At 71.8% G+C, this 110,241-nt stretch carries 116 protein-coding genes and 2 pseudogenes (1 of these 118 running past the window's edge); 42 read left to right on the top strand and 76 right to left on the bottom strand.

All coding sequences use genetic code 11. The features are described 5' to 3' along the window. From ACQP2P_RS21395 to ACQP2P_RS21355, 9 genes are all read right to left on the bottom strand, one after another. A protein-coding gene (locus ACQP2P_RS21395) for an aminotransferase class III-fold pyridoxal phosphate-dependent enzyme (RefSeq protein WP_433618521.1) crosses the window boundary here: on the bottom strand, window positions 1-249 show its start. Its footprint begins 1,119 nt before the window's first position; only the first 249 of its 1,368 coding nucleotides appear in the window; the start codon lies at window positions 247-249; the stop codon falls past the left edge of the window. Next, window positions 246-809 (bottom strand): amino acid synthesis family protein, encoded by a 564-nt coding sequence (locus tag ACQP2P_RS21390; RefSeq protein WP_433618519.1) that lies wholly within the window; start codon window positions 807-809, stop codon window positions 246-248. The genes ACQP2P_RS21395 and ACQP2P_RS21390 overlap by 4 nt, the downstream gene beginning before the upstream one ends. A gap of 90 nt (window positions 810-899) precedes the next feature. Continuing rightward, window positions 900-1,727 (bottom strand): nitrilase family protein, encoded by an 828-nt coding sequence (locus ACQP2P_RS21385; protein ID WP_433618517.1) that lies wholly within the window; start codon window positions 1,725-1,727, stop codon window positions 900-902. Beyond that, window positions 1,724-3,208 (bottom strand): NAD-dependent succinate-semialdehyde dehydrogenase, encoded by a 1,485-nt coding sequence (locus tag ACQP2P_RS21380; RefSeq protein ID WP_433618516.1) that lies wholly within the window; start codon window positions 3,206-3,208, stop codon window positions 1,724-1,726. Before ACQP2P_RS21380 ends, ACQP2P_RS21385 begins: the two co-directional genes overlap by 4 nt. 50 nt (window positions 3,209-3,258) lie before the next feature. Then, a complete protein-coding gene (locus ACQP2P_RS21375; RefSeq protein WP_433618514.1) occupies window positions 3,259-4,050 on the bottom strand; it encodes an IclR family transcriptional regulator in 792 nt (263 codons plus the stop codon). 120 nt (window positions 4,051-4,170) lie between these two features. Further along, window positions 4,171-5,322, bottom strand: a complete 1,152-nt coding sequence (locus ACQP2P_RS21370; RefSeq protein WP_433618513.1) for an ABC transporter substrate-binding protein — start codon at window positions 5,320-5,322, stop codon at window positions 4,171-4,173. Between the two features lie 52 nt (window positions 5,323-5,374). Further along, window positions 5,375-6,184: an ABC transporter permease gene (locus ACQP2P_RS21365; RefSeq protein ID WP_433618512.1), complete on the bottom strand. Its 810-nt coding sequence runs from the start codon at window positions 6,182-6,184 to the stop codon at window positions 5,375-5,377. Further along, window positions 6,184-6,975, bottom strand: a complete 792-nt coding sequence (locus tag ACQP2P_RS21360) for an ABC transporter ATP-binding protein (RefSeq protein ID WP_433074491.1) — start codon at window positions 6,973-6,975, stop codon at window positions 6,184-6,186. Before ACQP2P_RS21360 ends, ACQP2P_RS21365 begins: the two co-directional genes overlap by 1 nt. A gap of 129 nt (window positions 6,976-7,104) precedes the next feature. Further along, window positions 7,105-7,953 carry an ABC transporter permease gene (locus ACQP2P_RS21355; RefSeq protein WP_433618511.1) on the bottom strand — a complete coding sequence of 283 codons (849 nt, stop codon included), beginning with the start codon at window positions 7,951-7,953 and terminating at the stop codon, window positions 7,105-7,107. A 1,035-nt stretch (window positions 7,954-8,988) separates the two neighbouring features. Between ACQP2P_RS21355 and ACQP2P_RS21350 the strand changes: the two genes are divergently transcribed. Beyond that, window positions 8,989-9,414, top strand: coding sequence for a MarR family winged helix-turn-helix transcriptional regulator (locus tag ACQP2P_RS21350; RefSeq protein WP_433618509.1), 426 nt, complete (start codon window positions 8,989-8,991; stop codon window positions 9,412-9,414). A 117-nt stretch (window positions 9,415-9,531) separates the two neighbouring features. Here ACQP2P_RS21350 and ACQP2P_RS21345 read toward each other — a convergent pair whose 3' ends face one another. After that, entirely contained in the window at window positions 9,532-9,729 is a 198-nt protein-coding gene (locus tag ACQP2P_RS21345) for a YjzC family protein (RefSeq protein ID WP_433618507.1), read from the bottom strand. Window positions 9,730-9,939: 210 nt separating this feature from the next. Next, the gene (locus ACQP2P_RS21340; RefSeq protein WP_433618506.1) at window positions 9,940-10,704 is read right to left on the bottom strand and encodes a DUF2267 domain-containing protein; all 765 of its coding nucleotides are present in this window, start codon (window positions 10,702-10,704) and stop codon (window positions 9,940-9,942) included. Between the two features lie 148 nt (window positions 10,705-10,852). Here ACQP2P_RS21340 and ACQP2P_RS21335 point away from each other — a divergent pair, with 148 nt between their 5' ends. Then, a complete protein-coding gene (locus ACQP2P_RS21335) occupies window positions 10,853-11,344 on the top strand; it encodes a universal stress protein (protein ID WP_433618504.1) in 492 nt (163 codons plus the stop codon). A 67-nt stretch (window positions 11,345-11,411) separates the two neighbouring features. Here ACQP2P_RS21335 and ACQP2P_RS21330 read toward each other — a convergent pair whose 3' ends face one another. Both ACQP2P_RS21330 and ACQP2P_RS21325 read right to left on the bottom strand, forming a co-directional pair. Beyond that, window positions 11,412-12,077, bottom strand: coding sequence for a Type 1 glutamine amidotransferase-like domain-containing protein (locus ACQP2P_RS21330; RefSeq protein WP_433618502.1), 666 nt, complete (start codon window positions 12,075-12,077; stop codon window positions 11,412-11,414). Window positions 12,078-12,196: 119 nt separating this feature from the next. Beyond that, window positions 12,197-12,733, bottom strand: coding sequence for an ArsR/SmtB family transcription factor (locus tag ACQP2P_RS21325; RefSeq protein WP_433618500.1), 537 nt, complete (start codon window positions 12,731-12,733; stop codon window positions 12,197-12,199). 56 nt (window positions 12,734-12,789) lie between these two features. Between ACQP2P_RS21325 and ACQP2P_RS21320 the strand changes: the two genes are divergently transcribed. Further along, window positions 12,790-13,719 (top strand): S41 family peptidase, encoded by a 930-nt coding sequence (locus ACQP2P_RS21320; protein ID WP_433618498.1) that lies wholly within the window; start codon window positions 12,790-12,792, stop codon window positions 13,717-13,719. A gap of 41 nt (window positions 13,720-13,760) precedes the next feature. Here ACQP2P_RS21320 and ACQP2P_RS21315 read toward each other — a convergent pair whose 3' ends face one another. From ACQP2P_RS21315 to ACQP2P_RS21270, 10 genes are all read right to left on the bottom strand, one after another. Next, a complete protein-coding gene (locus ACQP2P_RS21315) occupies window positions 13,761-15,059 on the bottom strand; it encodes an SLC13 family permease (protein ID WP_433618496.1) in 1,299 nt (432 codons plus the stop codon). Beyond that, window positions 15,056-15,502 carry a CBS domain-containing protein gene (locus ACQP2P_RS21310; protein WP_433618495.1) on the bottom strand — a complete coding sequence of 149 codons (447 nt, stop codon included), beginning with the start codon at window positions 15,500-15,502 and terminating at the stop codon, window positions 15,056-15,058. Before ACQP2P_RS21310 ends, ACQP2P_RS21315 begins: the two co-directional genes overlap by 4 nt. 225 nt (window positions 15,503-15,727) lie before the next feature. Beyond that, the gene (locus tag ACQP2P_RS21305; RefSeq protein ID WP_433618493.1) at window positions 15,728-16,906 is read right to left on the bottom strand and encodes a hypothetical protein; all 1,179 of its coding nucleotides are present in this window, start codon (window positions 16,904-16,906) and stop codon (window positions 15,728-15,730) included. Window positions 16,907-16,973: 67 nt separating this feature from the next. After that, the gene (locus ACQP2P_RS21300) at window positions 16,974-17,897 is read right to left on the bottom strand and encodes a HEAT repeat domain-containing protein (protein WP_433618491.1); all 924 of its coding nucleotides are present in this window, start codon (window positions 17,895-17,897) and stop codon (window positions 16,974-16,976) included. 60 nt (window positions 17,898-17,957) lie between these two features. Continuing rightward, window positions 17,958-18,086, bottom strand: coding sequence for a hypothetical protein (locus ACQP2P_RS21295; protein ID WP_433618489.1), 129 nt, complete (start codon window positions 18,084-18,086; stop codon window positions 17,958-17,960). 10 nt (window positions 18,087-18,096) lie between these two features. After that, window positions 18,097-19,845 (bottom strand): carbohydrate-binding module family 20 domain-containing protein, encoded by a 1,749-nt coding sequence (locus ACQP2P_RS21290; RefSeq protein WP_433618487.1) that lies wholly within the window; start codon window positions 19,843-19,845, stop codon window positions 18,097-18,099. A gap of 11 nt (window positions 19,846-19,856) precedes the next feature. Beyond that, entirely contained in the window at window positions 19,857-22,226 is a 2,370-nt protein-coding gene (locus ACQP2P_RS21285; RefSeq protein WP_433618485.1) for a TIM-barrel domain-containing protein, read from the bottom strand. After that, window positions 22,226-23,077, bottom strand: a complete 852-nt coding sequence (locus tag ACQP2P_RS21280; RefSeq protein WP_433618483.1) for a sugar ABC transporter permease — start codon at window positions 23,075-23,077, stop codon at window positions 22,226-22,228. The genes ACQP2P_RS21285 and ACQP2P_RS21280 overlap by 1 nt, the downstream gene beginning before the upstream one ends. A 1-nt stretch (window position 23,078) precedes the next feature. Then, window positions 23,079-24,596 carry an ABC transporter permease subunit gene (locus ACQP2P_RS21275; protein ID WP_433618481.1) on the bottom strand — a complete coding sequence of 506 codons (1,518 nt, stop codon included), beginning with the start codon at window positions 24,594-24,596 and terminating at the stop codon, window positions 23,079-23,081. Then, entirely contained in the window at window positions 24,593-25,864 is a 1,272-nt protein-coding gene (locus tag ACQP2P_RS21270; protein ID WP_433618479.1) for a sugar ABC transporter substrate-binding protein, read from the bottom strand. The genes ACQP2P_RS21275 and ACQP2P_RS21270 overlap by 4 nt, the downstream gene beginning before the upstream one ends. A gap of 126 nt (window positions 25,865-25,990) precedes the next feature. Between ACQP2P_RS21270 and ACQP2P_RS21265 the strand changes: the two genes are divergently transcribed. Next, window positions 25,991-26,995, top strand: coding sequence for a LacI family DNA-binding transcriptional regulator (locus ACQP2P_RS21265; protein WP_433618478.1), 1,005 nt, complete (start codon window positions 25,991-25,993; stop codon window positions 26,993-26,995). Window positions 26,996-27,042: 47 nt separating this feature from the next. On the opposite strand, the gene ACQP2P_RS21260 is transcribed toward ACQP2P_RS21265, so the two are convergent. Then, window positions 27,043-27,297 (bottom strand): hypothetical protein, encoded by a 255-nt coding sequence (locus ACQP2P_RS21260; RefSeq protein ID WP_433618477.1) that lies wholly within the window; start codon window positions 27,295-27,297, stop codon window positions 27,043-27,045. A gap of 158 nt (window positions 27,298-27,455) precedes the next feature. Between ACQP2P_RS21260 and ACQP2P_RS21255 the strand changes: the two genes are divergently transcribed. Then, the gene (locus ACQP2P_RS21255) at window positions 27,456-28,061 is read left to right on the top strand and encodes a DUF5709 domain-containing protein (protein WP_433619200.1); all 606 of its coding nucleotides are present in this window, start codon (window positions 27,456-27,458) and stop codon (window positions 28,059-28,061) included. A gap of 154 nt (window positions 28,062-28,215) precedes the next feature. Then, window positions 28,216-29,112: an SAM-dependent methyltransferase gene (locus ACQP2P_RS21250; RefSeq protein ID WP_433618475.1), complete on the top strand. Its 897-nt coding sequence runs from the start codon at window positions 28,216-28,218 to the stop codon at window positions 29,110-29,112. Between the two features lie 126 nt (window positions 29,113-29,238). Here ACQP2P_RS21250 and ACQP2P_RS21245 read toward each other — a convergent pair whose 3' ends face one another. Together ACQP2P_RS21245 and ACQP2P_RS21240 are read right to left on the bottom strand one after the other, a co-directional pair. After that, a complete protein-coding gene (locus ACQP2P_RS21245; RefSeq protein WP_433619198.1) occupies window positions 29,239-29,859 on the bottom strand; it encodes a response regulator in 621 nt (206 codons plus the stop codon). 38 nt (window positions 29,860-29,897) lie between these two features. Beyond that, window positions 29,898-31,205 carry a histidine kinase gene (locus ACQP2P_RS21240; RefSeq protein WP_433618473.1) on the bottom strand — a complete coding sequence of 436 codons (1,308 nt, stop codon included), beginning with the start codon at window positions 31,203-31,205 and terminating at the stop codon, window positions 29,898-29,900. A gap of 166 nt (window positions 31,206-31,371) precedes the next feature. Here ACQP2P_RS21240 and ACQP2P_RS21235 point away from each other — a divergent pair, with 166 nt between their 5' ends. The 3 genes from ACQP2P_RS21235 to ACQP2P_RS21225 are packed head-to-tail and all read left to right on the top strand — an operon-like array spanning window position 31,372 to window position 35,353. After that, the gene (locus ACQP2P_RS21235; RefSeq protein WP_433618471.1) at window positions 31,372-33,558 is read left to right on the top strand and encodes an MMPL family transporter; all 2,187 of its coding nucleotides are present in this window, start codon (window positions 31,372-31,374) and stop codon (window positions 33,556-33,558) included. Between the two features lie 5 nt (window positions 33,559-33,563). Further along, on the top strand, window positions 33,564-34,535 hold the full coding sequence (locus ACQP2P_RS21230; RefSeq protein ID WP_433618469.1) for an ATP-binding cassette domain-containing protein: 972 nt from the start codon (window positions 33,564-33,566) through the stop codon (window positions 34,533-34,535). Beyond that, window positions 34,532-35,353, top strand: coding sequence for an ABC transporter permease (locus tag ACQP2P_RS21225; RefSeq protein WP_433618468.1), 822 nt, complete (start codon window positions 34,532-34,534; stop codon window positions 35,351-35,353). Before ACQP2P_RS21230 ends, ACQP2P_RS21225 begins: the two co-directional genes overlap by 4 nt. 31 nt (window positions 35,354-35,384) lie before the next feature. Here the strand turns inward: ACQP2P_RS21225 and ACQP2P_RS21220 are convergent, their stop codons facing one another. From ACQP2P_RS21220 to ACQP2P_RS21200, 5 genes are all read right to left on the bottom strand, one after another. Next, window positions 35,385-36,731 (bottom strand): family 43 glycosylhydrolase, encoded by a 1,347-nt coding sequence (locus ACQP2P_RS21220; protein WP_433618466.1) that lies wholly within the window; start codon window positions 36,729-36,731, stop codon window positions 35,385-35,387. A gap of 333 nt (window positions 36,732-37,064) precedes the next feature. Continuing rightward, window positions 37,065-38,492 carry a DUF6745 domain-containing protein gene (locus ACQP2P_RS21215; RefSeq protein ID WP_433618465.1) on the bottom strand — a complete coding sequence of 476 codons (1,428 nt, stop codon included), beginning with the start codon at window positions 38,490-38,492 and terminating at the stop codon, window positions 37,065-37,067. Between the two features lie 102 nt (window positions 38,493-38,594). Further along, complete coding sequence (locus ACQP2P_RS21210; RefSeq protein ID WP_433618463.1) at window positions 38,595-39,803, bottom strand: cytochrome P450; 1,209 nt, start codon at window positions 39,801-39,803, stop codon at window positions 38,595-38,597. 56 nt (window positions 39,804-39,859) lie between these two features. Next, complete coding sequence (locus tag ACQP2P_RS21205) at window positions 39,860-40,039, bottom strand: hypothetical protein (RefSeq protein WP_433618462.1); 180 nt, start codon at window positions 40,037-40,039, stop codon at window positions 39,860-39,862. A 303-nt stretch (window positions 40,040-40,342) separates the two neighbouring features. After that, window positions 40,343-40,720, bottom strand: coding sequence for an ArsR/SmtB family transcription factor (locus ACQP2P_RS21200; protein WP_433618460.1), 378 nt, complete (start codon window positions 40,718-40,720; stop codon window positions 40,343-40,345). Between the two features lie 76 nt (window positions 40,721-40,796). Here ACQP2P_RS21200 and ACQP2P_RS21195 point away from each other — a divergent pair, with 76 nt between their 5' ends. The 5 genes from ACQP2P_RS21195 to ACQP2P_RS21175 all read left to right on the top strand — a co-directional run bounded on the left by ACQP2P_RS21195 (window position 40,797) and on the right by ACQP2P_RS21175 (window position 44,754). Next, the gene (locus ACQP2P_RS21195) at window positions 40,797-41,021 is read left to right on the top strand and encodes a hypothetical protein (protein ID WP_433618458.1); all 225 of its coding nucleotides are present in this window, start codon (window positions 40,797-40,799) and stop codon (window positions 41,019-41,021) included. Between the two features lie 131 nt (window positions 41,022-41,152). After that, window positions 41,153-41,485, top strand: a complete 333-nt coding sequence (locus ACQP2P_RS21190) for an ArsR/SmtB family transcription factor (RefSeq protein WP_433618456.1) — start codon at window positions 41,153-41,155, stop codon at window positions 41,483-41,485. Next, window positions 41,482-42,006 (top strand): N-acetyltransferase family protein, encoded by a 525-nt coding sequence (locus ACQP2P_RS21185; RefSeq protein WP_433618454.1) that lies wholly within the window; start codon window positions 41,482-41,484, stop codon window positions 42,004-42,006. Before ACQP2P_RS21190 ends, ACQP2P_RS21185 begins: the two co-directional genes overlap by 4 nt. Before the next feature lie 76 nt (window positions 42,007-42,082). Continuing rightward, window positions 42,083-43,501, top strand: a complete 1,419-nt coding sequence (locus ACQP2P_RS21180; protein ID WP_433618452.1) for an FAD-dependent oxidoreductase — start codon at window positions 42,083-42,085, stop codon at window positions 43,499-43,501. An 11-nt stretch (window positions 43,502-43,512) separates the two neighbouring features. Further along, entirely contained in the window at window positions 43,513-44,754 is a 1,242-nt protein-coding gene (locus ACQP2P_RS21175; protein WP_433618450.1) for an MFS transporter, read from the top strand. Window positions 44,755-44,972: 218 nt separating this feature from the next. Here ACQP2P_RS21175 and ACQP2P_RS21170 read toward each other — a convergent pair whose 3' ends face one another. Beyond that, complete coding sequence (locus tag ACQP2P_RS21170) at window positions 44,973-45,488, bottom strand: hypothetical protein (protein WP_433618449.1); 516 nt, start codon at window positions 45,486-45,488, stop codon at window positions 44,973-44,975. Between the two features lie 350 nt (window positions 45,489-45,838). On the opposite strand from ACQP2P_RS21170, the gene ACQP2P_RS21165 reads away from it, so the two are divergent. Beyond that, window positions 45,839-46,576 (top strand): SDR family oxidoreductase, encoded by a 738-nt coding sequence (locus ACQP2P_RS21165; RefSeq protein ID WP_433618447.1) that lies wholly within the window; start codon window positions 45,839-45,841, stop codon window positions 46,574-46,576. Here the strand turns inward: ACQP2P_RS21165 and ACQP2P_RS21160 are convergent. Together ACQP2P_RS21160 and ACQP2P_RS21155 are read right to left on the bottom strand one after the other, a co-directional pair. Next, window positions 46,568-46,798: pseudogene (locus ACQP2P_RS21160) on the bottom strand (MerR family transcriptional regulator); the annotation flags it as partial. The gene ACQP2P_RS21165 and the pseudogene ACQP2P_RS21160 sit on opposite strands and share 9 nt — an antisense overlap. Window positions 46,799-46,826: 28 nt before the next feature. Then, window positions 46,827-47,510 carry an SDR family NAD(P)-dependent oxidoreductase gene (locus ACQP2P_RS21155; protein ID WP_433618446.1) on the bottom strand — a complete coding sequence of 228 codons (684 nt, stop codon included), beginning with the start codon at window positions 47,508-47,510 and terminating at the stop codon, window positions 46,827-46,829. Here ACQP2P_RS21155 and ACQP2P_RS21150 point away from each other — a divergent pair. After that, a complete protein-coding gene (locus tag ACQP2P_RS21150) occupies window positions 47,491-48,456 on the top strand; it encodes a helix-turn-helix domain-containing protein (protein ID WP_433618444.1) in 966 nt (321 codons plus the stop codon). The genes ACQP2P_RS21155 and ACQP2P_RS21150 overlap by 20 nt on opposite strands. A 34-nt stretch (window positions 48,457-48,490) precedes the next feature. Here ACQP2P_RS21150 and ACQP2P_RS21145 read toward each other — a convergent pair whose 3' ends face one another. Continuing rightward, entirely contained in the window at window positions 48,491-49,489 is a 999-nt protein-coding gene (locus ACQP2P_RS21145; RefSeq protein WP_433618443.1) for an NADP-dependent oxidoreductase, read from the bottom strand. Between the two features lie 122 nt (window positions 49,490-49,611). On the opposite strand from ACQP2P_RS21145, the gene ACQP2P_RS21140 reads away from it, so the two are divergent. Further along, window positions 49,612-50,532 (top strand): LysR family transcriptional regulator, encoded by a 921-nt coding sequence (locus ACQP2P_RS21140; protein WP_433618441.1) that lies wholly within the window; start codon window positions 49,612-49,614, stop codon window positions 50,530-50,532. An 83-nt stretch (window positions 50,533-50,615) separates the two neighbouring features. Here the strand turns inward: ACQP2P_RS21140 and ACQP2P_RS21135 are convergent, their stop codons facing one another. The 6 genes from ACQP2P_RS21135 to ACQP2P_RS21110 all read right to left on the bottom strand — a co-directional run bounded on the left by ACQP2P_RS21135 (window position 50,616) and on the right by ACQP2P_RS21110 (window position 57,126). Continuing rightward, complete coding sequence (locus tag ACQP2P_RS21135; RefSeq protein WP_433618439.1) at window positions 50,616-50,861, bottom strand: non-oxidative hydroxyarylic acid decarboxylases subunit D; 246 nt, start codon at window positions 50,859-50,861, stop codon at window positions 50,616-50,618. After that, the gene (locus tag ACQP2P_RS21130) at window positions 50,858-52,276 is read right to left on the bottom strand and encodes a non-oxidative hydroxyarylic acid decarboxylases subunit C (RefSeq protein WP_433618437.1); all 1,419 of its coding nucleotides are present in this window, start codon (window positions 52,274-52,276) and stop codon (window positions 50,858-50,860) included. The genes ACQP2P_RS21135 and ACQP2P_RS21130 overlap by 4 nt, the downstream gene beginning before the upstream one ends. Window positions 52,277-52,322: 46 nt before the next feature. Next, the gene (locus ACQP2P_RS21125; RefSeq protein ID WP_433618435.1) at window positions 52,323-52,901 is read right to left on the bottom strand and encodes a UbiX family flavin prenyltransferase; all 579 of its coding nucleotides are present in this window, start codon (window positions 52,899-52,901) and stop codon (window positions 52,323-52,325) included. A gap of 30 nt (window positions 52,902-52,931) precedes the next feature. After that, window positions 52,932-53,576, bottom strand: a complete 645-nt coding sequence (locus ACQP2P_RS21120; RefSeq protein ID WP_433618433.1) for a UbiX family flavin prenyltransferase — start codon at window positions 53,574-53,576, stop codon at window positions 52,932-52,934. A gap of 262 nt (window positions 53,577-53,838) precedes the next feature. Beyond that, window positions 53,839-55,554, bottom strand: a complete 1,716-nt coding sequence (locus tag ACQP2P_RS21115) for an RICIN domain-containing protein (protein WP_433618431.1) — start codon at window positions 55,552-55,554, stop codon at window positions 53,839-53,841. A gap of 549 nt (window positions 55,555-56,103) precedes the next feature. Next, window positions 56,104-57,126: a LacI family DNA-binding transcriptional regulator gene (locus ACQP2P_RS21110; protein WP_433618429.1), complete on the bottom strand. Its 1,023-nt coding sequence runs from the start codon at window positions 57,124-57,126 to the stop codon at window positions 56,104-56,106. A 221-nt stretch (window positions 57,127-57,347) separates the two neighbouring features. On the opposite strand from ACQP2P_RS21110, the gene ACQP2P_RS21105 reads away from it, so the two are divergent. Genes ACQP2P_RS21105 through ACQP2P_RS21090 form a run of 4 tightly spaced genes read left to right on the top strand, consistent with a single transcriptional unit; the run spans window position 57,348 to window position 62,111 of the window. Then, window positions 57,348-58,538 carry a sugar ABC transporter substrate-binding protein gene (locus ACQP2P_RS21105; protein ID WP_433618427.1) on the top strand — a complete coding sequence of 397 codons (1,191 nt, stop codon included), beginning with the start codon at window positions 57,348-57,350 and terminating at the stop codon, window positions 58,536-58,538. 6 nt (window positions 58,539-58,544) lie between these two features. Beyond that, window positions 58,545-59,492 (top strand): carbohydrate ABC transporter permease, encoded by a 948-nt coding sequence (locus ACQP2P_RS21100; RefSeq protein WP_433618425.1) that lies wholly within the window; start codon window positions 58,545-58,547, stop codon window positions 59,490-59,492. Next, the gene (locus ACQP2P_RS21095; RefSeq protein WP_433618423.1) at window positions 59,489-60,295 is read left to right on the top strand and encodes a carbohydrate ABC transporter permease; all 807 of its coding nucleotides are present in this window, start codon (window positions 59,489-59,491) and stop codon (window positions 60,293-60,295) included. Before ACQP2P_RS21100 ends, ACQP2P_RS21095 begins: the two co-directional genes overlap by 4 nt. A 10-nt stretch (window positions 60,296-60,305) precedes the next feature. Next, a complete protein-coding gene (locus tag ACQP2P_RS21090) occupies window positions 60,306-62,111 on the top strand; it encodes an amylo-alpha-1,6-glucosidase (RefSeq protein WP_433618422.1) in 1,806 nt (601 codons plus the stop codon). Between the two features lie 27 nt (window positions 62,112-62,138). Here ACQP2P_RS21090 and ACQP2P_RS21085 read toward each other — a convergent pair whose 3' ends face one another. After that, window positions 62,139-62,723, bottom strand: coding sequence for an alpha/beta fold hydrolase (locus ACQP2P_RS21085; protein ID WP_433618420.1), 585 nt, complete (start codon window positions 62,721-62,723; stop codon window positions 62,139-62,141). A gap of 82 nt (window positions 62,724-62,805) precedes the next feature. On the opposite strand from ACQP2P_RS21085, the gene ACQP2P_RS21080 reads away from it, so the two are divergent. Continuing rightward, window positions 62,806-63,024: a hypothetical protein gene (locus ACQP2P_RS21080; protein ID WP_433618418.1), complete on the top strand. Its 219-nt coding sequence runs from the start codon at window positions 62,806-62,808 to the stop codon at window positions 63,022-63,024. Between the two features lie 59 nt (window positions 63,025-63,083). On the opposite strand, the gene ACQP2P_RS21075 is transcribed toward ACQP2P_RS21080, so the two are convergent. Together ACQP2P_RS21075 and ACQP2P_RS21070 are read right to left on the bottom strand one after the other, a co-directional pair. Then, complete coding sequence (locus ACQP2P_RS21075; RefSeq protein WP_433618416.1) at window positions 63,084-63,299, bottom strand: tautomerase family protein; 216 nt, start codon at window positions 63,297-63,299, stop codon at window positions 63,084-63,086. Window positions 63,300-63,318: 19 nt separating this feature from the next. Next, complete coding sequence (locus ACQP2P_RS21070; protein WP_433618414.1) at window positions 63,319-64,062, bottom strand: SDR family oxidoreductase; 744 nt, start codon at window positions 64,060-64,062, stop codon at window positions 63,319-63,321. A 101-nt stretch (window positions 64,063-64,163) separates the two neighbouring features. Between ACQP2P_RS21070 and ACQP2P_RS21065 the strand changes: the two genes are divergently transcribed. Then, window positions 64,164-65,012 carry a helix-turn-helix domain-containing protein gene (locus tag ACQP2P_RS21065; RefSeq protein WP_433618413.1) on the top strand — a complete coding sequence of 283 codons (849 nt, stop codon included), beginning with the start codon at window positions 64,164-64,166 and terminating at the stop codon, window positions 65,010-65,012. A gap of 20 nt (window positions 65,013-65,032) precedes the next feature. Here the strand turns inward: ACQP2P_RS21065 and ACQP2P_RS21060 are convergent, their stop codons facing one another. From ACQP2P_RS21060 to ACQP2P_RS21040, 5 genes are all read right to left on the bottom strand, one after another. After that, window positions 65,033-66,265 carry a YncE family protein gene (locus ACQP2P_RS21060; protein WP_433618411.1) on the bottom strand — a complete coding sequence of 411 codons (1,233 nt, stop codon included), beginning with the start codon at window positions 66,263-66,265 and terminating at the stop codon, window positions 65,033-65,035. Further along, window positions 66,262-67,020 carry a polysaccharide deacetylase family protein gene (locus ACQP2P_RS21055; RefSeq protein ID WP_433618409.1) on the bottom strand — a complete coding sequence of 253 codons (759 nt, stop codon included), beginning with the start codon at window positions 67,018-67,020 and terminating at the stop codon, window positions 66,262-66,264. Before ACQP2P_RS21055 ends, ACQP2P_RS21060 begins: the two co-directional genes overlap by 4 nt. Window positions 67,021-67,119: 99 nt before the next feature. Continuing rightward, window positions 67,120-68,154, bottom strand: coding sequence for an extracellular catalytic domain type 2 short-chain-length polyhydroxyalkanoate depolymerase (locus ACQP2P_RS21050; protein WP_433618407.1), 1,035 nt, complete (start codon window positions 68,152-68,154; stop codon window positions 67,120-67,122). Window positions 68,155-68,252: 98 nt separating this feature from the next. After that, window positions 68,253-69,590, bottom strand: a complete 1,338-nt coding sequence (locus ACQP2P_RS21045; RefSeq protein ID WP_433618405.1) for a hypothetical protein — start codon at window positions 69,588-69,590, stop codon at window positions 68,253-68,255. A 38-nt stretch (window positions 69,591-69,628) separates the two neighbouring features. Continuing rightward, window positions 69,629-70,438, bottom strand: coding sequence for a hypothetical protein (locus ACQP2P_RS21040; protein WP_433618404.1), 810 nt, complete (start codon window positions 70,436-70,438; stop codon window positions 69,629-69,631). Window positions 70,439-70,750: 312 nt separating this feature from the next. Here ACQP2P_RS21040 and ACQP2P_RS21035 point away from each other — a divergent pair, with 312 nt between their 5' ends. Genes ACQP2P_RS21035 through ACQP2P_RS21025 form a run of 3 tightly spaced genes read left to right on the top strand, consistent with a single transcriptional unit; the run spans window position 70,751 to window position 71,809 of the window. Continuing rightward, complete coding sequence (locus ACQP2P_RS21035) at window positions 70,751-71,065, top strand: ArsR/SmtB family transcription factor (protein WP_433618402.1); 315 nt, start codon at window positions 70,751-70,753, stop codon at window positions 71,063-71,065. 1 nt (window position 71,066) lies between these two features. After that, window positions 71,067-71,540 (top strand): SRPBCC family protein, encoded by a 474-nt coding sequence (locus tag ACQP2P_RS21030; RefSeq protein ID WP_433618401.1) that lies wholly within the window; start codon window positions 71,067-71,069, stop codon window positions 71,538-71,540. Continuing rightward, window positions 71,537-71,809, top strand: a complete 273-nt coding sequence (locus ACQP2P_RS21025; protein WP_433618399.1) for a YciI family protein — start codon at window positions 71,537-71,539, stop codon at window positions 71,807-71,809. Before ACQP2P_RS21030 ends, ACQP2P_RS21025 begins: the two co-directional genes overlap by 4 nt. 5 nt (window positions 71,810-71,814) lie before the next feature. Here the strand turns inward: ACQP2P_RS21025 and ACQP2P_RS21020 are convergent, their stop codons facing one another. From ACQP2P_RS21020 to ACQP2P_RS20965, 12 genes are all read right to left on the bottom strand, one after another. After that, entirely contained in the window at window positions 71,815-72,879 is a 1,065-nt protein-coding gene (locus ACQP2P_RS21020) for a methyl-accepting chemotaxis protein (protein ID WP_433618397.1), read from the bottom strand. 38 nt (window positions 72,880-72,917) lie between these two features. Beyond that, window positions 72,918-73,289 carry a response regulator gene (locus tag ACQP2P_RS21015; RefSeq protein WP_433618395.1) on the bottom strand — a complete coding sequence of 124 codons (372 nt, stop codon included), beginning with the start codon at window positions 73,287-73,289 and terminating at the stop codon, window positions 72,918-72,920. Continuing rightward, complete coding sequence (locus ACQP2P_RS21010; protein ID WP_433090143.1) at window positions 73,267-73,554, bottom strand: hypothetical protein; 288 nt, start codon at window positions 73,552-73,554, stop codon at window positions 73,267-73,269. Before ACQP2P_RS21010 ends, ACQP2P_RS21015 begins: the two co-directional genes overlap by 23 nt. Continuing rightward, window positions 73,538-75,877: a chemotaxis protein CheA gene (locus tag ACQP2P_RS21005; protein ID WP_433618393.1), complete on the bottom strand. Its 2,340-nt coding sequence runs from the start codon at window positions 75,875-75,877 to the stop codon at window positions 73,538-73,540. The genes ACQP2P_RS21010 and ACQP2P_RS21005 overlap by 17 nt, the downstream gene beginning before the upstream one ends. After that, on the bottom strand, window positions 75,874-76,275 hold the full coding sequence (locus ACQP2P_RS21000) for a response regulator (RefSeq protein WP_433618391.1): 402 nt from the start codon (window positions 76,273-76,275) through the stop codon (window positions 75,874-75,876). The genes ACQP2P_RS21005 and ACQP2P_RS21000 overlap by 4 nt, the downstream gene beginning before the upstream one ends. Next, window positions 76,272-77,147: a CheR family methyltransferase gene (locus tag ACQP2P_RS20995; RefSeq protein ID WP_433618389.1), complete on the bottom strand. Its 876-nt coding sequence runs from the start codon at window positions 77,145-77,147 to the stop codon at window positions 76,272-76,274. Before ACQP2P_RS20995 ends, ACQP2P_RS21000 begins: the two co-directional genes overlap by 4 nt. Continuing rightward, window positions 77,144-77,755: a HEAT repeat domain-containing protein gene (locus ACQP2P_RS20990; RefSeq protein WP_433618387.1), complete on the bottom strand. Its 612-nt coding sequence runs from the start codon at window positions 77,753-77,755 to the stop codon at window positions 77,144-77,146. The genes ACQP2P_RS20995 and ACQP2P_RS20990 overlap by 4 nt, the downstream gene beginning before the upstream one ends. 21 nt (window positions 77,756-77,776) lie before the next feature. Continuing rightward, window positions 77,777-78,838, bottom strand: a complete 1,062-nt coding sequence (cheB, locus tag ACQP2P_RS20985; protein ID WP_433618385.1) for a chemotaxis-specific protein-glutamate methyltransferase CheB — start codon at window positions 78,836-78,838, stop codon at window positions 77,777-77,779. A gap of 10 nt (window positions 78,839-78,848) precedes the next feature. Then, entirely contained in the window at window positions 78,849-80,405 is a 1,557-nt protein-coding gene (locus ACQP2P_RS20980) for a chemotaxis protein CheW (protein WP_433618384.1), read from the bottom strand. Window positions 80,406-80,434: 29 nt separating this feature from the next. Next, a complete protein-coding gene (locus ACQP2P_RS20975) occupies window positions 80,435-82,378 on the bottom strand; it encodes a methyl-accepting chemotaxis protein (protein WP_433618382.1) in 1,944 nt (647 codons plus the stop codon). Window positions 82,379-82,537: 159 nt separating this feature from the next. Next, entirely contained in the window at window positions 82,538-83,866 is a 1,329-nt protein-coding gene (locus ACQP2P_RS20970; RefSeq protein ID WP_433618380.1) for a methyl-accepting chemotaxis protein, read from the bottom strand. Between the two features lie 76 nt (window positions 83,867-83,942). Beyond that, a complete protein-coding gene (locus tag ACQP2P_RS20965) occupies window positions 83,943-84,647 on the bottom strand; it encodes a TetR/AcrR family transcriptional regulator (RefSeq protein ID WP_433618378.1) in 705 nt (234 codons plus the stop codon). Window positions 84,648-84,802: 155 nt separating this feature from the next. On the opposite strand from ACQP2P_RS20965, the gene ACQP2P_RS20960 reads away from it, so the two are divergent. Genes ACQP2P_RS20960 through ACQP2P_RS20950 form a run of 3 tightly spaced genes read left to right on the top strand, consistent with a single transcriptional unit; the run spans window position 84,803 to window position 86,590 of the window. Further along, a complete protein-coding gene (locus tag ACQP2P_RS20960; RefSeq protein ID WP_433618377.1) occupies window positions 84,803-85,255 on the top strand; it encodes a GbsR/MarR family transcriptional regulator in 453 nt (150 codons plus the stop codon). Next, a complete protein-coding gene (locus ACQP2P_RS20955; protein ID WP_433618375.1) occupies window positions 85,252-86,385 on the top strand; it encodes an FAD-dependent monooxygenase in 1,134 nt (377 codons plus the stop codon). Before ACQP2P_RS20960 ends, ACQP2P_RS20955 begins: the two co-directional genes overlap by 4 nt. A gap of 7 nt (window positions 86,386-86,392) precedes the next feature. Further along, window positions 86,393-86,590: a hypothetical protein gene (locus ACQP2P_RS20950; protein WP_433618373.1), complete on the top strand. Its 198-nt coding sequence runs from the start codon at window positions 86,393-86,395 to the stop codon at window positions 86,588-86,590. A gap of 465 nt (window positions 86,591-87,055) precedes the next feature. Here the strand turns inward: ACQP2P_RS20950 and ACQP2P_RS20945 are convergent, their stop codons facing one another. From ACQP2P_RS20945 to ACQP2P_RS20915, 7 genes are all read right to left on the bottom strand, one after another. Then, window positions 87,056-87,637, bottom strand: a complete 582-nt coding sequence (locus ACQP2P_RS20945; RefSeq protein ID WP_433618371.1) for a hypothetical protein — start codon at window positions 87,635-87,637, stop codon at window positions 87,056-87,058. A 174-nt stretch (window positions 87,638-87,811) separates the two neighbouring features. Beyond that, window positions 87,812-88,597 carry an ABC transporter permease gene (locus tag ACQP2P_RS20940; RefSeq protein ID WP_433618370.1) on the bottom strand — a complete coding sequence of 262 codons (786 nt, stop codon included), beginning with the start codon at window positions 88,595-88,597 and terminating at the stop codon, window positions 87,812-87,814. Further along, window positions 88,594-89,367, bottom strand: a complete 774-nt coding sequence (locus ACQP2P_RS20935) for an ABC transporter permease (RefSeq protein WP_433618369.1) — start codon at window positions 89,365-89,367, stop codon at window positions 88,594-88,596. Before ACQP2P_RS20935 ends, ACQP2P_RS20940 begins: the two co-directional genes overlap by 4 nt. After that, the gene (locus ACQP2P_RS20930; protein ID WP_433618367.1) at window positions 89,364-90,329 is read right to left on the bottom strand and encodes an ATP-binding cassette domain-containing protein; all 966 of its coding nucleotides are present in this window, start codon (window positions 90,327-90,329) and stop codon (window positions 89,364-89,366) included. Before ACQP2P_RS20930 ends, ACQP2P_RS20935 begins: the two co-directional genes overlap by 4 nt. Before the next feature lie 304 nt (window positions 90,330-90,633). Next, complete coding sequence (locus ACQP2P_RS20925; RefSeq protein ID WP_433618365.1) at window positions 90,634-91,188, bottom strand: nucleotidyltransferase family protein; 555 nt, start codon at window positions 91,186-91,188, stop codon at window positions 90,634-90,636. Window positions 91,189-91,463: 275 nt separating this feature from the next. Further along, the gene (locus ACQP2P_RS20920) at window positions 91,464-91,595 is read right to left on the bottom strand and encodes a hypothetical protein (protein ID WP_433618363.1); all 132 of its coding nucleotides are present in this window, start codon (window positions 91,593-91,595) and stop codon (window positions 91,464-91,466) included. Window positions 91,596-92,133: 538 nt separating this feature from the next. Next, window positions 92,134-92,517 carry a hypothetical protein gene (locus tag ACQP2P_RS20915; RefSeq protein WP_433618361.1) on the bottom strand — a complete coding sequence of 128 codons (384 nt, stop codon included), beginning with the start codon at window positions 92,515-92,517 and terminating at the stop codon, window positions 92,134-92,136. A gap of 226 nt (window positions 92,518-92,743) precedes the next feature. Between ACQP2P_RS20915 and ACQP2P_RS20910 the strand changes: the two genes are divergently transcribed. The 4 genes from ACQP2P_RS20910 to ACQP2P_RS20895 all read left to right on the top strand — a co-directional run bounded on the left by ACQP2P_RS20910 (window position 92,744) and on the right by ACQP2P_RS20895 (window position 95,539). After that, window positions 92,744-92,986 (top strand): GMC oxidoreductase, encoded by a 243-nt coding sequence (locus tag ACQP2P_RS20910; protein WP_433619196.1) that lies wholly within the window; start codon window positions 92,744-92,746, stop codon window positions 92,984-92,986. Between the two features lie 351 nt (window positions 92,987-93,337). Continuing rightward, window positions 93,338-94,267, top strand: coding sequence for a class I SAM-dependent methyltransferase (locus tag ACQP2P_RS20905; protein ID WP_433618359.1), 930 nt, complete (start codon window positions 93,338-93,340; stop codon window positions 94,265-94,267). Window positions 94,268-94,409: 142 nt separating this feature from the next. Further along, window positions 94,410-94,988 (top strand): PPOX class F420-dependent oxidoreductase, encoded by a 579-nt coding sequence (locus ACQP2P_RS20900; protein ID WP_433618358.1) that lies wholly within the window; start codon window positions 94,410-94,412, stop codon window positions 94,986-94,988. Window positions 94,989-95,152: 164 nt separating this feature from the next. After that, window positions 95,153-95,539 carry a VOC family protein gene (locus tag ACQP2P_RS20895; protein WP_433618356.1) on the top strand — a complete coding sequence of 129 codons (387 nt, stop codon included), beginning with the start codon at window positions 95,153-95,155 and terminating at the stop codon, window positions 95,537-95,539. Between the two features lie 102 nt (window positions 95,540-95,641). Here the strand turns inward: ACQP2P_RS20895 and ACQP2P_RS20890 are convergent, their stop codons facing one another. Next, on the bottom strand, window positions 95,642-96,103 hold the full coding sequence (locus ACQP2P_RS20890; RefSeq protein ID WP_433618354.1) for a hypothetical protein: 462 nt from the start codon (window positions 96,101-96,103) through the stop codon (window positions 95,642-95,644). 116 nt (window positions 96,104-96,219) lie between these two features. Here ACQP2P_RS20890 and ACQP2P_RS20885 point away from each other — a divergent pair, with 116 nt between their 5' ends. The 3 genes from ACQP2P_RS20885 (at window position 96,220) to ACQP2P_RS20875 (ending at window position 99,187) form a co-directional block, all read left to right on the top strand. Continuing rightward, window positions 96,220-97,074 (top strand): helix-turn-helix domain-containing protein, encoded by an 855-nt coding sequence (locus tag ACQP2P_RS20885; protein ID WP_433618352.1) that lies wholly within the window; start codon window positions 96,220-96,222, stop codon window positions 97,072-97,074. 188 nt (window positions 97,075-97,262) lie between these two features. After that, window positions 97,263-98,207, top strand: a complete 945-nt coding sequence (locus ACQP2P_RS20880; protein WP_433618350.1) for an NADP-dependent oxidoreductase — start codon at window positions 97,263-97,265, stop codon at window positions 98,205-98,207. Window positions 98,208-98,230: 23 nt separating this feature from the next. Next, complete coding sequence (locus tag ACQP2P_RS20875; protein ID WP_433618348.1) at window positions 98,231-99,187, top strand: NmrA/HSCARG family protein; 957 nt, start codon at window positions 98,231-98,233, stop codon at window positions 99,185-99,187. Between the two features lie 190 nt (window positions 99,188-99,377). Here the strand turns inward: ACQP2P_RS20875 and ACQP2P_RS20870 are convergent, their stop codons facing one another. After that, complete coding sequence (locus tag ACQP2P_RS20870; RefSeq protein WP_433618346.1) at window positions 99,378-100,334, bottom strand: DUF1152 domain-containing protein; 957 nt, start codon at window positions 100,332-100,334, stop codon at window positions 99,378-99,380. 269 nt (window positions 100,335-100,603) lie between these two features. Here ACQP2P_RS20870 and ACQP2P_RS20865 point away from each other — a divergent pair, with 269 nt between their 5' ends. Then, on the top strand, window positions 100,604-101,677 hold the full coding sequence (locus ACQP2P_RS20865) for a hypothetical protein (RefSeq protein WP_433618344.1): 1,074 nt from the start codon (window positions 100,604-100,606) through the stop codon (window positions 101,675-101,677). 240 nt (window positions 101,678-101,917) lie between these two features. Beyond that, entirely contained in the window at window positions 101,918-102,103 is a 186-nt protein-coding gene (locus tag ACQP2P_RS20860) for a hypothetical protein (RefSeq protein ID WP_433618343.1), read from the top strand. Between the two features lie 154 nt (window positions 102,104-102,257). On the opposite strand, the gene ACQP2P_RS20855 is transcribed toward ACQP2P_RS20860, so the two are convergent. Continuing rightward, window positions 102,258-102,830 carry a histidine phosphatase family protein gene (locus ACQP2P_RS20855; protein WP_433618341.1) on the bottom strand — a complete coding sequence of 191 codons (573 nt, stop codon included), beginning with the start codon at window positions 102,828-102,830 and terminating at the stop codon, window positions 102,258-102,260. Window positions 102,831-102,993: 163 nt separating this feature from the next. On the opposite strand from ACQP2P_RS20855, the gene ACQP2P_RS20850 reads away from it, so the two are divergent. Continuing rightward, complete coding sequence (locus ACQP2P_RS20850; protein WP_433618339.1) at window positions 102,994-103,269, top strand: hypothetical protein; 276 nt, start codon at window positions 102,994-102,996, stop codon at window positions 103,267-103,269. 205 nt (window positions 103,270-103,474) lie between these two features. Here the strand turns inward: ACQP2P_RS20850 and ACQP2P_RS20845 are convergent, their stop codons facing one another. The 5 genes and pseudogenes from ACQP2P_RS20845 to ACQP2P_RS20825 all read right to left on the bottom strand — a co-directional run bounded on the left by ACQP2P_RS20845 (window position 103,475) and on the right by ACQP2P_RS20825 (window position 106,411). Next, window positions 103,475-103,792: a hypothetical protein gene (locus tag ACQP2P_RS20845; protein ID WP_433618338.1), complete on the bottom strand. Its 318-nt coding sequence runs from the start codon at window positions 103,790-103,792 to the stop codon at window positions 103,475-103,477. A 259-nt stretch (window positions 103,793-104,051) separates the two neighbouring features. Continuing rightward, window positions 104,052-104,834, bottom strand: a complete 783-nt coding sequence (locus ACQP2P_RS20840) for a septum formation family protein (protein WP_433618336.1) — start codon at window positions 104,832-104,834, stop codon at window positions 104,052-104,054. Window positions 104,835-105,141: 307 nt separating this feature from the next. Continuing rightward, window positions 105,142-105,705, bottom strand: coding sequence for an endonuclease/exonuclease/phosphatase family protein (locus ACQP2P_RS20835; protein WP_433618335.1), 564 nt, complete (start codon window positions 105,703-105,705; stop codon window positions 105,142-105,144). Between the two features lie 73 nt (window positions 105,706-105,778). Then, window positions 105,779-105,913, bottom strand: a pseudogene (locus ACQP2P_RS20830) (IS5 family transposase); the annotation flags it as partial. Window positions 105,914-105,928: 15 nt separating this feature from the next. Next, the gene (locus ACQP2P_RS20825; protein WP_433618333.1) at window positions 105,929-106,411 is read right to left on the bottom strand and encodes a VOC family protein; all 483 of its coding nucleotides are present in this window, start codon (window positions 106,409-106,411) and stop codon (window positions 105,929-105,931) included. A 102-nt stretch (window positions 106,412-106,513) separates the two neighbouring features. Between ACQP2P_RS20825 and ACQP2P_RS20820 the strand changes: the two genes are divergently transcribed. The 3 genes from ACQP2P_RS20820 (at window position 106,514) to ACQP2P_RS20810 (ending at window position 110,239) form a co-directional block, all read left to right on the top strand. Further along, window positions 106,514-107,653 (top strand): DUF1275 family protein, encoded by a 1,140-nt coding sequence (locus ACQP2P_RS20820; RefSeq protein ID WP_433618331.1) that lies wholly within the window; start codon window positions 106,514-106,516, stop codon window positions 107,651-107,653. Further along, window positions 107,650-108,822: a glutathione-independent formaldehyde dehydrogenase gene (locus ACQP2P_RS20815; RefSeq protein WP_433618330.1), complete on the top strand. Its 1,173-nt coding sequence runs from the start codon at window positions 107,650-107,652 to the stop codon at window positions 108,820-108,822. Before ACQP2P_RS20820 ends, ACQP2P_RS20815 begins: the two co-directional genes overlap by 4 nt. Before the next feature lie 250 nt (window positions 108,823-109,072). Beyond that, a complete protein-coding gene (locus tag ACQP2P_RS20810) occupies window positions 109,073-110,239 on the top strand; it encodes an acetamidase/formamidase family protein (protein WP_433618328.1) in 1,167 nt (388 codons plus the stop codon). Window positions 110,240-110,241 lie beyond the last annotated feature (2 nt).

Genomic DNA, 110,241 nt, shown 5'->3' with positions numbered 1-110,241 from the left:
CTGGGCGCGGATCGCCTCGACGAGGCGGGGGTGCTGGTGGCCCAGGTTCAGGTTGACCAGCTGCGACTGGAAGTCCAGGTACTTGCGGCCGTCGTAGTCCCAGAACCACGAGCCCGAGCCGCCGGCGACGGGGATCGGGTCGAGCGAGCCCTGCACCGACCAGGAGTGGATGACGTACTCCTTGTCGACCGCCTTCACCCGCTCGGCGGTCCAGGCGCCGGTGTCGATCTGATGCTCGGTGATGGTCATGCGCCGGCCTTGACCTCGGCGCCGAAGGTGGCGAGGCGGGCGAGCGGGCGGCCGGCGTTGGCCGCGGCGACGATCACGAAGATCTCGCGGGGCCGCGGGACGTCGGCGACCTGCAGCGTCACCGTCTGGTGGTGCGAGCGGGTCTTCGCGTCGAGCTTGTGCTTGAGCGGGATGTCGATCGGGCTGCCGGTGAGCCCGACCTTCTCGGCCGCCGGGAGCAGCTCGGTGCCGCCGGCCGCGTTGCGGAACATGTTGCCGAACCGCAGGTTGTGAATGAGCGCCGAGCCGTGCTCGAGCTCCCCGTCGATGCCGACGAGCGCCGCCTTGCCGAAGGCCTCGACCTCGTCGCCCAGCAGCTCGACGCAGGCCGGCCCGATGAGGCTGCCGATCTCCTCGCCCAGCTCGTCGGCGAGGGTCACCAGATCCTGTACGTACTCGCTGGGGTACGGGTTCTCGATGACGACCCCGACGAACGCGACGCGGTGGCGGGGCTGCACGTCCTGACCGTTCTCGAGCCAGGTCTCCTCGAGGTGGCGAACGATCTTCCGGACCCTGATCACGATCACTCCTCTGTGGTTCATTCAACGAACCGTCGGTTCAAATACTGTAGACACTGCGGGGGGCTGTCAAGAGTCGTGAGGACTCGAAGCTCAGCTCGAGTAGAGGTCGGTCCGCCGGTCGGCCAGGGGCTGGTTGAACGGGTTCTCCCGGCGCGCACGGCGGGTGCCGATGAGGTCGACCTCGGCCAGCACCAGCTCTTCGCGGTCGCGGCTCGCGGGCCCGGCCAGCGGCCAGCCGTCGGGGCCCACGAGCACGGAGCGCCCGACGAACTCCTGCCCGCGCTCGACGCCGATCCGGCTGACGCCGGCGACGAAGAACTGGTTGCTGTGCGCGCCCGTCATGCACATCAGGTGCGCCATCGCCGGCCCGGTGTCGGGCTGGCCGGGCACGGGCACCCAGTTCGACGGCAGCACGAGCAGATCCGCGCCCTGGACGGCCACGCTGCGGAACGTCTCGGGGAACCAGGCGTCGTAACAGATGCCGACGCCGATGCGCCCCAGCGGGGTGTCGAACACCGGGAAGCCGGCCGTGTTCGGGTCGTAGATGCGTTGCTCGGCGTTCCACAGGTGGGCCTTGCGGTACGTGCCCAGGTGGCCGTCCGGCCCGAGCACCACCGCCGAGTTGTAGACCCGGTCCCCGTCGAGCTCGGTCAGGCCGCCGACGATCCAGATCCCCAGCTGCGCCGCGAGCGCGGCCCAGCCGGTGCTCGTCGGGCCGCCGGGTATCGGCTCCGCGTACTGCGCCGCCTCCGCCCGGTCCGCGAACACGTAGCCGGCCGAGGACGCCTCGGGCAGCACGACGAGCCGGGCCCCCTCGGCCGCGGCCCGCCGGATCCAGGCCGACGAGGCCGCGAGGTTGCCCTCGACGTCACCGAGCACGGGTTCCCACTGGACGCCGGCCAGGACGAAGCCGGTCACCAGTTCGCCCGGACGGCCGTGTACTTGATGTTCAGGTACTCGTCGATGCCGACCCGGCCACCCTCGCGGCCGAGGCCGGACTGTTTCACCCCGCCGAACGGGGCCGCCGGGTTGGAGATGACGCCCTGGTTGAGCCCGACCATGCCGCTCTCGAGGCGTTCGCTGACGCGAAGGCCGCGGGCCAGGTTCTCGGTGAAGACGTAGGAGGCGAGGCCGTACTCCGAGGCGTTGGCCAGGCCGACCGCCTCGTCCTCGGCGTCGAAGAGCACGATCGGGGCCACCGGGCCGAAGATCTCCTCGCGGACCGTCCGGGCGTCGCCGGGCACGTCGGCCAGGACCGTCGGGGCGAAGAAGTAGCCGTCGCCGTCGACGGCGGCTCCCCCGGTCACGACCCGGGCGCCGGCCGCGGTCGCGTCGGCGACCAGCTCGCCGACCGACTGCACGGCGTTGCCGTCGATGAGCGGGCCCACCTCGGTCGCGGGGTCGAGCCCGTGGCCGACGCGCAGGCGGCCCAGGCGCTCGGCCAGGCCGCTGACGAACCGCTCCGCGACGCGGCGCTGGACGTAGAAGCGGTTGGCGGCGGTACAGGCCTCGCCGACGTTGCGCATCTTGGCCTGGACGGCCCCCTCGATGGCGAGATCGAGATCGGCGTCGTCGAAGACCAGGAACGGCGCGTTGCCACCGAGCTCCATGGACGTGCGCAGCACCCGCTGGGCGGCCTGGCCCAGCAGGGTCCGGCCCACCTCGGTCGAGCCGGTGAACGACACCTTGCGCAGCCGCGGGTCGTCCAGCAGCGCCGAGCTGGCCTCGCCCGAGCGGGCCGTGGTGAACACGTTGACCACGCCCCGGGGGACGCCGGCCTCCTCGAGGATCGCCACCAGGGCCAGCATCGACAGCGGGGTCTGCTTGGCCGGCTTCACCACGACCGTGCAGCCGGCCGCGAGCGCGGGGCCGATCTTGCGGGTGCCCATCGCCATCGGGAAGTTCCACGGGGTGATGAGCAGGCACGGGCCGACCGGCTGGCGCATGAGCAGCACCCGGGAGCCGCCGGCCGGGGCCGGCAAATAGCCGCCGTCGATGCGGACGGCCTCCTCGGCGAACCAGCGGAAGAACTCCGCCGCGTAGCTGACCTCGGCCTGCGACTCGGCGAAGGCCTTGCCCATCTCCAGGGTCATCAGCCCGGCCAGGTCGTCGCGGCGGGCGACCATCAGCTCGAACGCCCGGCGCAGCACCTCGCCGCGCTCGCGCGGTGCCGTGGCCGCCCAGGCGTGCTGGGCCCGGTCGGCGGCGGCCAGGGCGTCGAGCGCGTCGGCGACGGATGCGTCGGCGACCTCCGCGATCGTCGAGCCGGTCGCCGGGTCCTCGACCGCCAGAGCCTTGCCGCCCTGGGCCGCCCGCCACTCGCCGTCGATGTAGAGGCCCTTCGGCACCCGGTCGGCCACCGCCGTCGCCGCGGCCAGCGCCTCGTCAAATGCGGCCATTGCTTCCTCCTCCACCGGCCGGTCGTCGCCGGTCCGGTCCGTCGCCGGCGCTACAGCCGGCCTAGCCCACTGGGCAGCTCGATGTCGGTATTGCTGAGCAGCTCGCTGAGTTGCCGGGCGGCCTTCATGACCGACTCCGCCACCTCGTCGATGCGGTCGCGGGTGAGCCGGTAGGTGGGGCCGCCGATCCAGACCGCGTACGGCGTGGTGCCCCGGATCTGCACCGGCGCGGCCACGGAGGCCGCGCCGACCTCGAGCTCGTCGTAGGCGAACGCGAACCCGCGGGCGCGGACCGCGGCCAGCGAGCCCATGAACGTGTCCAGGTCGCCGACCTCCGGCGGGGCATGGCTGGCGAACTCCTCGGCGAAGTCGGCGCGGACCTCGGCCGGGTCGAGCGCGGCCAGCAGCACCTTGCCGGTGGACGTGGCCCACACGGGCTGGGTCCGCGGCACGGGCTTGAGGGTCTGGCCGATGAGCGAGGGCCCCGGCACCTGGGCCACGACCATCACCTTGGGGGCGAGCAGGACGTCGAAGCCCGCCGTCTCCCGGGTCTCCCCCGCCAGGCCGCGCAGGACGTCGCGCATGTGGCCGTAGGCGCCGCCGCCGTCGAGCAGGCCGCCCACGATGGACAGCAGGCCGAGGGACACGCGGTACCGCCGCGTCACCGGGTCGAGGGTCAGCCAGCTCTCCCGCTCGAGCACGGTCAGCACCCGGTAGCAGGTCGCCTTCGGAATGCCCGCCTCCCGCGCGACCTCGCTGAGGCCGACGCCCTCGGGGTGGGCGGCCACCGCGCGCAGCAGCCAGATGGTGCGCCGGACCAGCCCGGCTTCACCAGATGCCATCGAGTTCCTCCCGTTATCCGCTTGCCATCGTCAGCGGCAATGCTTTCGATGCCATCCTGGCAGGCGCGGCGGGCCACCGGGGTGCCGGACGAGGTCGTGCCCCGCCGGCACCCCGGGCGGCTACTTGCCGCCTTCCGTGATCGTCGGCGTCTCGGGCTTGTAGGAGCTGCCCACGACGTCCACGCCCGCCGCCTTGAGCTCCTCGCGGGCCTTGTCGGACAGGTCGGTGCGGAACGCGCTGCCGTCCGGCTTGCTCTTGAGCACGCCACCCTTGAGCGCGATGTCGATGGTGGAGTCCCACGCCTTCTGGTCCATCGCCCCGATGCCGTTCGGCGACGGCCAGATCAGCTTGTTGACCTCGGTGAGCATCCAGGTCTGGTGACCGGTGCCCAGCGCGCTGCCGTGGTTGAGCACGATGTCGACGCAGCCCTTGAGGTCGTCGCGGCAGGCGGCCCAGCCCTGGTACGAGGCCTTGAGGAACTTTACCGCGGTGTCCTGGTTGGCCTGGTCCTTGAGCCAGTCCCCGCGGGCGTAGATGCCGTCCTCGAGGCTGGTGTAGCCGGCGTCCTGCAGGCTGATCGCGGTGAAGTCCGACGGCTGGTACAGCTTGCCGGTCTTCGGGTTCTTGGTCTCCAGCAGCTGGGCGTACTCGTTGTACGTCTTCGCCTGCGCGCTGTCGACCTCGCGCTTGAGCAGCAGCGACATGTCGAACGGCTGCTGGATGATCTGGGTGTCCTTGGTCGGCTCGACGCCCGCGCCGCGCATCGCCGCGTACTGCACCAGCTCGTTGCCGTAGCCCCAGCTGCCGGTCTTCTTGCCCTTGAGGTCGGCGAGGGTCTTGATGCCCGAGTCGGCCCAGGCGACCTGCAGGTACGCGCCGCGCTGGAAGACCTGGCCGATGTTGACCAGGTCGGCGCCCTGCTCACGGGTCGCCATCGTCTTGGTGACGTGGCTGACCGCGAACTCGGCGTTGCCGGACGAGAGGACCTGCTGGGGGACGATGTTGACGCCGCCCTCCTGGATGGTCACGTCCAGGCACGCCGCGTCGTAGAAGCCCCTGTCCTTCGCCGCGTAGTAGCCGGCGAACTGGGCCTGGGCGACCCATTGGAGCACGACGCGGACCTTGGTCTTCGACTTGCAGTCCTTGCCGGCGTCGGACGCGGCCTGCGTGCCGCTGTCGGACATGCCGCCGCAGCCGGTCGCGAGCAGCGCGGTGGCGGTGAGGGCGCTCAGACCGGCGGCTAACCGGCCCGGCCGTCTACGAAGGAACATGGTGACTCCAAAGCAGAGAAGAGGTCGGGGGCTTTGATGGGGGGTGCGACGCCTACGGGTTCTCGTCGTGCAGCGAGGAGTGCCAGGGCATGAGCAGGCGCTCCAGCAGCGACACGACGCCGAACATGGCCAGGCCGAGCACGCTCGCCACGAGGATTCCGGCCCAGGCGTAGTCGAACCGGGGCAGCGACGCCTGCGAGGCGATGTAGACGCCGAGTGCGTTGCTCGGGCCGCCGAAGTACTCGGTCACGATCACGCCGATGACGGCGAGGGTGGAGCCGAGCTTCAGCGCGTTGAACAGGAAGGGCAGCGCGTTGGGCAGCCGCAGCATCAGCGCCACGTGTCGGGGCTTGGCCGCCAGCGACTGCATGAGCTCCAGGTGCAAGGGTGAGACCTGCAGCAGACCCCGGGTCGTGTTGACCAGAACGGGGAAGAACACCATCACGGCGGCGACGCCGGCCTTGGAGACCAGGCTGGTGACGCCGAACCAGTTGTTGAAGATCGGGGCCAGGGCCACGATCGGGGCGCAGTTGATGATGACGGCGACCGTGAGCACGGGGCCGGACATGCTCGGGAACCGGCTCAGCACCAGCGCCACCACGACGCCCCAGACCACGCCCATGAGCAGGCCGAGCAGGACCGCCTCGACGGTGATCCGGGAGGCCGACATGATCGTGGGGAACTGGCCGGCGAACGCGGACAGGATCGCGGTCGGCGTCGGGAGGATGAACGACGGGACGTCGAACACGATGACGGCGAGCTGCCACACGCCGAGGATCACCACGGCGGTGACGACGACCGGCAGGACGCGGCCGAGCTGGGCCCGCACCCGGGACGGCGGCACGGCCTGGGTGACGGCCATCAGGCGGCCTGCTCGGCGAGCTCGCTGTGCAGGGCCGTGCGGGCCTCGGTCACCTTGGCGAAGAACGCTTCGGTGGTACGGGTGGCCGAGGTCCTCGGGTACGGCAGGTCCACGTCGATGCTCGCGGCGATCCGGCCCGGGCGCGCCGACATGACGACGATCCGCGAGGACAGGAAGACCGCCTCGGAGATGCTGTGCGTGACGAACACGACCGTGGTGCGGGTGTCGGCCCAGATCCGCAGCAGCTCGCCCTGCAGCCGCTCGCGGTTCATCTCGTCCAGCGCGCCGAGCGGCTCGTCCATGAACAGGATCGCCGGGTCGGCGGAGAGCGCGCGGGCGATCGCCACCCGCTGCTGCATGCCGCCGGAGAGCTGCCACGGGAAGTGCTTGGCGAACTCGGAGAGCCGCACGAGCTCCAGCATCTCCTGCGCCTTCGCCCGGCGGGCCTGCTTGTCGGCCCCGGCGACCTGCAGCGGCAGCTCCACGTTGCGCTGGACGCTGCGCCAGTCGAACAGGCCGGCCTGCTGGAAGACCATGCCGTAGTCGCGGTCGGTCCGGGCGGCGCGGGGCGTCTTGCCGTTGAGCGTCACGGTGCCGCTGGTCGGCTCGGTGAGGTCGGCCAGCACGCGCAGCAGGGTGCTCTTGCCGCAGCCGCTCGGGCCGAGCAGCGACACGAACTCGCCGCGCTCGATCGTCAGGTCGATGTTCTGCAGCGCGGTCACCGAGCGCTTGCCGCCACTGTTGAACTCTTTGTTGACTCCGCGGACGGAGATGATGGCGGGCTCAGTCATCAGCTGCTCCAGGCACATGTCGAAGGTTCGGTGCGGTCTTGCCACCGCGGACGCCGGGATTCCTGGCGGGAGCGACGGTCCGCCGCTGACGCGGTCCGAGCCATACGTTGTTGGCTCTTCTTGAACGGCTCACGCATGGCGGTGCCGGAGCGCGAATCGCTCGATCAGGCCCAGCAGCTGCACGAAGACGATGCCGGCGACCGCGGAGACGAGGACGGCCGCGTAGAGCTTCTCCGGGCCGTTGGAGTAGTAGTAGGCGAAGGTGAGGATCGACCGGCCGATGCCGCGACCCGTGCCGGCCGACAGCTCGCCGACGATCGCGCCCACGACGCTCGCCGTCGCGGCCAGCCGGAGCCCGGCGAACACGAACGGCAGCGAGGCCGGGACGCGCAGCCACCACAGCACCTGGCGGCGCTTGGCGCCGACGCTGTGCATGAGCTCCAGGTGCACCTTCTGCGGCGACTTCAGGCCGCGCAGCGTGTTGATGGTGACCGGGAAGAACGCCAGGTAGGCGGCGATGCCGGTCACGGCGATCCAGGGCGGGGCGCCGGCCTTGCCGCCCCAGATCACGATCATCGGGGCGATCGCCACCAGCGGCACCGTCTGCGACGCCACCAGCCACGGCATCAGGCCCTTGCTGATCGGGACCACGTTGAGGAACACGATCGCGAGCAGCAGGCCGAGCACGGAGCCGGCGACGAGGCCGTAGAGGGCCTCGCGCAGCGTCACCGTGGTCTCGCCGATCAGGTACGCGCCCAGGGACGTCGAGTCGCCGCGCCGGGCCGGCTCGATCAGCGAGTGCAGGATCGTCGAGAGGTGCGGCATCGACAGGTCGTCGGTGGCCACCGGGAAGCCGATCGTAGTTCCGGGGACGACGTCGCCGGCCGCCTGGCCCAGCGCCTTGTACCCCTCCCAGAGCCCGGCGAGCAGCGCGACGACGCCGATCGAGCCGACGGTGTTGATGACGTGTTTCCTCACGTCAGGTCCGCGAAGGGACCGGCCCTGCGCCAGCTGCTGCCGCCCGCGCTGGGCGCGCCCCGTCTCGGCCGACGTCGGCGGCGGAACGATCTTTGTCGCGGTCATGTGCAGGCACTCTCCGAAACCTCTCGGGAGCCGTCGTCCGGCGATAGTGTTTCACTCAGTGAACCGTTGGATCGGATCACTCAGTGAACTGGTGGTTCACGATAGAGCCGTGGCTGAGGGCACGTCAATGCATCCGGCAACGCGGATCTCACGCGTTCCGGCCGACCCTCGCACCGCAGGTGACCTGCGAGTTTCCACTTGTTGCGGTCGTGTTTCGCGTCGGCCGTTCGGCTGGGGCGGGGATCGGCCGACGGGGCGCTGTTCTTCCCGCCGGGGTGCCTGTGGGCCGCTGAGACCGGTCTCCAGCCTTTCGACTCGTGGACGGCGCACCCCGATCCGCGGGGGGCACCGGTCCGGGCCGACGTCGCGCACGTGCCGGAGGACGCCGCCGACGAGCTGCGGGCCGTCGTCGAGTCGACCGGACCCGACGGCCCGGACGACGGCTACCCTGGCCCCGGCCCGCGCCTGGCGGCGTCACTGAACCTCCTGCACGCCTTCCCGGTGCCCTCAGCCCTGGCGGCGGCGCACGACGGCCGGCGCTCTGGAGTCCCTGCCGGCACTGCGCGACCTGGACATCACCCTGGCCCGCCTCGACGACCCGGCCGTCCTGCCCCGCCTGGAGGCCCGCGGCGTGACGATCCGCCATCCCGGACGCCGTTGACCACAGGCCCGCGACGGTCCGGCGTACTGCGCGAGTGCCGCGACTGATCCGCTCAGGCGGGTCGGTCGTCTCGGTAGAGCTGCGCGCGGACAGTTCGACCGCCCCAGCGGGTTGCCGTGAGTCGTGTCTCACTCAGCGCGTTCCAGCACGCGGCGCACCGGAACCTCTCCACCGCGGCGGTGTGGCATTCCGAGCCACACGAACGCATCCGAATACGCGCGCATCCCGGCGCTAGACTGACATCTGGCACCGGATGAGGGCAGGCGGCCATGGACTACGGCGAGAAGCTCTTCTGGCTCTCGGTCCTGATCCAGCGCAAGTATGCGCAGATCTGCGCCGAGCTCGACCTGACCCCCATGCAGGCCACGCTGCTGTGCGCGATCAAGGACGAGCCACGGCGGATGACGTACCTCGCCGCCGCGCTCGGCATGACCAAGAACGCGCTGAGCCAGCTCGTGGACCGCACCGAGCGGCGCGCCCTGGTCAGCCGGGTGAGCTCCGAACAGGACCGTCGGGTCATCATGCTCGTCGTCACACCCGCGGGGAAGGTGCTCGCCGAGGCGGTGTACGCCGAGACCGTCAAGCGCCTGCCCGAGATCGCGGACAGCCTCAGCGCTGACGACCAGCGCGCCCTCGAACACGTGGCTACTGCCATCGTTGACGCGTCCGGCGTCCAGGCGCCCACCTCGTCCTGACCTGAAGGCAGCGGTGCAGGAGATCGAGCCGACCGTCTGGGACCTGCCCGAATGGAGACGGTGCTGGTGCTCCGCAACTACCTCGGCTTCACTGACAGCACGCCCGAGCCGTCCCGGTCAGGCGAACCTCTCCAGTTCCCAGACCACCGAGCCGTTGCAGCGGCGGTGCGGCGGGAAGCGTTCGCCCTTGGTCAGGGGGATCTCCATGCCCGCCGGGGTAGGTTCGCACGTCTTGTCGGAAGACTCCACGAAACGGTAGACGCCCGATGCCGGGGCCTCCTGGCCGGTGTGGAACCTGTCGCCGATGTCCGTCACCGCGTCCTCCTTCCGGTCGGCACCTCCACGCGGCATCGCTGCCCGGCGAGGCTGGCAGCAAACCTCTGCGGAAGGTCAGCCGGCCCAGGGCGACGAACTCGTACGTCCCGGTCACGAACCGCCCCCGAACAGCGGCAGCGCCGATCGCAGGCTCAGCGTCATGTCCAGCCGCCTCGCGTCAGTCGCTGATCGTCTTGTGCGCCCACGCACTCACGCGTGGGCAAGCTCCACATAGGAGCGTGGCAGTTCGGAGACCAGGTCGCGGAACTCCTTCTCGGTGACGGCATCGTGGATCGTCGCGAGGACCGCACCGGCGTAATCGCGGGCCTCCTCGACGCTCACCCCGGCCCGGTCGGCGACCAGGGTCAGGAACTCGTCGAGCTCCATCTTCCGGGCCCGGCCGGCCGAGCGCTCCTTGCCCCGCTCCAGCGCGGGCCGCAGGTCGTGCGGGAGTTCCTTGATGAGATCGTCGACCTCACCGCCGGCGATGCGCTCGGCCAGCGTCTCCAGCACGGCCTCGCTGATGCTCAGCGCCCGCTGCTCGTCCAGGCCGGTCCGGTCGGCGACCCGCCCGACGAACTCCCGCAGCTGGTTCGCCGGGCGGCGGGCCTTCTCGGTCAGCGGGCGGAAGTCCTTGGACAGCTCGCTGAGCACGGCCTTGAGGTCCTCCGGCTCCAGCGCACGGCTCAGCGCCAGAAAGACCGCCTTGGCGTACCGCTCGGCGGTGGCCACGTCCGACCCGGCGCGCTCGGCGACCCGGCGCAGGAACTCATCGGCGTCGAAGGGCTGATGGGGCTGCGGGCGCAGGTCCTGGGCCAACTCGTCGGGCAGGTGCGCCCGGAGGCGCTGGATCACGCCCGCCATCAGGCGCTCGGACAGCGTCACGAATACCGCCCGGACGGCGTCGCGCGCCGCTGCGCTGTCGGGCAGCTCCGCCTCCCGCCGAACTATCGCGAGGAATCGGTCAGCATCCATGGCCCCTCGTTTCGGACTCGTTCGGTGTCAGGCACGCGTACCCGCACAGCGGCGTCCGTACCCGCATCCGTTCGGACCACCCTGACCTCATCCCCGCCGCGCGCTTCGCGCCCTGCCAGGGGCCGGATCCGTGGGTACCGTGGGACGCGTGACGAATGCCGCGCCGGTCATCATCGGGTTCGACGGTTCGTCTGCCGCCGAGCGGGCCTTGCGGGACTCCGCGGCGCTGGTCGGGCCCCGGCGCGCCCTCGTCGTCACGGTGTGGGAGGCGGGCCGCGCCTTCGAGACGGCGACCCTGCCGATCGCCGCGCTGGAGATGCCGCCGGCCATGCTGGACATCCGCAGCGCGACCGAGGCCGAGCTCGAGCAGTACGAGGCGGCGAGGCGGGCCGCCCAAAGGGGTGCGCTCATCGCCCGGGAGGCCGGCTACAGCGACGCCGAGGGCCTCGCCGTGGCCGACGACCTGACCGTCGCCGACACCCTGATCCGGCTCGCGCGGGAGCGGCACGCCCTGGGCATCGTGGTCGGCACGCACGGCCATCGCAGCATCAGCGAACTGCTGCTCGGCAGCACTTCCAGCAGCCTGGTGCACAAGGCCGACTGCCCGGTGGTCGTGGTCCGCGCCCGCGACGACCATTGAACCTCGTGCCGAGGGACCGTTCATGAGGCTAGCGTTTGGTGTCGGTCATGCCACAATCCCCCACCCATCAGCCGAACTTTGTCCATTGCCCTTCGGAGACCACCTCGACTGAGCCGTCGACGACCTTGATGGCGGTCTGTTCGTCGATGGCGTAGGCCGGGATGCCGATGTCGGCGGCCCATCGCTGGGCGTCAGCCATGGTGTTCGTCGGGAAGAGGTTCAGGTGCGGGAAGATCGAGAAGTCCACGACGCCCAGGGTGCGGTCGTCCGGCGCGGACGGCCACTCGACGAAGGAGTCCCCGATCCGGGGCGTCATCACCATGCTTCCGGCGCTTACTCCCACCCAGACCTTGTCGGGCAGCGAAGGCAGCAGATCGGCCAGCCCGGACTCGCGCATCCAGTGGCAAAGGTATGTCGCGTCACCTCCGTCGACGAGGAGCACGTCGGCCGTGCGGACCCAGGGAACCCATCGCTGCGCGCCGATGGTGGGCAGTGCGGTGAGCTCGAGGACACCGACCGACGCCCAGCCCAGGCCGGACATGTACCGCCGGTCAGGCTTGGGCTGGGCGGCGACGAAGTCCCGTACCGACGTCGGACCGCACATCGGGTGACCCCACTGTGCTGTCGGGACGCAGAGGGCGTGACACTCGTCGACCGGCTTGCCGAGCAGTTGCACGAGCGCCGAGTGGATGCTCGGGTTCGTGATGCCGCCGGACGTGAGCAAGAGCTTCACGATGCCTCCGAATTCACGCGCGAAGGAGAATGTTCCTGATGACAAAGGCCGCGCCGGCACTCAGGTAGCGGGGCGGCTTCCCTCCATCCGCGGTCAGGATCGCCGCTGCCGGAGCCGGTTCATGGCGCTTCGGTGTTTGGTTCGGGTTGAGCTGGCCGGTACAGGGTGAGCAGGACACCGTAGCGGTGCGCGTCGGGCCCGGCGTCGGTCAACTCCGTAGAGAGTCGGGTGAGTTCGTCGGTCAGGTGGGTGACCTGCTCGGCGGTCAACCGGATGTTACGCAGCAGCAGAAACGGCTCAGGCGCCGCACCGGCCAGTTCGTCGGCGACTGCCCGCACGAGCAGTGGCGTACAGGCCGCGGCCTGCTCGCCGCCAAGCTCGTAGCGGCGCACGGTGCGCTGGTAGTACTGCTCGGTGCCGCCCCGGACGGTCCGGGTGGCGACCACCCGCACCATGCCGGCCTTCCGCAGCACCTTCACGTGATGAGCGATGTTGCCCTTCTGGCTGCCGGTGGCCGTCGCGAGCTGACTGATGGTCGCCGGGTGGACCAGCGCGAACAGCAGCCGCTGGCGCAGCGGATGGGCCATCGCCTTGAACTGCTCGGGCGTGGCGACCCGCATGACCTCGTCGGGCGGCGGAGCGTCGGGTACGGACACCCGCCAAGCGTCAACAGCTCTTGACGCTTTGTCAATCCGCTGCTCTACTGGCCGCCATGGACGACGCCACCGCACGCTCGATCGTCACGCACGTCGGGCGGCTGGTCGCCGAGCACTACGTCTTCGCCGAGGTCGGCAGCGACCTGGCCCGGCTGTTGCACCAGCGGACCACCGACGGCCGCTACGACCGCGCCGGCGACGCTGCCGCGCTGGCCGCACTCGTCACCGAGGACCTCCAGTCAGCCAACGGGGACAAGCACCTGCGGTTGCTGCACAGCGCCGACGATGTTCCGGCCGACACCGACGAGGCGCAGCTGGCCCGGCTCACCCGCGACGCGAGCGCCGACGGGTCCGGCATCGCCCAGCTCGAACGCTTGCCCGGCAACGTCGCGCTGCTGTGCCTACGGCCGATCCTCTACCCGCCGCAGATCGCCGGCGAGGCGATGGTCGACGCCCTACGCCTCGTCGCCGACGCGGACGCGCTCATCATCGACCTACGAGAATGCCGAGGTGGTGCGCCGGACATGGTGATGCTGGTGTGCACGTACCTGCTGGGCAATGAGCCGCTCCACGTGGAGGACTTCGTCTCCCGCGAAGGCCACCTCCGTCAGTACTGGACCCTCCCGTATGTGCCCGGTCCACGGTTCGGACCGGACAAGCCGCTGTACGTGCTGACCGGCCCGGCTACGTTCTCCGGCGGCGAATCCCTCAGTTATGCGCTGCAACAGACGGGGCGGGCCACGATCGTCGGCGAGCGTACCGGTGGCGGCGCTCACCCCCGCGAAGGCTTCCGTGTCCACCCGCACCTGGAAGCCTCCATCCCGGTCGCCCGCGGCATCAGCCATCTCTCCGGCGACAACTGGGAAGGCACCGGCGTGCGTCCGGACGTCCCGGCACCGGCAGCCGACAGCCGCGACGTCGCGCTCCACCTGGCGTTGTCCGGCCGGCCACGGGCGGACCACAACACCTTCGACCTGAACGAGTAGCGCAGCGTCATCCGGGGATCCTGTCGGGGGGCACGGTGCGGTCAGGCGAAGGCGAGGTAGCGCAGCCACAGGTACAGCGCCGAGATCGCGACGGTGACCCCGGCGGCGACGAGACCGTACTTCGTGAACTGCCAGAAGCTGATCCGCTGCCCGGCCCGTTCGGCGAGGCCCAGGATGACCACGTTGGCCGACGCGCCCACGGCGGTCGCGTTGCCGCCGAGGTCGGCGCCGAGCGCGAGGGCCCACCACAGCACGTGCGGCCCGCCGGTGCTGCCCTCGGCGTGGGCGAGGTCGGCGACGATCGGGCTCATCGTGGCCACGTAGGGGATGTTGTCCACGATCGCCGACAGGACCGCCGACCCGCCCAGCAGGCCCATCGCCGCCAGGTGCGGGTCGCCCGCGACCGCGTCGGCGATCGTGCGGGACAGGGCACCGACGGCGCCGGTGTGCACGAGCGCGCCGACCATCACGAACAGCCCGGCGAAGAAGGCGAGGGTCGGCCACTCCACGTCGGCGACGACCTCGGCGGCGTCGAGCCGGGACACGGCGAGCAGCACGAGGCCGCCGGCGATCGCCACCACGGACGGCTCGAGGTGGACCACCGAGTGCAGGGCGAACGCGGCGGTCACGAGCGCGAGGACGGCGAGGCTGACGACGAGCAGCCGCGGGTCGCGGATCGCGTCGCGTTCGCGCAGCTGCACCACGGCGGCGGCGCGCTGCGGATCGGTACGGAACGCGGAGCGGAACATGACCCGGCACAGCAGCACGAACACGACGACGAGCACGGCGATGAGCGGGGCCAGGTGGTTGATGAAGTCGTTGTAGGACAAGCCGGCGCGGCTGGCGATGATGATGTTGGGCGGATCGCCGACGAGGGTGGCGGTGCCGCCGATGTTGCTGGCCATGGCCTCGGCGATCAGGTACGGGGCGACGGGCACGGCGAGGCGCTGGCAGACGAGGAACGTCACCGGGGCGATGAGCAGCACGGTGGTGACGTTGTCGAGCATCGCCGACGCGACCGCGGTCACCACGACGAGGATGACCATCACCGGGAACGGCCGCCCGCGCGCGCGTTTGGCCGCCCAGATGGCCAGGTACTCGAACGCGCCGGTCCGTTTGAGCACGGCGACGATGAGCATCATGCCCAGCAGCAGGAACACGACGTTCCAGTCGATCCCGGCATCGGCCGAGAAGAACGCGTGCTCGGCGTCGGTGGCGCCGATGAGCAGCATGAGGACCGCGCCGCCGAGCGCGGCGGTCACCCGGTGCACCCACTCGGCGGCGATGAGCACGTAGGCGGCCGCGAAGATCGCGACGGCGAGCCAGGCGGTGATGCTCACTCGGCGAGCATCCGGTCGAGCAGCGCGTCGAGCGTGATCGCGCCGAGCAGGTGCCGCTGCTTGTCCACCACCGCGACGAGCGGGGTGCGGGTGCGGGCCATCACGGCCGCGATCTCCAGCACCGTGGCGTCCGGCGCGACGACGGCCAGCTCGCGCTTGTCGGGCGGCAGGGCCTGGGCGACGGTACGCTCGCCGAGCTCGCGCAGCAGCAGGTCCGCGGCCGGCTCGTCGACGACCCGGGCCAGGGCCGGATCGTCCTGGCAGTACTGCGGGATCGCCATGCGCAGCACCTGCGTGCCGGCCAGGATCGTGAAGGGGTAGCCGTGCTCGTCGAGCACGATCAGCCCGGGCAGGTTTTGCCCGGCCAGCAACCGGGCCGCCTCCAGGGCCGGGGTGCCCAGCCGGACGACCGGGAACTCCGCCGCGAGCTCGCGCGCCTTCATGATGTGGGGTCCTTCCGGTCGGCACGGTGAACACACTCGCCGACCAGACTTCCCGGCACCCCGCGACGACCTTACCCGATCATGCGCGGCGGCGCTGCGTTCGCGGCCGTGCGCCCGGTTGATCCGGCCGCGGGACCAGTCCCCGCCGGCGGCGAGGAGCGCGTCGGGGCCGGTCGCGAGCAGCTCACGCAGGCCGGCGGTGAGCGGGTCCGGTCGCCCTGCGGCCTACCCGAACACGGCGACCCGCTTCTGCACGATGCCGCCGATGGTCGTGAACTCGCCGCCCGCGGTGACCGTGCCGGTGACCGGGCTCGCGGCCAGGCTGCGCACCCCGACGATGCCGTTGGCCTGCGGCGCCCAGCTCGTGAGCTGGCCGGAGGAGCTGATCGCGGCGAGCTTGACCCGCTTCACCGAGCGGTCGCTGCACACGCCGTGCGCCTGGTTGCGCGTGGTCGTGCAGGCCGAGTCGAAGTGCCCGCCGACGTACGTGATCCCGTCGAGGACCGCGACCGCCTGCGCGTCGCCGTCGAAGACCCGCTGCCAGCGCTGGGCACCGGCGAGCGTGTACCCCGCGGCGCGGCCGCCCTGCCCGCCCATCGCGACCGCGACCAGGGCTGTGGAGCCGGCCTCGGTACCGTCGCTGGCGGCGACGGCGAGCACGATCGCCGGAGGGTTGGGGCGGAACCCGCGGTCGAGCTTCCCGGTGGCCGGATCGAGCGCGGCCAGGCGCAGCGCGGACTGCCCGTTGACGCGGTGGAAGCCGCCGCCGGCGTACACCCGGCCGCTCGTGACGGCGAGCCCGGTGACGGCCTCGTCGCTGCCCGCGGCCCACCCGGCGTCGAGGGCGCCGTCGGCGAGCGTGAACGCCGCGAGGTTCGCGTGCTTGACCCCGTCGACGGTGGAGAAGCTGCCGGCGACGTACAGCCTGTCGTGCCCGGAGGCGAGCGTCGCCACCTGCCCGGCGACGCGGTGCTGGAACGCGGTGACCGTGCCGCTGTCGGCGTCGAGCCCGGCGAGCCGGGAGCGGGCCGCGCCGCCGACGGTGCCGAACTCCCCCGCCACGTAGACGGTGGCGCCGGCCACGGCGATCGCCCGCACGGTGTTGTCGGCGGCCGGCGCCCAGTCGAGCAGCGCCCCGGTGCGGGCGTCGAACGCGGCCAGGCGCTGGCGGGGCACGCGGTGGCCGCCGACGACCGCGGCGGTGAAGGCGCCGCCGACGTACACGGTCGCGCCGCGGTAGGCGACGGCGTAGACGGGCCCGTCGAACGAGGGCGCCGGGAGCGCCGTGCCGGAGACCATCGCCGCGGCGGCGGGGACCGCGCACAACACCGCGAGCACCCCGGCGAGGATCGACACGCGCCGCCACCGCAAAGCCGCGTTCCGGGCTAATCGGACGAAAGTCATGCGGGCGACCATAGCGGCCGCGCCTCAAGCGGGCACCGAACAATCCATCGATCGATGCCGTAACTGCTCAACCCTGACCGATCGACCGATCCCGCACGCGTGGCACCACCGGCGCCCCCGCAACGCCCGCCCCGGCCCTGTCGTTACCGCGGTCAGCCCGGCCGATGACGCGCAGCGCCTGCGTGGCGGCGAGCCGTACGTAGTCGTCCGGATCCTCGGCGGCCCGGCTGCGCAGCAGCGCGGCGGTGGCCGGCTCGTCGGACCAGTTGTCGGCGAGGGCTCGCACGGCCGCCTCCCGGACCTCCTCGTCAGGGTCGGTGACGGCCCTGTCCTGGACGAGGGGCAGCGTGCCGGGGTCGTCCCGCCACCATCCGGCCAGGACGCGCAGCGCCGTCTCCCGGACATCGGCGTCGGCGTCGGCGACTACCCGGTCGCGGATCAGCGGCAGGGTCTGCGGGTCTGCGCGCCAGTGGGTGGCGAGGGCACGGACGGCCGCCTCGCGGACCTCCGGGTCCGTATCGGTGGCCCACCGGTGCACCAGCGGCCGGACAGCCGGATCGTCCCGCCAGGTGCCGGCGACGATCGTCACCATTGCGGCCCGCACATCCTCGTCCGGATCGTGATCGATCAGCCGAAGCAGCCAGGGCAGCGTCTCAGGATGGCCGGGCCAGCCGCGCGCGACGACCTCCACGAGCCGGAGCCGGAGGTCTTCGTCGGGGTCGGTGACGGCCCGCTCCATCAGCAACGACCGCGTGCCGGCATGGTGCGGCCAGTGCGTGGCCAGACCGAGCAGGGCGGTCCCGCGGACGTCCTCGTCAGGATCGGCGACGGCGCGCTCCCACAGGAACGGCATGGTGTCCGGATCGTCGCGCCAGTGTTCGGCGAGCGTGTTCAGCGAGTCCCGGCGCTCCTCCCACCGGTGGGCGAACGCACCGAGCTCACGCAACGCCGCCGAACCGGCGGCATGCCGCTCCGGCCGGTCGTCCGCCATGTGCCACCTCCGATCCGTCGGATCGCCGCGCCCGTCGGACGGCTGCCGCGCTGCGCCACATTATCGCAGGTGGGGTGCCCTGACGACGGCTCCGGCGGCGATGGTGACGACGGAGCCGCCGCGGGCGCGGGCCGCGTGCCGGCCGGCCGGCACCAGGGCGTTCATCACCCCGGTGCCGGCCGGCGTCATGCGGGCAACGTCAGCGGTTCCAGGTCGTACTGATGGCGCCGCTGCCGGAGGCCGGCACCGTGTACGTGTGGTTGCTGCCCGGCTCCCAGGTGACCGTGCCGGAACCGGTCTTCGTGATGAACTTGTACTCGATCCCGGTCCCGGCCGGCAGCGAGACCGTGGTGGTCCAGTTGGCGCCGCTCGCCGTCATCGGCAGGGCGTTGGCGGTGTTCCAGGAGCCCAGCTGCGGCACGGATCCGACGAGGTAGACCGGGTTGCCGGTGGGCGCGCCCGAGACGGTGAAGGAGATGCCGGTGGCGGTGACGCGGGCGTCGGCGTGGATGGCGACCGCGTCCTTGGCCGCGACGCCCACGGTGGCCTGGCCGGAGCCGTTGACCGTGACCGTCGGGCCGCTGCAGGTGTGGGCGGCGGCGTTGTAGTCGCCGTGGATGACGTCGCAGTACGTGCCGGCGGGCAGGCCGGTGTTGTAGGTGCGCGACGCCAGCGCGCCGGTGCCGTTGTTCATGGCGATCCAGCCGCCGGTGCCGCGGGAGAAGGCGATGGCGTTGGCGCCGTTGCTCCACCAGTTGCCCACCGCCGTGCTCGCGCGGGTCGCGTTGTGGAAGCCGACCATGTTGCGGATGGCGCGCTGGCGGTGCTGGCACTGCCAGCCGCTGCCGCAGGTGACGGCGGTGACGTACCCGCTCGCGTTGGCCGGCGGGGACTGGTCGTTGCTGGAGAAGGTGAACGAGCTCATCACGTTCGGGGTGCCGAAGTTCCAGGCCAGCATGAAGACGTTGGCGAGGGTGTCGGTGGCGCCGGACTTGTAGTTGAGCGTGGAGCCGTTGCGCTCGGTGTCGTGGTTGGACACGAAGACGGTGGACTTGGCGCTGGGCTCCAGGCCCCAGCTCGGCCCGATGGTCTGCAGGTTGGCGATGCTGCCGTTGAACTGGGCCTTGAGGCTGGTGGCGTAGGTGAACTCGAGCACCCCGCCGATGCCCTCGTACGCGGCCGGCGCGAGGCTGCCCGAGCCGCCGGGCATGACCTCCTGCGCCCAGTACACACCCTGGTTCGTGAGCTTGCCCTTGATGGCGGCGAGGTCCGCCGGTGGCATGTGCTTGGCGGCGTCGACCCGGAAACCGTCGACGCCGAGCGAGATCAGGTCGTTGAGGTAGCCGGCGATCCTCGTGCGCACGTGGTCGCTGCCGGTCTTGAGGTCGGAGAGCCCGACGAGCTGGCAGTTCCAGACCTCGGTCTGGTTGTTGTAGTCGTGGATCTGGTTGTCCGGCTGCGGGCAGTCGGCGGGGTAGAAGTGGAAGTCCGCCGAGGTGTAGCCGGCGCTGGGGTAGCTGTAGTTGTTCGTGAACGACGCGGGCCCGTAGGCGGTGTTGTTGGACTGCCCGGCGCCGGTCATGTGGTTGATGACGGTGTCGACGTACACCTTGACGCCCGCGTTGTGGCAGGCGCTCACCATGCTCTGGAACTGCGCGCGGGTGCCCATGCGGCTGGTCAGGTCGTAGGCGGCGGGCTGGTAGATGTCCCACCACGGGCTGCCGGCGACGCGGATCGAGTCCTCCGGCGGCGCGACCTGCACCGCCCCGTACCCGGCCGGGCCCAGGACGTTGGTGCACTCGGTGGCGACGGACGTCCACGGCCACAGCCACAGGTTGGCGATGACGTCGTTGGTGCCGACGGCCGCCTCGGCCGCGCGGCCGCCGGGGGCGAACGGCACCGCGGCGAGCGCGATGGCGAGCGCGGCGATACTCAACAAACGTTTCACGGCGTCCCTCCTCAGGGGGAAACGTCCGCCGTCATGACTTCGACGACGGCGGAGAGCAGGGCCTCGTCCAGGTCCAGGGCGTGCAGGGTGGACAGGCGCACCGCCAGGGAGTGCTCGGACGTGGCGGCGTCCAGGACTCGGGTCTTCGTGAGGTACTCGATCTGTGCGCGGTTGAGCAGGGTGAACAGCCGCTGCGCGACGTCGTTGGCGCGCAAGCGCGGGTCGGGGCCGAGCGCGATCCGCAGCGTCGCCGCCGCGGAAACCTGGGCAACGGTGATGGCGGCGCGGGTGCCCTCCTGGCGGACCTCGGCGTGCACCGGCGCACCGTCCACAGTGGCCACGGCGTCCGCGGCGAGGTCGAGGGCGGGCAGCGTCAGCGTCCACGTGCGCACGGCCGGCACCGCCTCCGCCGCGCCCCGGACCGGGCCCACCGTCAGGGTTCCCGGCCCCTGTTCGAAGCGGATGAGCGTGCGCGCCAAGGAGGCGGCGTCATCGTCCTCGAGGAGCTCGAACTCGCCGTCGGCGCCGACGACGACCAGCAGCTCCACGTGCGCGGGGTTGACGGGGTCGTTGCCCGGCACGGCGGCGCCGTCGAGGGGCACGATCGCCCCCGCCCGGGCCAGGACGGGGATGGTGGCGAGGTCGCGGTGCAGGTACATCGTGCGGTCGCCGCGGTACACCATGTCGGTGAGCACGTCGACCCACCCGCCCGGCGGCAGCCAGGCCTTGACGCGGCCCAGGCCCGTGCGCCGGTCCGACGGCGCGGTGATCGCGGCGACCACCAGCTCGGTGCCGAACTGGTACTGGTGCGGCACCTCGTAGGCGTCCTCGCACGACGCGTCGCGGTAGTACATGGGCAGCACGAGCGGCAGCCCCTCCCCCGCCGCCCGGTGGTTCATGGTGTGCAGGTACGGCACGAGGCGGTGCCGCAGCCGCAGGAACGCCGTCATCACCGCACCCACGTGCGGCGGGAACGACCACGGCTCCTTGACCAGGAACGGGTTCTTCATCGAGTGCAGGCGCAGGATCGGCGAGAACGTGCCGAACTGCACCCAGCGGGTGGCGAGCTCGTCGTCGCGCACGCCGAAGAAGTGCCCGCCGATGTCGTGGCTCCACCAGCCGTACCCGATGTTCGCCGCGGTCGCGGTGAAGTGCGGCTGGAAGGCAAGCGAGGCCCAGGACACGACGGTGTCGCCGGAGAAGCCGACCGGGTAGCGGTGGCTGCCCGGCCCGGCGTACCGCGAGAAGGTGAGCGCCCGCCGCCCGTCCCGGCCGTTGTCCAGGTAGTGGAAGTGGTTGAGCATCCACAGTGGATCGATGCCGGCCACGCGCGAGTGCGGCCCGGACTGCCAGTCCAGCCACCAGAAGTCGACGCCGTCCGCCTCGAGCCCGCGGTGCAGCACCTCCAGGTACGCGGCGAGGAACTGCCGGTCGGTGACGTCGAACGCGATGGGCTCGCCGAGCGCGGGGTCGCGGCCGAGGGCGGCCGACATCGCCGGGTACGCCTCCTCGAACGGGCGGACCCCGTCGGCCGGGTGGACGTTGAGCGAGACGCGCAGGCCGGCGTCGTGCAGGCGGCCCAGGAACTTCGCCGGGTTCGGGAACAGCTCGCGGTTCCAGGTGTAGCCGGTCCAGCCGCTGCCGTGCTGCGGGTCGATGTCGACCAGGTGCCAGTCCATGTCGAGCACGCCGACCGAGAACGGGATGCCGTCGGCGCGGAAGCGCGCCATGAGCGCGAGGTAGGACTCCGCGGTGTAGTCGTGGTAGCGGCTCCACCAGTTGCCCAGCGCGTACCGCGGCAGCACCGGCGCCGGGCCGGACACCGCGTGGAAGGCCCGCAGCGCGGCGGCGTGGTCGCGGCCGTAGGCGAAAACGTACAGGTCGGTGCGGCCGACGTTGTCCGCCGCGACCCAGCCGTCGGGCTCGAAGAGGAACGAGCGCGAGTCGTCCAGGACCGCGAAGCCGGTGCGGGAGACCACCCCGGGCTCCAGCGGGACCGGGCCGTCGGCGTTGTCCAGGGTCCGGGCGGTGCCGCCGAGCGTCTCCGCCTCCTGCCCGTAGCGCCACACCGAGTGGTAGGCGGTGACGCCGCCGCGGACCGCGAGGCTCAGGCCGCTGGTCGTGAACGGGCCGCGGTCGTAGGTGAGCCGGAAGCGGGAGGTCACGATCTCGAGGTGCCCGCCGGTCTCCAGGACCCGGAAGTCCGGGACCGGCAGGCACCGGTTGAGGGCGAAGGTGGATGCGCGGTCCTCGAACACGCCGTCCTCGGCGTACTCCAGGCGCACCAGCCCCTCGGTGAGGACCGTGATGCGGTAGCGCTCGCCGCGGACCACGGCCGCCGGGTCGGCGACGGGCCGCGTGGACATCGGGTAGGGAAACATCAGCTCTTCACCGATCCGGCGGTCAGCCCGCCGAGGATGTACCGCTGCAGGAACTGGAACAGGAGCACCACCGGCAGGGCCGTCATGAGGGCGCCGGCGGCGAACACGCCGAGGTTGTTCGACCGGTCCGACTGGATGATGCCGAACAGGCCGACGGCGAGGGTCTTGGTGTTGGCGTCGGTCAGGAAGACGGAGGCGAGGAGGAACTCGCCGATCGTGCCGACGAAGGCGAGCAGCCCGGTGACGACGAGGATCGGCCGGGCCAGCGGCAGAATGATGCGGAACAGGATGGTGGCGTGGCCGGCCCCGTCGATCGTCGCCGCCTCGTCCAGCTCCCGCGGCACGGTGTCGAAGTACCCCTTGATGAGCCACACCTGCGCGAGCGCGCCGCCCATCAGCACGACGCTGTACCCGGTGACGGTGTTCAGCCCCAGCGCCGGCACCACCTGGCCGAGCTCGGTGAAGATGGTGAACAGGGCGATCGCGGCGAGGAACTGCGGGAACATCTGGATCAGCAGGAGGCTCAGCTGCCCGCCGCGGCGGCCGCGGAACCGGAAACGGGAGAACGCGTAGGCGGCCAGCGCGCTGCAGAAGACCTGCACGCCGGTCACCGCCACGCACACCACGGCGGTGTTGAGCGCCCAGCGCGCGAACGGCCGCGCCGGGTCGTCGAACAGCGACCGGAAGTTCACGAGGCTCAGCCGGGTGGGCACGATGTCGGTCGACACGACCGTGCCCAGCGGGTTGAAGGCCGCGGAGACGATGTAGAGCACGGGGACGACGGCGAAGGCGACGGCCACGAGCCCGCCGATGTGACGCCAGCCGACCTCCCGCCACCAGCGGGCGGACACGTCAGTGCACCTCCTCGAGGCGGCGGGTGGCCCGGAACTGGGCGGCGGCCAGCACGCCGGTGATGATGAAGAGCAGGGTGGCGATGGCGGAGGCGAAGCCGAACCGGGCCCCGCCGGCCCCGAACGCCAGGCGGACCGTGTAGCTGATGAGGATGTCGGTCGCGCCGGCGTCGGGGTTGCCGGGCGTGAACGGGCCGCCCCCGGTCAGCAGCTCGACCACGTTGTAGTTGTTGAAGTTGAACGCGAACCCGGCCACCAGCAGCGGCGCCACGGCCGTGAGGACCAGCGGGAAGGTGATGCGCCGGAAGGCGGTGAGCCCGCCGGCGCCGTCGATGGTCGCGGCCTCGCGCACGTCGGCCGGGATGGCCTGCAGGGCGCCGGTGGCGACCAGGAAGCTGTACGGGAAGCCGAGCCACAGGTTGAGCAGCAGCAGCGCGGCCTTGGCCCACAGCGGGTCGCCGAGCCAGTTCACGTGGAGCCCGGTGAGGGCGTTGATGAGGCCGAAGTCGCGGTTGAAGAAGCCGGACCACACCAGGATGCTGATGAACCCCGGGATGGCGTAGGGCAGCAGCAGTACCGAACGGTAGAGCTTCTGCCCGCGCACCCGCGGGTCGTTGAGCATCACCGCGACGGCGAGCCCGACGACGAAGGTGAGCACGACCGACCCGGCGGCGAACACGACCGTCCAGGCGAAGATGCGCAGGAAGCCGCCGAGGATCCGCGTGTCGGTGAGCGCCTGCCGGTAGTTGTCGAGGCCCACGTCGGCGCGCCACGACTGGTCGGCCAGCCGCGTGCCGTTCGCGTCGACGAAGTACTCCCGGTCGCCCTGGCGCCGCACGGTGTACCGCACGCCGGTGTCGGTGTTGACGATGGCGTCCGCGGCCGCGTCGTAGCGCAGCACGGTGTGGCCCTCGAACGCCTCCCGCAGCCCGCGCCGGCGGATGGCGCCGTCCCTGGTCGGCACGGCGAACGGCCCCGCCTCGTTGACCTGTTGCGGCGTCAGCATCGTGTAGCCCGCGGCCGCGGTGACGTATCCGCCGGCGATCGTCACCGCGGCGCGGTCGAGCGGCCGGAGGCCGTCCTCGGTGCCCGCGAACGCGTCCATGGTCGCGCGGTCGACCAGGAAGTAGGTGAACGGGCCGGTGCGCACGTCGCCGGTTGTGGCCACGGTCAGGTTGAACGTCGGCGAGTCCGGCGCCGGCACCACGGAGTTGCCCAGCAGCTGGGCGATGGTCTGCTCCTTGCTGGTGCGGGTGCCGTCGCCGAAGTTCGTCGTGGACAGCTGCAGGGTGGCCAGGACCGGGGTGACCGTGAAGAGCACGAGCAGGATCGAGCCGGGGACGAGGTACTTGGCCACGAGCGCGCGGCGGGTCGCGTACGTGAGCAGCAGGACCGCGATGACGGCCCAGGCGGCCGCGAGGAAGCCGTAGTGCCGGCCCGCCACCAGGCTGGGGGTGAGCGCCGCCGCGGTGCCCACGGCCGTGCCCAGGCAGAGCACCTTGGCGCCGAGCGCGATCACTTCGCCTGCACGACGCTCTGGATGGTGCGCCCGGTCTCCTGCATGGTGGCGGCCGGGTCCGCGCCGCCGACGATCGCGGCGTAGGCCTGGCCCAGCGGCGGCCACACGCCGGACATGAACGGGAAGTCCGGCAGCGGGGTGGCGTTCTTGGCGCCGGCGGCGAGCTTGGCCGTGTCGGGGTCCTTGGCCGAGACGGACCGCAGGACGTCGGTGCGCACCGGCGGGCGCGGGTCCTGTGCGTACATGGCGGCCATCGCCTCGGGGGTGTTCATCGACTTGGTGACGAACTCCTCCGCGAAGGCCCGGTTCTTCGCCTTCGACATGGTCCAGAACGCCTGGACGCCCAGGAACGGCGCGGCCGGCTTGCCGCCGGCGAAGGGCGGGATCGGGGTGATGTCGTAGGGCACGCCGGACTTGCGGATGTCGGCCAGCGCCCACGGCCCGGAGACGAGGTACGCGGCCTTGCCGCCGGTGAACTGGGCGATGGCGTTGGTGCCGTCGACGGAGCGGCTCAGCACCTTCGAGCCGCCCTCCCCCAGCGCCGCGATCTTCCGGGCGGCCGCGATCGACTCCGGGGTACCGATGCCGAGCTTGGCCGGGTCGGGCTGGCCGTTGGCGTCGGCGCCGAACAACGAGCCGCCGGCGGAGGTGAAGAAGGGCTGCATGTGGTACGCGTCGCCGTTCTGCCCGACCGGCAGCGCGAGGACCCGCTCCACCGTGCCCGCCTTGACCGCGGCCTCGCCGCTCGCGACGAGCTCCTCGACGGTGGCCGGGGCGGCGGGGGCGGCCTTGGTGTTGCGGTACAGCACCAGGTTCTCCATGGCGTAGGGCAGCGCCCACACCTGGCCGTTGCGGCTCACCGAGGCCACCGCGCTCGGCTCGTAGGCGGTCAGGTCCGCCGCGCGCAGCGACAGCGGCGTGATGGCGCCGTTCTGCAGCGCCCCGCCGAGGAAGTCGTTGGGCAGGGTCAGCACGTCCGGGCCGTTGCCAGCCGCGTTGGCCGTGATCGCGGTGGCGGCCAGGTCCGCCGCGATCACCTGCACCGCCACGGTGATCCCGTTCGTGCGGCCGAACTCCTCGGCGATCGGCCGCACCGCGCGGGCCGCGACGTCGGAGGTCCAGATCACCAGGTCGGCGTTCGCGCGGGCCGGGGCTCCGCTGGCCGCGGCGGTGCCCGCCGAGGCCGAGGGGCTCGGCGCGGCGCCGGAGCACGCCGCGGTGGAGAGCAGGGCGGCCGCCGCGAGCACGGCGAGCAGGCGTCTGGGCATCGGATTCCTCCAGTGGCGGCTGGGGATGCGTAAGCGCTTACGTCGATAGCCTGGGGCTCGACCGGCGTTGTGTCAACCACGAATGTTTCTGCCGACGTAACCGCTTACGTGATCTACCGTGGTGGCGTGGCGTTGAACATGGCGGACCTCGCCGAGCGCGCCGGCGTCTCCATCGCGACGGTGTCGCGGGCGCTGAGCGGCGCGCCGGGGGTGTCGGAGGAGACCCGGCGGCGGATCAAGAGCCTGGCCGAGGACCTTTCGTACGCGGTGTCGCCGGACGCCGCCCGGCTGGCCCGGGGCTCCAGCGGCCGCGTCGCGGTCGTGACGCCCGACGTCGCGCACTGGTTCTACGCCGCGATGCTCGACGGCATCGTGACCAGCCTGCGCGGCACCGACCTCGACGTGCTGCTCTACGAGGTCAAGCAGGAGCGGGAGCGGCGGCGGTTCTTCGAGGAGCTGCCGGCCCGGCGGCAGGTGGACGCCCTCGTGCTCATCGCGCTACCGATCAGCGACGACGAGCGGCGGCGCCTGGACCTCATGGGCGTCACCGTGGTCATGGCCGGCGGGACGCTGCAGGACCACCCGCACGTGCGCATCGACGACGTCGCCGCCGGGCGTCAGGCCACCGCCCAGCTCGTCCGGGCCGGCCACGAGCGGATCGCGATGATCAACTCGCACGGCACCTGGAGCCTCGAGTACGCCGCGCCCAGCGCCCGGCTGCGCGGCTTCACCGAGGCCCTCGAGGAGGCGGGCCTGCCGGTGCGCCCCGAGTACGTCGTGCACCGCCGCTGGGGCAGCCACGGCGGCGTGGAGGGCATGAGCGAGCTGCTGAGCCTGCCGCGGCCGCCCACCGCCGTCGTGACGTTCTCCGACGAGGTGGCGTTCGGCGCCCTGCGCACGCTGCGCCGCGCCGCCGTCGCGATCCCGCACACGATGTCGGTCGTGGGCATCGACGACCACCACCTGGCCGACATGTTCGACCTCACCACGGTCCACCAGCCGGTGACCCGACAGGGCATCGTCGCCGGCGAGCTGGTGCGCGGCATCCTGGAGGGGGCCGACGTCGCGTCCCGGCACGTGACGCTGCCCACCCGGGTCGTCGTGCGCGGCACCGCCGGCCCCCCGCCCTAGCATCCGCGCTCGGTGACCCCGGCGCGTCGCCCGGTCGTAGGCGGCGCTCAGTGCGGCCCGGTCAGCCCGGTGAAGTCCGTGCGCAGCGCCCGGCCCTCGGCGCTGGTCGGGTCGGGGTCGTGGTCGCCCTCGCGCTCCTGCTCGGCCTGCAGCTCGTCGAGGCATTCCTGGATGCCTGCGTCGTTGCCCGCCACATCGTCAACCTGGCCGTCGGCGGCCGAGACCGCCACCGCCGCGACCAGGTCGCGCAGCGGCAGGCGCTCCTCGTCCCGCCAGACACCCGTGTCCTTGTCCTCCGCCATGTCGGGCGCCTACCCCGCCGGCCGCCCGGCAAACGACACGGATGATGTGTGGCCTCACCCTGGCCGGGTACTCGGCCACCATGGCGAGCGAGAACTTTCGCGGGTCCGGGGAGCCTTCGGCCGAGCAGCTGTCCGACGCGGTGGACTTCGACGAGGGCATGACCGACGCCGCGGACGACGGCGAGACAGCGCGTGACGAGTTTCCCCGGCGCGTGTCGGATCCGGAGGCCTTAGGGCTGCCGGACGTGGCCGACGACGACTCGACCGCCTGGGACGACGTGGAGTCCCCCCGCATCGCCGACGGCCCCGACCCGGGCTTGCTCCCGCTCGACCGCGACGACCACCCGCTGGCGATCGACCAATACGGCACGACGCCGGAGGAGGCCCGCGCCGGCGAGCCGCTGGAGCTCAAGCTCGACCGCGAGGTGCCGGACCCGGCGCTGGAGGTCCCGGGCGAGCGGGCCGACGCCGGCTCGTCGCCGTCGGACGCCGAGTCGTTCGACGCCGAAGCCGTGCGGACCGACCTCGACACCGTCGACGACGACACGGTGCTCGACGCGGCGCCGATCCAGCCGGACCGCGACTCGCCCGTCTCCATGTACGACACCGGCATCGGCGGCGAGGGCACGGTCGGCCGGCTGGTCGAGCCCGACGAGGGGATCGGCCCGGACCTGGAGAAGGACGCTATCGCCTACGACGCCGGGGCGGCCGGCGGCGGCCCGAGCGCCGAGGAGACGGCGATGCACGAGCTGCCCGAGCGCTAGGTGTGCTGAGCGCAACCCGCCGCGGGCCGGGCGGCGCCCGATCGGGGACGCCGCACGAGTCCGCGGCGTTCGCGGGCCGTCTCGGATTTCGCCGGAGCGGACGCGTGGCCGTGGGGGGGGTACGGTTGGGCCCCCGGCCTTGACAGGAGCGTTCGTGAGCGAGACGACCGACGAGCAGGTAACCATGCGGATCACCGGCGCGGTGCGCGAATGGGACCTGGGCGCGACGTGCCTGGCGGCGCTGGCGGTGGCCACCGGCGCTGCCGCCGGCGGCGCGTTGGCCGGTGCGGCTCGCGATGTGATGGCCGCGGCCGGGCTGGACGACGCGCTGGCCGACCCGTCGCGCCTGCCGTTCTCCGCGGAGCAGGTCCACGGCATGGCCGCCTCGCCGCTGCTGCAGGCCGCTGCCTTGCTGGACGGGTCGCACGCCGGCTGGTCGGCCCACAGCGACGAGACGCTGATCGCACAGGGCCGGGCCAGCGGCTCGGCGGCCGCGCTGTTCACGAGGTTTGTGCTGCCGCACTTCGCCGACCTCGCCGACCGGCTCGCCCGTCCGGGCGCCCGGATGCTGGACGTGGGCACCGGCGTCGGCGCCCTCGCGATCGGCTACGCCCAGGCGTTTCCCCGGCTGCACGTGGTCGGCCTCGACGTCGAGCCGAGGGTGTTGCGGCTGGCCCAGGCCCAGATCTCGGCGTCCCCGGTCGCCGACCGCGTCGAGGTGCGGCACGCGGACGTGGCGGAGCTGGCTGACGAGGCCGGCTACGACCTCGCCTGGATTCCGGCGCCCTTCGTCCCGGAGCCGGCCTTCAGCAACGGCGTCGCCCGCATCGCGGCCGCGCTGCGGCCCGGCGGCATGCTGATGATCGGGCACGGCATCTACGAGGGCACCGAACTGGAGAACGCGATAGCCCGCTTCAAGACCGTCGGCTACGGCGGCACCCCACTGGACGGCGACTCCGCGGCCCGGCTGCTCGCGGCGCACGGCCTGACGGCGGTCAGGCGGGTCCAGCTACCGCCCGGCGCGCCCGGCCTGACCGTGGGCCTGCGCTGACACGACAGTGAGGCCTCGCTGTGCGCCGGCGCCTTCGACCTACACGACGGTCCACTGTGGAGCGTGGTGCTGCCGCGGAACCTCAAGCTGCCCTGAGCACCCCCGGCGCCGAGGGCCTCGCGGGCTTCACTGCCCGGGCCGGACGAGCGCGGTCTCGTAGGCCAGGATCACGGCCTGCACCCGGTCGCGCAGGTCGAGCTTGGCCAGCACCCGTTTCATGTGGGTCTTGACGGTCGACTCCTCGACGCCCAGGGTGCGGGCGATCTCGGCGTTGGACAGCCCGCGCGCGACCTGCTCCAGCACCTCGCGCTCCCGCTGCGTGAGGGTCGCGAGCCGATGACCGGCGGACGGATCACGTCGCGGGGCGTCGATCATGCGCTGGATCACCTTGCGGGTGACCGACGGCGACAGCAGCGAGTCGCCGTCCGCGATCGTGTGGATCGCGGCGATGAGCTGCTCGGGCCGGGTGCGTTTCAACAGGAAACCGGAGGCCCCGGCGTTGAGCGCGCCGAAGATGTACTCCTCGTCCTCGAACGTGGTGAGCACGAGGATCCGGGCGTGCGGGACGGCGGTCGTGATCCTGCGCGTCGCCGCGATGCCGTCGAGGTGGGGCATGCGGACGTCCATCAGGACCACGTCGGGCCGGTGGTGCACCGCGCGCTGGACGGCCTGGGCCCCGTTCGCCGCCTCGTCGACGACCTCGATCGCGTCGTCGGTGGAGAGAATGGCGCGCAGGCCGGCGCGCATCAGATCGTCGTCGTCGGCGATGAGCACCCGTCGGCCGGTCACGAGGCGGCCGCGCCGATGCTCGCGGCGCCCGGCCGCCGGCCGCCCGGTGCGCGGTGTGCCCCCGGCGCGTTCTGCATGTCCTGCGCGTCGTGGGCGTCGTGGGCGTCGTGTGTCTGCTGAGCGTTCTGGGCCGGGGTCAGGCCGCCGTACGGCAGCCGGGCGTGCAGCCGGAACGTGTCGCCCCGCGCGCCGATGTCGAGGGCACCGCCGAGCATGCCGGCCCGTTCCCGCATGCCCAGGATGCCGTGTCCGCGCCGGTCGCCCGCCCCGGACGGCGGCGCCGCAGGGACCGGGTTGGTCACGGTGATCGTCAGCTCCTCGGCACCGAAGACGAGCGTGAGCTCGGCACTGCCGGTGCCGTGCCGGGTCGCGTTCGTGAACGCCTCCCGCAGGATGCGGTGGGTCGCCCAGGCGACGCTCGCCGGCAGCGCCGGCCGGGAACCCTGGATGTCGGCGGAGATCCGCAGCCCGGCGGCCTCGTGCTGGCGGAGCACGTCGGCGATCGCCAGCTCGTCGCCCGGCGTCGACGGGCCGGGGGCCACGTCGTCGCGCAGGGCGTGGATCAGGCCGTCGATCTCTTCGATCAGGCCGCGGGCGACCTGCTCGATCACGCCGATCGCGAGCTGCGAGCGTTGCGGATCGCGTTGGTGCAGCAGGCGGGCCGCGCCGGCCTGGACCAGGATCACGTTGATCGCGTGCCCGGCCGAGTCGTGCAGGTCGCGGGCGATGCGGGTGCGCTCCTCGGCGGCGGCCAGCCGGCGCTCGTGCTGCGCCTCGCGCTCCACGCGCCGGGCCTGCTCCGCGAGCTCGCTGATCCGCTCGGCCCGTAGCCGCGTCCGGTCACCGACGATCCACAACCCGGCGAGGACGGCGGCCCAGAAAAGCAGGTCCATCGAGATCCTCGGCACGTCGACGCCGGTCACGGCGTAGACGGCGGCGACCGCCGGGATGAACGCCGCGACGGCGAGCGTCGCCGTCACCCGGCGGGACGACCGGCGCTGGCCGCCGTAGACCGCCCCGAGCGTGTAGGCCCCGGCCGTCGCGCCGATCGGGGCGTCGAGCGGATAGGCGAGCCCGATGAGCGCCAGGCTCGCCGCGGCGATGATCAGGAAGGCCGCCGTCGGGAACCGCCGCCGCGCGGCCAGCGGCAGCGTGGACGCCGCGGCGAGCAGAACGCCGGGGAGGTCCAGGGCACGATCGTGCAGGTTCGGCGTGCCGAGGCCGCGCGCCGCGAGGATCGCGAGCGTGACGGCGAACGCCAGCGCGCCGATCCCGAGGTCGATGACTTGTGCCCGACGCCGCATCGCTCGATGCTATCCGGCCGGTGACCTGGCCGTATCCCTCCCAGGTGGTATCCGGGCTCCCCCCGTGAGGGGACGGACGCCTCGCCCCTCGGGGCGTTTGCGTCGCCGTGGCCGATCCCTAGCGTTGCCGGCGCATCCAGCGGATCGGACCTTGGAGGCTACCGCCATGCCGAAGCCACGGCCGGCGCCCGCCGGCGAACGGGCCAACTTCTTCGTACGGCTCGCCGGCTGGTCCCAGCGACATCGCTGGTGGTCCCTGGCGGCCTGGGTGCTCGTCCTCGTCGCGGTCACCGCGGGCGCGCAGGCGGCGGGCAGCGACTACCACAACGACTACTCCCTGCCCGGCACCGAGTCGCAGGCGGCACTGGACACGCTGCGGGCCCAGGCGCCCGCCGACGCGGGCGACTCGGTGCAGATCGTGCTGCAGGACCCGGATGGCCTCCCGGCCCCGGCGGTCCAGGACCGGGTGCAGGCCATGCTCGGCCGCGTACGGAACCTGCCGCACGTGGTGGACGTGCGCAGCCCGTACGACGACCGGTCCGCGATCTCCCGCGACGACACCATCGGCTATGCCACGGTGACCCTGGACGGCACCAAGGAGGACGTGCCGGCCCCGGACGTCCGCACGATCATCGACACCGCCAAGGCGGCCGGCACCGGCGGCCTGCGCGTGGAACTGGGCGGCGGCGCGGTGAGCGACGCCGAGCAGAAGCCGGGCGGCGCCGCCGAGGGCGCCGGCATGCTCGCCGCCCTCGTGATCCTCGTGGTGCTGTTCGGGTCGCTGCTGGCCGCGGCCCTGCCCATCGTCGTCGCCGTCTTCGCCGTCGGGGCGACCACCGGGCTGATCATCCTGGCCTCGCACGTCGTGGGCGTTGCCGACTTCACGGTGTCGATGATGAGCCTGGTCGGCCTGGGCGTCGGCATCGACTACGCGCTGCTGGTCTTCTCCCGCTACCGGGCCGAGCTGACCGCCGGGGCGACCCGGGAGCAGGCGACGCGTACCGCCCTGGACACGGCGGGCCGCACCGTCATGTTCGCCGGCGGCACGGTGATCATCGCCCTGATGGGGCTGGTCGCGCTCGGCCTGGGCTCGCTGCGCGGGGTCGCGGTCGCCGTCGCGATCACGGTGGCGCTCACGGTCGTCGCCTCGCTGACCCTGCTGCCCGCCCTGCTCACCGTCTTCGGCCGGCGCTTCGAGCGGACGGTACAGCGGCGGGCGGGCCGCCGGCGGCGGACCGAGGGCGCGGGATGGCGGCGCTGGTCCGGGCTGATCCGGCGCTCGCGGTGGACCGCGCTGCTGTTGCCCTTCGCCGCCCTGCTGGCCCTCGCCGCACCCGCGATCGGCCTGCGGCTCGGCTTCGCCGACGCCGGCAGCGATCCGCAGGGCAGCACCAGCCGCGCCGCCTACGACCTGCTCGCGGAGGGCTTCGGGCCGGGATTCAGCGGACCGCTCGTCGTCGTGGTCAAGGGCGACGTGGCGACGGCGGGGGCGGCCGCCGACGCGGTGCGGACCACGCCGGGGGTGGCCGCCGTGCTGCCGCCCAGACCCGTCGCGCCCGGCCTCGCCACGTTCGTCGTCTTCCCGAACAGCAAGCCGCAGGACGCGGCGACCGGCCGGCTCGCGACCCGGCTGCGCGAACAGGTGCTCCCGCCGCTGGCGCACGATCACGCGGCGACCTTCCTCGTCGGCGGCAGCACCGCCGCCACCCAGGACTACGCCGCCGCCGTGGCCTCCCGGCTGCCCCTGTTCGTGACCATCGTGGTCGGCCTCTCGTCGCTGCTGCTGATGCTGGTCTTCCGCTCGGTGCTGATTCCGGTCAAGGCCGCCCTGCTCAACCTGCTCAGCGTCGGCGCCTCGCTCGGCGTGATCACGGTCGTCTTCCAGCACGGCACGTTCGGCATGCAGCCCGGCCCGATCGAGGCCTACGTGCCCGTGATGAACTTCGCGGTCGTCTTCGGCCTGTCCATGGACTACGAGGTGTTCCTGCTCTCCCGGATGCACGAGCGGTGGGAGCGCGACCGCGACCCGGGTGCCGCCGTGGACGAGGGGCTGGCCACGACCGGGCGCGTGGTCACCGCCGCCGCGGCCATCATGATCGTCGTCTTCGGCGCCTTCATGCTCAGCCCCGAGCGGGTGCTGCAGCAGTTCGGCCTCGGCCTCGCGTCCGCGGTCTTCCTCGACGCCGTCGTCATCCGCTGCCTGATCCTGCCGGCGACGATGCACCTGCTGGGCGCGCGGGCGTGGTGGCTTCCGGCCCGGCTCGCCCGGTGGCTGCCCACCGTGGGCATCACCGGCGAGCGGCCGGCCGCGCGGCCGGTGGAGATGGCCACGGCGGACGGGGGCCGGCCGTGAGGCCGATGATCGAGGTCGACTCGCTGCGCAAGCGCTTCGGCCGGGTCCAGGCGCTGGCCGGTGTGGACCTCGCCGTCGAGCGCGGGAGCGTCCTGGGCCTGCTCGGACACAACGGTGCGGGCAAGACGACCCTGGTGCGCATCCTGGCCACGCTGGTGCGGCCCGGCGCCGGCCGGGCCGCCGTCGGGGGCTTCGACGTAGCGACGCAGCCCGTGGCGGTGCGCCGGCTCATCGGGCTGGCCGGCCAGCACGCCGCCGTCGACGAGACGCTGACCGGGCGGGAGAACCTCGAGATCGTGGGCCGTCTTTACCGGCTGCGCCGCCGCGACGCCCGCCGCCGGGCGGTCGACGTCCTCGACCAACTGGGCCTGACGGACGCCGCGGACAGGCCGGCGCGGACCTACTCGGGCGGGATGCGCCGGCGGCTCGACCTGGGCGCGAGCCTCGTCGGGCAGCCCGCGGTCCTGCTGCTCGACGAACCCACCACCGGCCTCGACCCGGCCGCCCGGCTGGACCTGTGGGCCCGGATCCGCGCCCTGGCGGCGCAGGGCACCACGGTACTGCTGACCACGCAGCAGCTCGACGAGGCCGACTACCTCGCCGACACCGTCGTCGTCTTCGACCACGGCACGGTCGTCGCGAGCGGCACCACCGAGCAGCTGAAGGCCCGGCTGGGTGACGAGCGGATCATGCTCACCCTGGCCGGCCGGGGTTCGATCGACGACGCGGTCCGCCGGCTGGCACCCATTGCCACCGCATCCCCCCGGGTCGACCCGGACACCGCCAGGATCACCATCGCGGTGCGCGGCGGCAGCGCTGGGCTGGCCGCAGCGGTCCGGCTGCTCGACGAGGGACACATCGCGCTGGCCGACGTCGCCGTCCACCGGCCGACGCTGCAGGACGTCTACCTCGCGCTGACCGGCCACGACACCCCGTCCGCGGCCGCCGCGGCGGCAACCGAAGGGAGCACGGCGTGAACCCCGGCACCGAGCTGCGACATCCCGACCGGCTGCCACCGTCGGCGCTGTTCACCGACCCGCTCGCCGTCGCCCGCCGGCAACTGCTGCACATCGCGCGGACGCCGCAGACGGCGGTCGCCGCCGTCACGTCGCCGATGCTGTTCCTCACCCTGTTCCGCTACGTGTTCGGCGGCGCGATCCCGGTGCCCGGCATCAGCTACATCGACTACGTGGTGCCGGCCATGATGGTGCAGAACCTCATCTTCGGCGGATTCACGAGCGCGGCCGGCCTGGCCCAGGACGCCACGGGCGGCGTCCTGGACCGCTTCCGGTCCTTGCCGACCCCGCGCTCGTCGGTCCTGGCCGGGCGCGCGCTCGCCGACCTGCTGGTGAACGCGGTGGCCACCCTGCTGACGCTGGCCACCGGGTGGCTGCTCGGGTTCCGGTTCCACGCCGGCGCGCTCGGGGTGCTGGGCGGGCTCGCCGTCCTGCTCGCCGTCGACGTGGCCCTGTTCGCCGTCTTCGCGGCGATCGGCCTGACCAGCCGCAACCCGGAGACCGTGCAGGCGCTCACGCCCCCGTTCTTCCTCTTCCTCTTCGTCTCCAGCGCCTTCATCCCGCTCGCCGCCCTGCCCGGCTGGCTGCAGCCGTTCGCCCGCAACCAGCCCGTCACGGTCTTCACCGACACCCTGCGGCTGCTGGTCCACGGCAGGGCGGCGACCGCCCACGTGGTCGGCCACGACGCCGGCCACTGCGTGCTGGTCTCGCTGCTGTGGTGCGCGGTGCTGACCGTCGCGGGCGGGGCGGCGGCACTGCGCGCGTACCGGAGGCTGTGAGCCGCGCGCGACCCCGGCCGCCCGGCGGACGTCAGCCGTCGCGGTGGCCGGGGTTGCGGCGCTGGACGTACAGGCGGTTGCCCTGCGGCCCGGTCCACTCCAGCTTCACGACGCCGGGTACCGCGGCGTCGGCGATGCGCGACGGGTCGGCCCAGTAGCCGACGTTGGGGTTGCGGAAGAACGTCGCCCACAGCTGGCCGCTGCGGTCGGCGAAGATGTTGTTGTGGCCGGCGCCCACGCCCAGCGTCCACCGCTTCGAGTACGGCCCCTCGAACGCGTCGGCGACGGCGACGATCGCGTCGTACTGGTACTGCACCCGCCCGGGGGCGGGCGTGTCGTAGGCGTACCGCGTGGTGCCGTCGGTCCGGGTGGACGTGCGGTCCCAGGCGGCGTGGACGAGGAAGTACTTGCCACCGTGCTTGAACACGTACGCGCCTTCCAGATACGGCTCGGGCGCGTAGGGCGTCTGCCGGAACGCCGGGAGGTTCGTCGCCGGGACGATGTCCTCCATGTCGTCGCGGAACTTCGCGTACAGGTTGTTGTGCAGGACCAGCCAGGCGTCGTCGCCCTCGGTGAACATGCCGCCGTCGATGTGGTGGTAGGCGCCGGGCTTGATGAAGGCGGGGCCGCCGATGAACGAGTCGCCGAACGGCTTGTCGAGGTTGCCCTCGACCAGCCGGTACGGGCCCTCCAGCCCGCCCTCGCTCACCAGCATGAACGAGCCGACCTTCTGTGCGTGGTCGCCCATGCACGCGACGATGTACCACGTGCCGCGGAAGTGGTGCACCTCCGGCGCCCACGCCTGGCCGCGTTTGCCGAACTGGGTGTCGGACCAGTACTCCTGCCACGGCGCGACCACCGTGCGCCCGGGGCGGTTCTCGCCGGCGAACTCGGGCGACCACACCTTGCCCCGCTCGGCGCCGGGCCGGATGCCGGTGGTGTCCACCAGCCGCCACGGCCCGTGCAGCGACGGCGCCGTCCACATGAAGATGCCGTCGTTCCACGGTCCGGCGGCATCGAGCCCGGGCACGCGGGTGGTGCCCGTGGCGACGTAGACGGGGCGGCCGTCGACGACGAAGCAGTTGACGTAGGTGTCGCGCATCCAGACCCGGCCGAGTGCCTCGTCGCGGGGGCGCAGCTCCAACGGCAGGACGAACGAGTTGTCCTCCCGCGGCCAGAGGTCGGGCCGGTTGTCGGCGAGCCCGTACGGGGAGAGCTCGGGCCAGTTCTGCGGGTACGGCCGCGCGGAGGTGGCCGGGGGGCCGGCCGGCACCGCGTGCGCGGCGGTGGCCGGCAGCGCCGCACCCGCCAGCAGGCCGGCGGCACCGGCCAGCAGGGAACGCCGGTCGATGGGGAACCCGTTGCCGGAACCGGTCATCAGTTACGTCCTCCTCACTCGTGCAGGACCTCGATGTCCCGCGGAAGGCACGGTAATAACTGCCATTCCGACAGTGAACAGGTGACAAAAAACGATTGTCGTCCATGCTGCGCGATGCCGCGTTGCCGATGGGAATTCGCAGCTCATGACCGGTCATCGGGTAATTGCGGTTGCATTTTGCCGGGTCATTGCCGGATGAATTTCGTCGCTGTAGCGGTGGTCACCATGTCGACACCGGTGGACTGCGTGCGCTCCTCGTGCGGCTCACGCACAAGGAGCGCGTGCTGCGCGTCCGCCGGCTGCAGACGGCCGTCCCGATGCCGCGGGGCACCTTCAGATCCCGGTCAGTGCCCCGCCGGAGTAGTCGATCCGGTCCGGCGGGTCGGCCGCCCGGCCATGCGTGCACCAGGCGGTGACCCCGTCGGACCAGCGCAGGGCCGGGCCGTCCTCGCGGTGCAGCTGCGGGAGATGGTCATCGGATTCCACGACGGACATCTCCCGTGGGCGTTCGCTGATGACGACGAAGTCCGCGTTCGGCCACCACCATCCGGCGCGGCCGGCGTCCGTGTAGGCGTCGGCGAGCCCCCACAGGTTGCCGGGCAGCCGCAGGCCGGCATGCTCGCGGAGCCAGAGCGGGCCGGCGAGCAGGCTGGCCGCGTAGGCGCCGCCGACGTGCGGACTGACGGCCTCGGCCAGGCGCGGCGCCTTCACGAAGCCGGGTGTGCCGGACTGGGCCGGACCGGCCGGTCCGGCGACGGCGGTCACCAGACGATCAGCGACGCCGGCGACGGTCTGGCGCAGCAGCCGCTCGTCGGCGCTGAGCGGGACGGCGCGGTAGTCATCCAGGCTCGCGTTGACGACGTTCTCAGTCGTGGTGTGCAGGCCGCGCAGGGCGACCCGGACCGGGTCGTGGGCCGCGCGTGCGACCTCGTCGCGCACGGCGTCGCTGATCGCGGTGTCGACCGCGACGCGGACCGCCTTCGGCACCGCGTCCCAGATCCGCTCGGCGGTCCGGTCGAGGGCCGGCTCGGGTGCCGGCGGGCGCGGCGGCTCGGGCACCACGACCCGGGTGCACGCCGCCACCACCGCCGCGACGACAGCGCCGGCCACCGCCGCGGCCAGGCCCCAGCGCAGCCCGGCCCCGGCCGCGGGCCCGAACCAGCTGCCCAAGCCGGTCCGCACGCCGCTGAGCCAGGCGCCGATCGACGCGCCCTCCAGGGCGAAGACCACGGTCCCGACGAGCCCCAGCAGCGCCACGCCCACGCCCGGGTCGGCCTTGCTGCGCGAGTTGGAGCCCACCACCGCGACGACAGCGAAGAGGCCGCCGACGACCGCGCCCACGACGGCCGGCGCACCGGCCAGGCCGGCATAGACGGCGACCCCCGCCCAGGTGCCGGCGAGCGCGGCGGCCAGGAATCCGGCCACGACGCCGACCGCGGCGCCGATCCGGACGATCTCGCCCACACGGCGCCGGCGGGGCGCGGGCCTCGTCAGGGGCGGCGGCGGGTTACGAAATCGCTCGATCCGGACCACGGCCTGCGCCACCGCCGCCGCGCCGACGACGGGCGAGCCGACCCAGACGACGTTGCCGTGCCACGGCAGCCCGGCCGCCTCGTAGCAGCGGCGGATGCCGGCCACCACCTCGGCCCGTCCGGCGTCATCCAGCGGTGCGCAGTCCGTGCCCCGTTCGATCCAGTCCCGCACGTACGGCGCCAATGTCTCGCGCTGCGCATCGGTCAGTGCGTCGACCCTATCCGGCATGGCGGCCCCCCGTTGCGGTACGAGGTGTGCAGCATCAGGATACCGTCCGTTGTCGATGCCACGCGCCGTCCTGAAGGTCGGCCGGTGCCCGGGCCGGCCGGGTCACACGGCGGCGGTCCGCCGGGCCGTCAGGGCGACCGGCAGCCTGGTCGGGCTGACCATCACCCACGGGTTGCGGAACTCGGCGGGCTCGGTGGCGTCGACGGCGATGTCGCCGTACCGGTCCAGCAGGATCTCCATGGCGACCCGCGCCTCCAGCCGGGCCAGCGGGGCGCCGAGGCAGAAGTGCAGCCCGTGGCCGAAGCCGAGGTGGGGGTTGGGCGCCCGGCGCGGGTCGAACCGAGCCGGGTCGGCAAAGACCCGCTCGTCGCGGTTGGCGGCCGCGAGCCAGGTGACGACCACCGCGCCGGCCGGGACGGCGGTCTCACCCACCGTGGCGTCGGTGGTCGTCCGCCGGGCCAGCCGCGGGAAGGGCGTGTACAGCCGCACGACCTCCTCGATCGCCCCCGTCAGCAGCGACCGGTCGGCCCGCACCTCGGCGGCGGCGTCCGGGTGCGCGTCGAGGCACAGCACCGTGTTGCCCAGGGTCGCCGTCGTGGTGATGTGCCCGGCGAGCAGCAGGAGCCCGGCGAACCCGACGATCTCCTCGTCCGACAGGCGGGTGCCGTCGGCCTCGGCGAGCACGAGCCGGCTGATCAGATCCTCGCCCGGGCCGGCCCGGCGGGCCCGGATGTGCGCCAGCAGGTAGGCGTTCATCTCCCGCAGCGCCGGTGCGATCGCCTCCACCGCGTCCTTGCCGGTCAGCGCGGCCAGCGAGTCGTCGGGGCCGGCGTCGGAGCGCTCGAACAGACGGTCGGCCCAGGTGCGAAACAGCGGTTGGTCCGCCGCGGGGATGCCGAGCAGCTCGGCGATCACGGTCACCGGCAGCGGATAGGCGAGGTCCTCGATGAGGTCGATGCGCCGCTCGCCGGCCCGCCGGTCCAGCAGCCCGGTCGTCACCTCGGCGATGCGGGGCTCCAGGCCGGCCACCGTCCTCGGGGTGAACGCCTGGCCGACCAGGCGGCGCAGGGTGTCGTGCCGGGGTGGGTCCATCCGCACGAAGTTGCCGCGCTGGAACAGGTCCAGGTCCTCCTGCTGGGGGAGCAGGTCGCCGAGGTCGGAGGAGTATGTCGCGGTGTCGGCGAGCACCGCGACGATCTCGGGGTGGCCGAGTACGGTGCAGCACCGCCGCTCGTCGTCGTAGGACGCCGGACCGCGCCGGCGCGCCTGCTCCAGCCACGCGTGCAGGTCGGACAGGGTGAAGGTCGGCATGGCGCATCACACTCCCGCGTGTGTCGGGGTCACGGGCCGCTCGCCGCTCGCCCGGCCTACCCGGCCGCCCCGGCACCAAACCGGAGCAGGCCGCCCCGGACGGCACCGGGGACGGCCTTCGCTTTCGGGTGATCGGCCGCGCACGTTGGCCGGAACTGCCCGGCCTCGCCCGGGGAGGCGTCGCCGAGCGCGGCGTGCACCCGGGCCCGCGCCCGCAACGAAAGCTCGGCGTTCATCGACTCAAGAATTGCTGAACTATTTCCGGGTCAGTAAGAGGAGTAACTTGGCTACATGTAGCCGTCTTACCTCTAAGCGGGATTGCGATGCGGGTGCTCGGGCTGGAGATCCCGGATGCCGGACGGGTGTTCGTCGGAACGCTGGCGGCGCACGTCGCGGCTGGGCTCACCTGCGTGGTCTCCGCGACGATCGCGTGTGTGGCGCGCAAGCGGCCGAGGACGCATCCGCCCCTTCGACCGCACCGCGACCAGGCCGTCTGCAGGCCCGCAACCGGTGGTCGGCGATCTGCCGGGCGGGCACGGCTACCCGCGGACGGAGCCGTCGACCGTGAGCAGGCCGGCGAGCTGGCGCAGCACACCCGCGCGGGCCCGGTAGTACACCCACGTTCCGCGCCGGTCCGAGTCCACAAGGCCCGCCTCGCGCAGGGTCTTGAGGTGGTGGGAGATCGTCGGCCCCGACAGCTCGAACGCCGGAGTCAGGTCGCACACGCAGATCTCCCCGTCCGGGGCTGACGCGATCATCGACATGAGCTGCAGCCGCACCGGGTCACCGAGCGCCTTGAACGCCGGCGCGAGCACGGCGGCGGTCTCGGCCGGGATGCGGTGCTGGGCGATCGGCGGGCAGCACGGCTCGGCCGCATGCAGATCCGCGAGCGTGACCACCGCCGCTTGTTTTGACATGCCTCTAGGTTGACAGATCTCGAAACAGCATGCAACCGTTGTTTAGACGGACGTCGAGACAACCTCGGTGGCCGGGATGAGCAAGCACGTCACGTTCCGCATCCACCGCACCGACACGCACACCTTCACGATCTGGAAGGACACCACGACCATGAGCGCGAGCACCACCACGCCGGCCACCGCGACCGGCGGGTTCACGGGCGACCCAGCCTCCGCGCTGAGCGTCGCCGGCACGAGCGGCTGTTGCGGCAGCGCGGCGAAGGCCGACGCCGTCGCCAGCAGCCAGGGCTGCTGCGGATGAACACCCCGGACCGCGTCGAGACCGGCACGCTGACCGCGGTCGCGCGGCCTGTCGCGGCGACCGGGTTGCTCCTGGCCGCCGACCCGGCTAGCGTTTCATCGTAGATCGGCGATACACGATGAAGTTGGTGGATGGTGTCGGAACTCCTGGATCGGGCGACGGCGGAGACGTACGCGTCGTGGTTCCGCGCGCTCGCCGACCCGTCGCGGGTGCAGATCGTGGAGTACCTGGCGCGGCAGGGCCGGCCGATGAGCGTCGGCGAGCTCGTCGCCGCGGTGGGGCTGGCGCAGTCGACGGTGTCGCAGCACCTGAAGATCCTCACCGAGGTCCGGTTCGTCCTCGTCGAACCGGTCGGGACCGCGCGGCACTACCGGATCAACGAGGCATGCATCGCCTGCTTCCCGTCCGCCGCCGACGTCGTCATGGGCCGCCCGGCCCCGGCACCGACCGGAGGGTGCGGATGACCACGACACCGACCCGCGCGGCCGTGCTCGTGCGGCCGATGACCGCAGCGGACGCCGACGCCGTGCTGGCCGTCTACCAGGCCGGGATGGACAGCGGCAACGCCAGCTTCGAAGACACCGCCCCGGACTGGGCCACGTTCGACGCCGGGAAGCTGCCCGCGCACCGCCTGGTCGCCGTCGACGACGCCGGCACGGTGCTCGGCTGGGTCGCCGTCTCCCGCGTCTCCGCGCGGCCGGTCTACGCCGGCGTCGTCGAGCACTCCGTCTACGTCGCCCCCGCCGCACAGGGCCGTGGGGTCGGGCGGGCTTTGCTCGAGGCGCTCATCGCCTCGACCGAGGCCGCCGGGATCTGGACCATCCAGTCAGGCGTGTTCCCCGAGAACACCGCGAGCCTCGCCCTGCACCACGCCGCCGGGTTCCGCACCCTCGGCGTCCGGCAACGCATCGGCCGCCACGCCAGCCAGGGCAACCGGTGGCGCGACGTCGTCTTCATCGAACGCCGCAGCCCGCACATCCACTAGCACCACCCCATCCGCGACGTGGGCTCCGTCCGCGCTTCTGATTCGACATTCTTCAAGACAAGATGGGAGCTCCGATATGACCAGCCAGCTCGACGGCCTGCCCGTCGTCGTCATCGGTGCCGGCCCGGTCGGCCTGGCCGCCGCCGCGCACCTCGCCGAGCGCGGGATCGCGTTCACCGTCCTCGAGGCCGGCGAACGGCCCGCCGCCGCCGTCCTCCAGTGGGGCCATGTGCGGCTGTTCTCGCCGTGGCGGTACAACATCGACGCCGCCGCCCGCCGCCTCCTGGCCGACGCCGGCTGGGTCGAGCGCGACCCGCAGGTCCTGCCGACCGGGGCCCAGCTCGCCGCCGACTACCTGCAGCCCCTCGCGGAGGTGCCGGCGCTGAAGCCGCACGTGCGCTACGGCGCCCGGGTCCGGGCGATCACCCGGCTCGGCGTGGACCGGCTGCGCACCGCCGGCCGCGACACCGCCCCGTTCCTGGTCCGCCTCGACGGCGGCGAGGACGTCCTGGCCCGGGCCGTGATCGACGCGTCCGGCACGTGGACGACGCCGAACGTCCTCGGCGCCTCCGGCATCCCCGCGCACGGCGAGGACGCGGTCGCCGGGTTCGTCGAGGCGGCCCTGCCCGACGTGCTCGGCACGGACCGGGACCGGTTCGCCGGGCGGCGCACCCTGGTCGTCGGGGCCGGCCATTCGGCGGCGAACACCCTGCTGTTTCTCGCGGAGCTCGCCGTCGAGGTGCCCGGCACCTCGGTGGTGTGGGCGATCCGCTCGGCCGGAGCCGCCCGGACCTACGGCGGCGAGACCGCCGACGCGCTCCCGGCCCGCGGCGCGATCGGCACCCGGCTGCGCGAGCACGTCCAGGCCGGCACCGTCGAGCTCGTCACCGGCTTCGCCGTCCAGTCGCTGACCGCGACCGCGGACGGCCAGGTCACCGCCTCCGACGGCACCCGCGAGATCACCGCCGAGCGGATCGTCGCCGCGACCGGGTTCCGGCCCGACCACACCATCGCCGCCGAGCTGCGCCTGGACCTCGACCCCATCCTCGGCGCCACCCGCGCCCTCGCGCCACTGATCGACCCGAACGAGCACTCCTGCGGCACCGTCCCGCCGCACGGCGTCGACGAGCTCGCCCACCCGGAGCCGGGCTACTACGCGGTCGGCGTGAAGTCCTACGGGCGGGCGCCGACGTTCCTGCTCGCCACCGGCTACGAGCAGGCCCGCTCCGTCGTCGCGGCCCTCGCCGGGGACTGGGCCGCCGCCCGCGACGTCCGGCTGGACCTGCCCGAGACCGGCGTGTGCAGCAGCGACGTCCCCCTCGACGCCGACACGATCACCGGCGGCGGCTGCTGCGGGCCGGCGCCGGTCGCCGCACCGGTCGGCCGGGGCCTGGCCACCGGGGTCAGCGGCGGCCTCCTCGCGGCGCCGCTGACCCTGCTGCCGGTCGGCGGCTCGGGCGGCGAACAGCAGCCCGGCGACGCCTGCTGCGGCTGACCACGCCCGGCATGCACACCACCACGCCGGCGGCCACGGCCAGGACAGGTCGCGGCCGCCGGTCGGCCTTCCACGGCTGGCGGATCGTCGCCGCGTTCGCCGTCACCCAGACCGCCGGGTACGGCTGCCTCTACTACCCCTTCGCCGTCCTGCTCCACCCGGTGGCCGCGGACCTGCACACCAGCCCGGCCGCGGTCACCGGCGCACTCACCACCGCGGTCCTCGCCTGGGCCGCCGCCGCCATCCCCGTCGGGCGATGGCTGGACCGCCACGGCGGCCGCGGCCTGATGACCGCAAGCTCCCTCGCCGGGGCGCTGCTGCTCGTGGCCTGGTCCCGGGTCGAGACGGTCTGGCAGCTCTACGCCGTGTTCGCCGCGCTCGGCGTCGCCATGGCCATGGCCCTCTACGACGCGGCAACCGCGGTGATCGTCTCCTGGTTCGACACCGAACAGCGGCCGAAGGCCATCCTGGCGATGATCGTCGTCGCCGGGTTCGCCTCCACCATCTTCATGCCCCTCACCGGCCTGCTCGAGCACCGCTACGGCTGGCGGACCACGCTGCTCATCCTGGCCGCGGTGTACGCGGCGCTCGCCGTGCCGCTGCACGCCACCGTCGTGCGTGCGCCGGCCACCCGCCACGGCAGCGCACCACCGACGACCGCGGCCGAACGGGCCGCCGCGGTGCGCCGGGCCCGCCGGGACGCCCGGTTCTGGTGCCTGGCCGTCGCGTTCGTCGCGCACGGCGCCGCGATGAGCGTCATGACGGTCCACCTGGTCGGGTTCCTGGTCAGCCGCGGTCACCCGGCCACGTTCGCCGCCACCGTGGCCGGGCTGCTCGGCGTGCTGTCCGTGACCGGCCGGCTGGCGCTGACCGGCGCCCGCCGCCGCTGGCCGCTGACCCGGGTCGTCGCCGCCGTGTTCACCCTCCAGGCCCTCGCCGCCGCCGCCCTGCCGCTCGTATCGGGCACCCGGGGCGGCGCGATCGCCGGCGTCGTCGCCTTCGGCGCCGGGTTCGGCGTGTCCTCCCTGGCCGCGCCGGCACTGCTCGCCGACCGGTACGGCACCACCGGCTACGCCACCATCGCCGGCACCCTCAACACCCCGGTCACCCTGGCCAAGGCCACCGCACCGCTCGCCGCCGCCGGCCTCACCGCCGTCGCCGGCTACCAGGGCACGCTCTTGACCGTCGGCGGCGCCTGCGCCCTCGCCGCGATCGGCATCATCGCCCGCGCCACGAGGCCCGCCCCGACCTGACCCGGCGTACTCAGGCCGGCCGGGCACCGCCGCGCGCTGCGCGAGCTCCACCGCGATCCGCGTCGCCGAGTTCGTGCCACCGACCACCACCCGCCTGGTCGGCCGGTGTGCGCGCGAAGCTCGGCCGGGCCGGCGACGATCGGGCCGACCCCCACGGCGACGAGCTGGTCACGCTCCTGCCCGCCGGGCGGGTGACCTGGAGCCGCGGCCGGTACCGCTCAGTAGAGCTCCTCCAGGTAGACGTGGCAGCGGACCGACGCCGTGTTCACCGCGTTGGCCCGCACGCCGTTGCACTGCTCCGACACCGACTGCCCGGGCGCGATGTAGACGACGATCGGTGTGGGCGTGCAGTAGTTGACGGAGATGCAGCTCATGTCCTGCCAGCCGAGCACGGCCCCGTTCGCGGCGCGCCGCGTCAGACGCGAGTTGAGCGTCACCTGGTGGCCCAGGCTGTTGTACGTGCCGATCCACCCCTCGCCGGTCATCCGGCAGCTGCGCGTCCAGGTCGGGCAGTAGCCGCGGGCCGTGCAGCCGTCGATGAAGTAGCCCCACGCGCCGTACTGGCCGAGGACGCCGGTCCGGTACGGCGTGGTGCAGCCGATGGTCTCCGTGTTCTGCCCGAAGTAGTGCCACTGGGCCGCGCCGGCGTCGTCAGCGGCGGCCGGCGACGAACCGGCGGTCAGCAGCGTCACGGTGGCGAGCACGGACAGGACGGCCGTCAGGAACTTTCGCATGCTGCACCTCGATCGGATCGGGCGTTGAACGGTCCGCTCAGCGTCTCAAGCCGTCCGCTCCCGGTCGGTACGAAACGGTGCAGTGCCCGATTCATGACAGACGCGAGCGTGACCTCAGTAGCGGCTCTACATCGCCTCCGCGGCCTGCGCCGGGTCCGGGCACCGGCTCGCGCTCGCAGCAGCACCCGCAGCCGCCGCGGCGGCCGGTCGACCCAGCCGGTCAACAGGTCGCCGGCCCGCGCCGCCCAGCGGTCGCCGGCCGGCAGCTCCCCCGCGGCGCCTATGCCCGCATCCTGCCGCACCGGCGTACGCTCGCCGCATCGGCCTGGTGTCGGCACGGGGGTGTTGGGATGAAGGTGCTGGTGACCGGCGGGACGAGCGGGCTCGGCCACGCCATGGCCGCCGCGCTCGCCGAGGCAGGCTCGGCGGTCGCGCTGACCGGCCGGTCCGGCGAGCGCGCCCGCTCGGTCGCGGCCGGCCTGCCAGGAGCGATCGGTATCGAGCTGGACGTGCGGGACGAGGCGTCGGTGGCCGCCGCTGTCGACGAGGCGTGGTCGCGGCTGGGCGGCGTCGACATGCTGGTGAACAACGCCGGCATCGGGATGCGCACGGTCAACCCGCGGTTCATGACCGACCCGCAGGGATTCTGGGAGGTGCCGCCCGAGAGCTTTCGCGCGGTGGTCGAGACGAACCTGACCGGGTACTTCCTGGTCGCGCGCGAGGTGACGCCGCGCATGCTCGCCGCCGGCGGCGGGCGCATCGTCAACATCTCGCTGAACGAGTCCACCATGCGCCGGGCCGGGTTCGCACCCTACGGGCCGTCGCGCGCCGGCAGCGAGGCGCTGTCCCGCGTCATGGCCGCCGACCTGCGCGGAACGGGCGTCACCGTCAACGTGCTGCTGCCGGGCGGGGCGACCGCCACGGGCATGCTGCCGCCCGGCTCCGTCCCCGAGGGCCTGACGGTGCTCGACCCGGCAATCATGGGGCCGCCCATCGTCTGGCTCGCCTCCGACGAGGCCGCCGGCGTGCACGACGAGCGCATCGTCGCAACCGAGTTCGAGCACTGGCTCCAGAGCCGGCTACGGTGACGCCGCGCCCTCCAGGGCCCGCAGGCACTCGTCGAGCCGCCCGGCGGCGGTGAACATCGCCCGGGCCCGGGCGGCGTGCCGCTGCCGCCACGCCCGCAGAGGCTCGGCGAGCGGCTCGGGCCCGCCGGCGCCGCGGAACTGCCGGACCACGCCGGCGATGTGGCCGAGCAGGTAGCCGCCGCGCCGCAGCAGGTGTGCCAGGTCGGCGTCGCGCACGTCGTCGAGGGTCTCCCGGGCGCGCACAATGCTCTCACCACGGGACGGCTCCGGCGCGGTCCAGCCAGGTCCCGGTCGGACCGTCGGACGTCAGCTGGGCCATGCGGACGATGATCTCCGCGCCTTCCTCGACGGTCTGGACACCGCGGTGGCCGTTGAAGTCCGTGGCGGTGAAGCCGGGGTCGACGCAGTTGATCCGTATCGCGGGGAATGCCTTGGCGTATTGGACGGTCAGCATGTTCAGGGCCGCTTTGGCTGAGCTGTAGGCGAGCATCTGGTAGCGGCTGGCGATCGAGGTGGGGTCGGTGGCCAGGGTCATCGATCCGAGGCCGCTGGTCACGTTCACGATCACCGGATGCGCCGACTGCTGCAGCAGCGGCAGGAAGGCGCGGGTCACGCGGACGACGCCGAAGACGTTCGGTTCGTAGACCGTACGCATCAGATCGGCGGTGACGTCGATCGGCGCTGCGAGGCCGCCCGATATGCCGGCGTTGTTGACCAGCACGTCGAGTTCACCGACGGTGGCCGCCGCAGCCGCGACCGAATCGTCGTCGGTGATGTCGAGCGGCAGGAACCGGCCGCCGAGCCCGTCGGCGGCCGTACGGCCGCGCTCGGGGTCGCGGGCGCCGATCCACACCTGGTGTCCGGCTGCGATGAGCTGCCGGGCCGTCTCGTAGCCGAGGCCCTTGTTCGCCCCGGTGATCAAGGTCGTGGTCATGCCCCCAGCATGTGCGACATGCGGCGGCGATGAGAGGTACTGCTGGTACCAGCGTCGGTGGTCCTGGTGGCGGCACACTGGGAGCATGGCAGCCGATTTCGCAAGCGCCGTACGTACCTGGCGTGAGCGGCTCACCCCGGACGAGGTCGGCCTGCCGGTCGGGCCCCGCCGCCGCACGCCTGGGCTGCGCCGCAGCGAGCTGGCCCTGCTGGCCGGGGTCTCCGTCGACTATCTCGTGCAGCTGGAGCAGGGCCGGGCGACCGCGCCCTCGCCCCAGGTCGTCGAGGCCCTTGCCCGTGCACTACGGCTGAACACCACCGAACGCGACCATGTTTTCCGTCTGGCCGGGCTGCTGCCGCCTGGCCCGGGGGTCGTCTCGCGACACATCACCCCCGGCGTGCATCGCCTGATCGACCGTCTCCGCGACGTGCCGGTGAGCGTGTGGGACGCGTCCTGGACCATGCTGCTCGGCAACCCGCTCTGGCTGGCGCTGGTCGGGCCACCGGGGCACGGACGGCACCGGAACCTGCCGTGGCGGCATTTCGTGCTTGGCGTGAGCCGGTCGCGGCATCAGCCGGACGAGCTCAACCAGTTCGAGACCGCACTGGTCAGTGACCTGCGGGTGGCCGCCGCCGAGCATCCGGCAGACCACCAGTTGCGCGACTTGATCGCCGCGCTGAGGGCCCGTAGCGCGCGGTTTGCCGAGCTGTGGGACGCCGGCGTGCTCAGCCACCACCCGTCGGGACGCAAGATCGTCGTGCACCCGTCCGTCGGTGCGATCGCCCTCGACTGCGACGTGCTCACCGTGCCCGGCGCCGGTGATCTGCGCATCGTCGCCTACACCGCCGAGCCGGGCAGCGAAGCGGCCGGCAAACTGCAGCTGCTCACCGTCGTCGGCATCTCGACAGCAGTCACTGACCCGACGCCTGACGGAACTGTCGTGTGACGGCTCCGAGGAGAGCATGACGCGTTCGCCCGCATCAGGAGACCACCGTTAGCACGATCTTGCCTTGGATGTGGCCCTGGGCGGCTCGCGTGTGTGCGCTGACCGCTTCGTGCAGCGGGTAGGTGCTGTCCACTGCGACCTGGAGCTTTCCCTCGTCGAACAGGCGCCCGATCTGTGCGAGTTGGGGGCCGTTGGAGCGCACCTGGATGTTCGAGACGGTGATGCCCAGACGTGCCGTCTCCTCCGGGTCGTACTGGGCGAAGAACACCGGGAGCATGGTGCCTCCGCGCCTGAGCACGGTCAGGAAGCGGGAGCTGTCCGGGCCGCCGACGGTGTCGATGACCAGGTCGACGCCGCTGACCACGTCCGCGGCCCGCGTCGTGGTGTAGTCGATGAACTCGTCGGCGCCGAGCTTGCGCAGGAACCGCTCATGCCGGCCCGAGGCTACCGCGATGACGTCCGCCCCCTTCCATTTCGCCAGCTGCACCGCGAAGTGGCCCACCCCGCCGGCGGCCCCGTTGACCAGCACGGTCATCCCCGGCGTGATCGGCGTCGGCTGGTGCACCTGGCCGGTGAAGGGAGACGGCACGTCGTGGCCGAGGTCGACCAGGTACTGCCAGGCCGTGAGCACGGCCATCGGCGCCCCGGCCGCCTGCACGTGGTCGAGACCGGCGGGCTTGTGGGCCAGGTCGGAGGCCGGTGCGGCCACGTACTGCGCGTATGTCCGTCCGTCGAATCCGGGGAACCGCAGCATGCCGAAGACCTCGTCACCGACGGCGAAGCCCAGCACGTCCGCAGCGACCGCCCGGACCACGCCGGACATGTCCGTTCCGGGGACGAGGGGCAACTTCAGCGCGGGCCTCATCTCGGCCGGCATGACCTTCATCCCCTCACGCAGGTACCAGTCCGGCGGGTTGATGCCCGCCGCGTGCACCTGGACGAGCACCTCGCCTGGGCCGATCTCGGGAAACGGCACCTCGTCGTACTGCAGCACTTCCGGGCCGCCCACTTCGTGGAACTGGATCGCCTTCATCGCGCCTGTCACTTTCTCGGGGAGACGTTGCTCCTGCAGTCAAAGCCCGGGACGGCACGGCCGTCCAAGACCGGTTCGGCAACCTGCTCATTCCGAAACGGCATGACGCGTAGCCTGCAAGGGTGAACGACCCCGGACAGGACCTGGAACTGCGGCTGGTGCGCTACTTCACCGTGGTGGCGGCGCACCAGCACTTCGGCCGGGCGGCCGCCGACTTGCACGTGGCCCAGCCGGCGCTGAGCCGTCAGATCCAACGGCTCGAGAAATATCTCGGCACACGACTGCTGGACCGCACCCCTCGGGGCGCCCGGCTCACTCCGGCCGGCCAGACGTTCCTTCCCCGGGCCCGCTCCCTGCTGCAGGCCGCCCGTCAGGCCGAACTGGCCGTGCGCGCACAAGCCCAGACCGAACGAATCGCGATCGGCTACGTCGAAGACCTGGTGATCACTGCCGCCGTGCGGGAACTGCGCCGCCGTTACCCCGACGCCGAGATCAACACCCGGCATCTGCACTGCCGCGACGTCGGGGCACTGTCCGACCAGCGCGTCGACGCCCTGATCGCGCGGGCCCCGCTGCCGCTCGTCGCCGACGACGTCGTCACCACCCCGCTGTACGAGGAGTCCCGGGTGCTCGTGGTCCCGCGCGGTCATCGCCTGGCCGATCGCGCGTCGGTGACCGCGGAAGAACTGGCCGGCGAAGAGGCGGCGCACTGCGCGTTCGAGACCGCGGACTGGACGTCCTACCGAATCCTCGGCACCGACGTGCCGCCGGCCGGAAGCTACGAGGACAAGCTCGAACTCGTCGCGAGCGGGAGGGCGATTGCCGTGCTACCAGTCGGCGACCGGCGCAGCTCGCTGCGTCCCGACCTCGTCACCGTCCCGATCGAAGGCGCTCCCCCCAGCCAGGTCGTCCTGGTCAGCCGCAACGGGGACCCGAATCCGATGATCAGGAAACTCCGGCTGGCGGCCCGGGTTCTGGTGACCACACCCGCGGCCCGAGGGATCAGCCCCGCAGAGGCGAGCACGACCGCCGGCCGCGGTTGACTGACGTGCAGGACCCGCTCCGTGGACCGCGGCGTTGAGCGTCCGGACGTCTCTCGAGACGTCCGGATTCTGAAGGTGCCGGGTCAGGCCCGGCGGGCGGGGATCGACGGCACCACGGGCATCTTCGGGATGTCGGCGGGGTCGATCTTGAAGGCGGCCGGGTATGTCGCCGGATCGGTGGCGTACCCGGGCTCCGTGGAGCGCCAACTGTAGAAGCAGACCCCGCACAGGTACATGGACCAGTGGCCCGGTACGGGAGATTCGGTCAGCAGGCTGACCTCGTGGGTGTCGCAGCGGGGACAGGTGTCCGGAATCGTTGGCGTACTCACCTCAGTAGCTCCTTGATGCGCTGCTCCCAGGCTTCGGTCCCGGCGGGCACGTCGACCTCCTGCGAGAAGTGGCCACGCTGCTCGGGCGCGATGGGCGTGGTCGCGTCGATGACGAGTTTGTGGGTGATGCCCGCCGGTTCGGAGCTGGGGTCCAGTGGCAGGATCGACAGATCCGGGATGGAGACGACGTCGTGGGCGGGGTGGACCTTCACCGACAGTGCCCACATCACCTGGGCGAGGTTGAACGGGTCGACGGTCTCGTCCACGACGATGATCACCTTGCAGTAGCCGAGGCCGTGCGGGGTGGTCATCGCCCTCATCCCGACCGCCTTGGCGAAGCCGCCGTAGCGGGGCCGCAGCGAGACGATGCCGAGCAGGCCCTGGGTGTACATCGCGTTGACCGCGACGACCTCCGGGAAGTCGTTCTTGAGCTGCTGGTACAGCGGCACGCTGGTGTTGAGCGCCAGCGTGTAGTCCATCTCCGTCCACGGCCGTCCCAGGTACAGGTGCTCGAAGATCGGATCGGTCCGGTGTGAGACGCGATGGATGGCGATGACGGGCTGGCGGCGACCGCCGGAGTAGTAGCCCGTGAACTCGCCGAACGGGCCCTCCACTTCGCGGCTGCCCGCGATGATCTCGCCCTCGAGGACCGCCTCGGCGCCCCACGGGACGTCCATGCCCGTCAGCGGGGCCTTGGCGATCCGGTACGGGGCGCCCCGGATCGCGCCGGCCATCTCGTACTCCGACTGGTCGTACATCAGCGGCATCCCGGCCACCGTGGTGATCACCGGCTCGTTGCCGACCGCGATCGCCACCGGCAGGTTCTCGCCGCGCTCCTCGGCCTTGCGCAGGTGCAGGCCGATGTCGTGCGTCGGCAGAGGCTGGATCCCGAGCCGGGCCTTGCCCTTGACCTGGATGCGGTAGATGCCGACGTTCTGCGCGTCGAAGTTGTCCCAGTCATCGGGGTCACGGCTGACCACCGGCGCCTTGTCGATGTAGGTGCCGGCGTCGTAGCGGTTGAGCCGGAACAGCGGCAGCAGGTGGAACAGGTCGATGTCGTCGCCTTCGATCGTGTGTTCCCGCCATGGGGCGTCCTCGCGGCGCTCGACCTCGACCGGGAAGGCGTCCCAGCGCCGGGCGAACTCGAAGAACTGCTCCTTGACCGGGGTCTCGGAGTCCAGGCCCAGCATCAGGGCGTGGTTGGGCCACGAGCCGACCACGTTGAGGACGACCCGGCCGCGCTCGTACCCGTCGAGGTTGTCGAACAGCAGCGCCGGGCCGCGGTCGGTGAGGTTGGAGACGGCCCGGGCCGCGGCCCCCAGATGGGGCTCCGGGGACAGCGGGTCGCAGAAGCGGAGAAGCTGACCGTTCTCGTCCAGGGTCGCGAGGAATTCCCGCAGGTCTTCGTAAGCCATGATCGCTGTTCCTCAATCGCCGGCGGGTGCTGGTCGCCGGCGGGTGCTAGTCGCCGGCGGGTGACCGAGCCATGCCGGTCCACCGGCGAGCGGTCGGCAGGTCCAGACCGAACTGGTCGACGACGCGGACCACGATGTGTTCGACGATGTCGTCGAGGGTCGTGGGATGGTTGTAGAACGCGGGCACCGGGGGCAGGATCGTCGCCCCGATCCGGGCCAGCGCGAGCATGTTCTCCAGGTGGATCGGCGAGAGCGGGGTCTCGCGTACCACCAGGACCAGTCGGCGGCGTTCCTTGATCGTCACGTCGGCCGCCCGCACGATCAGACCCTCGCCGTAGCCGGCGCGGATGCCCGCGGCGGCCTTCGCGCTGCACGGCACGACCACCATGCCGTCGGTCTTGAACGAGCCGCTGGAGATGGCGGCGCCCTGGTCGTCAGGTGCGTAGCTGGCCGACGCGAGCGCGGCCACCTGGGCCGCCGTGAACGACGTCTCCTCCTTGATGGTGGCCCGGGCCCAACGGCTGATCACCAGGTGGGTCTCGACCTTCATCTCGTGCAGTGCGCCCAGCAGGCGGATACCGATGATCGCGCCGGTGGCGCCGGTCATGGCAACAACGAGTCGCACGATGGGTCTCCCGTGTGCGGTACTGCGGGATCAGCGCGCCGCCGCGTGCTCGCGCCGCGCCGGCGTCCCGCTGCCGTCCCACGCGTAGCGGTCCGTGCGGGGCAGTCCCAGCATCTCCAGCAGCCGCTCGACCAGCTCTTCCTGCAGTTCGGCGAGGGTCTCGGGCACGTTGTAGTAGGTCGGGATCATCGGGTAGACGATCGCGCCGGCTTCCGTGACCGCCACCATGTTGCGCAAGTGGATCAAGTTGAGTGGTGCTTCGCGCAGGCAGAGCAGCAGCGTGCGCCGCTGCTTGAGCTGGACGTCCGCGGCCCGTTCGATCAGGTCCTCGGCCTGACCCTGCGCGACGCGTCCCAGCACGCCCGCCGCGCAGGGCAGCACCACCATCGCGTCGTTGCGGTAGCTTCCGCTCACGATCGGGGCCGTCAGGTCTTCCGGGTCGTGCACCTGAATCTTGGGCGAGCTGGCGCCGAGCGCCCGGGCCACCGACTGCGGGTCCTCGGCTGCTCCGAACTCGAAGGCCACCAGCTTCCGCCCCGCGGGCGAGACGACCAGGTGCACCTGCTCCACCCGGCCGTCGTCCTGCAGCGCCACCAGGAGCCGCTTGGCCGCGCCCGTGCCGCCCGCTCCGGTGACCGCCAGGGTCACGCGCTTCGACGCCGTACCGTCAGTCATGTCGCCCCCCTCAGTGACCGTGCATCAGATTCCATTGACCCTCGGTCGCCGGCGAGCCGCCACCTGTGCGGGGAGGGAGATACGCGCCGGCGGTCGGCGTCTCGTGCGGGCCGAGGCCATCACCGTCCTGCACCACGTCGGCAACCGCGCCGATCGCGAACACGGCGGTGGCGCCGGGTCGCCACCCTGCACCTGCGGGAAGCGACCCGGCCGTCGGCCGACGCGGTGCCCGGGGGCGCGGCAGCCCGCCCCTGGGAAGGGTTCAGGTTCGGAGGCTCCACTTCTGGTTGACGCCGTTGAGGCACTGCCAGACTTGGATTTTGGTGCCGTTGGCGGTGCCGAAGGCGCTGGCGTCGAGGCACAGCCCGGCCTGCACGCTGGTCAGGGTGCCATCGGCGTTGACGTTCCACTGCTGGTTGGTCTGGCCGTTGCAGTCCCAGATGATGACCGGGGTGCCGTTGGCGGTGCCCCGGCCGGACACGTCGAGGCACTTGTTGCCGTACACCTGCAGCTGCTTGCCCGCGGTGTAGGTGAAGCGCTGGTTGGCGCCGCCCAGGCAGTCCCACAGCTGGACCTGCGTGCCGTTGGTGGTGCTCGCGTTCGGCACGTCCGCGCACCGGCCGGACTGGGCACCCACCAGCTGCTGGCCCTGCTGACCGCTGGGCGAAGCAGGCGTTACGTAGACGGCGAAGGCGTCATGCGATGCCTGGAAGGTGATCGGAACCGTCACGGCGCCGCCGGAGACGGTCATCGTCTGGCTGAGCACCACCTGCGGTGCGTTGAGCGGCGCCTGGTCCGGGATGCGGTCGACCACGACGTTCACCTTGCCGTCGGCGGCCAGCCAGGAGTTGGCGGAGACGCCGGTGAAGGTCACGGTCGCGCTCCCGGTGTAGCCGTTGCTGTCACCGATGACGGCGACGGCCCGGCGGTTGGTGCTGTCGATGGCGGCGGAGATCGCGGTGCTCCCCACCTGACCGGAGGTGTTGACCAGCGTGCCGGTCATGTCGGCGTAGGTTCGCATGGCCCACCAGTTGCCGTTGGGGGCCCAGGCTCCGTTGGTCTGGGTGAGAATGCCGGTGAGGTTGGGCGTCATGCAGCACACCCAGTTGCCGCGCATGGCGGTGGTGTAGCCGGACTGGGCGAATCGGGCCAGGTACCAGGCGGTGACGCCGGCCGTCTGCCGGTCCGCCGGCTGGTACTCGTTCGCGGACAACGGCCTGGCCGGGATCCCGGCCGCGGAGAGCTGGCTGTTGAGCGCCTGGGACACCGTGACCGGGTCGTCGACGTCGCCCTCGTCGTGGTTGGAGATCCAGTCCGGCACGGTTCCGGCCGAGCGGACGTGGGACAGGAAGGTGCTCCACTGCGCGGGCCGGGCCTGAGGTGTGTAGGCGAACGACGGACCGACGATCTGGGCGCTCGGAGCGACGCGGCGAATCTCGCGGTAGGCGGTGTCCCACATCTGGAAGTACTGGGTGCTGTTGACGCCGGCCTTCCAGAAGACTGAGATGTCCGGTTCGTTGTCGATGTCGTAGGCGAATGACAGGCCGGTGGCCTGCAGCGCGGTGACGGTGGAGTCGATGAACGTCGCCCAGTTGGAGCAGTTGCCGTTGTCGCACGGATACACGGTGTTCGAAGGCTGACCCCCATTGAGCCCGTAGAGGTCGCTGAGCAGGACCTGGTACTGCGGGTGGTTGCCCGCCTGGTTCAGGCGCCGGGCCTGGGCGGTGATCGAGGTGATGTCCGCCTGGGTCGCGGAACCGAACTGGTAGTTGTCCTTGATCCAGCCGCCGGAGAACCATCCACCGCCGCGGAAGGCGTTGATCCGCAGCGGCTGCAGGAACTGGTCCGCGGGCAGCGTGCCGTCCTGGTTGATCCCGTAGAGGAGGCCTTCGCCAACCTGGGTGGCGGACCCTCGGCTCGAGGCCAGGTCGACGGTCAGGGCCGTGCTGGCGGCCGCCTCGCTCTGAGTGGCCAGCATCAGTGGGACCGCGGCGGTGACGGCCATTGCTGTGGCGATCGCGGCTCGGACGGCGAACCGGCCGCTTCGACTTCGGTGCTGCATTGCTGCCTCCGGTGAGGAGTCCTGATCGGTGAAAGTTTCCGTTGGTGCGGCGGGACCGGCTTGCCAGGCGGTACGGCGGCGGGTGGGGCGGCGGCCCCCATGCACCGGACGGAGCCCGCGCCCGCCCGGCCGGCAACGGGCCCGTACCCGTGTGGAGCATCCCGGGTTCTCGAATCGATTCGCGGCGGGGTTGCGAGCACGGTATGCATCGCTTTCCGCCGATGTCAACCGGCGATCGTCCCAACACCGTGGAACGCCAGTTGAGCGTGTAAATAGGGCGGGGTCCGATCACCGTCGGTTGCATCTCCGGTCAAGCCCGGGAGCCTCGAACCGGTTCGGCTCACCGGCACCTACCTGGTCAGCTGGCCCCGGACGGCCATGCGTCGCGCACCATGCGTCCGCGGACGGTGAAGGCCGCCATCCGGGTCGCTGTCGGGTCGCGCGGCCCGGCCCCGCGGATCCCGGTCAGCGGCGCCGGTTCGCCGGTGCGGGGCCGGTGCTGGCGCGCAACGAGATCGGCGGGGTGTGCAGCGTGTTGCGTGGTGGTGTTTCGGGAGCGGCGATGCGTTCGAGCAACAACCGGACCGCCTGATCGCCCATCTCCAAGGCGGGCACGTCGGCGGCGGTGAGCGGGGGGCGGAAGTCCTCGGCCCAGTGCCGGCCGGCGACGCCGGTGACAGAGAAGTCGCGTGGCACGACGCGGCCGGTGTGTTCGAGGGCGCGCTGAATGCCGGGCAGTGCCGCCTCGTTGATGGTGACGATGCCGGTGAGCTCGGCGTGGGTGTCGAGTAGCTGCCGCACGCACGCCTCAGCGCCGGCTGCGTCGTCGGGGCAGCACAGGTCCACGCCGGCCAGGCCGAGTTCGGCGACGGCGGCGGCGAACCCGGCCAGGGCGCGGTGGCCGGGCCCATAGCCGGCGGCGACCATTTCGGCCGAACGGTTGACGAAGGCCAGGTGCCGGTGGCCGAGGTCGGCCAGGTGGCGCACGCAGCGCGCGATGAGCGTGGCGAAGTCGACGTCGATCCACCAGCCGTCGTCGGCGTCGGCGGTGTGGCCGATCGTGACGAACGGCAGGCCGGCCTGGCGCAGCCGGGCGACGCGGTCGTCCTCGAGGCGGATCTCCATCAGGATGACGCCGTCGACGCGCCGGCCGGTGATGACGCGCTCGAACGAGCGGTCGTGGTCCCCGCCGGACGGCGAGAGCAGCACGTCGAGGTCGGCGCGCGCGGCGGCCTCCACGACGCTGGCGACGAAGCCGAGCTGCATGTCGGTCAGGCGCTGGCTCGCCGGTGGGATGACCAGCCCGAGGGTGCGGGTGCGGCCCTCCTTCAGCGCGCGGGCCGCGGCGTTGGGGCGGTAGTCGAGCTCCTCGATGACGGCGAGCACGCGTCGGCGGATCTCGTCGGACACGGTGCGCTTGCCGCTGATGACGTAGGACACCGTGCTGCGGGCGACGCCGGCGCGTTTGGCGATCTCGCCGATGTTCATGACCCTCCCGCGAACCGATTCCCGGTGAGCGTAGGTCGGTCGCGATCACCCTGTCAACGAGGCCTTGACCCCGCTGCACCGTCGTGCGTATCTTCCGTGGGAATCGATTCGCGAACCGATTCGCTGGGCCCAACACACCCCGTTCTCCCCGACTGCCTAAGGGGCTTCTCGTGCGTACCTCGCTGCGCGCTTCGCTGTTAGCGCTTGCACTGCTTGGCGGGTTGACCGCCTGCTCCACCTCCGGTGCCGACGCCGGGTCCGGATCCGCGGCCGGTGGCACCTACACGATCTGGGACCCGTACCCGCAGTACGACGACAGCTCCGCCTGGGTGCAGCTGCTCGGCAAGTGCGGCACCGACGCCGGCGTGACCGTCAAGCGCACCGGCTACGACACCTCCGACCTGACGAACAAGGCGCTGCTGGCCGCTCAGCAGGGCAACTCGCCGGATGTGCTGGTCGTCGACAACCCGGTCGTGAGCACGCTGGCCGAGGCGGGCGTGCTGACCACGACCGACGACAACAAGCTCGACACCGCCGCCATCGCCCCGAACCTGATCGCCGCCGGTCAGGCCGGCGGCAAGACCTACGGCATCCCGATCGGGGCGAACACCCTGGCCCTGTACTACAACAAGAAGGTCCTGCAGGCCGCCGGCGTCGACATCGCCGGGGTCACCGACTGGGCGTCGCTGACCGCGGCACTTGCCAAGGTGAAGGCGGCCGGCAAGAAGGGCATCACGTTCTCGGCCATCGGCACCGAGGAGGGCAGCTTCCAGTTCCTGCCGTGGTACTGGGGCTCCGGCGCCGACCTGCGCAAGCTCGACTCGCCGCAGGGCGTCTCGGCGCTGCAGCTGTGGACGGACTGGCTGAAGAACGCCTACGCGCCGAACTCGGTCATCAACAACACCCAGACGACGAGCTGGCAGGAGTTCGCGACCGGCGACTACGCGTTCGCCGAGAACGGCACCTGGCAGCTGGGCAACGCCAAGAAGGCCGGGTTCGACTACGGCATCATCCCCGTACCGGCGAAGGCCGGCGGCACCGCACCGGCCCCGACCGGAGGTGAGTTCGTGAGCGTGCCGGTGCAGAAGGACGCCGCGCGGTACGCCACGACGAGGAAGCTCGTGCAGTGCCTGACCAACACCGACAACTCCTACGCCACCGTGACCGCGCTGTCGTACATCGCGCCGACGACGTCGGTGCAGGACACACAGGTCGCGGCGAACCCGGACCTGAAGGTGTGGGTCGACGCGGTCAAGGCGGCCAAGGGGCGTACGAGCGACGACCTCGGCACGAAGTACCCGAAGATCTCAGAGCCGCTGTGGAAGGCCGTCCAGGCGGCGCTGAGCGGCGCGAAGTCGCCGGCCGACGCGCTGGCCGCCGCCCAGACGACCGCGGCCGCGGCCACGAAGTAAGCCGACATGAGCAGCCTGTCCCTGCGGGATCGTGACCGGGCGGCGGTCCTCACCACCGCCCGGCCGCGCCGCCCGCACACCCGTCCCGGGCAGTGGGCGGCGTGGGCGTTCGTCGCGCCCGTCACGCTGTACCTGGTGGCCTTCTACGCCTATCCGCTGTACCGCAACGCCGACCTGAGCCTGCGCCACTACACGGTCCGATCGTTCGTGCAGGGCGACGCCCCGTTCAGCGGCCTGGACAACTACCGCACCGTGCTCGACGACCCCACGTTCGGGCCGGCGCTGCTGCACACGGTGGTGTTCACGGCCGTGTCGCTGGCCGCGCAGTTCGCGATCGGCCTGGCCCTGGCGGTGTTCTTCGCCCGGCACTTCCGGCTGTCGGCGACGCTGCGGGCGCTGTTCCTCGTGCCGTGGCTGCTGCCGCTGATCGTGTCCGCCTCGACGTGGTCGTGGATGCTCAACAGCGATTCCGGCATCGTCAACGCCGTGCTCGGCCTGGCCGGGATCGGCCCGGTCAACTGGCTCACCTCGCCGGACTGGGCGCTGGTCTCGGTGACCGCCGCCAACGTCTGGATCGGCATCCCGTTCAACGTCGTCATGCTCTACAGCGGCTTGCAGGCCATCCCGCGCCAGCTGTACGAGGCGGCGGCGTTGGACGGCGCCGACGGCTGGCAGCAGTTCTGGCGCCTCACGTTCCCGCTGCTGCGGCCGGTCTCGGCCATCACCCTGCTGCTCGGCCTGGTCTACACCCTGAAGGTCTTCGACATCATCTGGATCATGACCCGGGGCGGTCCGAACGACGCCTCCACGACCTTCGCCACCTGGTCCTACCGGCTCGGCTTCGGCAACCTGCTGCCGCAGTTCGGGCCGGGCGCCGCGGTCGGCAACCTGCTCATCGTCATGGCGCTGGCGTTCGGCCTGCTCTACGTCCGCGTCCAGCGGCGGCTCGGATGAGCCGTTGGCGGACCGCGGTCGGGATCGTGCTCACCGCGCTGATGCTCTTCCCGGTGTACTGGATGGTGAACGTCTCGCTGACCCGCGACCAGGACATGCGCAAGTCGCCCCCGAACTGGCTGCCGCTGGACGCGACCTTCGACGGATACCAGGCGGTCCTGCGCCAGCAGTTGCCGTACCTCGGCACCAGCCTGCTCGTCGGCGTAGGCACCGTCGCGCTCACCGTGGCCCTCGCCGCTCCGGCCGGGTACTCCCTGGCCAAGCTGCGCCCGCGCGGCGGCCGGACGCTCAGCGTCGCGTTCCTGATCGCCCAGATGATCCCCGGGATCATCATGGCGATGGGGTTGTACGCCATCTACCTCAGCCTCGGCGTGCTGAACTCCTGGCCCGGCCTGATCCTGGCCGACTCCACCATCGCCGTGCCGTTCGCCGTGCTGGTGTTCACCACGTTCATGGCCGGCATCCCCGACGAGCTGCTGCAGGCCGCCAAGACCGACGGCGCCGGGCCGCTGCGGACCTTCACCGCGATCGTGCTGCCGGTCAGCCGCAACGCCGTCGTCACCGTCGCGCTGTTCGCGTTCCTGTGGGCGTGGTCGGACTTCGTCTTCGCCAGCACCCTCGACGGCGGCGGCACCATGCGCCCGATCACCCTCGGCATCTACCAGTACATCGGCAACAACAACCAGGACTGGAACGCGATCATGGCCACCGCCGTCGTCGCGTCGATTCCGGCCGCCGTCCTGCTCGTCGCCGCCCAGCGGTTCGTCGCCACCGGCGTCACCGCGGGCGCCGTCAAGGACTGATCCCATCGAAATGAGCGCCGACGTGTTCCCGATCCACCACATCCCGTTCAGCCATCCGGGCTCCTGGTTCGGCTTCTCCCCGGTCATCGCCGAGGGCATCGTCGCCGACGACGTGCACCTGGTGTCGCACCAGAACGGCATGCACGCCGTCCTGCGGCTCGTCCCGGCGACGCCCGCGGCGACGCTCGTCGCGAACCCGGCGCGGCTGGCATGGGCACACGACACCGGACGCGTCGAGCTGACCTACGAGACGCCCGACACCGTCCGGCTTCGCGGCGCCGGGCTCGGCCTCGCGATCCTCGCCGCCGCGCCGACCCTCACCCCGTTCGCCGGCACCTACAGCTACCGCGACCCGCTCGACGGCGCGTTCGTGTTCACCGACTACGGCACCGGCCGCCGGTACCGCATCACGGTCCTGACCGGCGAGGACGCCGACGTCCGCGGCGCCCAGGCGCTGGGCACCGCCGAACGCGGCGTCGTCCTCGGCGACAGCCCGTGGGAGATCGCCCTCGAGGAGTACGCCGCCGATCGGCCGCCGTACCGCCCGGCACTGGGCTTCGACGAGGCCGTCAAGGCCGCCGACGCGCGCTTCGCCGCGTTCGCCGACGCGGTCGCGCCGTGGCGGGACGAGACCACCCCCGCGGCGGAGCTCGCCGCCTACGTGCTGTGGTCGGCGACCGTCGCCCCGACCGGGTTCGTCACCCGCCCGGCCGTGCTCATGTCCAAGCACTGGATGGACAAGGTCTGGAGCTGGGACCACTGCTTCAACGCCCTCGCCCTCTCCCCCGGCCACCCCGACCTGGCTTGGGACCAGTTCCGGATCGTCTTCGACCACCAGGACGACACCGGCGGCCTGCCCGACTCGATCACCCACTCGGAGGTGCTCTACAACTTCGTCAAACCACCGATCCACGGCTGGACCCTGGCCCGGCTCCGCGACCGGCTGCCCGGCCTGGACCGAGCCGAACTGCTCAGCGTCTACGGGCAGCTGGTGCGCTGGACGAGATTCTGGCTCACCGTGCGCCGCGCCCCCGGCGAAGAGCTGCCGCACTACCACCACGGCAACGACAGCGGCTGGGACAACGCCACCCTGTTCGACCCGGCCCGGGTCGTGCAGAGCGCCGACCTCGCCGCGTTTCTCGTCCTGCAGGCCCGCGAGCTCGCCGACCTCGCCGCCGACCTCGGGCTCGACGACGAGGTCGCGGCCTGGAACAGCTGCGCCGACCGGCTCCGTGCCGCGCTGCTGGACCAGCTGTGGGCCGGTGACCGGTTCGTGGCGCGCAGCCCCGGGACCGGACACACCTGGAATACCGACAGCCTGCTGTACCTCATGCCGGTCGTCCTCGGCGACGAGTTGCCCACCGCCGTCCGCGACCGCCTCGCCGAACGGATCGGCGAGCACCTCACCGAGCACGGCCTGGCCACCGAGCGGCCGACGTCCGGGCTGTACCAGGACGACGGCTACTGGCGCGGCCCGATCTGGGCGCCGTCCACCGTCCTCATCGAGGACGGCCTGCGCCGCGCCGGCTTCACCGGCCTGGCCGACGAGGTCAGCGCCCGCTTCCGCGCGCTGTGCGAACGGTCCGGGTTCGCCGAGAACTTCAACGCCCGCACCGGCGCCGGGCTGCGCGACCGCGCCTACACGTGGACGGCGAGCGCCTACCTCATCCTCGCCGCCGCACACGTCGAGCACCGCCGACGCTTGACTCCTCGAGAGCACGGCGGGCGGCCTCCCGCTGATCCAGCCACCTCAGCATCGCCTCGGTCGTCTCCTGCGGCATCTCCTGCTGGATCCAGTGACCGCAGTCCAGACTGACCACTTCCACATCCGGCACGAATGCCGTCAGTCGTTCCGCCCAGGCGCTGCGAGGGGCACGTTCTTGCGGTACAGGTTCCGAAGGAACCGCAACGTGTTCTCCCCGAACACGGCGTCGGCGACGCCCGGCTGCCGGTTGAAGTGGACGAAGTAGAAGTCGGCGCCGAGCACGGCCTCCATGCCCTCGATCCAGGGCATCTCTCCGCGCTCCTGGTAGGGCAGGCTCAGCGCTACCACGCCGTTGACCCGGTTCGGGTGCAGCAGGGTCAGGCCCCAGACGACGAATGCGCCCCAGTCATGGCCGACGAAGGTGGCATCCTCGTAGCCGTAGTGATCGAGGAGGGCGACGAGGTCACCCGACAGGTGCTCGATGTCGTAGTCCGTCACCTCGGCGGGACGGGACGAGTTGCCGTACCCCCGCTGGTTCGGGACGATGACGTGGTAGCCCGCCGCGGCCAGGGCCGGCACCTGGTAGCGCCAGGAATAGGCGTGCTCCGGCCAGCCGTGACAGAGCACGATGGGCCTTGCGGCATGTTCTCGGCCCGCTTCGAAGACTTCGAGCTGCACACCGTTGACGGACATGAGGGTGGGCTCGGGAAAATCAAGAATCATGCCGGCATCATGCCGACCGATACCGGTCACCTCCTGACCGGTTTCCTGTGGGAGTGTCGCCGGTGTGCGAGCTGACCGGTTGATGGCTATCCTCCTCCTGCTGCAACACCGCGAGCAGGTGACCGGCGGAGCCGTTCCGGGTGCAGGCCGAGGCGGCGGCGTCGTCGCTCGTCACGGACCCGCAACGGTGGGGGTCGAGCCGGGCCGCCTCGCTTCCTCGACCGACGGCCGCATCGAGGTCGTGATCCGCGGCAACGACGAATACATCCTCGCGGGCAAGCGATCATCTGCGCGCCGGTGACCCGATCGGCGCGGTGACGCCCGCGGCCGCGCCGCGGCCGGCCGAGCGCTGCGTCGGCTTCAAGACGGCGTGTCGCCGTTGATCATGGCAGCGGTCAGGACCCGGCCGCCGATGCCCCAGCCGCCGTCGGGCACCTCGTCGATCAGGATCAGGGTGTTCGGGCGGGCGATCTCGCCGTACAGCTGGACGTACAGGTCCGTCGCGGTGCTCACGATGTGCTGCTTCTGCTCGTCGGACAGCGTGCCCGCCGGCACCTTGAAGTTCGCGAATGGCATGACGAATTCCTTTCAGGACTTAGACGATGCCGCCGTTGGCGCGGATGGTCTGGCCGTTGACCCAGTGGCCGGCCGGGGAGGCAAGGAACGCCACGACGGCGGCGACGTCCCCGGGCGTGCCGAGGCGCTCCAGCGGCGGCTGCTGCGCCAGGCGCTGGATGGTGGCCTCGTCCTTGCCGTCGAGGAACAGGGCGGTCGCGGTCGGGCCGGGCGCGATCGTGTTCACGGTGACGTCACGGCCGCGCAGCTCCCGGGCCAGGATCAGCGTCATCGCCTCGACGGCGCCCTTGGTCGCGGCGTATGGGCCGTACGACGGAAACTGCAACCCGACGATGGACGTCGAGAACTGGATGATGGCGCCGCCGGGCCGGACGCGGCGCGCGGCCTGCTGGTCGACGACGACGGTGCCGCGGACGTTGGTGCGGTGCAGCCGGTCGAACTCGGTCAGGTCGAGCTCGGCGATGGTCTGCAGGTGCATGCGGCCGGCGGCGTGCACGACGACGTCCACGCCGCCGAAGGCCGCCTCCGCCCGGTCGAACAGCGCGGCCACGGCGGTCTCGTCGGCGACGTCGGCCTGCACGGCGATCGCCTCGCCGCCGGACGCCTCGATCTCCTTGACGGTCGTCGCGGCCTCGGCGTGGTTGCCGGCGTAGGCGACGACGATCTTCAGCCCGTCGGCGGCGAGGCGGGCGGCCGCGGCCCGGCCGATGCCGCGGGAGCCGCCGGTGACGACGGCGACGCGGCCGGTTGTCGTTGTGGTCATGGGGACCACTGTGGGCGTCGGGCGGGGCGGGATACAGACGCCGCTTACCGGGGGGACGCCATCCCCTGTCTCGCGTCCAGCCCGCGGGAGACACTGGAGGCATGGACCTGGCCGAGCTGGGCGCGTTCCTCCGATCGCGCCGTGACCGCATCCGCCCCGCCGACGTCGGGCTGCCGGCCGGGCCGCGGCGGCGGGTGCCGGGGCTGCGCCGCGACGAGGTGGCGCTGCTGGCCGGAGCCTCCGTGGAGTACTACATCGAGCTCGAGCGCGGCGCGGGCGCCCAGCCCTCGGAGCAGATGCTCGCCGCCCTCGCACGGGCGCTGCGGCTCACGATCGACGAGCGCGACCACCTGTACCACCTCGCCGGGCGCCCGGTCCCGGTGGCCGGCGGCCCCGCCTCCCACGTGCACCCGGGCATGCTCGATCTGCTCGACCGGCTCACCACCACGCCGGCGCAGGTCATCACCGATCTGCATGTCACCCTCGTGCAGAACCGCCTCGCGACGGCGCTGCTGGGCGACCAGCTGCACTTCGAGGGCCCGAGCCGGAGCTTCGTGTTCCGGTGGTTCACGGATCCCGTTTCCCGGGAGTTGTACCCGCGGCAGGACCACGACCACCAGTCGCGCTCGTTCACCGCCGACCTGCGCGCGGCCGTGGCCCGGCGGGACAGCCGCGACCGGGAGGCCCAGGACCTGGTCGCCGCGCTGCTGGACCGATCGCCCGAGTTCGCCGAGCGATGGCAGCAGCGAGAGGTCGCCGTGCGCCGCGACGAGCGCAAGCGGATCGTCCACCCCTCGCTCGGCACCATCGAGGTCAACTGCCTGAACCTGTTCTCCGAGGACGGCCGCCAGCGCCTGCTGTGGTTCGCCCCGGCGGTCGGCACCGACGCCGCCGAGCGGCTGGAGCTGCTCGGCGTCGTCGGCCACCAGGACCTGCTCCCCCACGTCTGACCTGGTGCGACGCCGGTGGTTCAGCGCAGGATGCCGGTGTGCCCCAGGGAGTAGCGGCCCGGCTGGGGCCAGATGCACAGGCCGTGCGGCTGGGTGCCGACCTTGATCCGCGCCAGCAGGTGGCCGTCGGTGGTGGACATCGCGTAGACCTCGCCGTTGTACCGGCCCGACAGCCACAGCACGGTGCCGTCGGCCGACACACCGCCCATGTCGGGGCTGCCGCCGCCCGGGATCTTCCACTTCGCGGCCAGTGTGCCGGTCGCGAAGTCCAGCAGCGAGACCGAGCCCTCGCCGCGGTTGGCGATGTAGAGGTACTTCGAGTCGCGGCTCACGTACAGCCCGTGCGCGCCGGCGCCGGTGGCCAGGAAGGTGCGCACCTTGAACTGGTCGCCGTCGAGGATCCACACGCCGGAGGTGTGCATGTCGGCGACGTACCAGGTGCCGCCGTCCGGCGCGATCTTGATGTCCTGCGGCATGGCGTGGTCGCCGGGCAGGTGCAGCTGGCCGATGACCTCCTGCCTGGCGACGTCGACCTTGATCAGGTCGCCGGAGAACTCGCACGTGGCGATGAAGTAGCGCCCCTCCGGCGAGAAGTCGGCGTGGTTGACGCCCGAGCAGTTCACGGTCAGCTCGCGCACGATCGCCATCGTGTGCGGGTCACGGAACACGATCTTGTGCCGCGCCTCGGACATGACCATCGCGTACTTGCCGTCCGGGGTGAAGTACAGGTTGTACGGGTCGTCGACCGGGATCGCCTTGCCGAACGTGCCCGTCGCCGGGTCGATCGGCACGAGCGAGTTGCCGGTGTTGTCGTTGACCCACAGGGTGCGCAGGTCCCACGACGGGACCACGTGCTGCGGGCCGCCGCCGACCTTGACCGTCTGGGTGACCTTGAACGTCGCCGGGTCGATGATCGACACGGTGTTGCTGCCGAGGTTGGGCACGTAGATGCGGGCCGGGTCGTTGCGGACCTGCTCGGCGAACGCATTGGGCCGGTCGGCGGCGTAGACGTCGTGCGGGTCGAGCAGCGCCGGCATGCCCGGCAGGCCGGGGCCCGGGCTGGTGGCGGCGCCGCCGCTGGGCTGCGGGCCGCCGCTCATGCCGGGCATGCCGGCCATGTTGGCGGGGGCGTTGTCGTCGCCGGGGCCGGCCGGGTGCTCGTCCTGGCTCTTGGCCGACGAGCAGGCGGCGACGAGGGCGCCGAGCAGTACCGAAACGGCAGTGACGCGACCGATGACGAGACGGGTCCTCACGCGAGCAGCTCCGTGGCCGTGACGGGGCGCAGACCGCGTTCGCGCAGGCCCGCGAGGAGCTTCGGGATCGCGGTGACCGTGCCCGCGTGGCCGAAGTGCAGGCTGACGATCGAGCCGTTGCGCACGTTGTCGAGGGTGGCCCGGACGACCTTGTCCGCGCCGGGGTCCGTGTAGTCGAGGGAGTCGACGTCGTACGACAGGCAGGTCGCGTAGCCCGCCCGCCCGGCCTGGGCCTGGATCCGCGGGGTGCTGTGCTGCGTCTGCGAGGGCCGGAACCAGCGTCCGATCGAGCCGCTGACCTCGCGCAGGGCCTGCGCGCAGCCGGAGATCTCGGCGTACGCGCGCTCGTCGCTCATCGCCTTGATGTCGGCGTGGTTCAGGGTGTGGTTGCCGAGCTCGTGGCCGTCGTCGAGCACCCGGCGGGCCAGCGCGGGCTGCTGGCGCACCCAGGCCCCGACGGCCAGGACGGTGACCTTGACGTGCTCGGCGGCCAGGGCGTCGAGCAGCCCGCCGACCACGCCCGGCTCGCCCTGCCCGTGGAACGTCAGCGCGACCGCGGGCACGTCCCGGGGCCCGCTGGCGACCTCGGCGGGCAGCGCCTTCGGCGACGGCCCGGCCGTGCTCGGGGCCGGGCCGCTCGCGCTGCCCCGGCCGCTGGGCACCGGGGCCGGCGCCGCCGCCGGGCCGGGTTCGGGGCCGCCGCAGCCGCTGAGGGCCGCGGCGCCGGCCGCGAGCAGGAGGGTCCGCCGATCCATGCGGGGTCCTTTCGCCACGTGGGGGGCACCGTCACGCGGTGCCCCCCACATGGTGCCGGGCCGAACCTGAGAACCCGCCGAATGCCGGCCTCCCCCGGCTCATCCGCCCAGCTGGCGCACCATGTTCATGATGGTCTCCAGCTGGGCGCCGCCCTTGATCGGGTAGTTCGTGGCGCCGAGGTAGCCCCACCAGTCCCAGCAGCCGTTCGGGTTCACGCCGGACGCCGCCGCCTGCGGGTACAGCACGATGGTGTTGTTCGTGTCGGCATACTGGTTGAGGTTCGCCCGGTCCAGGAACGCCGTGCCGACCGCGCCGTAGCCCTGCACGCACCCGTGCAGGGCCACCAGCAGCCGGCAGCTCTGACCGGCCGCGCAGGACGCGGGCACGTAGGCGAAGCCGGACGCGTCCATGCTGAGCCCGGGCGCGGAGCCGTTGACCGCGTACGCGCTCTGCCCGAACCTGACCAGCGTGCCGCGCAGCGGGCCGGTGTTCGGCCCGGCGACCGTGCCGAACAGCTTGCCGAGCAGGTCGCGCTGCGGGTCGGTGCCGCAGGCGTTGAGGTACGGCGAGGCGGTCGACGCGCAGGCGACGGGGCCGTACGGCGTGACCCAGGCGTGCCCGGCGGGCGTGGCGGTGTCGTAGCGGACGGAGGCGCCGAAGTCGCGGAAGTAGGTCGCCAGGTCGTCGTTCACCGACTGCTTGACGCTGGTGTCGTTGCTGCCGTGGGCGATGTAGACCGGCTTGCCCGACAGGTTGCGCACCGGGTCGATCCAGCCGTACGAGGCCCAGAGCCGCGTGTACGCCTCGAGGTTGCTCAGGTAGGTCGGCGAGATGTTGTTCCCGCAGCCGTTGAGCGCCTGGGCCACATTGTTCTGCGCGCAGTAGTACGGGCCGGCGGCGAAGACCGCGGTGCCGGCGATCCGGGCGGAGTACGCGACCTGCAGCTGCGTGGCCATGTACCCGCCGGAGGAGACGCCGGCGACGTACACGGCGGAGACGTGGTACCGGCCGAGCGAGCCGGGCACCGGGGCGGTGGTGTACGGGTTCGTGGCGGCGGCCGCGGGCGGGGCGGCGGCCAGCGTCGTGAGCAGCAGCGCGGTGACGGCCACGCCCGCTCGGATACGGTGTCGCATGGGGACTCCTTTCGCTGCTGGCGAAGCTAGCCCGACCATCGACGCGGAGCCATCCGTGCATCTCACATGCTTCGGCCGGACGGCATGTGGCCCGGCGGTCATCGCCAGGTGGCCGCGAGGGCCTCGAACTCCGCGCGCTCCGCCTCGGTGACCGGCACGCCGAGATGCGCCAGCCAGCTGCGCACCGCAGACATCACGTCGCCGGTCCGGCCGTCGTCGAGCTCGGCGTGCAGGCTCGCGAGCAGCTGGGCCGGCAGCCGGTCGGCCAGGCGGTCCAGCACCGCGTGCATCCGCCGGATCAGGGCGGCGTCGGCCTCGATCCGCTCCGTCGTGCCGGCGGCCAGCCGGGCCAGGTCGGGCAGCTGCGGGTGTGGGCCGAGTCCGGCGCGACGCCGGGCCGTGGCGAGCACGGCCTCGACGTCGGCGCGGGCCAGGGCGACGCGGTCGCCGGCGGCCAGGATGTCCGCGAGCGGCCGGTCGAGGCGGACCCGGAGCTTGTTGCCGCCGCGGCGGGCGGTCATGCCGGCGGGGCCCCGCGCGATCAGGTCGTAGGAGATCTCGAGGACGTCGTCCGGCGCGCCGGACCACCACGTCGTCCACTGCGGCCCGCCCAGCTCGTCGGTGAGCAGGTGCAGGGCCGTCGAGTACGTCTCGGGCACGGCATCGTCGGAGTACCCGCCGATGACATTGATTCGCGGGACCGACTCCGGCGAGTTGGCGCCCTCGGCGCGGACGGTCAGCGGGGGCGGCTCTTCGACCCTGGTCGAGTGCCACCGCTCGCCGGGGTTGATCTCGACGGTGCCGCCGTCCCGCCAGCGCAGGGTGCGCGCGACCCGCCGGAAGGTGCGCTCCGATCCGGGCGTCACGATCTCGGCGGAGGCGCCGACCAGGGTGCCGTCCGGGACTCGCCGGATCTCCACGACGAGCCTACCGAGCCCGTCGTCGCTGATGGTGCAGACAGGCCGGGCGGTGTACCGGCGCCCGGGAGCGCTCTTCGCCGGCCCGGTCCACCGGAATCGCAGGTCGTGCGCCACGACGTGCGCCCGGGCGGCCGCGAAGGCCGCCGGGTCCCAGCCTCGCGCCTGCGCCATGCGCAGTGCCGCCGCGTGCATGACGTCGAGCGCGAGGGCCGCCCGCGCCGTGCTCGACAGCGCCGCCACCCCGTCGGGCAGGGTCACGCCGGCCATCTCGAAGCCGTCCATCGGCTCGGTGAACACGGTCACCAGCACCTCGCCACGGCCGGGTTCGTGCGGGAAGCAGTGCAGCCGCAGCTGCGGGTGGCGCGCCCGGACCCGGGCCGGTCGGATGCCCTCGCTGTAGCGCTCGCCGATCGTGCGGGCGCTGCGCACGAAGGCGTCCTCGTCCGGGCCCTCGGCCCAGCGCGCGCCCGCGAGACCCGTCTGCGGCCAGAACTCGACAGTGCGCAGCGTCGCCACGGTTGCCAGTCAACCGCAGCGCGGCGCGCGTGCGCCGGCTATCCGGCGAACTGCGACAGGAACGACGCCGGGGCGGCCTGGGTCTCGTTCGCGGCCGGCTTGGCGATCTTCACGGCCTTGCCGAAGTCGCTGAAGGTCGTCGACGACGTCACGGGCGGCACCTGGCGGCCCACGGCCGCGGTCTTGAACGACAGCGTGGCCAGGTAGCCGTCCTTGACGGTCGCCTCGAACGGCACGGACTTCGCGGCGTCGCCCATCTGCTTGACCATCTCGGGCGTCAGCGTCGGCAGCGGGCGCTTGGTCAGGTCGAACGTGCCCTTGTACGCGTCCTGCCCGGTCCGCTCGGCCGACACGATCGCGTCGGCGAAGCCCTTCACGCCGGCCGGGTCCTCCGGGTTGCCCAGGCCGATCTTGGCCAGCGAGGTCTTCGCCCCGTCGACGTGCATCCACTTCTTCGGGTCGACGTTGGGCACCTGGCGGCCGATCTTCACGTAGACGTCGGTGCCGACGATGATGACCTCGGCGTTCGTCTGCAGCTCGGCCGACGTCACCGTCATCTTCGCGGTGTGGGACTTCTTCGACGGGTCGGTCGAGCCGGTCAGCTTGCTGCCCGCGTTGCCGGGGGTCTGGATCGACGTCGTGTAGCTCGCCGGGCCGCCCGCGAGCCGGTTGAACGCGTCGGTGAGCGCGGTGCGCGGGTCCTTCGCGTTCTCCGCCGCCGCGTTGGCGCTCGCCGCGGGAGTGCCGCCCTTGTCGCTCGAGTCGGCCTTGTCGTCGCTGCAGGCCGCGGTGAACGCGAGCGAGCTGGACACGAGAACCGCGAGCAGCACCCGACGGCTGGCAATCATGTTCGCATTCCTCCAGGTGGGCGGCCCCTTGTCGCCCCCCGGCGAGGGTAACGGTGTCACGCTACACCGCACCGTCGGGTGCACCCCCGAGGTCGAAGCGGCAGCCGTGACTGGCCTTTCGGCCATTGGTGACCTGGGCCGCTGGTCGACACCGCCCGAGGGCGGTGGCGGGATTCGAACCCGCGTCTCCCGTGAACAGCGGAAGTAACGGCTGCCTGCGCACCGGGTGTGCGGTGACATCATGCTCCGCCGCGGCGCCGGTCGGCAACGGGTTTGACCGGCCGAATGGTAAGTGGTAGCTTACGGTTCGCGATGACGAACATAACGGCGATGCTCACCGCGCTCGGCGACCCGATGCGCCAGTCGATCCTCGACCGGCTCTCGCACGGGCCGCTGCCCGTCGGGCAGCTCGCGGACGCGCTGCCGATCAGCCGCCCGGCGGTGTCCCAGCACCTCAGGGTGCTCAAGGACGTCGGGCTGGTGCTCGACCGGCAGGAGGGCACGCGGCGGCTCTACCAGGCCGATCCCGAGGGCCTCGCGCTGCTGCGGGCCCACCTGGACGGCGTGTGGGCGCGAGCCCTGCAGGCGTTCGGCGACCGGCTCGCCCCCGAGGAGGAGGACCACTGACATGCTGCAGACCGTCCAGCCCGTCCGGCGCGAGATCGTCGTCGGCGTCAGCGCCCAGCGGGCGTTCGAGGTGTTCACGGCGGACATGACCGCGTGGTGGCCGGCCCGCCACCACATCGGGTCGGCGCCGATCGAGGAGATCGTCATCGAGCCGCGGGTCGGCGGGCGCTGGTACACCAGACACCAGGACGGCTCGCAGACGTCGACCGGCGTCGTCACCGCGTGGGAGCCGCCTGCCCGGTTCGAGGTGACCTGGCAGATCGGGGCCGACTGGCAGTACCACGACGATCTCGTGACCACGGTCGAGGTCCGGTTCGTGGCCGAGGCCGAGCGGCGGACCCGGGTCCGGCTGGAGCACCGCGGCCTCGAGGCCTACGGCGCGGACGCGGCCGCGATGCGCGCGACGTTCGAGCAGCCGGGCGCCTGGGCCGGCACGCTGGAGGCCTACGCGGCGCGGCTGGGGGCGGTGGCGTGAAGTACGTCGTGCTCTACACCTCGGCGCCGGACGTGGCCGCCAAGGCGCCCGCGCACTTCCCGGCGCACAGGCAGCGCCTCGACGCGTTCCACGCGCGCGGCGACCTGCTCATGGTCGGCACGTTCGGCGACCCGCAGGCCCAGGGCTCGATGGCCGTGTTCCGCACGCGCGAGAGCGCCGAGGAGTTCGTCGCCGGCGACCCGTTCGTGGTGCACGGCGTGGTGGCCGGCTACGAGATCCGCGACTGGCACGAGATCCTGACGCCGTAGCGGCATCAGAACAGCTCGATCGCCGCGGGCGCCGCCCCCGCCTCGTGCGCGGCGCCGCCCACCGCGGTGCCGTGCGTCGAGCGCTGCTGGGCCATGACGTGCCGGTGCCGCAGATCGTCGACGTCGACGACGCGGCCGAGCACCTCCTGGGCGGGCAGGTCGTGGTTGAGGTACCGGTGCACGTCGTCGGCGGCCCGCCGCACGTCGGCCACGGCTCCGGCGACGTGTTCGATCATCTGGCGGCTGATGTCCTGGAACTGCACGTGGCCCACGGCGCCGGTGGTCTCGGTGGTCAGCGCGTCGGAGCTGTACCGCACCTGGTCGGCGGCCCGCACGGTGTCGTTGAGGGCCTGCTCCATCATGGCGGCGACGCCCCGCTGCGCCTCGGCGATCTCGGCCAGGCGGCGGGCGATGGCGCTCGTCGCCCTGGGGCACTCGGCCGGCGCGTCGGCGACGCGGTCGAAGCCGCTGTCGTCCTCCAGCACCGCGTCGAGGCGGGCGGTGAGGTCGGAGAGGCTCACCCCGATGCCGCCGGCCGCCCCCGCGGAGCGCTCGGCCAGCTTGCGGACCTCGTCGGCGACGACCGCGAAGCCCTGCCCGGCCTCGCCGGCGCGCACCGCCTCGATCATGGCGTTGAGCGCGAGGATGTTCGTGGCCCGCGCGACCTCCTCGATGGCCACGACGTGGCTGCGCAGGTCGCGCATCTGCTCGACGAGCTGGCGCACCTGGTGGTCGCGTTCGATGAAGTACCGCACCAGCCGGTCGACCAGCCGGGCGTTGGCCTCGCCGGCCTCGCCCACCTGGCGCCGGGTCTGCTCCAGCGCCTCGGCCAGCCCGCCGACCTTGCCGGCCGTCTGCTCGGCCAGGTCGTCGACGCGCACCAGCTGCGCGACGATCGACTCGGCGGCCTCGGCGGTGTGGCCGACGACGTCGTCGAGATGGGCGTTGATCACGTCGCAGTACGCCGGCAGCGGCGCCAGCGCGGCGCCGGCGACGTGCCGGACTTCGTTGTCGCCGGCGCGGTCGTCGGCGGGGCGCCTGGCGATGAGCCGGTCCCGCAGCGATGTCACGTGAGCACTCCCTTTGGCGGTCGTCAGCCCGGACCCGGTCAGGAGCCGGGCACGACCTGCTTGATGACGCCGAGCAGCTGGTCCGGGGCGACCGGCTTGACCAGCCAGCCGGTGGCCCCGGCGGTCTTGGCCTCGGTCCGCTTGGTCTGCTCCGACTCGGTGGTGAGCATGAGGATCGGGGTGAAGCGCAGGCCGGCCGCCTTGCGCGCCTCACGGGTGAAGGAGATGCCGTCCATCTGCGGCATGTTGACGTCGCTGATGATGAGGTTGGGGCGCAGGCCGGTGTTGAGCTTGTCCAGCGCCTCGCGGCCGTGGCCGGCGGTCTCGACCTGGTAGCCGGCCTTGGTCAGGATGGTCTTGAGGCTCATCAGCATGGTGGCGGAGTCGTCAACCAGCATCACGGTCGTCATCGTGGGTCTCCTCGGTGGCGGCGAAAGATTTGTGCGGGCTCAGCACCGGCAGGAGCTGCGTCGCGAGGAACGCGTCCACCGGTGCCGCGCTTATCTTCGGCCGGAACGCCAGGATCGCCTGAAAAGCCGCGGTATGCAGATGGTTGCAGTTGCGCAGGTTGACCCGGGCCCGGGGCGTGCGCCGCAGCCAGCCGACGAACTCCTCCACCTCCTCGACCGTCACCGCCGCGCTGAGCACGGCGGTGCGCTCATGCAACTCGAGCACCAAGGCTGAGCACCTCCTTGAGGTTCAGGACCAGCAGCACCAGCCCGTCGCCGAGCAGCGCGGTCCCGACGAAGTGCGCGGCGCCGCCGAGCAGTCCCTCCATCGGCTTGAGGATGACGTCGACCTCGCGGTGGAAGCGCTCGACGAGCAGCCCGGCCTTGTCGCCGCCGACGTTGACGACGAGCACCGCCCGGTCGTCCCGCGGATCGTGCTCCCAGGGCAGGGCGAGGGCGTCGGCGAGGTCCACGACCGGCACGACCTCGTCGCGCAGCACGACCACGTCCTGGTGCAGGACCCGCCCGACGTCGGCGGCCGGCACCCGGACGGTCTCCACCACCAGGTCGACCGGCACCCCGAAGCGCTGCCCGGCCACGCTGATCACCATGACCTGGGTGACGGCCATCGACAGCGGCAGCCGCAGCCGGGTGACGGTGCCCGACCCCGGCTGCGAGCGCATCGTCACCGTGCCGCCGAGCCGCTCGACGCTGGCCCGCACGGCGTCCATCCCGACCCCGCGGCCGGACAGGTCGGAGACCTCGTCGGCGGTGGAGAAGCCGGGCTGGAAGATCAGGTTCACGGCGTCGCCGTCCGGCATGGCCTCCAGCTGCTCCTCGCCGATGAGGCCGCGCTCGTACGCCTTCTGCCGGATGCGCGCGGGATCGATGCCGCGACCGTCGTCGGCGACCTCCACCACGACGGCGTCCCCGTCGGCGACGGCGGACAGCGTGATGGAGGCCTGGGGCGGCTTGCCCGCGAGCGTGCGCTCCTCGGGCGGCTCGATGCCGTGGTCGAGGCTGTTGCGCACGAGGTGCACCAGCGGGTCGCCCAGGGCCTCGATGACGTCCTTGTCGGCCATCGTGTCCTCGCCCTCGGTGACGAGCTCGATGCGCTTGCCGAGGCGCCGGCCGAGGTCGCGCACGAGCCGCGGGAACCGGGAGAAGGACACCGACAACGGGAGCATCCGGACGTCCATGACGGCCGCCTGCAGCTCCTCGGCGATGCGGTGCAGTCCGGCGTACTGGTCCTTGATCCGCCGTCCGAGGGCCCGGCTGCCGAACTCCTCCTCGGCCGACTCGGCGAGATACGTCAGACCGTTCTTGGCCACGTTGAGCTCGCCGACGAGCTCCATGAGCCGGTCGACCTTCGCCTGGTCGACCTTGAGCACCCGCGAGCCGACGAGGCCGGCCTCGGGCTCCGCGGCCCGCCGGTCCGGCTCCCCCACGCGCCGCTCGGCGGGCACGGGGCGCTCGTCGCCGCCGGCCGGCGCGGCCGCCACCCGGAGCCGGTCGACGAGCCCGCGCACGATGGCGGCGAGCTCGGGGGCGTCGGCGTCGTCGAGGTCGACGCTCGCGCCGAGGGCCCGGGCCGCGCCGGCGACCACCCGGGCGATCGACCGCAGGTGGGCGCCGGTCGGCGAGGGGCCGTCGCCGGGCACGAGGGCGGTCAGGGCGGCCTCGAGCACGCCGAGGGCGTCGGCGGCGGCCTCGGGATGCTCGCCGGTGAGCGGGCCGCCGGTCGCGGGCTCGCCGGGCGCCGGGGCGGGCGAGCGCAGCGCCGCCGCGTCCAGCTCGACGATCTCGACCTGCTCGATGACGTAGCGCAGCACGTACTCGATCTCGGTGACCGAGGCGCGGGTGACCAGGACGAAGCCGAGCCGGCACGCGTACTCGTCGTACTCGTCCGGGACCGGCCAGGCGTCCGGGCGCAGCACCGCCAGGTGGGCCAGGGCCGGGACCTGCCGCACGAACAGCAGCGGGTCCTCGCCGCGGAAGAAACAGCCCTCGTCGGGCTGGTAGCGCACGAAGCGCAGGGCCGCGGACGTGGTCTGCAGCCACTCGGTGAGCTCCGCGACGACCGGCGCCCCCAGCTCGGCCACCCACTCGGGCGCGTGGGCGGCGACCGTGGCGGCCCGGGCCGGGCCGGCGGCGGGCCCGGTGGCGCCGCCGATCGGCGCGCGCAGCCGCACGATGAGCACCGCGGCGTCGTCGTGGGCGGTGCCGGGCAGCCGCTCGGTGACGGTGACGTGGGCCAGCCAGCCGCGGATCAGGTCGAACGCGGCGAGCAGGTCGTCGGTCAGCGCGGAGTCCAGCGCCACGCGGCCGGCCCGGACCGCGTCGAGCAGGTCCTCGGCGGCGTGCGTGAGGGCGGTCAGCTCGGGGAACTCGAACAGGCCGGAGGAGCCCTTGAGGGTGTGGGCGGCCCGGAACACCTCGTTGATGCGCTGCGCGTCGCCCGGGTCCAGCTCCAGCTGCAGCAGGCCCTCGCCGACCTGGTTGAGCAGGTCGTCGGCCTCGGCGAGGAACTGGGCGAGCAGTGGGTTCATCGCTCCCCCGCCTCGACCGGCCCACCGGCGAGCATGGTGGCGACCCGGACCAGCCGTTCGGCGTCGACCGGCTTGACCAGGTAGAGGTTCGCCCCGGCGCGGTAGGCGCGCTCGGCGTCGCCGGGCCGGTCCTCGGTGCTGATCATGACGATCGGTGCGGAGGTGGTGACGGTGTCGCCGCGCAGCGCCTCGACGCAGGCGTAGCCGTCCATCCGGGGCATGTTGACGTCGACGAAGAACAGGTCGAACGGGTCGACCAGCGCCGCCTCCACGGCCTCGAGCCCGTTGGCGGCCTGCTCGACGCGGAAGCCGGCGTCGAGCAGGAGCCGGCTGTGGTACATCCGGACCGTGGCGGCGTCGTCGACCACCAGCACGCGGGCCCCCTCGGTCTCGGTCATGGGCGTGCTCCAGTCGGTCGCTGGTAGGCGATGCCCTGCGGCAGTCGCTCGGGAACGAAGATCGGCGAGATGCGGCTCATCGACTCCGCGTGGCCCAGGAAGAGGTACCCGCCCGGGCGCATCACCCCGAAGAGGTTCTCGGCCGCCCGGCGGCTGGACAGCTCGTCGAAGTAGATGAGCACGTTGCGGCAGAACACCACGTCGAAGTCGGCGAACTTGCGCATCGCCGGGGTGTCGCACACGTTCACCCGGTGGAACGTGACCGCGCCGCGGATGCCCTCGTCGATCTGGTAGCGCCCGGCCCCGGCGGCGTGGAAGTGCCGTTCGAGCCAGGGCTTGGGCACCCGCTGCAGCGACCGGGCGCCGTAGCTGCCGTGCCGGGCGCGGTCGAGCACGTCGCTGTCGATGTCCGCGGCGTGGATCTCCACGTCGACCCGGTCGATCTGCGGCCACTCCTCCAGCAGGCGGATGGCGATGGAGTACGGCTCCTCGCCGGTCGAGCACGGCAGCGACAGGATCTTCACGGGGCCGTTCGGCCGGCCCGCGCGGGTGTGCTCGGCCAGCACCCGCGCCAGCACCGGGTCGAGCAGCGCGTCGAACTGGTAGTCCTCGCGCAGGAAGTAGGTCTCGTTGACGGTGAGCTGGTTGGTCAGCTCCTGCAGCAGCTGCGGCTGGTCGCCCACGCGCAGCGCGCCGAACCAGGCGGCGAACGTGCCGTGGCCCGAGGCGCGCACGCAGGCCTCGATCCGCTTGTCCACGAAGTACCGCTTGCCGGGCGTGAACTGGATGCCGGTGCGCTTGTAGAAGTACTCCCGGAAGCGCTCGAACTCGGCGTCGCTGAGCCGGAACGGCTCCGTGGCCGTGCTGGTCATATGCCGGCCTCTTGCACGCCGGGCAGCGCGGCGTCGACGGTGAAGCGCAGGAACGGGTCCTCCGGGAACCGGTCCCGGGCCGCGCGCAGCACGTCGGCGTGCTCCGGGCCGGCCATCGGCAGCAGGGCGTCGATCGCGGCGGCCACGACGTTGGGGTGGGTGTCGGCCGCGACGATCTCGGCGAGCCACTCGGCGGCGCCCGGGTGCGGCAGGTCGGCCAGGATCATCGCGGTCATGATGCGCACGTCGTGATCCGGGTCGGCCAGCAGCGTGGGCAGCAGCGCCGGCACCGAGGCGGGCATCGCGGCCAGCGCGCCGGCGACCGCGGTGCGCAGGGCCGCGTCGTCGCTGCGCAGGTGCGGGGCCAGCCCGGTCGCGACGTCGGCGTGGTCGAGCGCGGCGAGGGTGGTCAGCACGGCGTCGCGGACGGCGGGGTCGGGCTCGGCCGGGACCCGGGCCAGCAGCGCCGGCACCGCCTCGGCGTCGCCCTCCAGGTCGAGCGCGGCCCGCCGGCGGCGCTCCGGATCGGCGTCGGTGAGGCGCTGCCGCGCCGTGCCCTCCTCGGCCGGAGGCGGTGCGTCGGCGGCCTGGCGTCGTACCAGTCCCATGGTTGCTCCTCCTGCGGGTGTTCAGCCGGCCCAGTCGACGATGCGCTCGACGATGGCGTGCGCCGGCAGGGTCTCGGTGGCCCCGCCGCGGCGCACCAGCTCGCCCGGCATGCCCCAGACGACGGCCGTGGCCTCGGCCTCGGCGATGGTGCGGCCGCCGGCCTGCTTGACGGCGGCCATCTCGGCCGCGCCGTCGTCGCCCATGCCGGTGAGCAGGGCGCAGATCAGGCGGGCCGGGTCACAGCTGCGCCGGGCGGAGGCGACCAGCCGGTCGACGCTGGGATGCCAGCGGTAGTCGGAGCTCTCGGGCACCGACTTCACCACGAGGCCGTCGGTGCGCCGGGCCACCAGCACGTCGGCGTTGCCGCGGCCGATGTAGATGTTGCCGGGCCGGACCGGGGTGATCCGGTCGACCTCGTGCACGCGCAGCTGGCACACCTCGTCGAGGCGGCGGGCCAGCGGCGCGGTGAAGCTCGCCGGGATGTGCTGGGCGACGACGACGGCGGCCGGGAGGGTCCCGGGCAGCTGCGGCAGCAGCTCCGACAGCAGCGCCGGGCCGCCCGTCGACGAGCCGATGACGATGAGCTCGGCCGCCGCCGTGCGCGCCCGCGGCGTCGGTGGCGCGGTGGCGGTGCGCTCCCGCTGGGCCCGCAGCCGCCGGCCGAGGTTGTGCGCCCGGCTGGGCCGCGCGCTCGCCGCCGCCGTGATCTTGCCGACCAGCTCCTGCTGCACGTCGCGGAGGTTGAGCGAGACGGTGCCGCCCGGCTTGGGCACGTAGTCCACCGCGCCGAGCTCCAGCGCCTCGAGCGTGACCAGCGCGTTGTGCTCGGTCAGCGACGACACCATGACCACCGGGCAGGGCCGCTGCCGCATGATCTCGGACAGGCAGGTCAGCCCGTCCATCTCCGGCATGTTGATGTCGAGCGTCACCACGTCGGGCCCGACGCGCTCGATCTGTTCGAGCGCGTCGACCCCGTTGCGCGCGGTGTGCACCTCGAAGCCGCCGGCGTCGAGGAGCATCTCCTTGAGCATCTTGCGCATCAGTGCCGAGTCGTCGACGACCAGCACGGTCCTGGCGGGCACGGTGCGGGCCTCAGACGACGGCCAGGTCCCGCTCGGCGATGACATCGCCGAGCGCCGCCCGGTCCTGCGCGCCGAGCAGCTGGTCGACCTGGACGAGCAGCAGCATCCGCTGCTGCTGGTGCAGGTTCGCCACCCGCGAGACGACCTTGGCCTGCTCGTCGGAGAGCTCGGGCGCCGGTTCCAGGGCCGCCCGGCTGACGCGGGCCACCTCCGCGACCGAGTCGACGATGAAGCCCGTGCGCACGCCGCCGAGGATCAGCACGATGATGCGCTGCCGCTCGTCGCGGGGCGCTTTCGGCACGCCGAGCCGGGTGCGCAGGTCCACCACCGGCAGCACCGTGCCGCGCAGGTTCACGAGGCCTTCGACGAAGCTGAAGGTCTTCGGCACGCGGATGAGCGTCTCCGGCACCCGGATGATCTCCTGCACCGCGTCGACGTCGACGGCGTACTCCTCCTCGTCGAGCCGGAAGACGACGAACAGCTCCTCGTCGCCGCGTCCGTCGTCGGCCATCTCCCGCTCCTCGGTCTCCTCCGGGGCCGGCTCGCCGTCGAGCTGTTCGCGCAGCTCCCGGCGAATCTCCGGCGAGTCGAACATCCGCTCCACGCTCAGCACCGACACCAGCCGCTTGCCGCCCTCCAGCCGGCAGACCGACTCGACCTCGGTGGCCCGGCCGCGCGCGGCGACGACCGGCGGCAGCGGCGCGACGAGCTCGTAGGGCACGCGCAGCACCTGCCGCACGGTGTCCATGACGACGCCGACGACGCCGCCGTCCAGCGACACCACGACGATGCGGTTCTGCGGCTGCAGGTCGGCGGCGGGCAGGCCGAAGACCCGGCGCATGCTGACCACCGGCAGCAGTCGCCCGCGCAGGTCCATGACGCCCAGCACGCGGGAGGCCGCGTTGGGCACGTGGCTGACCGCCTCGGGCGCCTGCACGATCTCCTGCACCTGGTCGATCGGCAGCGCGTACTCCTGCCCCTCGACCGCGAAGCTGACGAGCTCGAGGGTGTCGTCGGCGTCGTCGTCCTCGGCGCCGGTCTCGCCGCCCGCCGGTCCCGCGGCGGTCATCGCCTCGGCCCCGCCGCCCGCGCTGAGGATCCGGGAGAACTGGGCCCGGATGAGCTCGTCCACGTCGAGGATCGAGGTCATCGTGCCGTCGTCGCCCTTGATGACGCCGACGAGCACCTCGGAGCTGACCGTCGCCTGCACCGACTCGGCCGGCTCGACCGCGTCCGGATCGACGCTGATCACGCTGGCCACGCGGTCCACGACGAGGCCCAGCGGCACGCCGCTGTCGACGACGACCACGCGGGTCGTCTCGTCGTGCTCGGTCTGTTCCAGGCCGCAGCAGCGGCGCAGGCTGACCACCGGCAGCACCCGGCCGCGCAGGTTGGCCAGCCCCTCCAGGCTGGGCGGGCCGAGCGGCACCTTGACCACGCCGGGCATCCGGATGATCTCCTGCACCCGGCTCATGGGGAACGCGTAGCGCTCCCCGGACATGTCGAAGGTGACATAGTCCGCACTGTCGCCGTCCACGGCCGCGCCGGCCGGGTCCTGTTCACGCATGAGCGTCGTATCGTCCACGGCACACCGGCTCAGGCGTTCTGCAGCTCGTCGGCGAGCGCGGCGATCTCCTCCACCGCGGCCGCGAGCTCTTCGGCGCCCTGGGCCTGTTCGCGGGCGGCGGTGGAGGCCTGCGTCGCCAGCTGCTCGGCCTGGTTGGCGGCCGAGGCGATCTGGTCGAGCCCGGTCTTGACCTCGCCGAGCGCCGTGGAGATCTGCTCGGCCGAGTCGCGCACCTCGGCGTTGCCGGCCCGCACCTCGTTCATGTCCCGCTCGATCTCCACGAGCCGGGCGGTGGTGGCCCGGGCCGCCTCCACCTCGGCCAGCGCCTGCCGGCTGGTTTCGTCCAGATCGGCTCGTACCTCCACGATGCGGTCCTGCACTGCCTTCACGAGATCCTTGATCCGGTCGGCGTTCTCGGCCGAGTCGCGGGCCAGGTTGCGGATGTCGGTGGACACGACCGCGAAGCCCTTGCCGAACTCCCCGGCCCGCGCCGACTCGACCGAGCCGTTCACCGCGAGCATGTTGGTCTGGATCGAGACGTTCGCGATCGCGTCGACGATCTTGTCGATGCGCCGGGAGATCTGCTCGAGCTCGCCGACCTTGCGCACGTTCTCCATCCCGCTGCGGGCCGCCTGCTCGATCGCCTCGATCATCGAGTCGACCGACACCTTGTTGTCGGCCAGCTGGGTGAGCATGGTGTCGGCCTGCTCCACCGCGGCGGCGCCCCGCGTCGCCGACAGCTGGGCGCCGGTCTCGATCTGGGTGATCGCCTCGGCGGTCAGCGCTCCCTTCTCGGCGGCGGTCCGGGCGCCCGTGTTGATCTCGTTGATCGCGGTGCTGATCTGCCCGGCGGCGCGGTTGATCTCCTCGACCGCGGCGGAGAGCTCCTCGGCGGCGGAGGCGACCTCCTCGGCGCTCTTGCTGATGTCGGTGCTGGTCCGCAGCCCCTCGGCGACCTCGGCGAGCAATTCGGCGGCCTGCTCGCTCTGCTGGAGCGCCTGGCTCTGCTGGCCGACCGTCTGCAGCGACTCCTCGCAGGCCGCGGACTGCTGCTCGGCCGCGGCGGCGATCTCCTCCGAGCGGGTCTTGGCGTCGAGCGTGGCGCGCTGGGCCTGCACGGCCGCGGCGGCCATCTCCGTCGCCCCGGTCATGATCGAGACCATGCCGTCGCGGATGACCTCGAGCTGCTCCGTGATCTCCTTGCCCTTCTCCACCTCGGTCCGGGCCGTCTCGGCGGACTGCTGCACACCCGAGGCGATGCTGGTCACGCTCGTGCGGACCTCGTCGATGAGGTCGCGGATCTGCCGCGCGCTGCGCTCGCTGGTCTCGGCGAGGGTGCGGACCTCGTCGGCGACGACCGCGAAGCCCTTGCCGTGCTGGCGGGCCCGGGCGGCCTCGATCGCCGCGTTGAGGGCCAGCAGGTTGGTCTGATCGGCGATGTGGGCGACGGTCTTGACGATCTCGCCGATCTCGTCGGCCTGCTTCTCCAGCTCGCTGATGGTCACCACCGAGGCCGTCTGCCGCGACGAGGCACGGTCCACGTTGCTCAGCAGGCCGTTGATCCCCACCCGGGTCTCGACCAGCAGGGCCTGCAGCGCCTGGCTGAGGTCGGCGATGCGCCGGGTGACGGTCTGCTGCTGGCCGACGCGCTCCTCGACCTGGGTCATGACGGCCAGGCTCTCCTGGGTCGCGCCCGAGGCCTCCTCGGCGCCCGCGGAGATCTGCTGCATGGCGTCGCTCAGCTGGCGCGAGGCCTCGGACGCCTCGGCGTTCTGGGCCGAGATCTCGGCGGTGGCCGAGGCGATGCGCTCGGCCGCCTGTTGTTGTTTGGCCACGGAACGCGCCTGACGGCGGCTGGCCTCGTTGTCGGCGGGGCGCTGCCCGCCTCGAGTGCTCTGGCCACCCTTCATGACGTTCGGGCGGCGGGTGACGTCGGTAGCGCGACCGTTCGGCGCGCTGGTGGTCAACGGCATGGTCCGTCCTCGATCCCCCCCGGCGTCCCGCAGGACGCCGACAACGCGTGATTCGGGCCGCATCACCGGCGATCGGGCGGCTCCGTGATCAGCTTCGCACGGTGGGTGATCATGCTCGTGCGTTTATCGGCAAACATGATTGCCCCGCGCGCTCGTCGCTCAGAACAGTTCGACCGCCGGGGTCGTGCCCGGGCCGGCCGCGGGGACGGCGGGGACGGCCGCCGGGCGCTTCGCCTCCGGCGCCGACGGCGGCGGGGCGAAGCTGGAGCGGCCGATCCGGGTGACCGGCACGTCCTCGTAGGCGGCGGTGAGCTCGCTGAGCCGCGCCGCGATGGCGGCCAGCGCCGCGACCGAGTCGGCGACCTGGCGGGTGCCGTCCGTGGAGCGGCTCGCCGCCTGGGCCAGATCGTTGATGGTGGCGGTGAGCGCGGCCGTCGTCTCGCCGGTGCTGCCGACCCGACGGGTCATCTCGGCCGTGGAGTGGCGCTGGTCGTCGACCGCGGCGGTGATGTCCGTCTGGTGCGCCGTGATCTGGTCGATGACCCGGGTGATCGACCCCAGCGCCACGGCCGCCGCCTCCGCGTCGGACCGGATCGCCGCGACCTGCGCGTCGATGTTCCCCGTGGCCTCGGCGGTCTGCTGGGCCAGGCCCTTGACCTCGTCGGCGACGACCGCGAAGCCCTTGCCGGCCGCCCCGGCCCGGGCCGCCTCGATCGTGGCGTTCAGCGCCAGCAGGTTCGTCTGGGCCGCGACGCCGTTGATGAACGCCACGACGCCGCTGATCTGCGCACTGGAGGCGCCCAGCCGGGTCACGCTCGCCTGCGTCTCGGCGGCCGTCGTCACACCCTCCTGGGCCACGCGACCGGCGTTGGTCGCCCGGGTGGCGATGGCGTCGATGCTGGCACGCACCGCGTCGGCGCCGGCAAGCAGGTCGCGCATGTTGGTCGTGACGTCGTCGATGGACCCGGACAGCAGGACCGCCTGCTGGGCGGTCTCGGCGGTGTGCCGGGTGACGGTCGAGGCGCTGGCGGCCAGCTCGTCGGCGGCGTCGCGCAGGTTGTGGGCCTGCTGCGCGATGCCCGTCAGCAGGTGCCGCATCCCCTCGGTCGCCTGGTTGACGGTGCCGGCGATCCAGCCCATCTCGTCGGCGCGCATCACCGGCAGCTCCAGGTCGAGGCGGCCGTGGGCCAGGGCGTCGAGCGCCGCCATGGCGCGCCGCATCCGCCGGGCCAGCCGGCGGGCCGCGTACACCGCCTCGGCGAGCAGCAGCACGAGCACCAGCCCGAGGACCCATTCCAGGTGCCGCAGGCCCGCGGTGGGCAGCCGGGCCGCCGCGGCGGGGTCGAGCGCGAGCCACACCAGCGCGATGCCGACCGGCACCACCACCGCGGCGACGGTGCGCGCCGTGAGCTCGAAGACGATCGTGCGGTACCAGCGCCGCTCGGGCCGACCGGCCGCGGCGCACTCGGATCGTGCATCAGGTGACACAAGGGCCAATCGGCGACCACGGCGCCCGCTTGAGCCAACGCCGCCGGCCCGGTCGCCGGCGGGGCGTGCGCGACCCTCAGCCGGGGAGGTTGTCCAGCATCAGGGCGAGCGCGAAGTCGAAGCGCTCGTGGCCGGTGCCCGTGGTCAGCTCCTCCGCGTGGCGCCGGATCTGCGGGAAGGCCTCGGCGGGCAGCTCGGTGAGCCGGCGCGCGAGCTCGTCGCGGCCCAGGACCCACTCGTCGCCGCCGCGCCGGCGGCGCTGGGCGACGATGGACTTCTCGAGGGCGTAGGCGCTCACGTAGAGGGACAGGGCGTCGATGGCCCACGCCGCCGTGCGGGGCGCGACGCCGCCGGCGAGCAGGATGGCCAGCATGCCCTCGTTGATCCGGAGCGTCTCGAGGCTGGTGGGGAGCATCGCGAGCGCGGCGCGGGAGATGCCGGGGTAGCGCAGGTACTGGTCGCGGATCTGGGCACACACGCCGGCGATCTGCTCACGCCAGGTCGCCGGGTCCGGCTCGGGCAGGACGATCTCGGAGCAGAGCCGGCCGATGATCAGCTCGTCGATGTCGGCCTTGTTCACGACGTGGGCGTACAGCGAGGCGGGCCCGGTCCCGAGCACCGCCGAGATGCTGCGCACGGTCAGCGCGTCGTAGCCGTCGTGCGCGACGACCTGCAGCGCCGCGTCGACGATCCGGTCCACCGTGATGGGTGCCTTGCGCGGGGCCGGCGGGTCCGGCGTGCCGTGCCGCGCGGCCCGGCGCTGCTTCGGGTCGTGGGACATGCGGCTCACAGTACCTTGACACGAACTTAGTTCGATATACCAGAACTTCGTTCGTGACGGTCGAACCAGGGCCGTTGCGGCACGCCTGGCTCGTGCTCGCGGTCCCCGCGGCATGGCGCTGGAGATGCTATGAGTTTCAGCTTATACTGAAATTCGTGAACGACGACGAGCGGGCGCTCGCCTGGGTGGATCAGATCGCGATGCACCTCGCACGCGACGGGGTGTCGCCGATCGCCGGGCGGGTGCTCGGGTGGCTCATGATCTGCGACCCGCCGGAGCAGTCGGCCGCGCAGATCAGCGAGGCCATCGGGGCCAGCCGCGCCTCGCTCACCATGAACCTGCGGCTGCTCACCGGCATGGGCTTCCTCAGCCGGCGCACCCGGCCCGGCGATCGGACCATGTACTACCGCATGGCCGACGATGCCTGGCAGACCGTCGTGCGCAGGCAGGTCGCCGGGATCGCGGCCTTCCTCGACATCACGCGCCAGGGCCTGGACCTCGTCGGCCCCGACGGCGAGCGCGCGGGCCGGATTCGGCAGGCCCACGCCACCTTCGACTGGATGGCCCACGTCTTCGGCAACGCCCCACCCCTCGAGGAGCAGTCATGAGCACCGGGCACGCGGTGATCGTCGGAGCCGGTATCGGCGGGCTCGCCGCCGCCGTCGCGCTGCACCGCATCGGCTGGTCCGCCACCGTGCTGGAGCGCGCGGGCGAGCTCGGCGAGATCGGGGCCGGGATGTCCCAGGCACCGAACGCGCTGGCCGCCCTGGACGAGCTCGGCGTCGGCGAACGGGCCCGCGAGGCCGCGGTGCCGTCCCGGGCGACCGGCAACCTGCGCACCCCCGACGGCCGCTTCCTGCAGCGCGCACGGGCCGCGGACACCCCCGCGCTGCTCGCGTTCCACCGGGCCGACCTGCACCGGGTGCTGCTCGACGCGGTGCCGCCGGGCTGGGTGCGCACCGGAGCCGAGGTCACCGGCGTGCGGGCGGACGGGACGGTGACGTTCACCGGCGGGGAGCTGCGGGCCGACCTGGTCGTCGCGGCGGACGGCATCGGCAGCGCGACGAGGCGCGTGTTGTGGCCGGACGCGCCCGCGCCCCGGTTCCTCGGGCGCACCGCGTGGCTGGGCGTGGCGCCCGTGGCCGACCAGCCGGGCAGCGTGACCCTCGGCCTTGGTGGGTACTTCCTGATCCATCCCCTCTCGCGCGGGCGCGCCTACTGGGCGTACGTGACCACCTGCGACGACCCGGGCATCCGCTTCGAGGACGAGCACGCCGAGGTGGCCCGGCGGGTCCGGGAGTGGCACGACCCGATCCCGGCGCTCATCGCGGCGACGCCACCGCACGCCGTCATCCACATCGACATCCGCGAGCTGCCCCCGCTGCACTCCTTCGTCGTCGGCCGCGTGGCCCTGCTCGGCGACGCCGCGCACGCGATGAGCCCCGACCGCGGCCAGGGCGCCGGGCAGAGCCTCGAGGACGCCGTCGTGCTCGCCGCGGCGCTCGCGCAGGAGCCGACCGTCGAGTCCGCCCTGCGCCGCTACGACACCGAGCGCCGGCCCCGCAGCCAGGCGATCGCCCGCAGCGCCGCCGTCGACGGCCGGGTCAACACCACGCGCCGCTTCCACCGCCCGCTCACGGCGATGATCCGGCTGACCCCCGCCGGGCTGTGGAGCAGGAGCATCGCACCCGACGCCAACGACGCCTGGCGCTGGCGGCCGCCCCGCCTGATGCGGTGAGCGGGCCTTGTTGTCGTACTTCGGCGGCGACACCCTCGACGAGTTCCTGCTCCCGGCCACCTGGCTCACCCCGGCCGCCCTCGCCTCACCCGCCCCGGTCGCGTTACCGGACGTCGACGGCTGCTTCCTCGACGACGACCGGCGCCGTCGCCGGACGACGAGCGCGGCGTCATCGCGACCGTCACCGACGCCGGCCGAGAGCTGATCGCCGCGCGTGCTGCCGGGGCATGTCGAGCGGGTCCGCCAACTGCTGTTCGAGCCGATGACGGGCGGCGACCTGGCCGCGCTGAGCACCGTGCTCGGCCGCGTCCGCGACCACATGCGCGCGACCCCGCCGCGCTCCGCCAAGCCGCGAGCCGGCCGCAGCCGGGGCAGCGGCATGCGCTCCATCCGCCCCGCGGACCACGCCCTGCGCGGCCGGGTCTTCGCCGTGGACATCCGCGCGGCGCAGCCGTGGCAGACACGCCCGGCGATCGCCCCGCGGGTGGCGCCGGTCATCGTGCCCATGGCATGCGAACACCTGCGGGCGGCGGCGAAGTCGCGATCGACGCGGACGAACCGGCCGGGCTCACGGAGCACTGGGGCGAACCGCTGTGCGAGCTCCGCGCAGCGCGCTACGCGTCGTCACCGCCATCAACGCTGGGCGCACGGCGCGGCCGATGCGTGGCACTCAAGACCGGTCGGCGACGTCGAGGTCGACGAGGAAGCCGCGTGGCTGCCACTGCTGTGCAGGCAGCCGGTCACGGCTCGTGTGGAAGTACTGCTCGGGGCTGAGGAACTGCATGGTGCCGAGTTCAGGTCGCCCATCGGGCAGCGGTTCGACGACCGGCGGATCGCCGCGCAGGCGCTCGGGGCGGGTATCGGGCACGTCCGTCAGGCGCACGTCCTCGCGGCGGCGCAGCCACCCATCCGCACCCCGGTCATACCGGTCGAACACCGCCCGTACCCGCCGGACGATGCCCACCGTGACGGGCAACTCGCCGATGAGCCCCAGGTACGCGTCGAAGCCCAGGCATCCGTCGAGCACGACGTCGCCGCCCAGGTGATCGGCTTCCCGGACCGCGCGCAGGTCGCCAGCCTCGATAAGCTGCGCCCAGGGCCGGCCGCCGAAGTCGAGCAACGTGCCGGCACGCACGAGGACTTGGCGCAATACCAGATCGTCGGGCAGCTCTGGCTCGTCAAGCCATCTCAGCCGGGTCGTGACCCGCTTCCCCTGTGACCATGGCTCCCGGAGAGGGGTGTTGAGCAGCACCGGCCAGAGCATTGCTTCGTCCTGTCATCCAACGTGCAGACCGGAGACCGGGCATGCCTACGGGTTGCGGCGATCGGCCTTGCGTACCTCCAGCGCGGTCTGCCGGTCTCGCCGGCCCGGACATCGGCGGTGCGGCGCAACCGAGCCGCAAGCGGACGGGTGCAATCCCGCCGGCTAGGCGACATCGAGCGTAGCCCGGCGGCGGCTCTCTCGCTCGAAGTACGCGAGCAGGGCCAAGCCCAGGGCGGCGTAGAGCACCCCGAGCCCCGCCTCGGCGAACAGGTCGGCGCGGACGGCGCCGAGCGAGGCCCCGGCCGCCACCCGCCGGGCCGCGTCGATGCCGTGGGTCAGCGGCAGCCAGTGCGCGGTCGCCGCCATCCATGGGGGCAGCGCGTCCAGCGGCACGTTCACCCCGGCGAAGATGAGCAGCACGCCGAAGATGATGTTGGACAGTACCGCCGTCTCACGAACCCGCAGCGCCAGCGCGGCACCGGTGAGACCGAGCCCGGTGCAGGCGAACGCCGACACTGCCACGACGGCGACCAGGGCGAGCAGCGCGCCCGCCCGCACGTGCACGCCGAGCAGCAGCGAGCCGGCAACCAGCCCCACCAGCGAGACTGCCAGCCCGTTGAGCACCACCGGCAGGGCCCGGCCGAAGAACAGCGGGATGCGCGCCGCCGGCGAGACGAGCAGCAGCGGCAGGGTCGCCTGCTGGCGCTCACCGCTGATGGTGTTCCCCATCGCGAACAGGCACGGGATCGAGGCGTACTGCACTGCGTTGCCGATGACGAAGAACGCGTCGTCGCGCACCCCGGCGGCGCGCCCGACGTAGGCGAAGAACAGAATCTGGAAGATCGGCCCGAGCACGAACGTGGGCACCAGAATCCAGGGGCTCAGCCACGAGAAAAGGGCGCGGTAGCTGGTGAGGCCGCCGATGAAGAACAGCCGCAGCGCGTTCACGACAGCGCCAGGGTCGCGTCGCGGCGGGCCGAGTCGATCAGGCGCCGGGCCAGCAGCGCACCGGCGGCACCGTACACGGCGGCGAGGCCGAGGCAGGCCGCGATGCCGGGCAGCGCGTTGCCGCCCGCCGCGGCCGCCCGGACCGCCTCGATGCCCCAGGTCGGCGCGAGCGCCCAGGAGACTGGCCGGGTCCAGTCCGGCAGCAGTGACAGCGGGACGAGAAATCCGCACAGCAGCCATACCGGGAACTCCAGCGCCGAGCCGAGGGCCCAGGCCGAGCGGTACCGCACCGAGGCGATCGCCACCAGGAAGCCCAGCACCCCGATCGCCGCGACCGTGGCCAGGCACGCGGCGACGAACGCGAGCGGCCGCTGGACCACGAGATGGATGCCGAACACGAAGCGGCCCCACAGCAGCGTCGCGACGAGACTGTAGGCGCCGATCGTGGCCATCGACAGGGTTACCGGCAGGATCAGCAGCGTAAACGGCGTCGGCGCGGCCACGAGCAGTTCGAGCGTGCCCTGGCGGCGCTCCTGCTGCAGCGACGACGCCGCCGTCGTGCTCGTCGCCGACCACACGCCCATGAGGCTCGCCCCGACCGCGGCCGACAGCAGGGCCGAGGGGGCCGCATGGCCGCTGCGGAACACGAGGAACACGATGGTGGCGAAGATGAGGGGGTACAGCACCCCGAGCACTCCGTCGAAGGCGGACTGGCTGCGAATCTTCAGGTTGAGCCACCAGGCCACGACGACCACACGCAGCGGCCTCATGCGCCGGCGACCAGTTCGACGTAGGCATCCTCGAGCGTCGGCTCGCGCGTCGCCACCCGCCCGACCCGCGCGCCGTCGAGCGCGCTCAGCACCGCCCGGGCTGGCTCGGCGCCCGGCTCGGCGTGCACCTGCAGGATCTGGGCCGGGCCGCGCTCCTCGACGTTCACCGAGCGCACCCCGCCGACGGCCCGGACCCGCTCGGCGGCGCCGTCGGTCAGCCCGAAGACCTCGATCTCGACCACCCGGCCCGCGCTCACCCGCTGCTTGAGCTCCTGCGGGGTCCCGTCGGCCAGAATGCGCCCGCCGCTGATGACCGCGATGCGATGGCACAGCTCGTCGGCCTCGAACATGTAGTGCGTGGTGAGCAGCACGGTTGTGCCGGTCTCGATGAGCCCCTTGACCGTCTGGCGCAGCTCCCGCGCCCCGACCGGGTCGATGCCGATGCTGGGCTCGTCGAGGAAGAGCACCTGGGGCCGGTGCAGCAGTCCCCGAGCGATGTGCAACCGCTGGCGCATGCCCCGCGAGTAGCCCTCGACCCGCTCCTTCTCGCGCCCCGCCAGCCCGACCAGCTCCAGCAGCTCGCTGATGCGCCCGCGCTGCTCGCGGGCGGGCACCGCGTAGAGCTCGGCGAAGTACCGCAGGTTGTCCAGGCCCGAGAGCCGGTCGTACAACCCGCGGTCGCCGCCGAAGACATACCCCACCCGCTGGCGCACCTCCCGCGGCTGCGTGACGACGTCGAAGCCCAGCACGCTGGCCTTCCCGGCGGTGGGCAGCAACAGCGTGATGAGCATCTTGATGGTCGTCGTCTTGCCGGCTCCGTTGGGCCCGAGCAGCCCGAAGAGCTCGCCCCGCTCGACCTGGAAGCTCACTCCACGCACGGCCTCGACCATGCGGCCCGCGCCCCGTAACCGGGCTCGGGCGCGGAACGTGCGGGTCAGGTCGGAAACCTCGATGACTGGCATACAGCTCCCCTCGCGCCGGGTGAACCGGGCCGCTGCAAGCATCGTTCGCGGCGCCGACCATAGCACCCGCGGGCGGAGCGCGGTGCCCTGCGAAGCAGTCGACAGCACCAAGGAGGCATGACTACGGTCGGCACTCAGCTTGATCCATCAAGGTTGATCTTTTGGTATCGGTTCACATTCGACGGCAGTGACCAGCGGCGATACCGGAGTCGTCATCAATCGACGGTTGTTGACCGATGCCGCCGGGGCGGACAGCAGAAGAGGACATCCCGTCGGGATGGATTCCCTTCGCCTGGCGTGAGCGCTAGATCTCCAGCCGCAGTCCGGCCCATCGGCCGAGCCATCCCTTGACCTCCACGCGGCGCCGTACCATCGCGCGGCCCGCTGCGTTGTTGAAGGCTGGAGAAGGGCGGACAACCATTCCCACAAGGTCGGCCAGCCCATGGCAAGACGCCAGGCGAACAGCGTCACCCCGCAGCGTAACCGCGACGCACGTCGCCGTTTCGGGCCAGCGCGAGATCGCGTCCAGGGCGGACGTGTAGGGCTCATCGCCATTGCGCAGATGCATCCGTGCCTGATTACGAATCTCCCACGGCACCCCAGGCAGGGCCTCCATGGCCTGGGCTTCGGCGCGTGCGTCCTCGCGCGCGTCCAGCTTCTCCGGGTCGAAGTAGGCGACATCTACGTCGCGCTCCGGTAAGGCCGGGAGGCCGCTGATCGAGTCCCAGACGCGGTTGCGTACGAAGCCGGCACCGATCCACCAGTCCGGTAATCCAAGGTCGGCCGTAGCCCGAAGGACGTTCATCGCTCTCGGGTCTGACTCGATTACGCCTACAACGTCCAGTGCGCTCAGAACCACCCCCGGAACCCTAGACCAGCGGACGTACGCACCGCTTGCGAGGCGGGGGCTGAGGGCAGAGCGAAATCTCTCACGGACGCGCTTCGGCGCGATCACCACCGCAGACAGGTAGGCGCGATCCGCATGCTGGCAGTCCGCTGGAGATGCCCGTACCGGACGATGGAGGGCGGCACTTGCGTCGGCGGTCACCGGCACTTACGCAATCTCCCCATCGAGGAAAGCCGCCCTGCTCAGCACCCCGGAAGACCGCGCCCACCACCACATCGCGGACATCCTCATCTCTTCGCGGGCGCGCCTGGATTCTGGGGCTCGGGGCGCCACAGGAACCCGCCCTGTGCATCGACGTGCGCCACGTAGCCGTCCACCGGTGCACCGTTGGACAGGCCGACCGCGAGGTCGGCGAACATCGTGTGGACCCCTGGCCAGAGCATGCGCTCGGCCGCCCCGGAGTCGTGGTAGACACGCCAGGTGGTGCGGCGACCCAGCGGGCTCTCGGTCCCAGTTCTCCACCGCGTCGGGCGTCGGCCACACATCGCTCATCACCTCGTTGCGTGCCTGCAACAGCATGGCCCGCATGTCGTAGGCGCGCGGCGGGGACAGCGGTGCGAAGCCCGGCGGCAGCAGCCCGATCCGCTCCACGCCGTCGACGAGCTCGGCCGTGCAGCGCCAATATGCACGAATTCCGGACGTGGGCGTCGGCCGGGAAGCCGGTGGCGCCGGCTCCACCGATGTGCCGGCCGGCGCCGCGAGCGAACTGGGCACGGTCTGCTCCAGCCAGGCCCGAATGACGGCCCAGCTCTGCTCGATTGCTGCCACCAGGTGATTTGCCAGCCCGGGTATCCGCGAACGGGCGACTTCGCCCGGAGCTGCCGTTGCAAGCGGTGACCTCAGCGCACCGGCTTCCATCGTCAGCGCCCTGACCGGACACAGCACACAAAGGCCCACTCAGAATCGGGCGAACTGCATCCCGAACAGCACCAGGACCGCGGCGAGAACGACCCCGACCGCAACGAACTTCGAACGCTGGTACCGCTTCGGTGTCGGCAGAGACGCCACGACCAGCGGCAGCGCAGCCGGCATATAGAAGATGAGGCCGAAGAACACCCCGCACAGCGTCATCGGCACCAGCACGACGACGGCCAGCAAACACAAGGCGCGGAAGTCCAGATGGTCCCGGAACGCCAGCGGCACCGCCGTCAGCAGCGCACAGATGACGTACAGCGGCGTCGCCCGGGGGTACCCGACCATCAGCGGCAGCGTCACGAGCGAGGCGTAGGCGACCCCGGCCCCCACGGTGAGCCGATCCCAGGCGACCGGCACCAGCACCATTTGAACACGTTCAACCACAAGAACACGGTAGACCGGGGCTGGGAGCACTTCAACGCGCGTGTGACCCACCCCGTGCCGCATAGCGCTCGGTGCCGGCGGCGACGGCCCTCGACCTCGCCGGTGTACGCGCGTGCACGGCGATCCGCGCGTGAGGTCAAGCTGCTGGCGCGAACTCCGACACCTTGACGGCTGGCGATCGTCGCCGGCCGTGGATCCCTATCGAGCGATGCTCAGATATCCCTCTGCCATGCGAGCCCGGTTCCCCGGTGCACGATGTCTCGACTTCGTCCGCACCGGGGTCACGATGTATTCCCACTCGTCCGGTGCCTGCCGCATGGGCAAGGACGACCGGGCCGTCGTTGACGCCAAGCTGCGGGTCAACGGCATGTACCACACAACCTGCGGATCGCCGACGGCACCATCATGCCGCGCATCGAGTCCGCTCCGACGATGCCGACCTGCGTGCTGATCGGCCTGCGGATGGTCGAGATCCCTACCGGCCGGATGTAGGGAACGCCGTCAACGGTGACGCTCAGATCCAGGTGCGCGCTTCGCCGCCGGCACGCAGCGGCGTCGCGATGACGACGGTCCCGGTGTGGTCGGCCTGGCGGTCCGAGTCGACCTTCCAACACCTCCTGCAGGTTCTGTGAGCCAAGGAGTTGGTTTAGTGTCCTGCCCGTGTCCTGAACAGTCGACACTGAGGGTGAGACCGTTGACCAGCTCTCTTCCGTATGTCTGTCCCGTTTGCCGGGCCGGCTTCGCTACGCACGACGGGTTCTACTGCACGGGTTGCAACGTACGGTATCCCGTCATCCGCGGCATGCCCGTGCTGTGTCCTGCCCCGTATCGCCATCTCGGTGAGGAAGCTCTGCGCATCGTCGAATACCGCCAGAGCAACCAGGCTCAAGGGAAAACGGTCGAGTCGGACATGATGTTGCTCGACGATATCTGCGACAACATGACGGATGCGATCAGCCCGTTGCTGACCGTGCGGTCTGTCCTGGCCACCGCGGCCGCCCGGCCGGCGACAAGGTCACGAAACTCGTACTCGCCGGTGCAGTCCCTGCATTACCTGCGCCGAGACTGGAGCGGCACACCAGAGTGTGAGAAGGAGATCCAGGACGTCACCCAGGCGGCCCTCAAGGCGCTGGACAACGCCGGCGGTGAGCGTTCGAGGATCCTGCTCCTGGGAGCGGGCACCGGGCGGTTCGCGAGCGTGTTGTCGCCGCATTTCGCATCGACACACGCCATGGAGCTGTCAGTTCCCATGGGCCTCCTCAGGGACTTTCTGCGCGACGGACCGCTGCGCTTCACCGTTCTCGACCGGCGGAACCGGCGATCTGAGGCCGACCTACGCCAACAGCACACCGCGTCGAGCCTTGGCGTCGAGCTGGATTCGGTGGACTGGGCGATAGCGGACGCCTTGCACTGCCCATATCCCGACGGCTATTTCTCGACTGTGGCGTCGCTGTACTTCTCGGACGTCGTGCCGCCCAGTCGGCTGCTGCCCGAGGTGGCTCGCATACTCGCTCCGGGGGGAACCTTCGTGCACGTCGGTCCGCTGGGGTACCAGTTCGACCGACCCGCCGATGACCACTGGCCGGCCGAGCGATGGCCCGGCGAGGTCGAGAAGTTCGGCCTGCGAGCGGTGTTCACCGACTGGGTTCGATCGACCCATCACGTCGATGCGTCGTCGATGTTCACCTCGCTGGTGGACAACTTCGTGCTCGCCTGCGAGAAGCGCGTCTGAGCGTCCCGCGCCCCTGGGAGGTTCATGGGTGCATCTCGGCAGGGCGCACAGGCGCGGGCGCCGGTGAACATGTCCAGCGCGGTCGTGACGCCCATGGTGGCGAGGTCGCCCAGCACGGTCCGCGGGTCGGATCGAGGTGCACGTGGAACACCGCGGCCAGTGGTTCGTCAACTGGCCACTGGAGCGGATGGCCGAGGAGCATCACCATGCTCGGACCGGTGCGCCGATGGCCCGCCGGCAGTCATGCCGACACTCATCCTGTGGACGCCGCCAGTCGCGACACACTTCAGGTGTGCCAGCAATGACCGAGGACGAAGCGATCGCCTTCCTGGCGGAGGAAACCCACACCGGCAAACTCGCCACGGCCGGGCCGACGGGCGACCCGCACGTGGCGCCGATCTGGTTCATCGTCGACGGCCCTGACATCGTCTTCAGCACCGGCCGTGACTCTGTGAAGGGGCGTCACCTGCGCGCCAATCCCAGAGCCGCGCTCACCGTCGACGTCGAGCGGTTCCCGTACTCCTTCGTTGCGGTGCGCGGCGGCGTCTCCATCGCCGAGGATCCGCCGGACCTGACCACGTGGGCCACCCGGATCGCCGAGCGCTACGTCCCGGCCGGGAAGGCGGGGACGTACGGTCAGCTCAACAGCCAGTCCGGCAACGTGTTGTGCCGGCTACACATGAACCGGGTCGTCGGCATCCGCGACATCGCAGCGATCTGAAGCCCTGCCGACGGGACGGTTCGGTCCGAGGAACTCGCGTTTCTCGCCTCGACACCGGCCACACCCCGTCATACGGCTCGCGTATCTCGATCCGGTCGCGTTCCGGTGCCGTGCGTCACGTGATGGGGTCGAAGCGGCATGCGGCAAGCGGTACGGTCGGCGGCATGACGGTTGTCGCACGCGTCGGCTCGGTCACGCTCGACTGCGCCGACCCGCGGGCCTTGGCGAGCTTCTACCAGGCGGCGACCGGTGCCGATCGGGAGTATGACGGCGACGAAGCGGTCGCTCTGGCCCCGGTGCAGGCCGGCGGAATCAACCTCTGCTTCCAGCGGGTCGCTGATTATCGGCCGCCGCGCTGGCCCGACCCGACCGCGCCGCAGCAGTTCCACCTTGACCTGTATGCCGCCGACCCGGCCGCTGCCGAGGCACGCCTGATCGAGCTTGGCGCCACCCGCGCGCAGCACCAGCCGGGTGAGGGCCGCTGGACTGTACTGCTCGACCCGGCCGGTCACCCGTTCTGCTTGGCGCCCGACCCGGAGTCGGCCGCTTGACGGCGCTGGGCTGAGTGCCGCCAGCGGTTCCGACATAGCTCAAGCACACACGGATCTGCCGCCGATCGTGCGTTGTTGGGCCTGTTCGCAAGGGCCGGAGGGTTACGCGATTCCGTCGTGGTCCTCGTTGGAGTGCTCCAGTGTCACCTGGACGCCTTCGGCGGTCAGGTGTCCGGCCAGGACCGCCATCTCGGCGGGCGTTCCGGCAAGTCCCGGGCCGGTGAGGGCGGCGTAGACGTCGGCGACCTCGGCGATCGTTGCTCCCTGCCGACGGAACACCGTGAGAGTTCGCCGCCGTTGGTCTCGGTTCTGGCCTGGGTCCGCGCGTAGCCGGGTGAGCCCGACGCGGGCAAGGAGGGTCTGCCGGACGATGGCGTCAACGCGGTCGAACACCGCCGGCGTAGCGCGATCCTGGCCGACGTAGTCGCAGTCGGTGGACCGCGACGTCGTCGTCCACACGACCCGGCCCGCTTCGACCGCCTCCGCAACATGGAATGCCGCCGCGGCGCCGCATATCGGGCACGGGCCGCCCTGGTCGCCGCAGACCAGCATCACCACATGCACGCCGCGAACGGTACGACCCGCCCGCGTGGGCGCGTCCGAGCATGAGCGGTCGTGGCACTGCACGCCAAGGCCGCCCACTAGCTGCGCTGTCTGGACTGTCCAGGCACACTTGGGCCGTGGAACGTCACGAGTTCGGCGCCGCGGTGCGCCAGTTGCGGGTGAGTACTGCCCCCGTGACTGTCGGGCTGCCGGTCGGCCGTCGGCGGGTGCAAGGGTTGCGGCGTGAGGAGCTCGGCGAGCTCGCGGGGATGTCTGCGGACTACGTACGCCGGTTGGAGCAGGGGCGCAGCCATCCGTCGGCCGGGGTGGTGAACGCCATCGCCCGCGCGTTACGGATCGGGCGGGCGGAGTACGAGCGGCTCTGTGCGCTGGCCGGGTACGCCGCCGCGGACGGGCAGGTGCCGAACGAAGTCGGTCCGGGTGCGATGCGGCTGCTGGAGCGGTTCACGGACACGCCGATGTTCGTCTCCGACGCGGCGATGAATTTGATCGCCGTGAACAGTGCGTTCATGGCCCTGGGGCATTGGGATCTCACCGGGGACCCGTGGGAGTGGAACATCGCCTGGCGTAGCTTCTGCGATCCGTTCAGCCGTTTCCAGCAGTCTGCGGCTGACGCAACCGATCATCAGGCGGTCCTCGTTGCCCGCCTCAAGAGCGCGCTGTTGCGCTACCCCGCCGACGCGTCGCTTGCCGCGCTGGTGGACGAGATGCGGAGCCGAAGCCGCCTGTTCGACACCTTGTGGCGCACGCCACGACCGGTGGCGGCCTACGAGAGCAGTGCCACGTTCATGCATCCGGACAGCGGCTCCGTCACGCTCGTCGGCAGCCTGCTCGCCATCCCGGGCGACGATCTGGCGGCTCTGATGCTCACCGCGTCGCCGGGCTCGGCCGATGCGGCGCGTCTGGCTGAGATCGTCGGCGTCGCCGGGGAGCCGACCATCATCAGGGTGGGCCAGTCCGGCCCAGGCTAACTGCGCCGGATCCTGCGAAGTTCGTGACGTCTCCAGCGACCGCGGATCCAGTGGCTGCCTCCGGATGGCCCTCGTGACGCGGGGCTGGACGCCTTCGCAACTCGAAGCAATGCCGCAGAGACGACTCTGCGTCGGTATCGCTTCAAGTTCGGAGCACATCGACGGCGCTCACGGAAGCAGGTGCAGCAATGAAGGCAGTGCGTTTTCACAAGTTCGGCGGTCCCGAGGTCCTGCGCTACGAGGATGTCGCGCAGCCCACCCCCGGCGGCGGTCAGGTCCGGATCCGCGTCGCCGCGACGTCGTTCAACGGCGTCGACGGCAACATCCGTGCGGGCTACATGCAGGGTCCGATCCCGGTCGAGCTACCACACACTCCCGGCATCGACGTCGCGGGGACGGTCGACGCGCTCGGTGACGGCGTGGACGACGTCGCGGTCGGCGACCGGGTCATCGGCTTCCTGCCGATGACGGGGGCCGGGGCGGCCGCGGAGTATGTGATCGCGCCGGCGGAGATCCTGACGGGGGCACCCAAGAACATCCCGTTGGCCGACTCGGCGGCGTTGCCGCTGGTGGGCCTGACCGCGTGGCAGGCGCTGTTCGACCACGGCAACCTGACCACCGGTCAGCGGGTGCTGATCAACGGCGCCGGCGGAGCGGTCGGCGGATACGCCGTGCAGCTGGCCAAGGAGGTCCGTGCCCGTGTGATCGCCACGGCCAGCCCACGCAGCGCCGAGCGTGTCAAAGCCGCAGGCGCCGACGAGGTGATCGACCACACCACCACAGACATGACCGCGGCGGTGACCGAGCCGGTCGACCTCGTACTCAATCTCGCACCAGTCACTCCGGAACAGCTGGCCGCGCTGGTCACGCTGATCCGTGACGGTGGCACCCTCGTCAATACCACCGTCTGGATGCCAGCTCCTTCCGACGCGAAGCGCGGTGTGCGCGGCATCGACCTGTTCGTCCGCAGCGACGCCGACCAACTCGCCGACCTGGCCGCTCGCGTCAGCACCGGTGAGTTGCGCGTCGAGGTCGCCCAGCGGGTCCCCCTCGCGGAGCTGCCGACCGTGCACGCCCAGGCCGCCGCGGGTGCGCTGCCCGGCAAGACCATCATCGTCGCCCACACCGCCTGACGCCGAACTGACAGGAGAACCCGATGTCTCACGACAAAGTGATCACCGTGCTCGGCGCGACCGGCACGCAGGGCGGCGCGGTCGCCCGGGCGCTGCTGACCGACGGCGAATTCACCGTACGGGCAGTGACACGCGACGTCACGTCACCCAGGGCGCAGGCGCTGACCCGGCTCGGCGCCCACGTGGTGGCGGCGACCCTCACCGACGAGGGCAGCCTCCGCCGGGCATTCGACGGGGCGTACGGCGCGTTCCTGGTCACGCCGTACTGGGAGCACCGTTCGCCGGCCCGGGAACTGGCCGAAGTGGAGCACCTCATCAGCGCGGCCCAGGCAACCGGCCTGCGGCACGTCGTGTGGTCGACCCTCGAGGACACCCGGGAGGTGATCGCGGCCGATGACGACCGGATGCCGGTCATCGGCGACGGCTACCGGGTGCCGCACTTCGACGTGAAGGGCGGGGCCGCCGACGCGCTGTTCGCCAAGTCGGGCCTGCCCACCACGTACCTGCTGATGTCCTTCTACTGGGACAACCTGCTCACCCTGGCCAAACCGCAACGCGACCCGGACGGGACGCTCGCCGTGCACCTCCCGCTCGGCGACACCGCGATCGCGGGCGTCGCCTCCGACGACATCGGCCAGGCGGCGCTGCGCGTGTTCCAGCAGCCGGCGGAGACGATCGGCGCCACGATCCCCGTGGTCGGCCAATACCTGACCGGCGAGCAGATGACGGCAGCGCTCAGCGCGGCGCTCGGTGAACCGGTGGCCTACCGCCCGCCCACCCACGAGCAGTTCCGCAGCCTCGGCTTCCCCGGCGCGGACGAGCTGGGCAACATGTTCCAGTACTACGCCGAGTTCCCCGAGTCCTACCTCGGCCGCCGCGACCTCCAGGCCGCTCGCGCGTTCAACCCGCATCCGCTCAGCCTGACCGACTTCCTGACCGCGCACCGGGCCGCGCTCGGCGATGCGGAGGAGCCCCGATGACCACCATCGACATCGCCCCGTTCAGCCCGCCCGCAGCCCCCGAATCCGTGCCGGCCGGCGCCTCCTTCCAGCTCCCGGCGCCGGTCGATTCGGCCGGGGCGGTCTGAGCGTTCGGACCGCCGGACTGTTCAGATGCTCTTGGGCGGCGAGCCCGACGCCGTTGGCGTGCGGGCTCGACGCCGTCCGATGTTCAGTGCGGAAAGGCGCGGGGCAAGCGGGTGCTGATCGTCTCGCGGAACTGTTCGATACGGGTCGCGACCTGGCGCATGCCGTAGGTGTTCTCCAGCCGGTCCAGGTACAGCGATCGAGCGGCGAGGGCGTCGAGGGCGACGGTGAAGTAGATCGCCATGAGCGGGTTGACGAACAGCGCGCTTCCCCGGGTCCGCTGGGTGAACTGCACGTCGCCGAAATCGCCGCGGGTGGCGGCAGCGATCTGTCCATTGACGATGCTGGGCCGCAGCGGTGTCGCGGCCTGGGCTGCGGCGACCGCGTCGCGGTACAGCGCGGCTTCCCGGCTCGCGCCGGGAATGGACAGCGCACCGAGGTAGGCGCCGTCACGGTCGAGCGCGGCGAGGTTCTCCAGCACCTGGGAGTGGTTGACACCGTGGTAGGCGTCGATGCCGAACCCGAGGCAGGAGACCAGCTTGACCGGCAGATCGATCCCCGCGACGGCGGCCAGGCTGGTCATGTCCTCAACAGGCGTGCCGAGACCGGCTTCGTCACCGCGCATCAGGATGTCCGTACCGCCGTCGACCAGCACAATCGCGTCGATGCCCAGGTGATCGACGAGGTGGCGGTAGGCGGCACGCAGGCCCTGCACCCCGACCTTCGGGAAGGCGTACACCGTGGACGGCAAGTCATGACCGGCGAGCCAGACCGCCAGCGTGCGTTCGGGGAAATAGTCGTCCAGCCCGGTCGTCTCCGCGGTCACCGCGGCGATGTTCTCGGCGAGCCACACGTCCAGGTCGAGGAGTTCGAGCTGACTGAACGACAGGTTGGCCAGGTGGACCTCAACATCGGCGTCCCACAACGCGAACGCCAGCGGCAGCCCGGCATACACGTCGAACCCGCCACCCGCACCGGCAATCAGGACACGGCGCGCCTTGCCCAGCGCAGCGAACAACGGCGGCGTCACGAGCGAGCTCACGTCCCACCCCGACACGACACCATCTCGACGTTCACGTCCATCACCCGCTGCATGATCCCCGAACGACCAAGCCCCAGCCAAGCACCCCTGCACTGTTGACCAGCACCGTCACACAAGGACGATCACGGTGAACTGGGCGGTTCGACGAGGCACAAATGAAGATCGTTTCCACGCCGGCACCGGATGCGCGGTGCTCGCTTGATCACGTGCGCGCTTCTGCCGCAATCAAGGCGCAGCCGCGCCAGGGCATCGCGTGTATCCTCCCCGCCATGAATCTTGAGGACCCCGACGGCGAGCTGCGCAGGCTGGCGGGCGAGGCCAAGTTCCCGCACCGCGATGCGGCGCAGCGCGCGCTGCGCTTCCGTGGCTCCGGTGACGTCGCGGACCTCATCGCCGTCATGGACGATCCGCACCCCTGCGACATGACGGACGTCCTCTTCGCCATGGCCGGCGCCAAGCGGCCGTGGCTCAACTGGGTGCCGATGCCCAGCGAGGCGGTCAGCAACCTGGCCAACCACGTCGGCGCGCGCCGGGCCGCGGGCGAGACGATCAACATGGTGCGGACCGGGCTGTCGGCGGCCGAACCGGCCAGCGCGCTGACCGCCGCCCGCCGGGTGATGGGTCCAATGGAGATCGGCATCGGCGCGTTCCCCGAGCCCGACATCCGGGTGCCGCTACGGCGCCCCGAGCAGCACTCGATCTGGCGCTACGACGGCGAGAACCCCGTCGCGGCGGTGCCCGCGCCGAGCGCGGCGGCGATCGAGACCCTGCACGAAGTCGGCGGCCTGCCGTGGCCGTCGATCCTGTCCGGATACCTGCAGGCCGAGCCGCTCGGCGCACTGTCCGTGCCGGACCTGCTCGGGCTCCTGGCGCACCTGCCCGGCCCACCGGACACGCCGCGCTGGCAGTACCTTGCCAAGTCGACACCGATGTACTGGTACCGGCTGTTGCAGCCCTGGGTGTGCCTCGGCATCCTGCACCACGCGCCGGACGAGCCGTGGCCGACGTCGGTGCGCCGCCAGGTCCTCGTCGATGTCGCGATGGGCATCGAGGACTGGGCGGCCGACGCCGCGCTGTTCGCCCTCGTCACCGCCGCCTACCGCGAGCCTGCCCTGCGAACCGAGGTGCACTCGCTCGTGCGCACCCGCCTCGATGCCGCCGTCGCCGCGCCGCGGCTCGTCACGATCGAAGCGTCGCTGGCGCAGCTGATGCTCATCACGCCCGGCTGCACGCCAGCCGATCGGGCGGTGGCGGCTGCCGCTCTGGAACGCGCCGACGAGGACGAAGAGGAAGCACACGCCCCAGCGCCGAAGCAGCGCCGGTGGTGGCAGCGCTCCAAGTAGCGCACGGTCCGGTCGCCTGCGCCAGTTGCTCGCTGGAGAGCCGGTGAAGGACGTAGACGCGAGGATCGAAGTCCCACGTCCCGCCAGCTGCGTCGTTGGTGACCAAGACGAACCAGTACTCGCGACCATCGTGCACGGCAACGCCCGTCGTTGGGCCGTCGTACCAGTCGCTGAACCATGTCTTCCGAACCTCGGTCAGCTCCGGCAGCTCGAGTCGCCGCGCTCGACGGAGCTGGCGCCGTGCTCGCGGTCGCTGAGCTGGGCCGCGGTGAGCTCGTGTCCGAGACGTGCATGCTCTATTTCGAGTTGTTAGCCGTGCCGGCCGGGCACGCTCTCTACGGCATCCAGATCGGCGACAGGCCGCCGTACGAGTACACCGAAGAGTCCATGCACCGCCCGAAGGGCATCGGATTCGCATCCGAGTAACCGGCACCGTCAGCTGTGGCCCGCGACGCCCAGCGGCTTTCGCGCCCGACGCAACGATCTTGGTTCCGCTCATGGCGCGATCAGCTCGCCACGGAGCGTCATCGGGAGTTCGTCGCCAGGCTCGCGGACATGCCGAATAGCGGATGCCGTACAGCTACAGGTGCCCGGTGTCGTTGAAGCTGACCAGGGTCGGCGGTCGATCGGAATCCCACTGCACGATGGTGATTGCGCAGTTGGCCTGGTTGAGGCCGATCCAACGCCACACCGGGGCGTCAAGCATGTGGCGGACGAACCAACCGATCACGAAGTTATGCGTGATCAGCAGTTCCTGCCGGTCCTCGTCGCCGGTGACACCGAAATGTTCGACAGCGGCCTGCAGGGCAACGGCGTCCTCATCGCGCTCGTCGTCGGGCACGCCGTCGAGCCAGGCAAGCCACCGGTCCGGATATCTGCCACGTTGGCCAGCAGAGGGCACCGGCGTTCGGTCCGCCACGAAATCGCAATCGTGTCTCGGCACCCGTGGGAGATGGCCGGCGACGACGTCGGCAGTCTGGGCCGCCCGGGCCAGCGGGCTGTGGTGGATGGCCGAGAAAGGCACCGTACGGAGCCGTCGACCCAGCCGGTCTGCCTGCTCGCGGCCGAGCTGGGAAAGACCTCCGTCCGGGGCGTGATCGGAGGCCGGATCCTGCTCGCCGTGGCGGACGAGGTATAGCTGTGTACGAGACATCGACGCGCACCCTTCGGGCCCTGTTCGGCGATGACGACGATAGATCAGGGAAGCGCAGATGACCCCGGCTCATGCCAAGGTCGGGCGAATGCTCCTATGGCCGCCGACCGCGCAGTGCTCAACTGACGACCCTCGGCAAAGTCGCGGTGTGATACTGGCTGACATGGCCGCTCCATGGATAGCCCTCGGCTTTGCGATCCTGTTGACGGTGGTAGGGATTGTGTTGGCGACGAACTACCGCGACCTCGCTACCAGACATATCCGGGCGGCGCAGCGGTGGAGCCCTCAATTCCGCCGCCAACCAGCAGACCCGACCCCGTTCGTCCTTCTCGACCGGGTTCTCGGCGCCTTCTTCGCCATCGCCGGCGCCGCGTGGGTGGTCCTGACTGTGGCTGACCTGATCGTGGGCCCTGGCCGATTCATCCAGTACGGGCCTTGATCAGCACTCAACTCGACATCCGGCCATGCCGCGATCCGGGGTACAGACCGTGACGACCGGCGGGGCCGCCAAGCTTCCGGACATCCCGATGACAGCGCGCGTCCAGCGCTGTCCATGATCAGCGCTGATGCCGCGTCCGGACATGCCGCTGGTTGGGTGCGACGACACGCGGCACCACGTGCTCCTCGCTCACCTGGAGTCAGCATCAGCACAGTGGTGATCGGTAAAGGACCTCGACGTTGACGATGTCGTCGTCCACCACGTCAAGGTTGAGGTAGCCCGGCCACGGCGGATCAAGGCATATGGTGCGGTGGCCCTTGCCGTAGCCGCCGACCGGTCGCGGAGCGGTAGAGAAGCTCTGACAGAAGTCGTCCCCGCAGCCGCACGTCTGCACGACGCGCAGGTTCTTGACCTGATCGATCAACGAGTCGTCGCCATGCGCCCGCAACGCCGCGGCGAGTTCGGTCGCGAAGATCGGCCACCTCGTGTGCACCAAAGGCGCCTCGGCCGGCCCAATCACCACGACATGCACGCTACCGCCGAGCGGGGTAGAGGTTCACTCATCTGCCGCTGTTTGTCCGCGTGCCGCTAACCGAATCCAAAAATACTCAGGCATCCCGGACTGCCGATGCGCGCGCGTGGCGGCTACAGGGCCGCCTTCAGCGACTCGACGAGGATGTTGGACCGTCCCTCGTAGTGGTCCAACAACCGTGTGCCAGAGGCGATCGCCGTGGCCCAGCCGGCGCGGTCCAGCAAGGTCGACGCCGCTTGTGTGCGGTGGTTCAGTACTGTAGCGGCCCCGACCCGAGGCCCTTGACGCTTGCGCGGACCTTGTGGCCCTGGGAGACCGTTGCGTAGCAGAGGCTGGTGCGCTCGCCGGCCTGCCACTCCATCTCGTTGTCGAGGTACGTGAACATGCCGCGCACGTCGCGGCGCTTGCCCAGGGCCTGCGGCGTCAGCCCGAGCAGGCTCGCGACCAGGGCGTCGCACCTGGTTCGAACGAAGACCTGCTGCGACTCGTACGCCGGGTACACCCCGGCCGAATGCTCGACGAAGCCGGCGTACTCGGCGTCGTGCACGGCCGCGCAGTCGGCCGGCGTCGCGGTGGCGCCGTCATAGAAGCCCTGGGCGTCGGGAGCCTGACCGATCAGCGTCGCGCAGCGCTGGGCGAGCTTCCCGGCGCCGCCGGGGGCCAGGTCGCCCTTCACGGTGCCGATGCGCTGCCGGGCCGCCTCGTACGGGCCGGTCCTGTCGACCTCCGCGAGGCCGCAGACATAGCCGCGGGCGCCGCTGATCCAGTCCGAGGTGGCGGGGCGGCCGATGTGCACGAACACCCAACCGCCGTGCCAGTCGGCGCCCAGGTACGCGGTGGCGGCCTTACCGCACTCGACGTACGCGGCGCGCAACGCATCGCTGCCCCAACCGGGAACCTGCCCGCCGTCGGGGAACCTGCCGGTGCCCACCACCTCGAGCTTGTGCGCCGTACCGCACCCGACCTCCTTGGTGACCGGATCGCCCTTGTCACCCGACACGATGTTGCCGCCCGACGTCAAACACGCCCCCACCGCGGGCAGCACCTCAACCGGCGACCGTGACGCGGACGGCGACGACCCGCCGGCACCGCCGGAGCCGGAACACCCGGCCAGCAGTACAGCCACGGTGGTCCCGACCAAGAGGGGAATCCAACGCACGGCTACGCACTATAGATCAGCCCGGCACTACGCCGGGACCGACACAGGGCCGATCACCAGCCGAAGTTGTCCCTATCGAAGCGGGATCCCGTGCGCTTCCCCACGCGACCACCATGCGACATCGACGCCACTGCGCTGACGGATGCATCGTCACAGGACCACCAGAAGTCGTCCGAACGGGTCAGCCGCCGGCCTTCGGCAGTACCAGTTCGGCGAACACGGCCCGGTGGTCGCTCCCCGTGACGCGATAGATCACAACCTTCCGTACTCCGACACGCTTGTCGGCGAGGATGTGGTCGAGCGTCACGCTCGGGAAGTACCACCGGTTGTCGTAGGGCCACGACGTGGAGAGCCCGGCACCGGTGAGGTCGGCGGCGTCGTGATACCCCTTCGCTACCACCCGGCGGAACGCCTTGTGGTCAAGGGTCGAGTTGAAGTCGCCCATGAGCAGGTTGACCGGCCCGCCTGGGGTCGCCGCCGGCTGCGCCGCGAGGTCGGCCAGCCAACAGGCGTCCGACGCACGGCCCATGGGAGCGCACGGATGCGCCGACTCGACATACACCTCCGGGGCGCCCGGCACTCGCACTCTGGCGTGCGCCTGCACGAAGCCCCCGGCGAGCTGTCGGTATCCCTGTTCCGCCAGCGGGAACCGGCTGTAGACGGCCGACCCGCCCGCGTCGGCCCGCGGAAAGGTGACCGCGTCGGGCAGTATCTCTTCCAACCCGGCCGTACGCAGTGACGACACGGCGCCACCCTCGGCGAGGCGAGTGAAAACCTCCACGTGACCAGCTCGGGTGTCAGCGGTACACCAACTGAGATGCCACATCCCACCGGATCCGCCCGGCGGCATCCGCATCCGCCGGCAACGCGGTCAGCACCCGCTGCCATGTCCCGTCACGCTGCCACCGGCGGAACATCCAGTACAACGTCTGCCACGGCGCACACACCGCAGGGCCCATCACCGCCCGCTAACCCAGCTGCTCGACCTCGAGGCGGTGATCCTGGTCGAGGATCCAGCCCTGCTCGTAGATCACCTCGAACAGGTGCCCGTCCGGGTCCTTGAAGAAGCCCGCCACACCCCATGCCGTCGGGCTCGCCGCCTTCACGACGGTGCCGCCCGCCTCGGCGGCCCGGGCGAGCACGGCCGCCACCTCCTCGGGCGCCCTGGCCAGGTACGCCAACGCAAACCCGGCAAACCCGGAACCCTGCGCCGTGGGCTCCAACGCATCCCGGGCGAACGCCTCCCGCTGCAGCAGGCACAGCGCATACCCGCCGAGGTCGAACTTCACGAACTCGGCGTGGCTGGTGCTCGCCTTCCTCCAGCCGAGCGCCTCATAGAACGCCGAGGCACTGGAGACGTCCCGAACCCCCAGCACGATCAGGTGAACGCGCTGCGCCGGACCACCGGACCTCGCCGTATCGGGCTGGTTTGCCCCGCCATGCTCCGACATCCGCTACTTCCGTCCCTCGATCGACACGTCGGTGATCCACAATGCCCCGGCCCCGGGCACCCCGTCCACCTGGCCTGTCGACACGGCCCGCGCCCCGGCTGCATGGCCTGGCGTCGCTGCGGCCTGCCACGCCGCCTCGCGCGCCACCGCCTCGGCCCGACGCCGCAGCTGTCCCTCGCCGCGCGGCGAATAAGCCCCGGATTGCCGGGTAGACGTCCGTCCGGCGGTCGGGCCCACAACATCGCCGGTCCGCGACCGGTCGGCGAGTCCGCAGAGGGCCCCCTGACCGCGATTATTCGCTTGGGGGACGTGGATGACCGCGCGTACAGCCCTACCTCACGTCGGGATCACGCCGAACATGTTCGGATCTCCTACGGACTGGCCGGCCTGGCCGTCTGCTGGGGGTACGCGGCCATGCTGGGGCTGGCGCCCGCGGTCGTGGCCGACGTCCTGTTCATGCTCACCACCGGGGTCTGGTTGGCACTCGTGGTCGACAGGAGGCCAGCCGTGGTTGCCGGTGCCGACAGCCCAGCCGCCCACCCGCAGCCGGGACGGCCGGACCGGTCGGACGCCGCGCTGCCCGCGCCGGTGGTGGTGCGGCTGCTGGCGATCCTGGCCGCTGCGGCGGGCTGCCTCGACGCCGTGTGCGTGACCCGACTCGGCAGTATGTTCGCCAGTGTCATCACCGGCAACCTGGTACAGCTCGGTCGGGGAATCGCCACGGTGGACGGCCGGTTGGCGGCCGGCGCGACGACCGCCGTCGGCGGCTACGCCCTCGGGGTGGCCATCGGCACCGTGGGGCTACTCCGCTGCGGTACCGGCTGGCACCGGCGTACCAGCGTGGTCACCGCGGCCGAGGTGGTGCTGCTGGCCGGCATGGTGGCCGGCTGGCTGGCCACCGACGCGCACCCAGGGCCAACGACCACGCCGCTGCTGCTCGGACTGGCAGCCACCGCGATGGGCGTGCAGAGCGCGGTCACGATCAGCTCCGGCGAGCACGGGGCGTCGACGACCTACCTGACCGGCACGCTGACCACCGTGGTGCGCGCCGTCACCGTCGGCCCGCACCTGTTCGCCGCTGGAGCGGGCGGCGTTGCCCGGATGGTGGCGCTGGTGTGCGGCGCCGCCGTCGGCGCGCTCGTGCTGCGCGTCGCGCCGTTGTGGGCGCCGGCCCTGCCGGCGGTGCTGGTCACCGCCGTCGTCGCCGCCGCGCTGACCCGGAACAGGATGGAACGATCGTGAAAGCCGTCGTCTTCGAGGACGTGCGCGCTGTCGGCGTGCACACCGTGCCGGACGCCACCATCGAGTCCGGCTCCGACGCGGTGGTCCGCGTCACGTCCAGCGCGATCTGCGGTACCGACCTGCACATGTACGACGGCCGCACCGGCGCCGAGCCCGGCCTGGTGCTCGGCCACGAACCGCTCGGCGTGGTCGAGCAGGTCGGACCCTGCGTCGAAACCATCACCCCCGGCATGCGCGTGGTGATACCGACCCACCTGTACTGCGGCACCTGCCACATGTGCGCCCGCGGGCTGTCCGCCGCCTGTCTGCGCGCCCGCCCCGACGGTATCGGCGCCGCCTACGGCTACGCCGGGATGGGACCCTACCGCGGCGCCCAAGCCGAGTTGCTGCGCGTGCCGTGGGCCGACGCCAACTGCATCCGCCTGCCCGGCCAACCGGGCGACGCCCGCGAAGATGACTTCGTCCTGCTCGCCGACGCGTTCGTCACCGGCTGGCACGCCACCGTTCTCGCCGACGTCCGCGCCGGTGACACCGTCGCCGTCTTCGGTGCCGGCACCATCGGCCTACTCGCCGCCTACTCCGCGCTCCTCAAAGGATCCCGGGCGGTGTACTGCGTCGACGGCGTCGACGCGCGCCTGGACAAGGCCAGTGAGCTCGGTGCCACGCCGGTCGACTTCCGGGCCGGCGACCCGGTCGACCGGATCCGCGAGTTGCGGGCCCGGGCCGGGCTGCCGATCGGCGAGGAGAAGCTCGGCGGCGTCGACAAGGTCATCGACGCGGTCGGGTTCCAGGCCCACGACCGTACCCACCCCGGCCGGGAACGGCCCAATCAGGTGATCGCTGACGCCGCCCGCATGGTCAACCCAGAAGGCGCGGTCGGTGTCGCCGGCGTGTACCCGGAACGAGATCTCAACCCCCAACCCGGTGAGACCGCCGAGGGGTGGCTGACCGTACCCTGGGCAACCTTCTTCGCCAAAGGCGTCGGCGTCCGGTTCGGCCGTACCCACGACCGCCGCTACACCACCCACCTCCGGGACCTCATCACCTCCGGGCGGGCCCGCCCCGGAGCCATCGTCACCCACCACGGCGGGCTCGACTACGCACCCGAGCTGTACCGGCAGTTCGACCAACGCGAACGCGGGATCATCAAGGCCGTCCTGCACCCCTGACGTCAGTGCCGACGCCATCACGCTCAGCGCAGACCGTGGTCCAGCCGTGCGGGAAGATGGACCTGGTGGCGCCACCTGCGACTGTGGTGAGCCACCACGGGAGCCAGATGGACCATTCCCAAGGCGGAGAACGTGCCGCGCAACTCCTCACCTCGGCCCTCGGCCGCCGCGCCCTCCTCGCCGCCGCGCTCACGCTCACCGCCGGCGGACTCACCACTTCTGCCAACCTCAGGACCAGACAGCCGCTGCCATGACACCCGACCCCGCCCCGACCCGCCCCACCCTCGATTACGGCGGAGAGATCCTGCAGCCCGCGACCGGCCCGACGGAGGGCTGCTACATCCAGGCGACCCCGGAAACCGTGCAGTGGGGTCGACTGCCCAACCGGTCGACGCCCCCGATCGCCCAGGTGCCGTCGGGATCGGTCGTCACCATCGACACGATCTCCCACGAAGGTCTGTTGGAAGACCAGGGCAGAAACCCGCTCGCGTACTTCGGGGCCTTCGGCGTGCCGCCGCAGAACGTCCTGCGTGACGCGGTCGCTGTCGCCGCGTGCAAGCCACACGACGGCCCCGGTCCGCACGTGGTCACCGGACCGCTGCATGTCACCGGCGCCGTGCCGGGGGACGTGCTCAAAATCGAGGTGCTGCGGCTGCGCCGGCGGGTGCCGTACGGCGTGATCTCCAACCGCCACCGCCTGGGCGCCCTCCCGGGTGAGTTGCCGGAGGAGTTCGCGCACGACCCGGCCTGTCACCCGTACTTCAACTCCGGTGGAAACATCTCGGTCTTCGCACCGGTACGACGGATGAATGGCAAGGAACGGGGCGTGCTGCCTGGCCCGGGCGGAGCGAGCTTCCCACTCGATCCGTTCCTGGGGATCATGGGCGTGGGGATCGACACCACCGCCGTGGTCAACTCGATCCCGCCCACCGTCGCCGGCGGCAACATGGACATCCGCGACCTGGGAGTGGGCGCCACGTTGTATCTGCCAGTGCAGTTGCCCGGCGCGAAGTTCTACGCTGGCGACCCGCACTTCGCTCAAGGCGACGGGGAGGTGGCGCTGACCGCACACGAGGCGTCTCTGCGCGCCACGCTGCGGGTCAGTGTCGTCAAACCTGGAGGCGACGCGCCGGCTGTAGCTTTCAGGTACCCGTTCGCGGAGACGCCCGAGTACTGGCTGCCGATCGGTCTGTCAGACCCGGACGGACCGGTGGGTGGCGAGTACACGAGCCTGGACCTGGCCATGAGGACCGCGGTGCGCAACGCGCTCACATTCCTGCACGAGGAGCTCGGCCTGGACGGGCCCGTCGCCTACGCCTACCTCAGCGCCGCGGCCAACTTCGCCGTCTCTCAGGTCGTCGACATCACCACCGGCATCCACGCCCGCATCCGCAAGGCCGACTTCGCCGACCGGTGACT

Origin of the sequence: Dactylosporangium sp. CA-139114, assembly GCF_050955725.1 — a bacterium.
In the GTDB taxonomy this organism is placed as follows: Bacteria; Actinomycetota; Actinomycetes; order Mycobacteriales; family Micromonosporaceae; genus Dactylosporangium.
The sequence above is the reverse complement of the archived record's forward strand: the minus strand, read 5'-3'. Positions and strand labels throughout refer to the sequence as shown.

Coding starts and splice junctions, on each gene's coding strand:
- ACQP2P_RS21380 (WP_433618516.1), bottom strand. CDS start 3,208: ATGGCCGCATTTGACGAGGCGCTGGCCGCGGCGACGGCGGTGGCCGAC.
- ACQP2P_RS21375 (WP_433618514.1), bottom strand. CDS start 4,050: ATGGCATCTGGTGAAGCCGGGCTGGTCCGGCGCACCATCTGGCTGCTG.
- ACQP2P_RS21370 (WP_433618513.1), bottom strand. CDS start 5,322: ATGTTCCTTCGTAGACGGCCGGGCCGGTTAGCCGCCGGTCTGAGCGCC.
- ACQP2P_RS21365 (WP_433618512.1), bottom strand. CDS start 6,184: ATGGCCGTCACCCAGGCCGTGCCGCCGTCCCGGGTGCGGGCCCAGCTC.
- ACQP2P_RS21360 (WP_433074491.1), bottom strand. CDS start 6,975: ATGACTGAGCCCGCCATCATCTCCGTCCGCGGAGTCAACAAAGAGTTC.
- ACQP2P_RS21350 (WP_433618509.1), top strand. CDS start 8,989: ATGGACTACGGCGAGAAGCTCTTCTGGCTCTCGGTCCTGATCCAGCGC.
- ACQP2P_RS21340 (WP_433618506.1), bottom strand. CDS start 10,704: ATGGATGCTGACCGATTCCTCGCGATAGTTCGGCGGGAGGCGGAGCTG.
- ACQP2P_RS21320 (WP_433618498.1), top strand. CDS start 12,790: ATGGACGACGCCACCGCACGCTCGATCGTCACGCACGTCGGGCGGCTG.
- ACQP2P_RS21310 (WP_433618495.1), bottom strand. CDS start 15,502: ATGAAGGCGCGCGAGCTCGCGGCGGAGTTCCCGGTCGTCCGGCTGGGC.
- ACQP2P_RS21305 (WP_433618493.1), bottom strand. CDS start 16,906: ATGACTTTCGTCCGATTAGCCCGGAACGCGGCTTTGCGGTGGCGGCGC.
- ACQP2P_RS21300 (WP_433618491.1), bottom strand. CDS start 17,897: ATGGCGGACGACCGGCCGGAGCGGCATGCCGCCGGTTCGGCGGCGTTG.
- ACQP2P_RS21295 (WP_433618489.1), bottom strand. CDS start 18,086: ATGACGCCGGCCGGCACCGGGGTGATGAACGCCCTGGTGCCGGCCGGC.
- ACQP2P_RS21285 (WP_433618485.1), bottom strand. CDS start 22,226: ATGTTTCCCTACCCGATGTCCACGCGGCCCGTCGCCGACCCGGCGGCC.
- ACQP2P_RS21270 (WP_433618479.1), bottom strand. CDS start 25,864: ATGCCCAGACGCCTGCTCGCCGTGCTCGCGGCGGCCGCCCTGCTCTCC.
- ACQP2P_RS21260 (WP_433618477.1), bottom strand. CDS start 27,297: ATGGCGGAGGACAAGGACACGGGTGTCTGGCGGGACGAGGAGCGCCTG.
- ACQP2P_RS21255 (WP_433619200.1), top strand. CDS start 27,456: ATGACCGACGCCGCGGACGACGGCGAGACAGCGCGTGACGAGTTTCCC.
- ACQP2P_RS21245 (WP_433619198.1), bottom strand. CDS start 29,859: ATGCGCGCCGGCCTGCGCGCCATTCTCTCCACCGACGACGCGATCGAG.
- ACQP2P_RS21240 (WP_433618473.1), bottom strand. CDS start 31,205: ATGCGGCGTCGGGCACAAGTCATCGACCTCGGGATCGGCGCGCTGGCG.
- ACQP2P_RS21235 (WP_433618471.1), top strand. CDS start 31,372: ATGCCGAAGCCACGGCCGGCGCCCGCCGGCGAACGGGCCAACTTCTTC.
- ACQP2P_RS21230 (WP_433618469.1), top strand. CDS start 33,564: ATGATCGAGGTCGACTCGCTGCGCAAGCGCTTCGGCCGGGTCCAGGCG.
- ACQP2P_RS21220 (WP_433618466.1), bottom strand. CDS start 36,731: ATGACCGGTTCCGGCAACGGGTTCCCCATCGACCGGCGTTCCCTGCTG.
- ACQP2P_RS21215 (WP_433618465.1), bottom strand. CDS start 38,492: ATGCCGGATAGGGTCGACGCACTGACCGATGCGCAGCGCGAGACATTG.
- ACQP2P_RS21210 (WP_433618463.1), bottom strand. CDS start 39,803: ATGCCGACCTTCACCCTGTCCGACCTGCACGCGTGGCTGGAGCAGGCG.
- ACQP2P_RS21205 (WP_433618462.1), bottom strand. CDS start 40,039: ATGAACGCCGAGCTTTCGTTGCGGGCGCGGGCCCGGGTGCACGCCGCG.
- ACQP2P_RS21200 (WP_433618460.1), bottom strand. CDS start 40,720: ATGTCAAAACAAGCGGCGGTGGTCACGCTCGCGGATCTGCATGCGGCC.
- ACQP2P_RS21195 (WP_433618458.1), top strand. CDS start 40,797: ATGAGCAAGCACGTCACGTTCCGCATCCACCGCACCGACACGCACACC.
- ACQP2P_RS21190 (WP_433618456.1), top strand. CDS start 41,153: ATGGTGTCGGAACTCCTGGATCGGGCGACGGCGGAGACGTACGCGTCG.
- ACQP2P_RS21185 (WP_433618454.1), top strand. CDS start 41,482: ATGACCACGACACCGACCCGCGCGGCCGTGCTCGTGCGGCCGATGACC.
- ACQP2P_RS21180 (WP_433618452.1), top strand. CDS start 42,083: ATGACCAGCCAGCTCGACGGCCTGCCCGTCGTCGTCATCGGTGCCGGC.
- ACQP2P_RS21175 (WP_433618450.1), top strand. CDS start 43,513: ATGCACACCACCACGCCGGCGGCCACGGCCAGGACAGGTCGCGGCCGC.
- ACQP2P_RS21170 (WP_433618449.1), bottom strand. CDS start 45,488: ATGCGAAAGTTCCTGACGGCCGTCCTGTCCGTGCTCGCCACCGTGACG.
- ACQP2P_RS21165 (WP_433618447.1), top strand. CDS start 45,839: ATGAAGGTGCTGGTGACCGGCGGGACGAGCGGGCTCGGCCACGCCATG.
- ACQP2P_RS21155 (WP_433618446.1), bottom strand. CDS start 47,510: ATGACCACGACCTTGATCACCGGGGCGAACAAGGGCCTCGGCTACGAG.
- ACQP2P_RS21145 (WP_433618443.1), bottom strand. CDS start 49,489: ATGAAGGCGATCCAGTTCCACGAAGTGGGCGGCCCGGAAGTGCTGCAG.
- ACQP2P_RS21130 (WP_433618437.1), bottom strand. CDS start 52,276: ATGGCTTACGAAGACCTGCGGGAATTCCTCGCGACCCTGGACGAGAAC.
- ACQP2P_RS21120 (WP_433618433.1), bottom strand. CDS start 53,576: ATGACTGACGGTACGGCGTCGAAGCGCGTGACCCTGGCGGTCACCGGA.
- ACQP2P_RS21115 (WP_433618431.1), bottom strand. CDS start 55,554: ATGCTGGCCACTCAGAGCGAGGCGGCCGCCAGCACGGCCCTGACCGTC.
- ACQP2P_RS21110 (WP_433618429.1), bottom strand. CDS start 57,126: ATGAACATCGGCGAGATCGCCAAACGCGCCGGCGTCGCCCGCAGCACG.
- ACQP2P_RS21100 (WP_433618425.1), top strand. CDS start 58,545: ATGAGCAGCCTGTCCCTGCGGGATCGTGACCGGGCGGCGGTCCTCACC.
- ACQP2P_RS21095 (WP_433618423.1), top strand. CDS start 59,489: ATGAGCCGTTGGCGGACCGCGGTCGGGATCGTGCTCACCGCGCTGATG.
- ACQP2P_RS21090 (WP_433618422.1), top strand. CDS start 60,306: ATGAGCGCCGACGTGTTCCCGATCCACCACATCCCGTTCAGCCATCCG.
- ACQP2P_RS21085 (WP_433618420.1), bottom strand. CDS start 62,723: ATGATTCTTGATTTTCCCGAGCCCACCCTCATGTCCGTCAACGGTGTG.
- ACQP2P_RS21080 (WP_433618418.1), top strand. CDS start 62,806: ATGGCTATCCTCCTCCTGCTGCAACACCGCGAGCAGGTGACCGGCGGA.
- ACQP2P_RS21075 (WP_433618416.1), bottom strand. CDS start 63,299: ATGCCATTCGCGAACTTCAAGGTGCCGGCGGGCACGCTGTCCGACGAG.
- ACQP2P_RS21070 (WP_433618414.1), bottom strand. CDS start 64,062: ATGACCACAACGACAACCGGCCGCGTCGCCGTCGTCACCGGCGGCTCC.
- ACQP2P_RS21065 (WP_433618413.1), top strand. CDS start 64,164: ATGGACCTGGCCGAGCTGGGCGCGTTCCTCCGATCGCGCCGTGACCGC.
- ACQP2P_RS21055 (WP_433618409.1), bottom strand. CDS start 67,020: ATGGATCGGCGGACCCTCCTGCTCGCGGCCGGCGCCGCGGCCCTCAGC.
- ACQP2P_RS21050 (WP_433618407.1), bottom strand. CDS start 68,154: ATGCGACACCGTATCCGAGCGGGCGTGGCCGTCACCGCGCTGCTGCTC.
- ACQP2P_RS21040 (WP_433618404.1), bottom strand. CDS start 70,438: ATGATTGCCAGCCGTCGGGTGCTGCTCGCGGTTCTCGTGTCCAGCTCG.
- ACQP2P_RS21035 (WP_433618402.1), top strand. CDS start 70,751: ATGACGAACATAACGGCGATGCTCACCGCGCTCGGCGACCCGATGCGC.
- ACQP2P_RS21030 (WP_433618401.1), top strand. CDS start 71,067: ATGCTGCAGACCGTCCAGCCCGTCCGGCGCGAGATCGTCGTCGGCGTC.
- ACQP2P_RS21015 (WP_433618395.1), bottom strand. CDS start 73,289: ATGACGACCGTGATGCTGGTTGACGACTCCGCCACCATGCTGATGAGC.
- ACQP2P_RS21005 (WP_433618393.1), bottom strand. CDS start 75,877: ATGAACCCACTGCTCGCCCAGTTCCTCGCCGAGGCCGACGACCTGCTC.
- ACQP2P_RS21000 (WP_433618391.1), bottom strand. CDS start 76,275: ATGACCGAGACCGAGGGGGCCCGCGTGCTGGTGGTCGACGACGCCGCC.
- ACQP2P_RS20995 (WP_433618389.1), bottom strand. CDS start 77,147: ATGACCAGCACGGCCACGGAGCCGTTCCGGCTCAGCGACGCCGAGTTC.
- ACQP2P_RS20990 (WP_433618387.1), bottom strand. CDS start 77,755: ATGGGACTGGTACGACGCCAGGCCGCCGACGCACCGCCTCCGGCCGAG.
- ACQP2P_RS20980 (WP_433618384.1), bottom strand. CDS start 80,405: ATGCGTGAACAGGACCCGGCCGGCGCGGCCGTGGACGGCGACAGTGCG.
- ACQP2P_RS20975 (WP_433618382.1), bottom strand. CDS start 82,378: ATGCCGTTGACCACCAGCGCGCCGAACGGTCGCGCTACCGACGTCACC.
- ACQP2P_RS20965 (WP_433618378.1), bottom strand. CDS start 84,647: ATGTCCCACGACCCGAAGCAGCGCCGGGCCGCGCGGCACGGCACGCCG.
- ACQP2P_RS20955 (WP_433618375.1), top strand. CDS start 85,252: ATGAGCACCGGGCACGCGGTGATCGTCGGAGCCGGTATCGGCGGGCTC.
- ACQP2P_RS20935 (WP_433618369.1), bottom strand. CDS start 89,367: ATGAGGCCGCTGCGTGTGGTCGTCGTGGCCTGGTGGCTCAACCTGAAG.
- ACQP2P_RS20930 (WP_433618367.1), bottom strand. CDS start 90,329: ATGCCAGTCATCGAGGTTTCCGACCTGACCCGCACGTTCCGCGCCCGA.
- ACQP2P_RS20920 (WP_433618363.1), bottom strand. CDS start 91,595: ATGTTCGCCGACCTCGCGGTCGGCCTGTCCAACGGTGCACCGGTGGAC.
- ACQP2P_RS20915 (WP_433618361.1), bottom strand. CDS start 92,517: ATGGTGCTGGTGCCGGTCGCCTGGGATCGGCTCACCGTGGGGGCCGGG.
- ACQP2P_RS20910 (WP_433619196.1), top strand. CDS start 92,744: ATGCTCAGATATCCCTCTGCCATGCGAGCCCGGTTCCCCGGTGCACGA.
- ACQP2P_RS20905 (WP_433618359.1), top strand. CDS start 93,338: ATGCCCGTGCTGTGTCCTGCCCCGTATCGCCATCTCGGTGAGGAAGCT.
- ACQP2P_RS20895 (WP_433618356.1), top strand. CDS start 95,153: ATGACGGTTGTCGCACGCGTCGGCTCGGTCACGCTCGACTGCGCCGAC.
- ACQP2P_RS20880 (WP_433618350.1), top strand. CDS start 97,263: ATGAAGGCAGTGCGTTTTCACAAGTTCGGCGGTCCCGAGGTCCTGCGC.
- ACQP2P_RS20875 (WP_433618348.1), top strand. CDS start 98,231: ATGTCTCACGACAAAGTGATCACCGTGCTCGGCGCGACCGGCACGCAG.
- ACQP2P_RS20865 (WP_433618344.1), top strand. CDS start 100,604: ATGAATCTTGAGGACCCCGACGGCGAGCTGCGCAGGCTGGCGGGCGAG.
- ACQP2P_RS20855 (WP_433618341.1), bottom strand. CDS start 102,830: ATGTCTCGTACACAGCTATACCTCGTCCGCCACGGCGAGCAGGATCCG.
- ACQP2P_RS20850 (WP_433618339.1), top strand. CDS start 102,994: ATGGCCGCTCCATGGATAGCCCTCGGCTTTGCGATCCTGTTGACGGTG.
- ACQP2P_RS20825 (WP_433618333.1), bottom strand. CDS start 106,411: ATGTCGGAGCATGGCGGGGCAAACCAGCCCGATACGGCGAGGTCCGGT.
- ACQP2P_RS20820 (WP_433618331.1), top strand. CDS start 106,514: ATGGCCTGGCGTCGCTGCGGCCTGCCACGCCGCCTCGCGCGCCACCGC.
- ACQP2P_RS20810 (WP_433618328.1), top strand. CDS start 109,073: ATGACACCCGACCCCGCCCCGACCCGCCCCACCCTCGATTACGGCGGA.